This window comes from Pectobacterium actinidiae, assembly GCF_000803315.1.
Lineage (GTDB): Bacteria > Pseudomonadota > Gammaproteobacteria > Enterobacterales > Enterobacteriaceae > Pectobacterium > Pectobacterium actinidiae.
In genome coordinates this window covers 111,677-227,019 of record NZ_JRMH01000002.1, presented here as the reverse complement: position 1 = coordinate 227,019, position 115,343 = coordinate 111,677, and the positions used below count along the sequence as shown (strand labels likewise).

Annotated in this window: 97 protein-coding genes and 1 pseudogene (2 of these 98 running past the window's edge); 71 read left to right on the top strand and 27 right to left on the bottom strand. The window is 52.6% G+C overall.

Annotated features, from left to right (window positions below; translation table 11 throughout):
* Window positions 1-153 carry the beginning of a thioesterase family protein gene (locus tag KKH3_RS18575; RefSeq protein WP_039363123.1) on the bottom strand. It extends 336 nt beyond the left edge of the window, so 153 of the gene's 489 nt are visible here — the first part of the coding sequence; it begins with the start codon at window positions 151-153; its stop codon lies off the left edge, out of view.
* 253 nt (window positions 154-406) lie between these two features.
* Here KKH3_RS18575 and pldA point away from each other — a divergent pair, with 253 nt between their 5' ends.
* The 3 genes from pldA to rhtC all read left to right on the top strand — a co-directional run bounded on the left by pldA (window position 407) and on the right by rhtC (window position 3,890).
* The gene (gene pldA, locus KKH3_RS18570) at window positions 407-1,273 is read left to right on the top strand and encodes a phospholipase A (protein ID WP_039363120.1); all 867 of its coding nucleotides are present in this window, start codon (window positions 407-409) and stop codon (window positions 1,271-1,273) included.
* Window positions 1,274-1,393: 120 nt separating this feature from the next.
* Window positions 1,394-3,223 carry an ATP-dependent DNA helicase RecQ gene (recQ, locus tag KKH3_RS18565; protein WP_039363117.1) on the top strand — a complete coding sequence of 610 codons (1,830 nt, stop codon included), beginning with the start codon at window positions 1,394-1,396 and terminating at the stop codon, window positions 3,221-3,223.
* A 43-nt stretch (window positions 3,224-3,266) separates the two neighbouring features.
* Window positions 3,267-3,890, top strand: coding sequence for a threonine export protein RhtC (gene rhtC / locus KKH3_RS18560; protein WP_039363114.1), 624 nt, complete (start codon window positions 3,267-3,269; stop codon window positions 3,888-3,890).
* A 54-nt stretch (window positions 3,891-3,944) separates the two neighbouring features.
* Here the strand turns inward: rhtC and rhtB are convergent, their stop codons facing one another.
* Window positions 3,945-4,565: a homoserine/homoserine lactone efflux protein gene (gene rhtB / locus KKH3_RS18555; RefSeq protein WP_039363111.1), complete on the bottom strand. Its 621-nt coding sequence runs from the start codon at window positions 4,563-4,565 to the stop codon at window positions 3,945-3,947.
* Window positions 4,566-4,696: 131 nt separating this feature from the next.
* Here rhtB and pldB point away from each other — a divergent pair, with 131 nt between their 5' ends.
* Window positions 4,697-5,734, top strand: coding sequence for a lysophospholipase L2 (pldB, locus tag KKH3_RS18550; RefSeq protein ID WP_039363108.1), 1,038 nt, complete (start codon window positions 4,697-4,699; stop codon window positions 5,732-5,734).
* 101 nt (window positions 5,735-5,835) lie between these two features.
* A complete protein-coding gene (yigL, locus tag KKH3_RS18545; RefSeq protein WP_039363104.1) occupies window positions 5,836-6,636 on the top strand; it encodes a sugar/pyridoxal phosphate phosphatase YigL in 801 nt (266 codons plus the stop codon).
* Window positions 6,637-6,680: 44 nt separating this feature from the next.
* Here the strand turns inward: yigL and glpQ are convergent, their stop codons facing one another.
* Together glpQ and glpT are read right to left on the bottom strand one after the other, a co-directional pair.
* A complete protein-coding gene (glpQ, locus tag KKH3_RS18540) occupies window positions 6,681-7,766 on the bottom strand; it encodes a glycerophosphodiester phosphodiesterase (protein ID WP_039363102.1) in 1,086 nt (361 codons plus the stop codon).
* Between the two features lie 75 nt (window positions 7,767-7,841).
* A complete protein-coding gene (glpT, locus tag KKH3_RS18535) occupies window positions 7,842-9,191 on the bottom strand; it encodes a glycerol-3-phosphate transporter (RefSeq protein ID WP_039363099.1) in 1,350 nt (449 codons plus the stop codon).
* Window positions 9,192-9,502: 311 nt separating this feature from the next.
* Between glpT and glpA the strand changes: the two genes are divergently transcribed.
* The 16 genes from glpA to KKH3_RS18450 all read left to right on the top strand — a co-directional run bounded on the left by glpA (window position 9,503) and on the right by KKH3_RS18450 (window position 29,181).
* Entirely contained in the window at window positions 9,503-11,173 is a 1,671-nt protein-coding gene (glpA, locus tag KKH3_RS18530) for an anaerobic glycerol-3-phosphate dehydrogenase subunit A (protein WP_039363096.1), read from the top strand.
* Window positions 11,163-12,425 carry a glycerol-3-phosphate dehydrogenase subunit GlpB gene (gene glpB, locus KKH3_RS18525; RefSeq protein WP_039363093.1) on the top strand — a complete coding sequence of 421 codons (1,263 nt, stop codon included), beginning with the start codon at window positions 11,163-11,165 and terminating at the stop codon, window positions 12,423-12,425. The genes glpA and glpB overlap by 11 nt, the downstream gene beginning before the upstream one ends.
* Window positions 12,422-13,633 carry an anaerobic glycerol-3-phosphate dehydrogenase subunit GlpC gene (gene glpC / locus KKH3_RS18520; RefSeq protein ID WP_039363091.1) on the top strand — a complete coding sequence of 404 codons (1,212 nt, stop codon included), beginning with the start codon at window positions 12,422-12,424 and terminating at the stop codon, window positions 13,631-13,633. Before glpB ends, glpC begins: the two co-directional genes overlap by 4 nt.
* 536 nt (window positions 13,634-14,169) lie before the next feature.
* On the top strand, window positions 14,170-16,785 hold the full coding sequence (locus KKH3_RS18515; RefSeq protein WP_039363087.1) for a sigma 54-interacting transcriptional regulator: 2,616 nt from the start codon (window positions 14,170-14,172) through the stop codon (window positions 16,783-16,785).
* A gap of 467 nt (window positions 16,786-17,252) precedes the next feature.
* The gene (locus tag KKH3_RS18510; protein WP_234991554.1) at window positions 17,253-18,131 is read left to right on the top strand and encodes a hydroxyacid dehydrogenase; all 879 of its coding nucleotides are present in this window, start codon (window positions 17,253-17,255) and stop codon (window positions 18,129-18,131) included.
* Between the two features lie 231 nt (window positions 18,132-18,362).
* Window positions 18,363-18,842 (top strand): PTS sugar transporter subunit IIA, encoded by a 480-nt coding sequence (locus KKH3_RS18505; protein ID WP_039363083.1) that lies wholly within the window; start codon window positions 18,363-18,365, stop codon window positions 18,840-18,842.
* The gene (locus KKH3_RS18500) at window positions 18,842-20,017 is read left to right on the top strand and encodes a glycoside hydrolase family 88 protein (RefSeq protein ID WP_039363081.1); all 1,176 of its coding nucleotides are present in this window, start codon (window positions 18,842-18,844) and stop codon (window positions 20,015-20,017) included. Before KKH3_RS18505 ends, KKH3_RS18500 begins: the two co-directional genes overlap by 1 nt.
* 23 nt (window positions 20,018-20,040) lie before the next feature.
* Complete coding sequence (locus tag KKH3_RS18495) at window positions 20,041-20,535, top strand: PTS sugar transporter subunit IIB (protein ID WP_039363076.1); 495 nt, start codon at window positions 20,041-20,043, stop codon at window positions 20,533-20,535.
* 11 nt (window positions 20,536-20,546) lie between these two features.
* Window positions 20,547-21,350 carry a PTS mannose/fructose/sorbose/N-acetylgalactosamine transporter subunit IIC gene (locus tag KKH3_RS18490; RefSeq protein WP_039363073.1) on the top strand — a complete coding sequence of 268 codons (804 nt, stop codon included), beginning with the start codon at window positions 20,547-20,549 and terminating at the stop codon, window positions 21,348-21,350.
* A complete protein-coding gene (locus tag KKH3_RS18485; RefSeq protein WP_039363070.1) occupies window positions 21,343-22,200 on the top strand; it encodes a PTS system mannose/fructose/sorbose family transporter subunit IID in 858 nt (285 codons plus the stop codon). Before KKH3_RS18490 ends, KKH3_RS18485 begins: the two co-directional genes overlap by 8 nt.
* A gap of 111 nt (window positions 22,201-22,311) precedes the next feature.
* Window positions 22,312-23,136, top strand: a complete 825-nt coding sequence (locus KKH3_RS18480; RefSeq protein ID WP_039363067.1) for a Cof-type HAD-IIB family hydrolase — start codon at window positions 22,312-22,314, stop codon at window positions 23,134-23,136.
* Window positions 23,137-23,196: 60 nt separating this feature from the next.
* A complete protein-coding gene (manA, locus tag KKH3_RS18475; protein WP_039363065.1) occupies window positions 23,197-24,378 on the top strand; it encodes a mannose-6-phosphate isomerase in 1,182 nt (393 codons plus the stop codon).
* A gap of 358 nt (window positions 24,379-24,736) precedes the next feature.
* Window positions 24,737-25,903, top strand: a complete 1,167-nt coding sequence (locus KKH3_RS22355; protein ID WP_139338668.1) for a DUF4962 domain-containing protein — start codon at window positions 24,737-24,739, stop codon at window positions 25,901-25,903.
* The gene (locus KKH3_RS21970) at window positions 25,788-26,621 is read left to right on the top strand and encodes a heparinase II/III domain-containing protein (RefSeq protein ID WP_080756561.1); all 834 of its coding nucleotides are present in this window, start codon (window positions 25,788-25,790) and stop codon (window positions 26,619-26,621) included. The genes KKH3_RS22355 and KKH3_RS21970 overlap by 116 nt, the downstream gene beginning before the upstream one ends.
* Window positions 26,622-26,662: 41 nt before the next feature.
* Window positions 26,663-28,330 carry an alginate lyase family protein gene (locus tag KKH3_RS18455; protein WP_039363054.1) on the top strand — a complete coding sequence of 556 codons (1,668 nt, stop codon included), beginning with the start codon at window positions 26,663-26,665 and terminating at the stop codon, window positions 28,328-28,330.
* A gap of 155 nt (window positions 28,331-28,485) precedes the next feature.
* Window positions 28,486-29,181, top strand: a complete 696-nt coding sequence (locus KKH3_RS18450) for a pirin family protein (RefSeq protein WP_010294510.1) — start codon at window positions 28,486-28,488, stop codon at window positions 29,179-29,181.
* Between the two features lie 80 nt (window positions 29,182-29,261).
* Here KKH3_RS18450 and tnpA read toward each other — a convergent pair whose 3' ends face one another.
* Window positions 29,262-29,699, bottom strand: a complete 438-nt coding sequence (tnpA, locus tag KKH3_RS18445) for an IS200/IS605 family transposase (RefSeq protein ID WP_039281630.1) — start codon at window positions 29,697-29,699, stop codon at window positions 29,262-29,264.
* 266 nt (window positions 29,700-29,965) lie between these two features.
* Here tnpA and gntR point away from each other — a divergent pair, with 266 nt between their 5' ends.
* The gene (gene gntR / locus KKH3_RS18440) at window positions 29,966-30,961 is read left to right on the top strand and encodes a gluconate operon transcriptional repressor GntR (protein ID WP_039363051.1); all 996 of its coding nucleotides are present in this window, start codon (window positions 29,966-29,968) and stop codon (window positions 30,959-30,961) included.
* 9 nt (window positions 30,962-30,970) lie between these two features.
* Here gntR and KKH3_RS18435 read toward each other — a convergent pair whose 3' ends face one another.
* The gene (locus KKH3_RS18435) at window positions 30,971-31,483 is read right to left on the bottom strand and encodes a gluconokinase (RefSeq protein WP_015842039.1); all 513 of its coding nucleotides are present in this window, start codon (window positions 31,481-31,483) and stop codon (window positions 30,971-30,973) included.
* Between the two features lie 158 nt (window positions 31,484-31,641).
* Here KKH3_RS18435 and KKH3_RS18430 point away from each other — a divergent pair, with 158 nt between their 5' ends.
* Complete coding sequence (locus tag KKH3_RS18430; protein WP_039363047.1) at window positions 31,642-33,018, top strand: GntP family permease; 1,377 nt, start codon at window positions 31,642-31,644, stop codon at window positions 33,016-33,018.
* Between the two features lie 336 nt (window positions 33,019-33,354).
* On the opposite strand, the gene KKH3_RS18425 is transcribed toward KKH3_RS18430, so the two are convergent.
* Window positions 33,355-33,948 (bottom strand): YhgN family NAAT transporter, encoded by a 594-nt coding sequence (locus tag KKH3_RS18425; RefSeq protein ID WP_039363045.1) that lies wholly within the window; start codon window positions 33,946-33,948, stop codon window positions 33,355-33,357.
* 297 nt (window positions 33,949-34,245) lie between these two features.
* On the opposite strand from KKH3_RS18425, the gene asd reads away from it, so the two are divergent.
* Window positions 34,246-35,349 carry an aspartate-semialdehyde dehydrogenase gene (asd, locus tag KKH3_RS18420; RefSeq protein ID WP_039363042.1) on the top strand — a complete coding sequence of 368 codons (1,104 nt, stop codon included), beginning with the start codon at window positions 34,246-34,248 and terminating at the stop codon, window positions 35,347-35,349.
* A gap of 124 nt (window positions 35,350-35,473) precedes the next feature.
* Here the strand turns inward: asd and KKH3_RS18415 are convergent, their stop codons facing one another.
* Together KKH3_RS18415 and KKH3_RS18410 are read right to left on the bottom strand one after the other, a co-directional pair.
* On the bottom strand, window positions 35,474-37,192 hold the full coding sequence (locus KKH3_RS18415) for a sensor histidine kinase (RefSeq protein WP_039363039.1): 1,719 nt from the start codon (window positions 37,190-37,192) through the stop codon (window positions 35,474-35,476).
* Between the two features lie 138 nt (window positions 37,193-37,330).
* On the bottom strand, window positions 37,331-38,275 hold the full coding sequence (locus KKH3_RS18410; protein ID WP_039363035.1) for a helix-turn-helix domain-containing protein: 945 nt from the start codon (window positions 38,273-38,275) through the stop codon (window positions 37,331-37,333).
* Window positions 38,276-38,692: 417 nt separating this feature from the next.
* Here KKH3_RS18410 and oxdA point away from each other — a divergent pair, with 417 nt between their 5' ends.
* The 11 genes from oxdA (at window position 38,693) to glgP (ending at window position 54,959) form a co-directional block, all read left to right on the top strand.
* Window positions 38,693-39,769, top strand: a complete 1,077-nt coding sequence (oxdA, locus tag KKH3_RS18405) for an aliphatic aldoxime dehydratase (protein WP_039363032.1) — start codon at window positions 38,693-38,695, stop codon at window positions 39,767-39,769.
* Between the two features lie 65 nt (window positions 39,770-39,834).
* Window positions 39,835-40,701 (top strand): transporter, encoded by an 867-nt coding sequence (locus KKH3_RS18400; protein ID WP_039363029.1) that lies wholly within the window; start codon window positions 39,835-39,837, stop codon window positions 40,699-40,701.
* 190 nt (window positions 40,702-40,891) lie between these two features.
* Window positions 40,892-42,406 (top strand): amidase, encoded by a 1,515-nt coding sequence (locus tag KKH3_RS18395; protein WP_039363026.1) that lies wholly within the window; start codon window positions 40,892-40,894, stop codon window positions 42,404-42,406.
* A gap of 74 nt (window positions 42,407-42,480) precedes the next feature.
* A complete protein-coding gene (gene nthA, locus KKH3_RS18390) occupies window positions 42,481-43,080 on the top strand; it encodes a nitrile hydratase subunit alpha (protein WP_039363024.1) in 600 nt (199 codons plus the stop codon).
* A 44-nt stretch (window positions 43,081-43,124) separates the two neighbouring features.
* Window positions 43,125-43,805: a nitrile hydratase subunit beta gene (gene nthB, locus KKH3_RS18385; protein WP_039363021.1), complete on the top strand. Its 681-nt coding sequence runs from the start codon at window positions 43,125-43,127 to the stop codon at window positions 43,803-43,805.
* Between the two features lie 2 nt (window positions 43,806-43,807).
* Window positions 43,808-45,049 (top strand): GTP-binding protein, encoded by a 1,242-nt coding sequence (locus KKH3_RS18380; protein ID WP_052201391.1) that lies wholly within the window; start codon window positions 43,808-43,810, stop codon window positions 45,047-45,049.
* A gap of 451 nt (window positions 45,050-45,500) precedes the next feature.
* Window positions 45,501-47,678 (top strand): 1,4-alpha-glucan branching enzyme, encoded by a 2,178-nt coding sequence (gene glgB, locus KKH3_RS18375; protein ID WP_039363017.1) that lies wholly within the window; start codon window positions 45,501-45,503, stop codon window positions 47,676-47,678.
* On the top strand, window positions 47,679-49,655 hold the full coding sequence (glgX, locus tag KKH3_RS18370) for a glycogen debranching protein GlgX (RefSeq protein ID WP_039363015.1): 1,977 nt from the start codon (window positions 47,679-47,681) through the stop codon (window positions 49,653-49,655).
* Window positions 49,656-49,690: 35 nt separating this feature from the next.
* The gene (glgC, locus tag KKH3_RS18365; protein WP_039363013.1) at window positions 49,691-50,968 is read left to right on the top strand and encodes a glucose-1-phosphate adenylyltransferase; all 1,278 of its coding nucleotides are present in this window, start codon (window positions 49,691-49,693) and stop codon (window positions 50,966-50,968) included.
* Between the two features lie 28 nt (window positions 50,969-50,996).
* Window positions 50,997-52,436, top strand: a complete 1,440-nt coding sequence (gene glgA / locus KKH3_RS18360; protein ID WP_039363010.1) for a glycogen synthase GlgA — start codon at window positions 50,997-50,999, stop codon at window positions 52,434-52,436.
* A gap of 75 nt (window positions 52,437-52,511) precedes the next feature.
* Window positions 52,512-54,959, top strand: a complete 2,448-nt coding sequence (gene glgP / locus KKH3_RS18355) for a glycogen phosphorylase (protein ID WP_039363008.1) — start codon at window positions 52,512-52,514, stop codon at window positions 54,957-54,959.
* A 183-nt stretch (window positions 54,960-55,142) separates the two neighbouring features.
* Here glgP and KKH3_RS22350 read toward each other — a convergent pair whose 3' ends face one another.
* From KKH3_RS22350 to ulaA, 8 genes are all read right to left on the bottom strand, one after another.
* Complete coding sequence (locus tag KKH3_RS22350) at window positions 55,143-55,292, bottom strand: hypothetical protein (protein WP_159440280.1); 150 nt, start codon at window positions 55,290-55,292, stop codon at window positions 55,143-55,145.
* 5 nt (window positions 55,293-55,297) lie between these two features.
* Window positions 55,298-56,800, bottom strand: coding sequence for a glycerol-3-phosphate dehydrogenase (gene glpD, locus KKH3_RS18350; protein ID WP_039363005.1), 1,503 nt, complete (start codon window positions 56,798-56,800; stop codon window positions 55,298-55,300).
* A 277-nt stretch (window positions 56,801-57,077) separates the two neighbouring features.
* Window positions 57,078-57,770: an L-ribulose-5-phosphate 4-epimerase gene (locus KKH3_RS18345; RefSeq protein WP_039363001.1), complete on the bottom strand. Its 693-nt coding sequence runs from the start codon at window positions 57,768-57,770 to the stop codon at window positions 57,078-57,080.
* Window positions 57,767-58,627 carry an L-ribulose-5-phosphate 3-epimerase gene (locus tag KKH3_RS18340; protein ID WP_039362998.1) on the bottom strand — a complete coding sequence of 287 codons (861 nt, stop codon included), beginning with the start codon at window positions 58,625-58,627 and terminating at the stop codon, window positions 57,767-57,769. Before KKH3_RS18340 ends, KKH3_RS18345 begins: the two co-directional genes overlap by 4 nt.
* A 10-nt stretch (window positions 58,628-58,637) precedes the next feature.
* The gene (locus tag KKH3_RS18335; protein ID WP_139338657.1) at window positions 58,638-59,291 is read right to left on the bottom strand and encodes a 3-keto-L-gulonate-6-phosphate decarboxylase UlaD; all 654 of its coding nucleotides are present in this window, start codon (window positions 59,289-59,291) and stop codon (window positions 58,638-58,640) included.
* A gap of 11 nt (window positions 59,292-59,302) precedes the next feature.
* A complete protein-coding gene (ulaC, locus tag KKH3_RS18330; protein ID WP_039362996.1) occupies window positions 59,303-59,773 on the bottom strand; it encodes a PTS ascorbate transporter subunit IIA in 471 nt (156 codons plus the stop codon).
* 34 nt (window positions 59,774-59,807) lie between these two features.
* Complete coding sequence (gene ulaB / locus KKH3_RS18325) at window positions 59,808-60,119, bottom strand: PTS ascorbate transporter subunit IIB (protein ID WP_039362994.1); 312 nt, start codon at window positions 60,117-60,119, stop codon at window positions 59,808-59,810.
* A gap of 16 nt (window positions 60,120-60,135) precedes the next feature.
* Window positions 60,136-61,533: a PTS ascorbate-specific subunit IIBC gene (ulaA, locus tag KKH3_RS18320; protein ID WP_039362991.1), complete on the bottom strand. Its 1,398-nt coding sequence runs from the start codon at window positions 61,531-61,533 to the stop codon at window positions 60,136-60,138.
* Window positions 61,534-61,944: 411 nt separating this feature from the next.
* Here ulaA and ulaG point away from each other — a divergent pair, with 411 nt between their 5' ends.
* From ulaG to malQ, 7 genes are all read left to right on the top strand, one after another.
* Entirely contained in the window at window positions 61,945-63,009 is a 1,065-nt protein-coding gene (gene ulaG, locus KKH3_RS18315; RefSeq protein WP_039362990.1) for an L-ascorbate 6-phosphate lactonase, read from the top strand.
* A gap of 167 nt (window positions 63,010-63,176) precedes the next feature.
* The gene (gene ulaR, locus KKH3_RS18310; protein WP_039362987.1) at window positions 63,177-63,932 is read left to right on the top strand and encodes an HTH-type transcriptional regulator UlaR; all 756 of its coding nucleotides are present in this window, start codon (window positions 63,177-63,179) and stop codon (window positions 63,930-63,932) included.
* Window positions 63,933-64,044: 112 nt separating this feature from the next.
* A complete protein-coding gene (gene glpE, locus KKH3_RS18305) occupies window positions 64,045-64,368 on the top strand; it encodes a thiosulfate sulfurtransferase GlpE (RefSeq protein ID WP_039362983.1) in 324 nt (107 codons plus the stop codon).
* 68 nt (window positions 64,369-64,436) lie between these two features.
* Window positions 64,437-65,270: a rhomboid family intramembrane serine protease GlpG gene (glpG, locus tag KKH3_RS18300; protein ID WP_039362980.1), complete on the top strand. Its 834-nt coding sequence runs from the start codon at window positions 64,437-64,439 to the stop codon at window positions 65,268-65,270.
* 24 nt (window positions 65,271-65,294) lie between these two features.
* The gene (locus KKH3_RS18295; protein ID WP_039362978.1) at window positions 65,295-66,053 is read left to right on the top strand and encodes a DeoR/GlpR family transcriptional regulator; all 759 of its coding nucleotides are present in this window, start codon (window positions 65,295-65,297) and stop codon (window positions 66,051-66,053) included.
* Window positions 66,054-66,095: 42 nt separating this feature from the next.
* Window positions 66,096-68,618 carry a maltodextrin phosphorylase gene (gene malP, locus KKH3_RS18290; RefSeq protein ID WP_080756560.1) on the top strand — a complete coding sequence of 841 codons (2,523 nt, stop codon included), beginning with the start codon at window positions 66,096-66,098 and terminating at the stop codon, window positions 68,616-68,618.
* A gap of 12 nt (window positions 68,619-68,630) precedes the next feature.
* Window positions 68,631-70,715 (top strand): 4-alpha-glucanotransferase, encoded by a 2,085-nt coding sequence (gene malQ, locus KKH3_RS18285; RefSeq protein ID WP_039362975.1) that lies wholly within the window; start codon window positions 68,631-68,633, stop codon window positions 70,713-70,715.
* Between the two features lie 70 nt (window positions 70,716-70,785).
* Here the strand turns inward: malQ and nfuA are convergent, their stop codons facing one another.
* Complete coding sequence (nfuA, locus tag KKH3_RS18280) at window positions 70,786-71,361, bottom strand: Fe-S biogenesis protein NfuA (RefSeq protein ID WP_010277845.1); 576 nt, start codon at window positions 71,359-71,361, stop codon at window positions 70,786-70,788.
* A gap of 60 nt (window positions 71,362-71,421) precedes the next feature.
* Window positions 71,422-72,123 carry a DNA utilization protein GntX gene (gene gntX, locus KKH3_RS18275; protein WP_039362972.1) on the bottom strand — a complete coding sequence of 234 codons (702 nt, stop codon included), beginning with the start codon at window positions 72,121-72,123 and terminating at the stop codon, window positions 71,422-71,424.
* A gap of 43 nt (window positions 72,124-72,166) precedes the next feature.
* On the opposite strand from gntX, the gene bioH reads away from it, so the two are divergent.
* The 21 genes and pseudogenes from bioH to KKH3_RS18175 all read left to right on the top strand — a co-directional run bounded on the left by bioH (window position 72,167) and on the right by KKH3_RS18175 (window position 92,763).
* Window positions 72,167-72,934 (top strand): pimeloyl-ACP methyl ester esterase BioH, encoded by a 768-nt coding sequence (gene bioH, locus KKH3_RS18270; RefSeq protein WP_039362970.1) that lies wholly within the window; start codon window positions 72,167-72,169, stop codon window positions 72,932-72,934.
* A 305-nt stretch (window positions 72,935-73,239) separates the two neighbouring features.
* Entirely contained in the window at window positions 73,240-76,350 is a 3,111-nt protein-coding gene (gene acrD / locus KKH3_RS18265; RefSeq protein ID WP_039362967.1) for a multidrug efflux RND transporter permease AcrD, read from the top strand.
* Window positions 76,351-76,674: 324 nt separating this feature from the next.
* Window positions 76,675-77,154, top strand: coding sequence for an Hcp family type VI secretion system effector (locus KKH3_RS18260; RefSeq protein WP_039362965.1), 480 nt, complete (start codon window positions 76,675-76,677; stop codon window positions 77,152-77,154).
* 30 nt (window positions 77,155-77,184) lie between these two features.
* Complete coding sequence (locus KKH3_RS18255) at window positions 77,185-77,886, top strand: hypothetical protein (RefSeq protein WP_039362961.1); 702 nt, start codon at window positions 77,185-77,187, stop codon at window positions 77,884-77,886.
* A gap of 60 nt (window positions 77,887-77,946) precedes the next feature.
* A complete protein-coding gene (locus KKH3_RS18250) occupies window positions 77,947-78,285 on the top strand; it encodes a hypothetical protein (protein ID WP_234991540.1) in 339 nt (112 codons plus the stop codon).
* Window positions 78,286-78,396: 111 nt separating this feature from the next.
* Window positions 78,397-78,558 (top strand): annotated as a pseudogene (locus tag KKH3_RS22345) (efflux RND transporter permease subunit); the annotation flags it as partial.
* Window positions 78,559-78,722: 164 nt separating this feature from the next.
* Complete coding sequence (locus KKH3_RS18245) at window positions 78,723-79,337, top strand: LysE family translocator (RefSeq protein ID WP_039362957.1); 615 nt, start codon at window positions 78,723-78,725, stop codon at window positions 79,335-79,337.
* A 130-nt stretch (window positions 79,338-79,467) separates the two neighbouring features.
* Window positions 79,468-80,469, top strand: a complete 1,002-nt coding sequence (locus KKH3_RS18240; RefSeq protein ID WP_039364328.1) for a GlxA family transcriptional regulator — start codon at window positions 79,468-79,470, stop codon at window positions 80,467-80,469.
* A 116-nt stretch (window positions 80,470-80,585) separates the two neighbouring features.
* The gene (locus tag KKH3_RS18235) at window positions 80,586-82,331 is read left to right on the top strand and encodes an alkaline phosphatase (RefSeq protein ID WP_039362955.1); all 1,746 of its coding nucleotides are present in this window, start codon (window positions 80,586-80,588) and stop codon (window positions 82,329-82,331) included.
* Window positions 82,332-82,343: 12 nt separating this feature from the next.
* Window positions 82,344-82,823, top strand: coding sequence for a hypothetical protein (locus tag KKH3_RS18230; protein ID WP_039362952.1), 480 nt, complete (start codon window positions 82,344-82,346; stop codon window positions 82,821-82,823).
* 8 nt (window positions 82,824-82,831) lie between these two features.
* A complete protein-coding gene (locus tag KKH3_RS18225; protein WP_039362949.1) occupies window positions 82,832-83,524 on the top strand; it encodes an ABC transporter ATP-binding protein in 693 nt (230 codons plus the stop codon).
* The gene (locus tag KKH3_RS18220) at window positions 83,521-84,954 is read left to right on the top strand and encodes an FtsX-like permease family protein (RefSeq protein ID WP_039362946.1); all 1,434 of its coding nucleotides are present in this window, start codon (window positions 83,521-83,523) and stop codon (window positions 84,952-84,954) included. The genes KKH3_RS18225 and KKH3_RS18220 overlap by 4 nt, the downstream gene beginning before the upstream one ends.
* A gap of 394 nt (window positions 84,955-85,348) precedes the next feature.
* On the top strand, window positions 85,349-86,083 hold the full coding sequence (carR, locus tag KKH3_RS18215) for a carbapenem biosynthesis transcriptional regulator CarR (protein WP_052201390.1): 735 nt from the start codon (window positions 85,349-85,351) through the stop codon (window positions 86,081-86,083).
* Window positions 86,084-86,263: 180 nt separating this feature from the next.
* Window positions 86,264-87,775 (top strand): carbapenam-3-carboxylate synthase, encoded by a 1,512-nt coding sequence (carA, locus tag KKH3_RS18210; protein WP_039362943.1) that lies wholly within the window; start codon window positions 86,264-86,266, stop codon window positions 87,773-87,775.
* Window positions 87,776-87,777: 2 nt separating this feature from the next.
* Entirely contained in the window at window positions 87,778-88,530 is a 753-nt protein-coding gene (gene carB / locus KKH3_RS18205) for a carboxymethylproline synthase (protein ID WP_039362941.1), read from the top strand.
* Window positions 88,531-88,544: 14 nt separating this feature from the next.
* Entirely contained in the window at window positions 88,545-89,366 is an 822-nt protein-coding gene (locus KKH3_RS18200; RefSeq protein WP_039362938.1) for a TauD/TfdA dioxygenase family protein, read from the top strand.
* Window positions 89,367-89,420: 54 nt separating this feature from the next.
* Window positions 89,421-90,551, top strand: a complete 1,131-nt coding sequence (gene carD, locus KKH3_RS18195; protein WP_039362934.1) for a carbapenem biosynthesis protein CarD — start codon at window positions 89,421-89,423, stop codon at window positions 90,549-90,551.
* Window positions 90,551-90,829: a 2Fe-2S iron-sulfur cluster-binding protein gene (locus KKH3_RS18190; RefSeq protein WP_039362932.1), complete on the top strand. Its 279-nt coding sequence runs from the start codon at window positions 90,551-90,553 to the stop codon at window positions 90,827-90,829. The genes carD and KKH3_RS18190 overlap by 1 nt, the downstream gene beginning before the upstream one ends.
* The gene (locus KKH3_RS18185) at window positions 90,823-91,689 is read left to right on the top strand and encodes a formylglycine-generating enzyme family protein (RefSeq protein ID WP_234991539.1); all 867 of its coding nucleotides are present in this window, start codon (window positions 90,823-90,825) and stop codon (window positions 91,687-91,689) included. The genes KKH3_RS18190 and KKH3_RS18185 overlap by 7 nt, the downstream gene beginning before the upstream one ends.
* Complete coding sequence (locus tag KKH3_RS18180; protein ID WP_039362929.1) at window positions 91,679-92,212, top strand: carbapenem self-resistance protein CarG family protein; 534 nt, start codon at window positions 91,679-91,681, stop codon at window positions 92,210-92,212. Before KKH3_RS18185 ends, KKH3_RS18180 begins: the two co-directional genes overlap by 11 nt.
* A complete protein-coding gene (locus KKH3_RS18175; protein ID WP_039362926.1) occupies window positions 92,209-92,763 on the top strand; it encodes a hypothetical protein in 555 nt (184 codons plus the stop codon). Before KKH3_RS18180 ends, KKH3_RS18175 begins: the two co-directional genes overlap by 4 nt.
* 91 nt (window positions 92,764-92,854) lie before the next feature.
* On the opposite strand, the gene KKH3_RS18170 is transcribed toward KKH3_RS18175, so the two are convergent.
* The 5 genes from KKH3_RS18170 to KKH3_RS18150 all read right to left on the bottom strand — a co-directional run bounded on the left by KKH3_RS18170 (window position 92,855) and on the right by KKH3_RS18150 (window position 99,779).
* A complete protein-coding gene (locus KKH3_RS18170; RefSeq protein ID WP_039362923.1) occupies window positions 92,855-93,904 on the bottom strand; it encodes an asparaginase in 1,050 nt (349 codons plus the stop codon).
* A 259-nt stretch (window positions 93,905-94,163) separates the two neighbouring features.
* A complete protein-coding gene (kduI, locus tag KKH3_RS18165; RefSeq protein ID WP_039362919.1) occupies window positions 94,164-95,000 on the bottom strand; it encodes a 5-dehydro-4-deoxy-D-glucuronate isomerase in 837 nt (278 codons plus the stop codon).
* A 12-nt stretch (window positions 95,001-95,012) separates the two neighbouring features.
* Entirely contained in the window at window positions 95,013-95,969 is a 957-nt protein-coding gene (gene kdgT, locus KKH3_RS18160) for a 2-keto-3-deoxygluconate transporter (RefSeq protein ID WP_039362916.1), read from the bottom strand.
* A 340-nt stretch (window positions 95,970-96,309) separates the two neighbouring features.
* A complete protein-coding gene (locus KKH3_RS18155) occupies window positions 96,310-97,098 on the bottom strand; it encodes an IclR family transcriptional regulator (RefSeq protein WP_039362914.1) in 789 nt (262 codons plus the stop codon).
* 350 nt (window positions 97,099-97,448) lie between these two features.
* Entirely contained in the window at window positions 97,449-99,779 is a 2,331-nt protein-coding gene (locus KKH3_RS18150) for a Tex family protein (protein ID WP_039362911.1), read from the bottom strand.
* Between the two features lie 315 nt (window positions 99,780-100,094).
* On the opposite strand from KKH3_RS18150, the gene KKH3_RS18145 reads away from it, so the two are divergent.
* Entirely contained in the window at window positions 100,095-101,381 is a 1,287-nt protein-coding gene (locus KKH3_RS18145) for a citrate synthase (RefSeq protein ID WP_039362908.1), read from the top strand.
* Between the two features lie 60 nt (window positions 101,382-101,441).
* Here KKH3_RS18145 and KKH3_RS18140 read toward each other — a convergent pair whose 3' ends face one another.
* Both KKH3_RS18140 and olsF read right to left on the bottom strand, forming a co-directional pair.
* Window positions 101,442-103,109, bottom strand: a complete 1,668-nt coding sequence (locus KKH3_RS18140) for a methyl-accepting chemotaxis protein (RefSeq protein ID WP_039362905.1) — start codon at window positions 103,107-103,109, stop codon at window positions 101,442-101,444.
* A 314-nt stretch (window positions 103,110-103,423) separates the two neighbouring features.
* A complete protein-coding gene (gene olsF / locus KKH3_RS18135; protein WP_039362903.1) occupies window positions 103,424-105,139 on the bottom strand; it encodes a bifunctional ornithine lipid synthase OlsF in 1,716 nt (571 codons plus the stop codon).
* 174 nt (window positions 105,140-105,313) lie between these two features.
* On the opposite strand from olsF, the gene greB reads away from it, so the two are divergent.
* Complete coding sequence (gene greB, locus KKH3_RS18130; RefSeq protein ID WP_039364319.1) at window positions 105,314-105,790, top strand: transcription elongation factor GreB; 477 nt, start codon at window positions 105,314-105,316, stop codon at window positions 105,788-105,790.
* 69 nt (window positions 105,791-105,859) lie between these two features.
* Here the strand turns inward: greB and KKH3_RS18125 are convergent, their stop codons facing one another.
* Window positions 105,860-106,741, bottom strand: a complete 882-nt coding sequence (locus KKH3_RS18125; RefSeq protein ID WP_039362902.1) for an HpcH/HpaI aldolase/citrate lyase family protein — start codon at window positions 106,739-106,741, stop codon at window positions 105,860-105,862.
* A gap of 251 nt (window positions 106,742-106,992) precedes the next feature.
* Here KKH3_RS18125 and KKH3_RS18120 point away from each other — a divergent pair, with 251 nt between their 5' ends.
* From KKH3_RS18120 to KKH3_RS18095, 6 genes are all read left to right on the top strand, one after another.
* Window positions 106,993-108,894, top strand: a complete 1,902-nt coding sequence (locus KKH3_RS18120) for an IucA/IucC family protein (RefSeq protein ID WP_052201389.1) — start codon at window positions 106,993-106,995, stop codon at window positions 108,892-108,894.
* Between the two features lie 82 nt (window positions 108,895-108,976).
* Window positions 108,977-111,163, top strand: a complete 2,187-nt coding sequence (locus KKH3_RS18115; RefSeq protein ID WP_039362899.1) for a TonB-dependent receptor — start codon at window positions 108,977-108,979, stop codon at window positions 111,161-111,163.
* Window positions 111,164-111,204: 41 nt separating this feature from the next.
* Entirely contained in the window at window positions 111,205-112,608 is a 1,404-nt protein-coding gene (locus KKH3_RS18110; RefSeq protein ID WP_039362896.1) for a Y4yA family PLP-dependent enzyme, read from the top strand.
* Window positions 112,609-112,621: 13 nt separating this feature from the next.
* The gene (locus tag KKH3_RS18105; RefSeq protein ID WP_039362893.1) at window positions 112,622-113,638 is read left to right on the top strand and encodes a PLP-dependent cysteine synthase family protein; all 1,017 of its coding nucleotides are present in this window, start codon (window positions 112,622-112,624) and stop codon (window positions 113,636-113,638) included.
* A gap of 10 nt (window positions 113,639-113,648) precedes the next feature.
* Entirely contained in the window at window positions 113,649-114,806 is a 1,158-nt protein-coding gene (locus KKH3_RS18100; protein ID WP_039362891.1) for an NAD/NADP-dependent octopine/nopaline dehydrogenase family protein, read from the top strand.
* Window positions 114,807-114,842: 36 nt separating this feature from the next.
* Window positions 114,843-115,343 carry the start of an MFS transporter gene (locus KKH3_RS18095; protein WP_039362888.1) on the top strand. Its footprint extends 750 nt past the window's final position, so only the first 501 of its 1,251 coding nucleotides appear in the window; its start codon is at window positions 114,843-114,845; the stop codon falls past the right edge of the window.

The window sequence follows — 115,343 nt, the reverse complement described above, 5'->3', positions numbered from 1 at the left end:
GAACGTCAAGACGGCTTTGTCGGCTTCAAACTGCTGTAATTCAAGACCTAATTCGATATTAAACGGCATTTTGTAAATGAAAATCTCGCCAACAAGCTGGCGCACGGTATCTCTGGTTAGTGTGGTTCCCTGAAACGATGGGATGTCAGCCATAATTGTTTCCCGCTCAAATAACCAATGCTCGTTAATTGTAGGTAATTTGATGTATTTAAGTTATGCAGGTGTTTATTTTATGCGCTGATTTTGTTTCTTTCCAGAAAACGTCTGGAAACGTGTGCTGGGTGATTCAAATGTCCCCGAACTGTGTAGAATGGCGAACCTGAATACGGGAAATACTCATCACTAATTGGCTAAAACGAGCGTCGGTTAAAACGAACGCCGTATAAAAAGATGTCGGAGAAAATGAATGCGTAAAATAGTACTCGTACTGGCGTCATTACTGACGGCACAGGCTCATGCTGAAGACACAACCAATGCGCCTGCGCCGAATCAACCGGCGGTACGTGGCAGTATTATCGCCAGCCTGTTACAAGAGCACGACACCCCGTTTATTCTCTATCCTTATGAAAGCAACTACATACTGTATACCTATACCAGCAACATCAATAAAACGGCGATACAAAGCTATAACTGGAGTGATGAAGCACGTAAAGACGAAGTGCATTACCAGTTGAGTCTGGGGTTCCCGATCTGGCGTGGCATTCTGGGGGGGAATTCGTTGTTGGGGGCGTCTTACACGCAGCGCTCGTGGTGGCAGTTGTCGAATAAAAGCGAGTCTTCTCCGTTCCGTGAAACTGACTATGAACCGCAGGTCTTTCTGGGCTGGGCGACCAACTACACCTTCGCGGGCTGGACGCTGCGGGATGTGGAAATGGGCTTTAATCACCAGTCTAACGGCCGTTCCGAACCGACGTCGCGCAGTTGGAATCGCGCTTATATGCGCCTGATGGCGCAGAACGGCAACTGGCAGGTCGATGTGAAGCCGTGGGTGCGTTTCTCCGACAGCCAGGATGACAATCCAGATATCATCAAATACATGGGTCATTATCGTTTACGTGTGGGTTATGTATGGGGTGAAAGCGTGTTTAGCGCCGAAGGTCGCTATAACTGGAACAGCGGCTACGGCGGGGGGGAACTGGGCTGGAGCTACCCGCTGACGCGTCATGTCCGTTTCTACACCAAGGTGTTTAGTGGCTACGGTGAATCCCTGATTGATTACAACCACCGTCAGACCCGTTTTGGCGTTGGGGTGACGCTGAACGACATGTTTTAACGAGCGTGTGCGTTAGCGATGACCTTTTTAACGATGGTCGTTTTACCAAACTAACCATTGCAGTTTTACCCAACGGCGCTGAAAATAGCGCCTGTTTGATTTCATTGAATTGGGGAAGGCGTGTCTACGGCGGAAGTATTGAATAAGGAAGCGCTGGCGGTTCAGGTTCTACGGGACACGTTCGGCTACCAGCAATTCCGACCGGGTCAGCAGGAAATTATCAGCGCGACGCTCAGTGGGCAAGACTGTCTGGTTATCATGCCGACAGGCGGCGGCAAATCGCTGTGCTATCAAATCCCTGCGCTGGTGATGGACGGGCTGACGCTGGTGGTGTCCCCGTTGATTTCACTGATGAAAGATCAGGTTGATCAGCTTCAGGCCTACGGCGTCTCCGCCGCTTGTCTTAATTCGACGCAGACGCGTGAGCAACAGCTTGAGGTGATGGCAGGTTGTCGTACTGGTCATATCAAGCTGCTTTATATTGCGCCGGAACGTCTGACGACGGACAGCTTCCTCGATCATCTTGCCCATTGGCAGATTGCCCTGATCGCGGTGGATGAAGCGCACTGTATTTCCCAATGGGGGCACGATTTCCGCCCTGAATACCGGGCGCTGGGGCAGATTAAACAGCGTTTCCCCCATCTTCCTTTTATTGCGCTGACCGCTACCGCCGACGAGACCACGCGGAACGATATCGTTCGCCTGCTGGATCTCCAGTCACCGCTGATTCAGATCAGCAGCTTTGACCGTCCGAATATTCGCTACACGCTGGTGGAGAAGTTCAAGCCGCTCGATCAGCTCTGGATGTTTGTGCAGGGGCAGCGTGGAAAAAGCGGCATCATCTACTGCAATAGCCGCTCCCGCGTGGAAGATATTTGCGCACGCTTGCAGGCGCGTGGGCTGAGCGCAGGCGCTTATCACGCTGGTCTCGACAACGAACGGCGTGCACAGGTACAGGAAGCGTTCCTGCGCGACGATCTTCAAGTGGTGGTAGCGACCGTCGCTTTTGGTATGGGCATCAACAAGCCTAACGTGCGGTTTGTGGTGCATTTTGATATCCCGCGCAACATCGAGTCCTACTATCAGGAAACGGGGCGTGCCGGGCGTGACGGCCTCGCTGCTGAAGCCGCGCTGTTCTACGATCCGGCAGATATGGCGTGGCTACGCCGCTGTCTGGAAGAGAAACCGGCTGGGCCGCAGTTGGATATTGAGCGCCATAAGCTCAATGCGATGGGGGCGTTTGCCGAAGCGCAGACTTGCCGTCGTCTGGTGCTGCTGAATTATTTCGGTGAAGGTCGGCAACAGTCGTGCGGCAACTGCGATATTTGTCTCGATCCGCCGAAGCGCTACGATGGGCTAGTCGAAGCACAAAAGGCGCTCTCCTGCGTCTATCGGGTTGGGCAGCGCTTTGGGCTGGGATATATCGTCGAGGTGCTGCGCGGTGCAAATAACCAGCGTATCCGTGACTTCGGCCATGACAAACTGCCGGTTTACGGTATTGGTAAAGAGAAATCGCAGGAGCATTGGGTCAGCGTGCTGCGCCAACTGATTCATCTGGGTTTGCTGAACCAGAACATCACAATGCATTCTGCTGTACAGCTTACCGAATCTGCGCGTCCGATACTGCGGGGTGAAATGCCGCTACAGCTGGCTGTGCCGCGTGTGATTAACCTGAAACCCCGCGCCAATCAAAAATCGTACGGTGGAAATTACGACCGCAAGCTGTTTGCCAAATTGCGCAAACTACGTAAATCCATCGCAGATGAAGACAATATTCCACCTTACGTGGTGTTCAGCGATGCCACGCTGCTGGAGATGGCCGAACTGATGCCGATCACCGCGGGTGAGCTGTTAAATATCAACGGGGTTGGACACCGCAAACTCGAACGTTTCGGTGCGCCTTTCATGAACATGATTCGCGATCATGTCGATAGTAATGATGACGAGTGATGCTCGTCTTGTCTGACTGCATTTAAAAAACAGGAAAACTACCATGCTGATGCTATTTATGACGGTGGCGCTGGTGCATTTCATTGCGCTGATGAGCCCGGGGCCGGATTTCTTTTTCGTTTCACAAACGGCAGCCAGCCGTTCCCGCCGTGAAGCGATGATGGGCGTGCTAGGTATTTCTCTGGGCGTTATGGTTTGGGCGGCTATCGCGTTGCTGGGGCTGCACCTGCTGTTGCAAAAAATGGCCTGGCTGCATACGGCAGTGACCGTCGGCGGCGGTCTGTACCTGTGCTGGATGGGCTGGCAGATGCTGTGTTCCGCGCGAAATAAAGCACAGTTGGAAACCACGCAGGAAACGGCGGTGGTACTGCCTCAGCGCGGTAAAACTTTCATGCGTGGGTTATTGACGAATCTGGCTAATCCGAAGGCGGTGATCTATTTCGGCAGCGTGTTCTCGCTGTTTGTCGGCGACAGTGTCGGCAGTGGTGCGCGTTGGGGGTTGTTCGCGTTGATCTCGATTGAAACGCTGATTTGGTTCAGTCTGGTCGCGATGGTTTTCGCCCTACCGGCCATGCGTCGTGGCTATCAGCGTCTGGCGAAATGGGTGGATGGCGTGGCGGGTGTGTTGTTTACCGGTTTTGGCCTGCACCTGATTTTCTCTCGCTAACCTTTCCCTCTGAACGATAGGCGTGCGCCGTTACGATACGGCGCACTGCCTTAATCAGGCCTTTCTCGCGGTAGCAAGTAACGCGCCGACCAGCACGAAAAGCGATCCAAATATCCGGTTGAGCGTCTTCATCTGTCGTGGGCCTTTCAGCCACCCGGCGATACGCGTGGCGAGCGTGGCGTAACCAATCATCACGATGATATCGACCACAACAGTGGTGACGCCCAATACCAGATACTGCGTGGCCTGCGGCTGGTGGGGAATAATAAACTGCGGGAACAGCGCCGCCAGAAACACGATGCTTTTCGGGTTGGTCAGATTCACCAGCACCGCACGTTTAAAGAGTTTGCGGCGCGGCATGGCGCTGGCGAGCGCCTGAAGATCCAGTGCGCCCGCAGCACGCCATTGCTGAATCCCCAGCCAAATCAGGTAAGCTGCGCCCAGCCACTTCAGTACATCGAAAGCCAGTACAGATTGGTTAAGCAACGCGCCTAACCCAATGCCGACCAGCACGATATGAATCGCCAACCCAACCTGTAAACCACAGATCGAGGCTGCCGCACCGCGATAGCCGTGGCTAATTCCGGTGCTCATGGTGTTGATGGCACCAGAGCCGGGTGACAGGCTGAGAATAAGCGTTGTGAGTAAGTAGGTTAACCACCAATCCAATGTCATGAAATGCTGCTCCTGAACCACGTTCTGTATTACGAGAGTCTGTCTGTTTTTTATGTCACAATACGCTTGTGCTCCACTGCTTGTCATGTTCTTCCGCTAGCTTTGTTTTCCCGCGTCACCGGAGAAGTGTGATGATTCAACGCCACAATTCGTTGTTTACGTCGGAACGGTTAACGCCTGAAGGGTTAACCTCGAACCTGTTAACGCGAGAAGCGCAGTTTGCCGCTTTTGCTACCGGAGAATTACTGAATTTCTGGCGTCAGCGCGAAGAGGGTGAATTCTCTGGCGTGGACGATGTGCCGATCCGGTTCGTTCGCTTTACCGCGCCCCAGCACGACAAGATTGTCGTTGTCTTTTCGGGTCGTATCGAAAGTTACGTCAAATATAGCGAAGTGGCGTATGACCTCTTTCATCGCGGCTATGATGTACTCATCATGGATCACCGTGGGCAAGGACGGTCTGGACGGGTGCTGCAAGATGCTCACCGTGGACACGTCGTGCGCTTCAGTGACTATGTTGATGATGCCGACACGCTGTGTCAGCAGCATATTGGCCCGAAAAACTATACCCGTCGGTTTGCCTTAGCGCATTCAATGGGGGGCGCGATTCTGGCGCAGCTGTTGATTCGCCAGCCTGAAACGTTTGATGCCGTGGCGCTGTGCGCGCCGATGTTTGGTATTCGTTTGCCGCTTCCTCATTGTGTCGCGGGTTGGATCGTCGATTGGGCGGAGCGTCGCCCGGCGATGCGCGATTATTACGCCATCGGCACCGGACAGTGGCGTCCTTTGCCTTATCGAATGAATGTGCTGACGCACAGCCGTGAACGCTACCAGCGCAGTATTCGCTTTTATGCGGATTCACCGGATTTACGCATCGGTGGCCCCACCTACCACTGGGTGCGTGAGGCAATACTGGTGGGGAAACAGCTACTGGCTCAGGCCAATGCCGTTACCACGCCGCTTCTGCTGTTACAGGCAGGAGAGGAACGCGTGGTGGATAACCGCAGCCAGAATGCGTTTTGTCAGGCACTGGCACAAAGCGGTAACGCCAATTCAAGCGATGTTTTGCAGGTTATCCACGGTGCGCGGCATGAAATTCTCTTTGAAACGGATAACCTCCGCGCTCAGGCGTTTGCGCTGATTCTGGCGCACTTTGCGCGTTATCATTAATTTTAGGCTGTTGGCACATCGCTCAACGGATACTGCCAGCAACTTCGTTACTTTTTGCGGCGCGTGCCGCCACAACACACCAGAAGTGAGATTTCATCGTTATGTACCATGTCGTAGCTTCCGATTTAGATGGCACTCTGCTGTCACCCGACCACTCGCTGTCCCCGTATGCGAAAGAAACCCTCAGGCTGCTGACGGAAAAAGGGATTCACTTTGTGTTCGCTACCGGACGGCATCACATGGATGTTGCGCAGATCCGCGATAATCTCGGCATCAGCGCGTTTATGATTACCTCGAATGGTGCGCGCGTGCACAACTCGCAGGGTGAGCTGATTTTCAGTCACAATCTGGATCAGGATATCGCCCGCGACCTTTACAGCGTCGTACACAATAACCCCGACATGCTGACGCACGTTTATCGCGATGATGATTGGTTTATGAACCGTCCGCGTGCGGAAGAAGAGCGTTTCTTCAAAGAGTCGATCTTTAAATACAAGCTGTTCGAGCCTGCACTGCTCGAAACCGATGGCGTCAGCAAGGTGTTCTTTACTTGCGATTCCCATGAACAGCTGCTGCCGCTGGAAGAAGCGATCAACGCGCGCTGGGGTGACCGCGTCAACGTGAGCTTTTCGACGCTCACCTGTCTGGAAGTGATGGCGGGCGGCGTGTCTAAAGGTCATGCGTTGGAGCAAGTGGCAAAGATTTTCGGCTTTTCGCTTAAAGAGTGCGTGGCGTTTGGTGATGGTATGAACGACTACGAAATGCTGTCGATGGCTGGAAAAGGCTGCGTCATGCAGAACGCGCATCAGCGCCTGAAAGATTTACTGCCGGATCGCGAAGTGATTGGCTCTAACGCGGATAGCGCCGTGCCGAATTACCTGCGTGAGCTGTTTCTGAAGTAACGGCATATCATCGGGCACACCGTGCCCGATGGCAAAGTCGACCATTAATGCGGCTTTTTCAGAAAATCGACCGCTTTGTCGGGAAAATCGGTAAACAGCCCGTCAACACCCGCCTGATAGTAGAGAATATCGTAGAGTCGATCGATATCCTTGGCGTACGCCGGTAACCTGTCAGCCCTTACCGTAAATGGATGCACCTGAAGTTTATGCTGATGGGCTTCCTGCACCATATCGGTAAACGTGACGTGTTCAGGCGTCGCATCTTTCTGAATGAGCATATGGTAGTCCGGGCCGATCCCGTCGGCATAGGTCGCGATCTGCTGCATGGCACCGGGCTTTTGCATCCAGTCATAGTTGTAATTCACCCACGTCCCATCGGCCTGTTTCTCGTAGGTTTCATGCCAGTCGGTATAAGCAATCAGCTGAATGAGGTTTAGATCCATCTTCATCTGTGGCTGCAATCCGGTTTTGATGCGCTTTAGCTCTGCGACATCAAACGATTGCAGGAAAACTTTATCGCTTTTCTGCGTATAGCCATATTGTTTCAGCACCGTCAGTGTTTCGCGAGCAATGTCTTTCCCTTCCTGATGGTGAAACCACGGCGCTTTGATTTCAGGATAGAGGCCAATGTTCTTGCCGGTTGAGTGATTCAGACCCTGAATAAATTCAATCTCTTCCTGAAAGGTATGAATGCGGAAGTCGGATTTCCACATCGGGAAACGGTTCGGGTAGCTCTGTACCTGCTTGCCGTCTTTGATGTCGAATCCTTCGGTGAATTTCAGCGATTTGATCTCTTGTAGCGTGAAGTCGATAGCGTAAAAGCGTCCATCTTTACGGGCGCGCTGAGGAAAGCGTTCTGCCACGTCGGTGACGCGATCCAGATAGTGGTCGTGCAGGACAATAAGCGCGTTGTCTTTGGTGAGCACCAGATCCTGTTCCAGATAATCGGCACCCTGAGCGTAGGCCATCGCCTTTGCCGGAAGCGTATGTTCGGGCAGATAGCCGCTGGCACCACGGTGAGCAATGACGATTTTATCGGTTGGGGAAGCAGAAGCACCAGAGTGGCTAGACGCACTAAAGGAAACGGACAGTGCAAGGGCGGAGAGTAGGGATGTTACGGTAACGTTCATGCGATCAAACCTCTTTCTGTTGAGAGAAAGGCGGCGTCATCATGACGCCGCCAGAGGGATGCTTACAAGAGCGGGTTAGGCGCGATTGGCTAACTCTGCTTTATGTTTTTTCTCATTCAGCATAACAACGACCAGCAGAAGTACAGCCAGAATGCTGCCGCCGATCATGACCATGAAGCCGCCGTCCCAACCGAAGAAGTCAACGGTGTAGCCGACGATGGCGCTGGCGGCAACGGAGCCACCGAGGTAGCCGAACAGGCCGGTGAAGCCCGCTGCTGTACCTGCCGCTTTCTTCGGTGCCAGTTCCAGCGCGTGCAGGCCGATAAGCATAACCGGTCCGTAAATCAGGAAGCCGATGATGATCATACAGGCCATATCCACACCAGGATTACCGGCTGGGTTCATCCAGTAAACGACGGTTGCTATTGTCACCAGCGTCATAAAGAACACGCCCGTTGCACCGCGGTTACCTTTGAATACCTTATCAGACATCCAGCCGCACAGCAGCGTGCCCGGAATACCCGCGTATTCGTAGAGGAAATAAGCCCAGGAAGATTTATCCAGTGCGAAGTGCTTAACTTCTTTCAGGTAGGTTGGTGACCAATCCAAGATACCGTAACGCAGCAGGTAAACGAAGACGTTGGCGATAGCGATGTACCACAGCAGTTTGTTCGGGAAAACGTACTGCATGAAGATCTGCTTAGCTGTCAGTTCTTCTTCGTCTTTTTCATTGTAATCAACAGGATAGTCGTTTTTGTATTCTTCGACTGGCGGTAGACCACAGGATTGCGGGGTATCACGCATTAGGGCAAATGCAATCAGCGCAACCAGAATGGCGGCGAAGGCAGGCATGTAGAGTGCGGCTTTCCAGTCGTTAAACCAGGCCATACCCAGCAGGAACAGCAGAGGAGGAAGCCCGCCGCCGACGTTATGCGCACAGTTCCATACCGACACAATACCGCCGCGTTCTTTTTGTGACCACCAGTGAACCATGGTGCGTCCACACGGTGGCCATCCCATTCCCTGGAACCAGCCGCACAGGAACAGCAGGACGAACATGACGGCAATGCTAGACGTCGCCCACGGTACGAAGCCCATGAACAGCATGACGGCAGCCGCCAGAATTAGGCCAGCAGGCAGGAAAACCCGTGGGTTGGATCGGTCAGATACCGAACCCATGATGAATTTGGAGAAGCCGTAGGCGATAGAGATGCCGGACAGCGCAAAGCCAAGGTCACCGCGTGAGAAGCCTTGTTCAATCAGGTAAGGCATTGCCAGTGTGAAGTTTTTGCGTACCAGATAATAGGCGGCGTAGCCAAAAAATATCCCCATGAAAATTTGCCAACGCAAGCGGCGATAGAGCGGATCAACGTGTTCTTGCGACACGCGCGGCTGGTGGGCAGCGGGCCTAAAAATACTCAGCATAGATATCTCCAATGCGAAAAAAAACGATAGCTTTTTTGTTCTATTACGAACGTTATTGTAAGGGGATAGCGTGCGAATGAGTGTGATTCATGACGCTAATGTTACACTTTTATGAAACTGTGACGATTTTTGCGCTCATGTTAACAGAATCGGAAAATTCCACAGTGAGGTTTTAGTGACCTAAATCACACTTATTGTTTTTAGACCCTGCTTTGGTTTCGTTTAGTGCTCGTTTTTGCTCTTTATCAAACATTAACCCTTCTTTCTGTGTCCCAATAGCAACATACATATCCTCCGCCTGGAGCGAGAACATGAAGCAAAATACCGGGAACTGGCGTGAAACTGACGTCGTTGTCATCGGCGGTGGTGCGACGGGGGCGGGTACGGTACGAGACTGTGCTCTGCGCGGACTGCGCTGCCTGCTACTTGAACGTTATGATATTGCGACCGGGGCGACCGGGCGTAATCATGGCTTATTACACAGCGGCGCACGCTATGCGGTAACCGACGGTGAGTCTGCCCGCGAATGTATTGAAGAGAACCAGATTCTCCGCCGGATCGCCCGCCACTGTATTGAACCCACCGACGGCCTGTTTATTACCTTGCCAGAAGACGATCTCGGCTGGCAGGCGCAGTTTATCACTGCCTGTCAGCAGGCGGGGATTGGCGCTCAGGCGTTGGATCCGCAGGAAGCGCTACGGCTGGAACCCGCGGCAAACCCGACGCTGATTGGCGCGGTGCGTGTGCCGGATGGTTCCGTCGATCCCTTCCGTCTGACGGCGGCCAACATGATTGATGCCTGCGAGCACGGCGCGGAAGTGCTGACCTATCATGAGGTCATCGGGCTGATTCGTCAGGGCGACCGTATTACTGGCGTGCGCGTTTTCGACCATAAAAAAGGTGTAGAAACAGAAATATACGCACAGGTGGTGGTCAACGCGGGCGGTATTTGGGGGCAACACATTGCGGAATATGCCGATCTACGTGTGCGCATGTTCCCAGCAAAAGGCGCGCTGTTAATTCTTGGGCACCGCATCAACAACATGGTGATCAACCGCTGCCGTAAGCCGGCGGATGCCGACATTTTGGTGCCGGGCGATACCATTTCGCTGATTGGCACCACTTCAACCCACATCGACTACGATCAAATCGACAACATGCTGGTGACGCCTGCCGAGGTAGAAACGCTGATGCGGGAAGGCTCGATGTTGGCACCGAAGTTGGCGAGTACGCGCATTCTACGCGCCTATGCGGGCGTCCGACCGCTGGTGGCCAGCGATAGCGATCCCACTGGACGTAGCGTAAGTCGCGGTATTGTGCTGCTCGATCATGCCAGCCGCGACGGGCTGGAAGGCTTTATTACCATTACTGGCGGCAAGCTGATGACCTACCGCCTGATGGCGGAATGGGTAACTGACGCCATCTGCAAAAAGCTGGGTCATGACGTAGCCTGCTCGACTGCACAGACGCCGCTGCCCGGTTCTGAATCGCTGGAGGAAGTGAAATCTGCCCCCCACGCCCTGTCTGCTTATCCTGTAGCAAAACCGTTATCTGCACCGCTGCGCGGTTCGGCGATTTATCGCCACGGTGAACGTGCCGGGCGAATGCTGTCCGGTGAGCGTCTGGATCGTAGCCTGGTGTGCGAATGTGAGGCGGTGACGGCGGGGGAAGTGCGCTACGCCGTGGAGTCGTTGCAGGTGAATAACCTGATTGATTTACGTCGGCGTACTCGCGTGGGGATGGGCACCTGTCAGGGAGAACTGTGCGCGTGTCGTGCGGCGGGTCTGCTGTGCCGTCTGGGTACTGCGACGCCGGAGCAGTCGCTCACGCAGCTCAGCCAGTTTTTGAACGAACGCTGGAAAGGGATTCGCCCGATTGCGTGGGGCAATGCGCTGCGTGAAAGCGAGTTTACCAGTTGGATTTATCAGGGATTGTGCGGCCTGACGGCCAGCGACAGCCAGGAGGATCGTCATGCGCTATGACGTTGTGATTATCGGCGGCGGACTGGCAGGGTTGACCTGCGGTATTCGCTTAGCGGAGCAGGGAAAACGCTGTGCGATTGTCAGCGCTGGGCAGAATGCGCTGCATTTTTCTTCCGGTGCGCTGGATTTGCTTTCCCATCTCCCTGACGGACAGCCCGTGGACTACCCGCTTGAGGCACTGGATGAGTTGGCGCGTCAGGCTCCTCATCACCCTTATTCCCGTATGGGCGCGACGGCGCTAGCGGCTTTGTTGCCACAGGCTGAGGCGCTGCTGGAACGCAGCAATATCACTCTGATGGGCAATCATCATCAGAACCACTGGCGCATGACGCCGCTAGGGAAGTTTCGTTCATGCTGGCTGAGCCCGGTCGATGGTGTGACGCGCGGTCTGCCGGATTCCCGCTTTGGCGACAATCCGCTGATTGCTGGCATCGAAGGCTTTCTGGATTTTCAGTCTCGTATTGTGGCCGGCACGCTTCAGGCGCAGGGTATTGCGGCACGCAATGATGAACTCAAGCTGCCCGTGCTGGATCGGCTACGCCAAAACCCCAGCGAATTCCGCGCGGTAAATATCGCCCGCGTACTGGATCGACCGGAAAATCGCTCGGCGCTGGTGGAAGAACTGTCGCTTCTGGCTAACGGTAACGATGCCATCATCATGCCTGCCTGTCTGGGATTGGATAGTCCCACCATCGTGAATGAACTCGCTGATGCGTTAGGTAAACCGGTGCTGCTGTTGCCAACATTACCGCCGTCAGTGCTCGGATTACGCCTGCATCAGGCGCTCTCGCAGCGCTTTCGCCAACTGGGTGGCATGGTGATGCCGGGCGATCGCGCGGTGCACGCCTCGCTGTCGCCGCAGGAGATTGCGATCCATAGCCACCATCACCGTGATATTCCGCTGCGGGCGAAGTACGCGGTGCTGGCGAGCGGCAGCTTCTTTAGTAACGGGCTGGTGACGCAGTTCGATCGGGTGACCGAGCCGGTTTTTGGGCTGGACGTTCGGTTTGCTGACCAGCGCGAGGGTTGGAGCCAGCAGGATGTGTTTGCGCCGCAGCCTTATATGCAATTTGGCGCGATTGTCGATGAACATCTGCATCCGCGTATCGGGGGCGAAACGATCGGTAATTTGTACGCTATTGGTGCGGTGCTGGAAGGCTTCGACCCCATTGTGCAGGGATGTGGCGCGGGGGTTTCCTTGCTCAGCGCACTTCATGTCGCCGAACAGATTTTGAAGGAGGGCAACCCATGAGCCTGCTTAGCGATAACAGTTTTGAAGATTGCATCAAGTGTACGGTCTGTACCACGTACTGCCCGGTATCGCGCGTGAATCCGCTTTATCCTGGCCCGAAACAGGCCGGACCGGACGGCGAACGCCTGCGGCGTAAAGATCCGGCGCTGTATGATGATGCGCTGAAATACTGCACCAACTGCAAACGCTGCGAAGTTGCCTGTCCGTCGGATGTCAAAATTGGCGACATTATTCAGCGTGCGAAAGCCACGCACAGCAGTCACAAGCCGACATTGCGTGATGCGATTCTGAGTCATACCGACTTCATGGGGTCAATTGCCACACCGTTTGCGCCACTGGTGAATACGGCGACTAGCCTGAAGCCGGTGCGCCAACTGCTGGATAAGGCGTTGAAAATCGACCACCGTCGCCAGTTGCCGAAATACTCATTCGGCACCTTCCGGCGCTGGTATCGCCAGCAGGCGGCAAAACAGCAGGCTTATGATGAGCAGGTCGCTTACTTCCACGGCTGCTATGTGAACTACAACCATCCGCAGCTAGGTAAAGATCTGGTTCAGGTCTTTAACGAGATGGGCATTGGCGTCCAGTTGCTGAATAAAGAGAAGTGCTGCGGCGTGCCGCTGATTGCCAATGGCTTTCACGACAAGGCCAGAAAGCAGGCGCACGCCAATATCAACTCGCTGGATGAGGCGATCAATCAGAAATCTCTGCCGGTGGTGGCGACGTCATCCAGCTGTACGTTCACGTTGCGAGATGAGTATCCACATCTGCTGGGTGTGGATAACGGTCATGTGCGCGAGGGTATCGAACTGGTGACGTGCCAGCTCTACCGCCTGCTGGAAGAAGAAGGGCGAACGCTGCCGCTGGGTAAATTGCCGCTGCGGGTGGCGTATCACACGCCTTGCCATCTGGAACGAATGGGTTGGACGGCGTATACCCTGGCGCTGCTGCAACGTATCCCCGGTCTTGAGTTGGTGATGTTGGATTCCCAGTGCTGCGGCATTGCAGGCACCTACGGCTTTAAGAAAGAGAATTACGCCACGTCGCAAGGCATTGGTGCTCCGTTGTTTCAGCAGATTGAAGAAAGTGGGGTCGATATCGTAGTGACGGACTGCGAAACCTGTAAATGGCAGATTGAGATGTCGACCAGCAAAAAGTGTGAACACCCGATCACCCTGCTGGCAAGGGCATTGGCGCGGCCAGAGTAACAAACAGAAGGGGGTAAAACGGGCTGTTCCGCAGTCCGTATTGAGAATAAGAATTTATCGCAAAAAGCGCTTTACAAGTGCGAATGATAATGATTATTATTGCTGTGCGTTCCGGGGAACGATGTCATGCGCCTGTGTTAGTTATTGATGGTGTCACGACGATCCAGCTTCCCTGCGAAGGCACGACATTGCTCACATTGCTTCCAGTATTATTTAGCCAGCTCGGGTGCTGGCTTTTTTTTTGCCTATCGAACGCTCCCAGAGCACTCCGTTTAAGATCTTCTGAAAGTCTCTTTCCTTTCCGCTGCCATAAGCCATTTACTGCTGTTTAACCGACGCGTTGCGCTGGATATCTCCTGCCTGAGATACGTTTCCACCCAGCAGCATTAAGGATGCGAAGGCGATCACAACAAAGTAAAAACGGTGTTTCATTTTCTCTTTAGAGAGCCGATAGTCGCTAGTGTTCAATGAATTCTTAGTGTCTAGTGTCTAAAAAAGGATGGACACTATCCTGCTCACCACGGTGGAATCCGCTCATGGCTTTGTCAGCGAAAGATAAACTGTTCCAAAGTATCATCACGCACTATGCCAGCAATGCGCATGGATTTACGGCGCTGGATTGTGCGGATTTTATTCAGGTGAGCCGTAGCGTTATCAGCCATTACCTTAATCGCCTGTGTGACGAGGGTAAGCTCCATAAGAAAAATACCCGTCCTGTCCGTTTTTATGTTGAAACCCGACATCCGAAAACCGAACCAGAGATCAGCGTACCACCAAAGCATGACGATGTTTTTAGCGAACTGATTGGCGCAGGAGGGAGTCTGGAGAAAACCATCTCTTCTTGCCGTGCCGCAGTGAATTACCCTGGCCGTGGGTTGCCGATATTGATCTCTGGCGAGAGTGGCGTCGGGAAAAGCCATTTGGCGGCAATCATCCACCGCTATGCGCAGGATCGTGGCATTGTTGCCTTGGATAAACCACTGGTCGAGCTCAACTGTGCCGACTATGCCAATAATCCTGAACTGCTTTCCGCTACGCTGTTTGGCTATATCAAGGGGGCATTTACTGGTGCCGATCGCGATAAAAAAGGCGCTTTTGATGACGCTGACGGCAGTTTCCTGTTCCTTGATGAAGTGCATCGCTTATCTGCGGAGAATCAGGAAAAACTCTTTTTATTTATGGATAAAGGCTATTTTTATCGCTTAGGGGATAACCGAACCCGCCAATCGGCGGCGATCCGTTTTATTTTTGCCACGACGGAAAATGTCGATACCGTGTTGCTGAATACGTTTCGCCGAAGGATTCCCGTTCGTATCGCATTACCGAACTTTATTTCCCGTCCGCTAACAGAGCGCGTTGCTCAAGTAGAGTATTTTTTACGACGTGAAGCACGCGATCTGAACTGTGATATTCATATGGATAGCCTGTTGATGCACCTGCTGGTGGCGTCTCCTGTTCGGGGCAATATTGGCGAATTGAAAAATCAGATCAGGGTGATGTGCGCCAGTGCATGGAATGAAAGTCAGCACTCGGAATATATTGCATTGCAGTCTCCTCAGCCCGGTCAAATGAGTGGGGAAACGTTGGTATTCTCCGCGCGAAAATTTTCGACCTCCCTCGATGTATCCTCTCTGTTGCCAAAAGCGATGCGAGATGACGTGATATTCAAGGAATTTTGCCACAGCGGGAATACCTTATTATTAAACCGGAAACTTGAACACCTGCTCACCACGCTTAATTGCACTGTTCAGCAAGATGAACTCTATTGTGGTTATATCTGGCAAAACACGATGCGGGCCATCAATGAGCTGGAGAATCAAACGGGTATCGAATGCAACGCGGATTATAGAAAAACGGTCTGGCTTTGCCTGCATTACGCTATGAGCAATACGTGGGAAGAGCAACATATCAATGAACTTTCCTCTATCACCGATTACGTTTCTTCTAAAGCCAGATTGCTGGCGCTTGAATGTGTATCCTTGCTGAAAAAACAGGTAACAAACACCGATTATCCTTTGCTTATGCCGCTGCTGAGCTGTGCCATGAACAAATTATCCGGTGAAGATGATCTGATTCAGGGCGTTATTGTTTCCCACGGCCGTTCGACGGCTTCCAGCATTGCTGGCGTTGCTAACCAATTAACTGGGGGATACTACTTTAAAGCGTTTGATATGCCTAATTCGACGTCGACACGTGAAATTATTGATATGTTGATCGCTCACCTGGATAGTATTAAGCAGCGCGCAGGGCTAATTATATTGGTCGATATGGGATCGTTGAAGGAAATCTATGAAGAAATAAAATTGCATCTTCATGGTGAGCTGCTCGTGATTAATAATGTCAGTACCGCGATGGCACTGGATATTGCCTCTAAAATTCAGCATCGTTTGCCAATGGAAGAGATCATCGACAGCGTAAAAGGTGCCTATGAGGTTGAGACTCGCTATTATGCAGGCATGCTGCCCGGCAATAAAATTATTATTTCATGTATATCTGGTGAAGGCATTTCAAGAAAGTTAAAAGATATTGTATTCCGCTATCTGGCCTCTGACGCAATAGATATTGTTACAATGGAATATGATGATTTGAAATATAAATTATCACAGGCCGATCCGGCACTAAATGGTACGCGCCTTGTCATCACCACGACCGATCTCGATGCGGGTTATATCCCCATTATTAGCGTGGAGCAATTGATAAAAGAGAAAGTTGACATCCTGCATCGGGATTATTTTACCAATCTGCTTGTTCCCGGTGGAATGGAACCGATGATTGATGAAGTGGTTAAATTATTTACGGTAGAAGGTGTTGCTGGTCGTCTTAATTTTCTTAACCCGGTTATTATTATCGATGAAGTTGAAGCCGTCATTAAGCAGTATGAGTTTTTCTATAAAATTCATTTCGAAAGCTATTTGCGTATTAATCTGTTTATGCACATTGCACTGATGATTGAGCGGGTTATGGTCAATACAGGAATGTGCCATCGTGATGATTCAGAACTGACGGCAGAGCAGTTGGCGTTTGTCGAGGTTCACGATACCTTTTTCCAGGTACTTAATCGTAAGTATCATATTGTCGTTCCACTGACAGAAGTACTGATGATTTATGAAATCATGGAACCCTGGATTTCCTCAGATCCCGCATTGTCATGATCGGGTGCAGGCTAATCGGCTCGCACTGCCTTTCGACACTCGGTGATATGCCGCACTAGACAGTCTTTCCCTGCGTCTAATAAACGAATAAAACCAAATAAAAACAGATGGATAATTCGACGGCATAGTTATTGCTTTCTTGTTTAATCAAGAAGCGCGTCAGCGATCGTTATCAAGAAGTCTTGATGCGGACGTTGTCGAAATAACAAAGAAGAAGCCAAACCGTCTAATGCCGCTCTTAAGCATTGAGATACACGGGGCGACCACAGGGGTGAGGCTTCCCTGCGGGGATCTCCCCTCTGTGTTTCCCCTAATAACAGGCTTAAGTGACCAGTATTAGCAAAACTGTCTTCTTTTCATCACTCCAGTGGGGATAGGTTATGTCGTATTACGCCGCAGGTTTCACCTGTCAGCCTGAAAAATTTGATCAGATATACACCTCGTCAGTTAGGGAAAAATTATCATCATTGTGCCATTTACATCCCATCGTGATTACCCCTTCGAATTTTGAGCAAGCATTGCCTGCGCTGAAAAACGTGGAGGTCATTTTTTCCACCTGGGGAATGTTAACGTTAAGTGAGGCGCAGCTAGACCAGTTGCCAAAGTTGAAGATTATCTTTTATGCAGCAGGAGCAACGGACTATTTCTCCGCCCCTTTTATTGCCAGGGGAATAAAAATAGTCAGTGCCTGGAGAGCCAATGCTGTTCCTGTTGCGGAATTCTGTCTGGCACAAATCCTTTTGGCATGTAAAGGCTATTTCCATAATCTGCGTAACTATAATCGGCCTGAAGATTTTCATTCTATTACGGCTGATTATCCTGCTCCGGGAATTTACGGTGAGCGCATTGCGTTGATTGGTGCTGGAGCTATATCCCAGGTGCTGGCTGAGTTACTGACGCCTTTTGCGCTGGAGGTAGTGACTATCCCTTCGCGGCAGGAAAGACGGACTATCTCTTTGGAAGCGGCATTTAGCACATCCTTTGTTGTCAGTAATCACCTCCCTAACCGCCCCGATAATATTGGCGTGCTGAATGGCGATCTGTTTCGGCTTATGCGCCCCGGCGCGGTATTCATTAACACAGGGCGGGGATTACAGGTTAATGAAAAAGATCTCATTGACGTATTCAGCGAACGTACAGATTTAACGGCGCTGTTGGATGTGACGAAACCCGAACCGCCATTGCCAGGCTCACCGCTCTATGACATGCCGAATGTGTTGCTGACCAGCCATATTGCCGGTGCACTCAATAATGAAACACGGCGATTGGCAGACTGCGTGGTTGAGGAATTTCAACGCTGGATTAATGGTGTGCCGCTTAATTATGAAATTACGGGAAAGGCGTGAAATACGAACGTTTCATTTTTATATTTTTCGCGCCTTAATTTTTGTGGATACAGCAGTGCTGGCGTAAATACGCTGGCACAGCGTTTCGACACATCGTGTTATATCGATCTGGACAGTATTCTTAGCGTCTAATAGCAACAATAAAAATCAATAAAAACAAATGAGTATAGAGATGGCATAGTAAGTGCATTAATGCTGCCAGTTGCCGTAAATAAATTTAAGGAACGCATTATGCGAGAAGTATATATCGCCAGTCATGGCCGATATGCCGAAGGGACGGTATCCGCCCTGAATTTACTGATTGGCGAGGATCATGCGATTCAACCTATTTGTGCCTATTGTGGCGATATTGGCTCAACGGCTGAATTGGCCGAGCGTTTCAGTGAGATTGCACAGGAATCGGCGCGACGTGGCAATGAACTGGTTATTTTCACCGATATGCAAGGTGGAAGCGTCAATAACACGGCGGTGCAATTGATGGTGAAATATCCGCATATGCACGTTATCAGCGGTGCAAATCTAATCATGCTGATGGCATTTTGCCTGTCTGAAAATAGCGATACCACGGTGCGAGTGCGCGAGGCCATCACGATGGCGACCGAAGGCATGCAATACATGAATTCCGTCCCCGCGCTTCAGGCCGCGCGTGAAGCGAGCTTTAATACCGAACGCGATGGTTCTGATGATTTCTTTACTACGGAGCCAGCGTAATGAGCGTGATTCTTGAACCCTTGAATGCCCGTTATGAGGCATATCAACCACCGCTTTCTCAGGTCTGGCTCAACGACGCCATTCAGGATGTGCTGAAAAAAGTGGATGAGATGTTGCCACGTTTTAGCCACACGTTTCCTGCCGCCAGCGCCAGCGAGGGTCGCTATCCGGTTGTCGAAAAGGTCGATTGGACGGAGGGATTCTGGACCGGCATGTTGTGGCTGGCCTGGGAAGTGACCGGGGACGATAAATACCGTCAGGTGGCGGAGGGGTTGCTGGATAGCTTTGAAACGCGTCTGGATAACCGAATCAAGGTCGATACCCACGATTTAGGATTTCTGTATCTGTTGTCCTGCGTGAATGCGTGGCGTCTCACCGGTAACGAACGTGCCCGTTCACTCGCGCTACGTGCTGCTGAACTGCTTTATCAGCGCTATAACGAAACCGCGGGGGTGATTCAGGCGTGGGGCGATCTCAGCGATCCTGCTCGTCAGGGGCGTATGATTATTGATTGCAACCTGAACGTTCCTCTCTTGTTCTGGGCCGCTAGTGAAACGGGAAAGGCATGTTATCGGCAGGCTGCGCAGCGCCATCTTGCTTTGGCCGCACGCCATCTGGTCAGGGACGATGCGTCAACCTTCCATACGTTTTATATGGATATCCATACCGGTCACCCATTACGTGGCGATACCCATCAGGGATTTAGTGATGATTCCTGTTGGGCTCGCGGTCAGGCCTGGGGCATTTATGGTTTTGCGCTGGGGTTCAACTATACCGGCGATGGCGAGCTTCCTGAGCTGTCCCGCAAGCTGGCTCACTATTTTCTCAACCGGCTGCCGGAAAATCACGTCTGCTATTGGGATCTCATCTTCACGCCGCAGGATAACGCGTTTCGTGACACCTCTGCGGCGGCTATTGCGGTGTGTGGGATGACGGAACTGCTCAAGCAGTTGCCGATTACCGATCCGCTGCGCCCTGCCTATCACCACGCTATCACGCTGATCGCGCAGAATTTGCGTCAGCACTATTTTGCGTATCACTCCGACGGGCTGCTACGCGAAGGTGTTTATAACTTTGGCCGCAACATGGGGATTAACGAGCCCAATCTTTGGGGCGATTACTTTTGGTTCGAAGCCCTGGTTCGCCTTACCCGAATCTGGACCCCCTACTGGTAAATTCTAATAACAGGAGTAACACCATGATTTCTCTTATTCGTATTGACGATCGTCTGATTCACGGACAGGTCGCCGTGGTCTGGACAAAACACCTCGGTGTGAATCGCATTCTGGTTGCGAACGATCAGATTGTGAATAACGACGTACAAAAGATGTCGCTACGCATGGCCGCCCCGGATACGGCCAAATGCGCCATTATGACGGTAGCTGATGCTGTTGATGTACTGAATGACGCCCGCTCCGACAGCATGAAAATTCTGATCATCATTAATAATGCGGCCGATGCCCGACGCCTGATTGAACAGGTTCCTGCGATAAAAACGCTAAATGTTGCGAACTACGGACGTATTACCGACAACCTGGCGGCAAAAACCAGAGTCAGCGACACCGTTTATGTGACGCCGGAGGATGTGGCTGATTTTCATGCGATTGCTGAACGTGGCGTTGCGGTGGAGTATCAGGTCTTACCCTCACATCCAATAAAAAACCTGATTGAAATGCTGGATAACGCCCATTAAGCGAGGTCACCATGTTAACAACAGCGCTTCTTATTGCTTTGGTGATGTATATCGCCAAATTTGCCGACCATACGCTGGGGCAACCATTGATTGAACGTCCGCTGGTGTGTGGCGCGATGGTCGGGTTCGTGCTGGGTGATTTCCAGCAAGGGATTATTATCGGTGCTGCGTTGGAGCTCATTTTCCTTGGCACCATTACCATCGGTGGCTCGGTGCCTGCCGATCTTGCGGTCGGTTCGGTTCTGGCTACCGCCTTTACTATTTTAACGAACGCAGAGCCTGCCGTTGCCGTGGCGCTGGCATTACCGATTAGTCTGCTGGCGGTTTTTGTCTATCAGGTTGAGAAACTGATTTATACCGGTCTGGTCGAGAAATATGACGCCCTGCTTGAAAAGGGCAGGGATCGTGCGGCGCTCGGTATGACGCTGGGGATGACCCTGTTCTACGGCGTACCGTTTGCGGTGATCGCGTTCTTTGGCGTGCTGTATGGCACGGATGTCATCCGGAGTTTGGTGGAAAGCATCCCCGGTACTGCCATGCGTGGTATGACTGCGGTGGGCGGCATGCTTCCCGCTCTGGGCTTCGCCATTCTGCTCCAGGCGTTGTGGAACCGTAATATCGCCGCGTTCTTCTTTATCGGTTTCGCCATGGCGGCCTACTTAAAGCTGCCGATCATGGGGATCGCGATTATTGCCGCCTCTATCGCTGTTTACCTGTGTTTTAACGAGTTCAACCAGCTCAAAGCCAACAAACAGAATACTGCTGCTGCTCCTGCGGCTTCTGTAGACGATAAGGATGGGTTCTTCAATGACTGATATCCAAACAAACTCTGCCAGCGATACAAAGCATGTCGGCGCATACAACGATGATAAGAGTGAGAAAAAACTGTTTCGCCAGCTGTTCTTCCGTCAGTTTCAGCTACTGGGGTCGATGAACTTCACGCGTATGGAAGGGCTGAGCTACGGCTGGGCGTTGGCACCGATGCTGAAAAAAATCTACCCGGATCCGCATCGTTATCTTGATGCGTTAAAGCGTAATAGCCAGTTCTTTAACACCAACCAGCACTTGGCTCCCTTCATTATGGGGTTGACGCTGTCGATGGAAAAAGAGAACGCCAGTAACCCTGACTTTGATAAATCCAGTATCAACGGCATCAAAGTCGCCCTGATGGGGCCGTTTGCGGGAGTGGGGGACTCTTTCTTCTACGGTGTGTTACGCATCATCGCGACCGGGATAGCTATCGGATTAGCCTCTCAGGGGAATCCGCTCGGCCCCTTGCTCTTCTTGCTGGTCTACAACATTCCAAGCTATCTGGTTCGCTACTATGGCGGAGTGATGGGATATCGACTGGGGTCAAAATATATAGCGGAGGCGACCCAGTCAGGCCTATTGGGCTGTATTACCAAAGCCTCGTCGATTATGGGCTTGATGATGGTCGGCGCGATGAGCGCCAGTATGGTGAAGTTTACCGCGACCTATAAAACCACCATCGCCGGACAGCCTTTTGTCTTGCAGGAGATCCTCGACAAGATATGCGTCGGCCTCATTCCGCTGCTGCTGGTATTGGGGTGTTTCAAGCTGCTCCAGAAGAAAGTCAGTCCTAATCGGGTGCTTATCCTGTTAATTGTTTTAGGCTTCGCTGCGGCGGGCGTTGGCATCATCTAAATCTCGCCTCCCTCATTCGAGGGGGCGTTTCTTATTGTTGTCAGGCGGAGCGCGGCGTTGATATGTCGCGCTCTCGTTCGCGTCAAAAAAGAGAATGAGCAGGAAGAGGCAATGAGATTTAAATTGCTGGCCATCGATCTGGATGGCACGTTGCTGACGTCACAAAAAGCCGTGACGCCAGCGACACGCGAGATACTGCGAGAAGCGCTCGATAGAGGGCTCCATGTGGCACTGGTTTCAGGAAGAACGCTGCCCAGCGTGTTACAAATCATGGCGGAGCTAGCGTTAGACGGCGCTCGCTGCTGGGCTATCGCCTGCAACGGGGCGTTGACCTGGAGTCAGGAAAACTCGGCCATCATCAGCGCGCATGTTTTGCAACATGACGATATTCTGAGGCTGACACAGTTTGGTCGCAGCCTGAATCTGGAGTGCTACCAAATTGATGGACAGCAACTGGTCGCCAGCAGGCCTGTTCCGCCAGACGCGGGTGCCTTGCGGTATTGCCGTATGCCAGTGGTCAGCCTGCCCTCAGGCTGGGAAACCCATTCCCGACGGCAGACGCCAAAAATGATGTTTATTGAGGGACGAACCACGATTGATACCCTGACCGAGCGCATCTCCCCCTCTCTTTCCCGCCGCTATTATTTCGTGCGCAGCGAACCCAACTATTTTGAAGTCATGCAGTGCGGCGTTAACAAAGGCGCGGCCTGTCAGGCATTGGCTGCCCATCTCGCGATTCCTCCAGAGGCGATTCTGGCGATAGGCGATGAGGAAAACGATAGAGAGATGTTAGCGTTCGCCGGTACGGGGATCGCGATGGGTAATGCGGTGCCAAAGATTAAAGCGATTGCGGATTGGGTAACGACCAATAATGACCAGGAAGGCGTGGCTGTTGCGCTGCAACGCTATGTTATGCCAAACGAAAGCGCACGTTGATAGTGCGACCGCTCATCACGCTTTCCTACGGAAAACCCTGTTCCATCAAAAGGCGTCAGTATGAAAAAAATGTGTAACTCCATTCAGTATTACGCATGGGGTAGCAAAAGTGCGCTCACCGTGTTGTACGGTCTCGACAATAAAGACCAACTCCCGATGGCTGAGCTTTGGATGGGCGCGCACCCTAAAAGTAGTTCCCGGATTGTGGATGAAAATAATGATGTCGTTAGCCTGCATGACTGGCTCGCTCAGGATTTGTCCGGCCGTTTAGGCCATCAGGTCGCGCACCGCTTTGGCGAACTGCCTTTCCTGTTCAAAGTGCTGTGTGCGGAACAGCCGCTTTCCATTCAGGTGCATCCTGGCAAAACCGCGGCGGAGCAGGGCTTTGCCCGGGAAAATGCCGCTGGTATCCCGCTTGATGCGGCGGAACGAAACTATAAAGATGCCAACCATAAACCTGAATTGGTCTTTGCATTGACGCCGTTTCAAGCCATCAATGGTTTCAGGCCGCTACCGGAGATCGCTGCATTGGTAGAGCCTGTTCGCGATGCTCATCCTGCCATCGCCGCGTTCTTGCTGCAGCCTGATACTGTAGGTTTGGCTTGTCTGTTTACCGCGCTATTGGATATGACAGAGGAAAGGAAAGCACAGGCGTTGGAGACACTGCGGAAGGTGCTGACCGAGCAAACCGGTGAACCTTGGGATACGATCCGCGCTATTGCGCATGTCTACCCGTCAGATAACGGCCTCTTTTCGCCTTTGCTACTGAATGTGATAACGCTAAAACCGGGTGAGGCGATGTTTTTGTATGCGGAAACGCCCCATGCTTATTTGAACGGCGTGGCATTGGAAGTGATGGCCAATTCGGACAATGTGCTCCGGGCTGGGCTGACGCCTAAATATATCGATATTCCTGAACTGGTCGCGAATGTTCGCTTCGAGTCTTCTCCTGCTGATCGATTATTGACGATACCGAAAATCACTGACCATACGCTGAGTTTCCCTATTCCCGTTGATGACTTCGCTTTTTCTGTGCATCACCTTAGCTCTGAGCCTCAGAACCTTAAACAGGACAGTGCTGCGATAGTTTTCTGTATTGAGGGGGACGCGCGACTACAGAGCGCTGGTGAACAGCTTAAGCTGGAGTCGGGCGAATCCTGTTTTATCCCTGCGAATCACGCGCAGGTAACGGTGCTAGGGCAGGGACGCCTCGCTCGCGTCTTCAACCCGCTCTCGATGTAAATCTTCTCCCGCATCGGTTTAGGTGTGGGAGGAAATGAAAGGCCTGCGTGGGGAAAATAGTATTGTGAGGCTGTGCACATTTCTCCACTATTTTTCACTGGAGCGGGAAATAAGGAAAAAGTAGTGTCGATGATATCGTTAAAAGATGGCCGCACTACATGATGTCAAAGGCGATAATTAAGCGTAGCCATGATTGTTTTGTGAGCTATGTATCGCTTAGCGTCTGAGTATCCGTAGACACTAATAACGGACGCATTTATTTTTGAACACTCTATTTTAGTTTTTTGAAAGTAAAAGCTTTTCTCTTCTGGCATCAGCCTTGCTTATTCCTGTCGGATAATAAAATACACAGGAAGATATGCGAATCATGAATAGAACCTCTCTGGCTATAATGATTACCTCCATTTTTATGATCAATCCTGCGCAGGCAGCTGTTCCTGAAGCTCATGAATTTAATGCCATCAATATATTTACTCGCGACACAGTCATTAAAAATTTAAAAAAAGATCATCCAAGATTATTGATGAATGAAGAGGATATAAAAAGCATCAAAGCGCAGGCTAAAAGCGATGAGGGCATGAAAAAATTGGTTGATGAAGTCGTCAGAAGGGCGGAGGAAAGCCTTAAAGAACCCGTCATTCATTATAAATTGACCGGAAATGATGCATCACCTTCATTACTGGATACCTCACGCAAGGCCATCAAGATTATCTTAGATAATGCCTTTTCGTGGCAGATCACTGGCGACGTGCGTTTCGCTAACAAAGCCAAAGAAACCATGATTGCGGTCTCTGATTTCCCTGACTGGAATGCGAAATCCCGCTTTCTTGATGCGGGCGAAATGATGTTTGCTGTTGCTATCGGCTATGACTGGCTTTATAGCCAACTCTCCTCCGAAGAAGAAAAGAAAATTCGGGAAGCGTTGCTTGAGAAAGGCATTAACTGGGGATTAAAGGCTTATGCTGAAAAAAATCCCGCGGCCCCTAGCTTGGGTTTTCCGTGGTGGGCAACCAACTGGAATGAGGTCTGTAACGGTGGGGTACTCGCCGCCGTTCTCGCGACGGCTGAACATTACCCCGAACAGGCACAGGCGTTGCTCAACACGATTATCCCTTCGCTGAAAATGGGGCTGGATGCCTATAAACCTGACGGTGCAAGCGCCGAAGGCCCTATTTACTGGAGCTACGGGATAACCTATCGCATTCTCGCGCAGGAAATGCTGAACAGCGCGTTTGGTCAGGATTATGGTTTATCGTCTGATGCGGTTCTGGAAAGAACGCCCTGGTATCGTTTTGCTATAGAAGGTTTCTCGGGTGAGGGTTTTAATTATGGTGATGCGGTAGAAGATCAGGGCTATACCCCAGCTTACGCATGGTTTGGCAATCGCTATAAACAAGACCTGATTATTGATGCTGCCAGAGGACAAATGCAGAAAGCGCTGGCGCGCTCGGCGGAAGGGAAAGCGTGGGGGAGAATTCGATCGCTTTCTGCCGTTATTTGCGCTGTGGTATCCACAAGCGGTTAATGTCAGTCGCGCAACGACACAAGATAAATTTTTGTTTCATGGACCCTCGGCACTTTTTATATATAAAAAGCGATTTTCAGATGAGGGAAACGTCTGGTTAGGTATTAAGTCTGGTGACAATAAAGCGAATCATGCCCATCAGGATCTTGGCTCTTTTGTTCTGGAATATGACGGCATTCGCTGGGCTAACGATCTCGGTAAAGATTATTACAATCTCCCCGGTTATTTTGATGGTGCTGTGCGGCCGTCGTATTTCCGCGTGTCTGCATTGAGCCATAACACTCTAACCTTTGATGGGGAAAATCAGAGTCCTGACGGTGTGGCGACATTAATGTGGGATGAAAAGCAATCAACGGCAATGCTTGAGTTAACGCCTGTCTATCCTCATGTCGCGGAAAAAATAACCAGAGCATACCGATTAGATGGAAAGAAAATAACCATAAGCGATTCAATACAGGGAACCTACAACCAAAAAGTATACCGCTGGGCGATGGTGACAACGGCCGAGATCAATATTAATGGCAACACTGCGCTATTGACCAAAGATGGCAAGGCCATCAGGGTGATCAAGCATGATGATTCTGCTGAATTCCGCGTGTTATCGACAATACCTGCCGATAGCCGACAAAAGAATAATGTGGGGACATCAATGTTGGCAGTACAAAAGACAATACCTGCAAAATCTGATTATAGAATCGCTATCACTATTGCTCCGTGATTTCTGTAATCTGATATCAATCGACGAAAAGGAAACCGTTTATGGATAGCTTCTTGAGTAAGAAAAAGAGTACATTTTTCTTAATAATAACGTTGTTGAGTCTGTTTTTGTGCGGGTTGAAAGTTAGCCATGCAGCAACCAATGATAAAGCGTTCCTGCACCCGGGTATGCTGTATACGCAGGCCGATCTGGAGCGAATGAAGGCGGGGGTCGATAATAAGCAGGATCCCTGGTATACGGATTGGCAGCTATTGCAATCCCACTATTTGGCGAGCTCCACGTATTCGGTCACACCAAAAGCGGTGGTATACCGAAACGATCCTACGAATGGCAATGTGGGAAACGGCGATTTACAGAATAGTGCGTCAGCGGCATTGTCGCTGGCGATTGAATGGGCGATGACAAAGAGCCCCATCTATTCTAATGCGGCGATAAAAATACTTAACGGCTGGTCCACGACATTAACGGAAATTAAAGGCCACGACGCACAGCTTGCTGCCAGCCTTTATGGCTATAAATTGCTTAATGCGGCTGAAATTCTGCGTTACACCGGAAGTGGCTGGTCGTCAGCTGATATTGCGCAATTTAGTAAAATGATGACCGACGTATTTTACCCATTGACCCGTACCTATGGTCAGGTTAATGGCGGCTGGGCTAATGGCAATTGGGACGCCGCCGACACCGTATTTAACCTGAGCTTAGGTGTATGGCTGAACGATTCCGAAATATATAACGATGCAGTTAATTACTTTAAACAGGGCGAGGGAAATGGCTCGGTTATCCATTATGTACAAAATGAAAATGGCCAATTGCAGGAGAGCGGTCGCGATCAGGCGCATGCACAGGGTGGATTAGGGTTATTAGTCATGGCCGCGCAGATTGGCTATAACCAGCGCCACTATCATGCCAGCGGTGCAGATATGGTGAGCTACCCGAATAATAGCTATCCACTTGTTAAGGCGGCCGAATATACCGCGAAATACAATCTGGGATATACGGTTCCCTATACGCCGATTCCTGGCAAAGGTTATACGCTTGCGGATATGGGAAAAGGGAACTCATGGACGCCGGGTTTAACGATATCCCCGCGCTTTCGCGGAGAGTTCAGGCCAATATATCGGGGAATTTTCAGCTTATTTACCGCTGCTGGCGTGTCTGATACTAAGCTGTCTTACACGAAAGACGTCATCAGCCGCATGCCGATAGGCAAATTCTATTTTGATCATCCCTCGTATGAAGGGCTTATTAATGCCACGGAGGCTTCCGTCTCAAGCCCTATGTCTATCGTCCTGCAATCTGTCAGTAAATCGAGAAATCAGGATAATACCGGGACGCTGGTCACGGTTACCGGCGAATCAACGCCCATTATCGTCAATGGGGTCAATCCATCTGTAACCAGCGGGATTCAGGCAATTTACCTGACGCAAAATAGATTCGCTTTTCGTTCGATACAGACCGGAAAATATATTTCTGTCTCCGCAGAAGGGCATTTATTGGCATCTGCCAGCAATGTGACCGACAGCGAATCCTTTATTTATACCGATTCCGGCAATGGCAATGGGACGCTGTTGGCTCTGTCTACTCGTCGCTATGTCGTTATGGATCCTGATACCTATCAAATTTCAGCAACCGGAACAGGCGTTAATAATGATAACGGTCGGTGGACCATGTTATATCCCAATCCGATAGAGTTAGGTGTTGTTAAGTAATCACTGAATACGGAGCCGGAGCTAACCTCCGGTTCCTCCATTTCCCAACGCGGCATCCTGTTCTGATTTTTCGAACAGAGCGATGAGTTTTTTGCGCTATCTTATTTACCACCGCCCGTTACACTTCCCTTATCAAAAACGCGGGAGGAAATAACATGATCTATTTACGTCAAGCGCAAGATCGCGGACATGCGAATCACGGCTGGCTCGACAGCTGGCACACATTCTCATTTGCCGATTATTACGATCCTGATTTCATGGGATTTTCGGCACTGCGCGTGATTAATGAAGACTATATCGAAGGCGGTCAGGGTTTTGGTACGCATCCGCACAAAGATATGGAAATTCTGACCTATGTGTTGTCCGGTGCGGTTGAACATCAGGACAGCATGGGAAATAAAGAGCAGGTGCCAGCGGGCGAATTCCAGATTATGAGCGCGGGAACGGGTATTCGTCATTCTGAATACAACGCCAGCAAGGACGAGCAGCTGCACCTGTATCAAATCTGGATTATCCCGGAAAAAACCGGTCTGACGCCGCGCTACGAGCAGAAACGCTTTGATGTGCTGCAAGGGCGTCAACTGGTGCTGTCCCCGGATGCGCGTGAAGGCTCGCTGAAGGTCTTTCAGGACATGACGCTGTGGCGCTGGGCGCTGAAAGCGCAGGAGCAATCGGTGTATCAGATTCAGGCTGACCGTCGTGTCTGGGTTCAGGTGGTGCGCGGTACGGTAGAGATTAACGGCCAGAAAGCGGAAACCAGCGATGCGTTTGCCGTGTGGGATGAAACGGCGATCTCCGTACACGCCAGCGAGGACAGCGAAATCCTGCTGTTTGATCTGCCGCCGGTATAATGACGAGTGAGAAAAGTAAAAATCCACCTCTTGAAGAGGTGGCTTTAAGTGGGGCCCCCTAGAAGGGGGCCTTGTCCGTTTTAATCCTGCAATAACTCCATTTGCTGTTCGTATTCTTGGTCTTTCTTATCCTGATGCCTCACGTAACGTCTGATAATTTCTTCGTTCACTCCCACCGTGTCCGCAAAGTATCCTCTAGCCCAAAAGTGATTGCCCCACAGTTTCTTTCTTATATGCGGGAATTTATTGTAGAGACGAATTGCCGTGCGCCCTTTCAGGACGCCCATTAGCGTTGAAATTGAGAGTTTCGGTGGAACCATCACGACAAGATGAACATGGTCTGGTTGAACATTTAGTTCCAATATCTCGCAATCTTTCATATTGCAAAGTATGTAAATCGAACGGTAAAGCTCTTTCCCTACTGTGCCCGTTAAAATCTTGTAGCGATATTTTGGGGTCCAAACCAAGTGGTATTTGCAACGCCAAAACACATGTGCTGAACTTCTATAACTGCTCATGTCAGTGATTTCCTTCTTACTTGTGGTGAGTAAGCTGGAATTTTCTGGCATGGGCTTCCTTCAGGCTATAGCCTCACAGGGACAATCACCACCTCCCGAGGAGGTGGTTTAAGGCTGACAATGAAGAAGCCCGCGTAGGAAAAGACGCGGGCTTTTTATTTGTCACTGCCTGACGTCATCATTCAGATTCTGCCCCTTTGCCTTTACTTTCTTTATGCTTTTTTTGTTAGACTTAGCTTACTGTTTTTCAGGCATTTTAGTCGACGATGAAGAAAAAAAGACCCGTTCTCCAGGACGTTGCTGACCGCGTTGGGATTACCAAAATGACGGTAAGCCGTTATTTGCGTAATCCCGCTCAGGTGTCCGCCGCGTTGCAGGAAAAGATCGCTATTGCATTGGATGAGCTGGGTTATATCCCCAATCTCGCGCCGAATATGCTCGCCAGCTCCACCAGCCGGGCGATTGGCGTGCTGCTGCCGTCATTGACCAATCAGGTTTTCGCCGAAGTATTGCGCGGGATTGAACGCACGGCGGAAGCGCACGGCTACCAGACCATGCTGGCGCACTATGGCTATCATCCTGACAGAGAAGAACAGCGTCTGACCTCACTGCTGTCGTATCACATCGATGGGCTTATTCTCGCCGAACGTACCCACACGCCGCGCACGCGTCAGATGCTGGATGTTGCCGGTATTCCGGTAGTCGAGCTGATGGATTCTGTCTCACCCTGTCTGGATATGGCTGTCGGTTTTGATAACGTCGAAGCCGCACGGCAGATGACATTGCGTATGGTCGCGCTGGGGCATCGTCATATCGTCTATCTCGGCGCACGGCAGGATGAGCGTACGATTATGCGTTGCCGAGGCTACGAGCAGGCGATGTGGGAAAGCGATCTTAAAAGTTATTGCGTGATGAGCGAGCGGGCATCTTCCTATTCGCTTGGCGGTGAGCTACTGCGGCAGACGCAGGCGGAATACCCGCAGGTCGATAGCGTATTTTGCACCAATGACGACTTAGCCGTCGGTGCGATGTTCGAATGCCAACGGCAGGGGCTGCGCGTGCCGGATGACATTGGGCTTGCTGGTTTCCACGGGCACGATATTGGTCAGGCGATGGTGCCGAAGCTGGCTAGCGTACTGACGCCGCGTGAGCATATGGGGCGCGTTGGCACCGAACAACTGCTGGCTCGTCTGCGGGGCGAGCCAGTCGCGAAGGAAATGGTCGATGTCGGCTTTACCGTGCTGGACGGTGAAAGCCTTTAAGCTGATGCGTTAGCCTGCCGCGCGCAGTGCCTCAACGCAGCGCTGCACAACTTCCTCTCGGGTGCCGTCAATATCGACCTTCAGCACATCTGGTTCATCGCTGCCCGGTTCTTCCAGCGCATCGAACTGGCTTTTCAGTAGATCTGTCGGCATGAAATGGCCTGCTCTGGCTTTGTGACGCTCAAGAACCAGCTCAAAGCTGCCTTTCAAATAGATAAACACCATCTTTTCGTTCCCTTCGCGCAGGCGGTCACGGTAACGCTTTTTCAGCGCGGAACAGACGATGATGCCCGTTTCGTTTTTGTGCGCCAGACTGTAGGCGACATCGCTCAGTCGTTCTAACCACGGCGCACGGTCGTCATCATTCAACGGCGTACCGCTGGCCATTTTCTGGATATTGGCGCGCGGATGCAGATCGTCGCCGTCAATAAATTTTGCCTGAATGGCGCGGCCAAGTTCAGCGCCAACTGAGGATTTTCCGCTGCCTGATACGCCCATCAGAATAATGCTTCGACCTGACATAATTTGATCTCTATCTCAAACTGTAAATTAAATGATACTTAATGGTTCCATACTTTAACATGTTACCCGTATCATGTTACCGGTATCAAATAATGATGTGATACGCCTCACAAACAATCAGCCAACCCAGACCGAATGCCCTAAAGAGATTATTAACGATGACAGAAATCACCTCCGCCTATAGCGCCAGTGTGTTGTTGACCATTGCCGCCGGTGCAGTCGCACTGTTACTGGTGCTGATTATGCGCTTTAAAATCCACGCGTTTCTGGCGCTGACGTTGGTCAGTTTGATCACTGCGCTGGTAACGAAAACGCCGTACGAAAAGATAGTCCCGACGCTGCTCAGTGGTTTTGGCAGCACGCTGGCATCTGTTGCGCTGCTGGTAGGATTGGGAGCCATGATTGGCAGACTGTTGGAGGTGACTGGGGGGGCTAATGTCTTAGCTGATACCCTGATCAATAAATTTGGTGAACACCGTGCGCCTTTTGCGCTGGGTGTCGCTTCTCTCTTGTTTGGTTTTCCGATCTTCTTTGACGCGGGTCTGGTAGTGATGCTACCGATTATTTTTAGTGTCGCGAAACGCTTCGGTGGTTCGACACTAAAATATGCTTTTCCTGCTGCGGGTGCGTTTGCAGCAATGCATGCGCTGGTTCCTCCCCATCCCGGTCCGGTTGCGGCCAGTGAATTGTTAGGTGCCAACATCGGGTTATTGGTGATAATCGGTACGATCATTGCGCTGCCAACCTGGTATTTCGGCGGCTATCTCTATGGCCTGTACGCGGGGAAAAAGTTCGATATCAAACTGCCGTCAAGTTTTCTGTCCGCTGTTGAAACTGATTCGACGGTTAACCCACCGCGCTTTTCCGTGGTATTGAGCATTCTGCTGCTGCCACTGGTGTTGATCTTCCTTGATACTGGGCTGAATACGCTGACGGTCATGGGAATAGTGAGCGGCGATAATGGCGTCGTACAATTCTTGCGTATGCTGGGAAAAACCCCGGTTGCGCTACTGATTACAGTGTTCTTCGCGCTGATGGTCTTTAGCGGTCGCAAAAGCGGCTCACATCTTGAAAAAATTTGTGACGGGGCGTTAGGGCCAATTTGCTCGATTATTCTGGTGACGGGAGCAGGCGGCATGTTCGGTGGCGTTCTGCGTGCCAGTGGTATCGGCAATGCGTTGTCTGGTGCCTTGGCGGATACAGGAATGCCGGTTATTGTGGCGGCATTTGTGGTGTCGATGGCACTGCGCGTGGCACAAGGTTCCGCGACGGTGGCGCTGACGACGACAGCCGCGCTGATGGCACCCACGGTGGCGGCAACCACAGGATTAAGTCAATTTGACCTGTGCTTTATTGTGGTGGCAATTGCTGGTGGTGCGACGGTGCTGTCACATGTGAATGACTCAGGCTTCTGGCTGGTCAGCCGCTTCCTCGAAATGGATGAGAAAACGACGCTGAAAACTTGGACAGTGATGGAAACGCTGCTCGGCACCATCGCGTTCCTGCTGGCAGCGATAGGTAGTATTTTGCTGTAATGTATTTAGCCCTACTCTACAAGGGAAGGTTTTGACATTAATCCGGCGTAAAAATTATGCAGCGGTGATCATGAGCACCGAGTGAGCGGCATGGATGCCGCGAAAGCCAGTGCGGCGTCGGGAACGCCTCACTGGTGGCTCGAAGGGTGATCATGAACGCCGATGGCATCGCTAGCGGCATGATTTAGCCGGAAGCCTGGGTTCGCAGGGCGGCGGCGACTGAGCGCCCTGCGTCGGGCGCGTGCTACGCAGTAGCATGGAAATTACGGTATTATCGCGCACGAAACCGCCTCTTAGTCGGCATAAAAAATGTGACTACAGAGGGCAATGACGCAGTTATAACTTCATATAAGCGCGTACGCCGTCGAGGAACATCTGCGTTGATAGCATCACCAGAATCAGCCCCATCAATTTCTCCAGCGCGCTGACCCCTTTCTCACCCAACAAACGTAAGAACATATCTGACATCAGCAGGATGATGAACGAGATCGTCCAGGCGATAAATAGCGCCAGCGTCAGGTGCGGCAACTGGTCGGGATACTGGTGGGAAAGCAGCATTAGCGCCGCGAGAATCGACGGCCCCGCGACCAGCGGAATCGCCATTGGCACCAGAAACGGTTCTTCTCCGGCTGGCAGACCGCTGCTGTTGCCTTCCTGCGAGGGGAAAATCATACGAATCGCAATGAGGAACAGCACGATACCGCCGGAAATCGACACGGTTTCGGTGCGCAGATTCAGGAACGCCAGAATGCGTTCGCCCGCAAACAGGAAAATCAGCATCAGCCCGAGTGCGATCAGCATTTCACGGATCAGCACCACGCGTCGGCGTTTGGGGTCGAGATGCTTGAGAACGGACATAAAAATCGGCAGGTTGCCGAGTGGATCCATAATGAGCAACAGCAGCACCGTTGCGGAGATCATTTCTGTCATGTTGGTTTTTTACTCCCGAAACCTTGTTGCCTGACCTGTACCACCTTCATGGGTGGGTCAACGTTATTATTCTGTGTCAGGTCGATGATATTAGAATGACTGCTGAAAAAGGGCGTACTATCGAATAAATTCACTTGCGACTTGATGTACATTTTGTAAGGCTGAATGACACAATTATTTACGGGTTTACGACACGACACGCGCAATCTCTGCCGCAAATCGCTGAGTCAGCAATAACCAAGCGCTATCGACGTTAGCCAGAATTCTTTTTGTTACCCCCAAAGCAGGACAGTTACCATGAAAAATGTTGGTTTTATTGGCTGGCGCGGTATGGTCGGCTCGGTTCTCATGCAGCGCATGGTGGAAGAACGCGACTTTGATGTGATTCACCCGGTATTCTTTTCGACTTCTCAGCACGGCGAACCTGCTCCGGCGCTGGGCGGTCATCAAGGCGTATTGCAGGATGCTTATAATATCGAAGCTCTGCGCGCGCTGGACATCATCATTACCTGTCAGGGCGGCGATTATACCAATGAAGTCTACCCAAAGCTGCGTGAAAGTGGCTGGCAGGGTTACTGGATCGACGCTGCATCCTCACTGCGTATGAAAGATGACGCGATTATTATTCTGGATCCGGTGAACCACGGGGTGATTCAACAGGGTCTGGATAAAGGCATCAAAACCTTTGCGGGCGGTAACTGTACCGTCAGCCTGATGCTGATGTCATTGGGCGGCCTGTTTGCTAACAATCTGGTGGAGTGGGTTTCTGCTGCGACGTATCAGGCTGCTTCTGGCGGCGGTGCGCGTCACATGCGTGAACTGTTGGCACAGATGGGAGCGTTGCACGGTGAAGTAGCGCAAGAGCTACAGGATCCGGCCTCTGCGATTCTGGATATCGAACGCAAAGTCACCGCGCTGACTCGTAGTGGTTCGCTGCCGACCGATAACTTCGGCGTGCCATTGGCGGGTAGCCTGATTCCGTGGATCGACAAACAGCTGGATAACGGCCAGAGCCGCGAAGAGTGGAAAGGTCAGGCGGAAACCAACAAGATTCTTAGCACCAGCAGCGTCATTCCTGTTGACGGTCTTTGCGTGCGCGTTGGCGCGTTGCGCTGCCATAGCCAGGCGTTCACCATCAAATTGAAAAAAGACGTGGCGCTGCCGGAAATCGAACAACTGCTGGCTACCCACAATGACTGGGTGAAAGTGGTGCCGAACGATCGTGACATCACCATGCGTGAGCTGACCCCTGCTGCGGTAACGGGTACGCTTTCCACGCCGGTGGGTCGTCTGCGTAAGCTGAACATGGGGCCGGAATACCTGTCCGCCTTCACGGTCGGCGATCAGCTGCTGTGGGGAGCCGCTGAACCGCTGCGCCGTATGCTGCGCATCCTGCTGTAGTTATCTTGCTGTAGTTATATTGCTATCGTTCTCCGCTTTTCTGGCGCAACAGCGGTTGTGTTGCGCCAGTTTCGATTACCGCTCCGTCACTCTTCTTATGCCGATATTTGGCGTGTCATCCCCATCACGCCACGCTATCCAGCTTTTTCAGTACTTGACGCGGTGAGATCAGTGGGACGCGCACTTCGACCCGGGTGAATTTATCGGCCTCGCTAACCACGGTGATGCCATAGCGGTTGCCGTAACGTGCTTTGATACGGCGGTCGACCAGATTCATGCCTAGCCCATCACCGCCGCTGCGGGGTTGGTAGGTGCCGGCGTTATCTTCCACTGACAGCTCCAGCGTGTTGGCGTGCAGGCGTCCGCTGATGTGGATGTACCCACTTTCAATCATCTGTGAGATACCATGTTTAATCGCATTTTCGACAATGGGTTGCAGGGAAAACGCGGGTAATCGCGCCTCACGTAGCGTTTCCGGCAGAGAAATGTCTACGGTTAGGTGATCGGCAAAGCGTGCCTTTTCGATTTCGAGATAGGCATTAACGTGCTCCAACTCGTCATTGAGTGACACTTCATCGTTGCTGCGTTTGAGGTTTTTACGGAAAAATGTCGACAGAGATAGCACCAGTTGGCGAGCGTGAGCAGGATCGCGCCGTATGACGGCAGATAGGGTATTCAGCGCGTTGAACAGAAAATGCGGGTTGACCTGCGCGTGCAACAGCTTGATTTCCGACTGGGCAAGCAGCTGTTTCTGCTGTTCAAAGCGGCCTGTCAGAATCTGTGCAGAAAGCAGGTGGGCAATCCCTTCCCCTAGCGTACGGTTAATGCTGGAAAAGAGCTTATTCTTGGGCTCATAAAGCTTGATCGTGCCGACAACACGCTGATCTTCCCCACGCAGCGGGATCACCAGCGTGGAACCAAGTTTGCAGTGTGATGACACTGAACAGGTGTAAGACACTTCGTTGCCGTCTGCATACACCACCTGGTTGTTGTCTATCGCCCGGCGCGTGTGTGATGACGTGATGGGCGCACCAACGTTATGGTGGTCGTCGCCCAGTCCGATGAAGGCCAGCAGTTTGTCGCGATCGGTAATGGCTACGGCACCCACGCCCAGCTCTTCATACAAAATACGGGCAACGCGCATACTGTTTTGTGGGTTAAACCCCTGACGCAGCGCTCCTTCGGCGCGGGCGGCGATTTGCAATGCCTTGGCGGAAAATGCGGAGGTGTATTTTTCAAAAATGGCGCGCCGGTCGAGCAGGATGCGCATGAACATGGCGGCACCGATGGTGTTGGTGATCATCATCGGTAGCGCAATATCGCTTACCAACTCAATCGCGTTATCAAACGGACGGGCGACCAGCAGAATAATCGCCATTTGCAGGCATTCTGCTACCAGTGCGGTCAGGCCGACGACGAGGGGCTGAAACAGCAGATCGATGCGGTTGCGGCGTGCCAGATAGCGGTGTAACAGCCCGCCGAGCAGGCCTTCGGCAATCGTCGACAGCATACAGGCCAGCGCGGTCATACCGCCCATCGAATAACGGTGTAACCCGCCCGTTAATCCGACGAGAAAACCGACGGAAGGGCCGCCCAGCATGCCGCCGAGCACGGCACCCGTTGCGCGGGTATTGGCAATAGAATCGTCGATATGCAGGCCGAAATAGGTTCCCATAATGCAAAACACGGAAAAAACCAGATAGCAGACCAGCTTGTGCGGCAGGCGGATGGTGACCTGCATCAGCGGGATAAAAAGCGGTGTTTTACTGAGCAGATAGGCGATAACCAGATAAACACACATCTGCTGTAACAGGGAAAGAATCAGATCAATCTGGCTAACCATGGGCGGGGTCTCATCATACCTCTATCAACATAGAGCATCCGCCAGATTGTACTGCTTTTGGCGATGTTGATTGCAGTTTTTTACGTCACATCGGTGGCAAGGTCGTCTGCGTTTTTCGCCACCGGCAGTGAACGATTATCATCCCGGCTCGTTATTGCTTTGTAATAGCGTGCGTGGCGAAAGCCCAAACGCTTTGCGGAACGCGTGGCTGAAATGGGAAAAGTCAGAGAAACCAAAGTCGAGCGCCGCTTGTGAAACGCTGCGAACCCGTCCACGACTGATGGCTTCATGGCTCGCCTTCAGGCGTTCATGCCAGATCACGGCCATGGGCGTTTTCTGGTGGCGGGCAAATGCCCGAGTCACCGTTCGTGTGGAAACATGGTGAGCGTGTGCAAGGCGTTCAATATTGAGATCGGATTCGGTCAGATGGCGTTGAATGTAATTCATCATGCGGGCATAGAGATCGCGTTCCGCCCCTACATTATTCAGATCCTGAAGCTCCAGACTGAGCACCAACAAATCCAGCAGCGTTTGGGAAAAGCGTCCGGCTATATCAGGGTTCTGCTGCCATGACGCAGCTTCCGTGCTTTGCCGTAACATTTCACGCAGCGGCACAATACCGGGTTGACGATCGTTGAGCAGTATCGCCGTCAGGTTTTCCACGCCGGGCAATCGGCTACTCAACAAATGGCGGGGGATGCGCACCAGATGTGTCGCCTGACCACCGATACTGAAGCGGAACGTCTGCGCCGCGTCGTAAAGGACCATGCTGTCCGGTGTTAACAGCGCCCGACGCTCACCTTGTTCCAGTTGTCCACTGCCGTTTTGGATATAGCCCAACCACAGATCGTCGTCCGGACCGGTGCGTAAATGTCGAGGCGTGCGCTCCCAGTAGTGAAGCGGGGAGGACAATGAGCAGATGTCCACCAGACCGACATTACGGACATCGAGGTTTCCCTCAAAATCGTTTCCCATCAATGGTTTGCTGGCTGCGGGAATACAGTGTCGCAGCACCACTTCTTTCCAATAGTCAAATCGCTGGGGGGCAGCGACATTGATGGTCGAATAATAGGTCTTGCTCATCGTCTTCACCCTCATTACCGAACCGTTCTCACAGGTAAACCTCACGCTCTGTATTGGCTTAATGCAAATATCGCACCAGAGCGGTAAGGCGATTGCGAGTGGCAAACCGCGGTTTCCCGTCCAGACCACGCGGCGTGGGCATCGAAGTGGAAAAATAGGCACAGATGTTGTCATGTTTACGGCCAGGTATGCTGCCGCATGGATGCGTGAAAAAGACACAACGTGGTGCATGCAAACTGAGCAATCTGCACCGAAATAACGCATCTGCGCTACGGCATTCGCCCTGCTCACCTTCTGTCCTTCTCAACCATGTCATTGACGCTGTCACACAAGCGCGTCGTAAAAGGTGCCACCTAGTATGAAAGCGTTGCGAACACGACCTTTCACGCTTTTCCACGTTAGTGACCAGGAGATCTTATGGAATCGGCAATTGCTAAACACTTGACCTGTCCACGCACGTTGTCTCGCCGCGTGCCGGATGACTACCAGCCTCCTTTTCCCATGTGGGTGGCGCGTGCGGATGACACGCTACAACAAGTCGTCATGTGTTATCTCGGCGTGCAGTTTCAGGGCGAAGAACGACGCCCGGCGGCGCTACAGGCCATGCGTCACATCGTTGGCAGCTTTGCCTGTACTAACGGACCGCTCAGCTACGATCTGACCCACCATCTCGATAACGCAGGCTATGACAACCTGATGATCGTCGGCTATTGGCGCGATCCGGCGGCTTATTGCCGTTGGCTCCGCCAGCCTGAGGTGAGCGAGTGGTGGGCGGCCGATGTCCGCTTGCAGGAGGGCATCGGCTACTTCCGCGAGGTCACGCTACCGGATGCGAAACAGTTTGAAACGCTGTATGCCTTTCGCGATAGCTTGCCGGGCGTCGGCGGCGTCATGGAGAGCGTCAGTGATGAGATTGAAGAGCACGGTTACTGGGGGTCGATGCGTGACCGTTTACCGCTCTCACAAACCGACTGGCTCCAGCCGAGCGGCGAACTGCGCATCCTGTCTGGCGATCCTGCACAGGGGGGACGCGTGCAGGTTCAGGGACATGACAACATCGCGGTGATTCGCTCCGGGCAAGACTGGACGCACGCGGAGGAAGAGGAGCGTACGCTTTATTTCAATGAGATCTTGCCTACGTTGCAAGCGGGGATGGATTTCCTGCGCGATGACGGTCAGGCCGTGGGCTGTTACAGCAATCGCTTCGTTCGTAACATCGATCTGGACGGTAACCTGTTGGATACGAGCTACAACCTCGGCCACTGGCGCTCGCTTGAGAAGCTTGAACGCTGGGCGGAATCACACCCCACACACCTGCGTATCTTCACCACCTTCTGCCGGGTTGCGACATCACTGTCGGCGCTGAGGCTGTACCACGAAGTTTCGGTATCGGATGCGCGTTATCAACATTTCGAATACATCAACTGCCACCCGCATACCGGCATGCTGCGTGACGCTAAACGTCAGTCAGCCTGTCCCTACGACCATGCTTAACGCGGTCATTCCCTAAACGCGTGCGGTTTCCTTCATGCGTGCTTTGTTCTGCGGAGATATCAACCATGAAAAAGAAGGCTTTTTTACTCGCTACCGCGCTACTGGCGACAACACGTGCTTACGCTGTGGAAGTCGCTCCCGGTGACTTTGAACAGAATCCGGTGGGGGCAACGGTCGGCCTGCTGTATTACCAATATGCGAGCACCGATGCGGCCTATGCCGACGGGAACCGAGTGAGTTCGGATTACCGCCTGAAATCCCACATCGGCATGGTGCGTCTGCTACACACGATTGCCGTGAGCGATACCGCCACGCTCGATCCGCAATTTTTATTGCCGTTTGGTCAGATATCCGGTCATGGCGACGCCGCAGGGTTGGGCACGGCTGACGGTATTGGCGATCTGATTCTGACGGTTCCACTCAAGGTTCGGCTCAACGACGCGCGTGATGTGGTGGGGTTGGCACCCTATCTGTCTGTGCCGGTAGGCCGTTATGACCAAAACGCGCCGCTCAACCTCGGTGAAAACCGTTGGAAGGTGGATCTTCAGGCGGCCTATATCAAACACCTCGGCGAAAAATGGGCGGTCGATCTGGTGGGGGATGCGATCTGGTATGGCGACAATAACGATGCCGGGCCGGGATCGGCGCGTCTGGAGCAGGATGTCTCCTATGCTGCGCAGCTTATGGGGCGGTATATGCCAACGCCAACCCTCTCGTTTGGGTTGGGCGTCGGCCACCTCTGGGGCGGTGAAACCACGCTGGACGGCGTGAAGCAGGATAACCAACAGCGCACCACCAACCTGCGTTTCACCACCACCGCATTTGTGACGCAGAAGGATCAAATCCAGATGCAGCTAGGGCGGGATCTGGCGGTGGAAAACGGCGCTCGCGAGGATTTTCGTTTGAATCTCCGCTATGCGCGGGCGTTCTGACGCACGAGCTTGCGGGTTGTCTTAATGAGCCAAACGGCTGACCGTTTGAACCAAGTTTTGAAGCCTACGATGGCCTATCGTCAAGACACCCACTCCGGCGGGGCATGTGTCAAAAGCGCGGTTGCCTACCGGATTTTCACCTTATCGTTTCCCGTCGTCAGGCGGAAGCTAACAGGAAAAAGGATACACCATGGCTATTGAACGTCCCGATATTGAGCAGCTTCAGGTTATCGCCAGCCAATTGCATATGTCGATCTCCCCGACGGAAGCCGAGGAGTATCTGGCGCTGATGCAGGCGAATTTTGATGCATACGATCTGATTGATAGCCTTCCCGATGCTGTTCCTGAGGTGCGCTATCCCCGTTCGGCTGGGTATCGCCCGGAAGGGGCTGAAAACCCGCACAATGGCTGGTATTACAAAACCGAGGTGAAAGGCGCAGCCACAGGCAAACTGGCTGGCCGTACCGTCGCGCTGAAAGACAATATCGCGCTGGCGGGGGTGCCGATGATGAACGGCACTTCAACGCTGGAAGGTTTTGTTCCCACGTTCGATGCAACCGTCGCCACGCGGCTGCTCGACGCGGGTGCCACCATTCTTGGCAAGGCGACCTGTGAGCACTTTTGCCTGTCCGGCGGTAGTCATACCTCCGATCCTGCTCCGGTACACAATCCCCATCGTCACGGCTATGCCTCTGGTGGGTCTTCTTCCGGCAGTGCAGTGCTGGTTGCGGCGGGGGATGTCGATATGGCTATCGGTTGCGATCAGGGCGGGTCAATCCGCATCCCATCCGCATTTTGCGGCACCTATGGCATGAAGCCAACCCACGGACTGGTGCCCTACAGCGGCATTATGCCGATTGAAGCGACGGTGGATCATGCCGGTCCCATTACCGCCAACGTCTACGACAACGCGCTGATGTTGGAGGTGATCGCGGGGGCTGACGGGCTGGATCCGCGCCAGTATGCGCCGTCAGTGGATAATTACACCGCCTATCTCGATCGGGGCGTTAAAGGATTGCGCATCGGTATTCTGACCGAAGGGTTCCAGTTACCCAACCTGGATCCGCGGGTCGCGGACAGCGTGCGGAGCGCGATTGATACGCTGTCGGCGCTGGGCGCGAGGGTGAGCGAAGTCTCCGTGCCAGCGCATCGTCTGGCGGGGGCACTCTGGACGCCAATCGGCTGTGAAGGACTGACCGCGCAGATGATGCACGGTAACGGCATGGGGATGAATTGGAAAGGTCTCTACGATGTCGCGCTATTGGATAAACACGCGGACTGGCGGGAGCAGGCGGATGCGCTGTCGGCGTCGCTCAAGGTCTGTATGTTGGTCGGCCAGTACGGGCTGGATCGCTATAACGGACGCTATTACGCCAAAGCACAAAACCTGGCGCGTCTGGCGCGTGCGGGTTACGACCAGGCGCTACAGGATTTCGATCTGCTGGTGATGCCAACCTTACCGATCACCGCGCAGCCACTGCCGCAACAAGGCTGTTCGGTGACGGAATATATCAGCCGAGCATTTGAAATGATCGGTAATACCGCGCCGTTAGATATCACGGGTCATCCTGCGATGTCGGTTCCCTGCGGCAAGGTGGACGGCCTGCCCGTCGGCCTGATGTTTGTGGGACGGCACTACGCAGAAGGCACGATCTATCAGGCCGCCGCCGCGCTGGAAGCGGCTTATGACTGGCAGACGCGTTGATACCACGCCGCGCCTGCTGTCGCACGTCAGTGGGCGCATCTTTCACGCCATGATGTTTGAGCTAGGAGTTGACTATGAATACGACAGTTTCACCTCAGGATACCTCTACGCCCAGTGAGCGCGCATGGGCGCTGTTTAAGGTTCTCAATGAAAAGTCGCTCATCCCTGACGGTTACATTGACACCCTGACACAACTGATGACGCAGGCGTGGGATCCGGCGAACGGCGCCAGAGTAGTGGCGCGTGCCTGGGTCGATCCTGAGTTCCGGGCGCTGTTGCTGCGTGACGGTACGGCGGCTTGCTCGCAGTTCGGTTATACCGGCCCTCAGGGCGAATATATTGTCGCGTTGGAAGACACACCGACGCTGAAAAACGTCATCGTCTGTAGCCTGTGCTCCTGTACCAACTGGCCGGTGCTCGGCTTACCTCCCGAATGGTACAAGAGCTTCGAATTCCGTGCTCGTCTGGTGCGAGAGGGGCGCACGGTACTGCGTGAACTGGGTACCGAATTGCCTGCAAATCAGGTGATTAAGGTATGGGATACCACCGCAGAAAGTCGCTACATGGTGCTGCCGATGCGTCCGGCAGGAACCGAACACCTGAGCGAAGAGGAATTGCAAAAGCTGGTCACAAAAGATGTGCTGATTGGTGTGGCGCTACCTCAGGCGTCCTAAGGCATCTGACTTCTCTTTCATTAACCTGTTTAGAGGTATCTGGTATGGATGGTTTTCACGATCTCGGTGGTTTTCAGGGGTTTGGTAAAGTTCCGCATACAATTAACAGCCTCAGCTATAAGCCGGTGTTCAAAGAAGAGTGGGAGCATCTGGCTTATAGCCTGATGTTTGTTGGCGTCGATCAGTTGAAGAAATTCAGTGTCGATGAAGTGCGCCATGCGGTGGAGCGTCTGGATGTCCGCCAGCATGTCGGTACGCGTTATTACGAACGTTACGTCATCGCAACGGCGACGTTGTTGGTTGAAACCGGCGTGATTACTCAGGAAGAACTCAATCACGCGCTGGGATCCTATTTTAAACTGGCGAATCCGCCTCATGCGCAGGGACGCCCGGCAATCACCGGTCGTGAGCCTTTCAAGGTGGGCGATCGCGTCACCGTGCGTGACGAATATTTTGCCGGACATATTCGCATGCCGCGCTATGTGCGTGGCAAAACGGGCGTCATTCTGCACCGCACTACGGAAAAATGGCCATTCCCTGACAGTATTGGTCACGGCGATCGTGATGCCGTTCACCAGTCGACCTACCATGTCGAGTTCGCGGTGAAAGATCTGTGGGGAGAAGCGGCTGATGACGGGTTTGTGGTGGTCGATCTGTTTGAGAGTTATTTAGATAAGGCTCCCATGCAACAGGTCGCTACTGACGCCGGGCAGAGGGCACTTTAACCATGACAACGGCCCTGATATCCGAACCCTTACACGCTGAAACTCGTCTCCCGGTGACGGTGTTGTCAGGATTTTTAGGAGCAGGTAAAACCACACTGCTCAACCATATCCTGCACAACCGCTCGGGCATGCGTGTTGCAGCGATTGTTAACGACATGAGCGACGTCAATATCGATGCCGACGATGTGCGGCGTCAGGTGACGCTCCAGCGCGGCAGCGATGAGCTGGTGGAGATGAGCAACGGTTGTATCTGCTGTACCCTGCGTGCTGACCTGCTGGAGCAGGTCAGTCTGCTGGCGCGACAGCAGCGTTTTGATTATCTGCTGATTGAATCCACCGGGATTTCAGAACCGATGCCCGTGGCGGAAACCTTCGCGTTTCTCGATCAACATGGGTTTAGTCTGAGTGAGCTGGCGCGGCTGGATACGATGGTGACGGTGGTGAACGGGGAGAATTTCGCCCAGCAGTTGCACGACCATGGTGTGCTGGATAGGGAAACCGATCAGGGGACGGTGCAGCAAACGCTATCCGACCTGCTGATTGAACAGGTGGAATACGCTGATGTGATTCTGGTCAGCCGGGCGGATATTATCGGTGAAACGGGGTTTGCTGCGCTGCGCTCGCAGCTGGCGAGCCTGAATCCTTCGGCGGATATTTTGCCGATGGCACATGGACAAGTCGAGCTGGCGCGCGTGCTAAACACCCACAAATTCGATCTTCCCCGTCTGGTGAACACGCCAGGCTGGATGCAGCAGATGGTGCAGGATAACCGTCCTTCCGAATCTGATACCTATGGTATTGACTCGTGGGTGTTCCGTGAGCGCACGCCTTTTCACCCCGGTCGGCTGTTCGCTTTCCTTGAGCAGACGTGGCGCAATGGTTGCTTACTGCGCTGTAAAGGCTATTTCTGGATGGCGAGTCGCTACACGGATATTGGCATGTTGGTACAAAGCGGCGGCCAGTTTAAATGGAGTTATGTCGGACGCTGGTGGCACTTCATCGATAGAGCAGAGTGGCCGCAGGACGACTACCGACGACAGGGGATTGTGGACAAATGGCAGGAACAAACCGGGGATTGTCGACAGGAGATCGTTTTCATTGGTAAAGATATTGACTGGGGCGCGCTGAAAACTGCGCTGGAGGCTTGCCTACTTACCCTAAGCGAAATCAACGCCGGCCCTTCGGTCTGGCTGAGCCTCACCGGAACCGAAGCCTTTGACGCCCGCGTTGTCGAGCAGCGCTAACGCGATGACCAACGGTATGACTCTTCACATCATGTTAATCGCCAACCGCAGACTGCCCTTTCACGGTTGGCGATCCAACCATTATATCGATTATTCTCATCTAAACCGTGACATCACGGCGGCTTAAGCGTGTTGCCAGACGATCTTTAAACAAAAGATGCTAATTATTCCGTGTCATAACTTATTCATATAAATATAAACGGAAAAATTGCATCGGTTCTCAGATATTTCTCCATTCTTTGACTACGCTGAATTAGGGGGCGTGGCTCAAGAACTCTTTCATAGTATTCATTATTTTTACACGTCGCCGTTATTCCTTAGCAAGCTAATAACCCGTTATTTTTATTGGTTTTTTGTTGAAAATAAGTCGCGGGGAATATAAACGCAATGCCATGCGCTTTTTATATTACTTATTTATTTAATTCAAATGGTTAATCAGAGGATGGATACCATGTCAGCGTTTTCTGAGGCGATTAATTCACTTATTTCCGGGCATTATGCCGATCCGTTTTCGCTGTTAGGTATGCATCATTCCTCTAAAGGTCTTGAAGTTCGGGCATTGCTGCCGGATGCGCAGGCAGTCTGGGTTGTGGATGCCAGCAATGGCCGCAAAATCGTCGAGCTGGATCGTGTAGACGAACGCGGTTTTTTTTGTGGTCTGGTGCCACGCCGGAAACAGGCTTTTCACTATCAATTAGCCGTGACCTGGGGTGAAGAAACCTGGGTGATTGAAGATCCTTACCGTTTTGGCCCGCTGTTGCAGGATATGGATATTTGGTTGTTGGCTGAAGGCACCCACCTGCGACCTTACGAGCGGCTAGGTGCGCATCTGGAAACGCTGGACGGTGTTGAAGGCACGCGTTTTGCCGTTTGGGCACCGAATGCGCAACGCGTTTCAGTTGTGGGGCAGTTCAATTTCTGGGATGGCCGACGTCACCCGATGCGGCTGCGACAGGAAAACGGTATTTGGGAACTGTTTCTGCCCGATGTGAAAGCGGGGCAGCTCTACAAATATGAAATGATCGACAGCCACGGCAGCGTCCGCCTGAAGGCCGATCCGTATGCGTTTGAAGCGCAGATGCGCCCCGATACCGCGTCGCTGATTACACCGCTGCCTGAGAAAGTCCCGACCAGCGACGCCCGGCGTGAGGCGAACGGCCTGCGTTCACCGATCTCCATTTATGAAGTTCACCTGGGTTCCTGGCGGCGGCATACGGATAACAATTTCTGGCTGAGCTATCAGGAACTGGCGAATCAACTGATTGATTATGTTCAGTACATGGGCTTCACGCACGTTGAGCTGATGCCGATTAACGAACACCCGTTCGATGGCAGCTGGGGTTATCAACCGCTGGGGCTGTATGCGCCAACCCGCCGTTTCGGCACTGCATCGGAGTTCAGAGCCTTTGTTGATGCGCTCCATGATGCGGGCATCAACGTCCTGCTGGACTGGGTGCCGGGGCATTTTCCCGGCGACGAATACGGTTTGGCGCAGTTTGACGGTACCGCGTTGTATGAATACGCCGATCCGCGTGAAGGCTATCATCAGGACTGGAACACGCTGATTTATAACTATGGCCGCCATGAGGTGCGTAACTATCTGGCGGGTAATGCGCTGTTTTGGATGGAGCGCTATGGCATCGACGGCCTGCGGGTCGATGCGGTAGCTTCTATGATTTACCGCGATTACAGCCGTAGCGAAGGTCAGTGGGTGCCGAACCATTATGGTGGCAAAGAAAATCTCGAAGCTATCGCGTTTCTGCGCTACACCAACCACATGCTGGGTCATGCCGCACCGGCGGCGATCACGCTTGCTGAAGAGTCCACTGATTATCCGGGCGTCACGCTGCCGCCGGACTGCAACGGTTTAGGATTTCACTACAAGTGGAATATGGGCTGGATGCACGACACGCTGACCTATATGCAGCTCGATCCGGTTCACCGCAAATACCATCACGATTTGCTGACGTTCGGCATGTTGTACGCCTATAGCGAGAACTTCGTGCTGCCGCTGTCTCATGACGAAGTGGTGCACGGCAAACGTTCATTGCTGGATCGTATGCCCGGCGATGTCTGGCAGAAGTTTGCCAATTTACGTGCTTATTACGGCTTTATGTGGGCGTATCCCGGCAAGAAACTGCTGTTCATGGGCGGCGAATTTGCACAAGGGCGTGAGTGGAACCACGATGCCAGTCTGGATTGGCATCTGCTGGATGAACCGGAAGGCTGGCACCGTGGTGTGCAGACGCTGGTGCGCGATCTCAACCACTACTATCGCCAGCAGCCATCGCTGTATCAGCTCGATTTCCAGCCGCAGGGCTTTGAATGGCTAGTGGTGGATGACCGGGAAAACTCGGTCTTTGCCTTCGTCCGGCGTGATGAGCAAGGCAATGAAGTGCTGGTTGTCAGTAACTTTACGCCGGTTCCGCGCTATGGATACCGTATCGGCATCAACCAGCCCGGCGGCTGGCGAGAAGCAATCAACACAGATTCTGTTCACTACAACGGTAGTGATGTGGGCAATATCGGGACGATTTACAGCGAGGAGTGGGGCAGTCATCAACGCCAGCACTCCCTTGTTCTGACCCTTCCGCCACTTGCCACGCTGTATTTGGTGAAGGAGGCGTAAATGGAAGAATTGCAGACGGGTAAGCCGACGCCGCTGGGGGCGAGTTTTGATGGACAGGGCGTGAATTTCGCTCTGTTTTCGGCAGATGCCGAGCGGGTCGAACTGTGCGTGTTTGATGAACGTCAGCAGGAACAGCGCATTGCGCTGACTGCACGCAGCGGCGATATCTGGCATGGCTATCTCCCCGATGCACAGCCGGGGCTACGCTACGGTTTCCGGGTCGATGGCCCGTTCGAACCTTCTCAGGGGCTGCGTTTCAATCCGCATAAGCTGCTGTTGGATCCCTGCGCCCGCCAGCTTGATGGCTGGGTGGTGGATGATGAGTGTCTGCAAGGCGGGATTGATGAACATGATGAACGCGATAGCGCTGACATCATGGCGAAGTGCGTCGTCACGGCAGAAGAATACGACTGGCAGGATGACCAGCATCCGCAAACGCCCTGGAATCAGACGGTGATTTATGAGGCGCATGTACGCGGGCTGACGCAGTTGCACCCCGATATTCCTGAAGACATTCGCGGTAGCTATGCGGCGTTAGGCCATCCGGTGATGATTGATTATCTGACGTCGTTGGGCGTGACGGCGCTGGAACTGCTCCCGGTGCAGCAGCATGCCGATGAACCCCGGCTTCAGCAACTGGGGCTGCGTAATTACTGGGGCTATAACGTCCTGCTGCCGTTTGCCGTGGATAACAGTCTGGCCGCAGGTGACGACGCGCTGAATGAATTTCGTGATGCGGTGAAAGCGCTGCATCACGCGGGGATCGAGGTCATTCTGGATGTGGTGTTCAACCACAGCGCCGAACTGGACGTCGAAGGGCCTACGCTGTGCCAGCGCGGCATCGACAACCGCAGTTATTACTGGCTGGGTGAAAACGGTGAATACCATAACTGGACCGGCTGCGGTAATGTGCTGCGCCTGAATCATCCGGCGGTGATCGACTGGGTGATGGACTGCCTGCGCTTCTGGCGCGAGGTTTGCCACGTTGACGGTTTCCGCTTCGATCTGGCAACGGTGCTGGGGCGTACCCCAGATTTTACCGCCGCTGCGCCGCTGCTGTCCGCCATGAAAAATGATAGCCGCTTACAGGGCTGCAAGCTGATCGCCGAACCGTGGGACATTGGGCATGGCGGTTATCAGCTAGGCCAGTTCCCGACACCGTTTGCCGAGTGGAGTGACCGCTACCGCGACGACATGCGCCGCTTTTGGCTGCATGGTGATATTTCTCTCGGCGCATTTGCCTGCCGCTTTGCCGCCTCCAGCGACATCTTCCAGCAGCGCGACCGCCTGCCTTACGCCTCCATCAACAAACTGACGGCCCATGACGGCTTTACGCTGCGCGATCTGGTGAGTTTCAACCACAAGCACAATGACGCCAACGGCGAGGGCAACCGCGACGGCACCGACAGTAATTTCAGCAATAACCACGGCACGGAAGGGCTGGAAGCGGACGACGACATCCTTCAACGTCGACTGGCCAGCCAGAAGGCACTGCTGACGACGCTGATTCTGTCGCAGGGAACGCCAATGCTGCTGGCAGGTGATGAACTGGGACACAGCCAGCAGGGCAACAACAACGCCTACTGTCAGGATAACGAATTGACCTGGCTGCACTGGGAAAACGCGAATAGCGCGCTGCGCGAATTTGTCGCCGGATTGATCCAGTTACGCCGCACGATTCCGGCATTACAGCAGGAAACGTGGTGGCAAGAAGGGGATGGCGCGGTGCAGTGGCTGAACCGAGAAGGGCAGCCTTTGACGCCGCAACAGTGGGAGCAGGGGGAGCATCAGCTACAGATTTTACTTTCTGGTCGTTGGCTTGTGTTGTTTAACGCCAGCCTGCATACCGGTTCGTTCATTTTGCCAGAAGGCCACTGGCAGGTTTCACCGCCGTTTGATGAGACGAATCCGCCTGAGGGTGGAATGTGGCACGGACAAGCGCAGGTGGTGTGCGTTTTGATAAAGCAGACCACCTAAGCGCCAGCCATTAAAAGAATAATCAGGAGATAGCCATGGTGAATAACGACAAGCATGACCCTCTGATGTTGGCAAGACAGCTCCCTCTGAAATCCGTGGCATTAATTTTGGCCGGAGGCCGTGGAACGCGACTGAAAGGGCTGACGGCATTGCGTGCCAAGCCTGCCGTCCATTTTGGCGGCAAATTTCGTATCATTGATTTCGCGCTCTCTAACTGCCTGAATTCCGGTATCCGCCGTATTGGCGTGATTACGCAATATCAGTCGCATACGCTGGTGCAGCACATTCAGCGCGGCTGGTCATTTCTGAATGCGGAAATGAACGAATTTGTCGATTTGCTTCCTGCGCAGCAGCGTAACGCCACCGATCACTGGTATCGGGGAACAGCGGATGCGGTTTGCCAGAATCTCGACATCATTCGGCGCTACCGTGCGGAGTACGTGGTGATCCTCGCGGGCGATCACATCTACAAGATGGACTACTCACGCATGCTCATCGATCACGTGGAGAAGGGCGCGGAATGTACCGTTGCCTGCCTGCCCGTGCCGCTGGAAGAAGCCAGCGCCTTTGGCGTCATGAGCGTGGATAAACAGCATCGCATCCTCGATTTTACCGAAAAACCGGATAACCCAACGCCGATGCCGGATAACCCCGATATGGCGCTCGAGAGCATGGGGATCTATGTTTTTAATGCGGACTATCTTTATCAATTACTGGAATCGGATCATCACGCGACGGACTCTGCCCATGACTTTGGGCAGGATCTGATCCCGAAGATCGTCTCGCAGCGTCTGGCCTGGGCACACCCTTTTACGCTGTCTTGCGTCACCTCGGGCGAAGATGAACATCAGTATTGGCGGGATGTCGGCACGCTGGAAGCTTACTGGCGTGCCAATCTCGATTTGGCGTCAGTGACGCCGGAGCTGGATGTGTACGATCAGCACTGGCCGATTCGTTCCGCGATTGAATCACTGCCGCCTGCCAAATTTGTTCAGGACCGTTCTGGCAGCCACGGCATGACGATGAACTCGCTGGTATCCGGGGGCTGCATCGTCTCCGGTTCTGTTGTCACGCATTCCGTGCTGTTCCCACGCGTGCGGGTGAATTCGTTTTGCAGTATTGATTCGACGGTGATCTTGCCGGACGTCAACGTGGGGCGCTCCTGTCGTTTACGCCGTTGTGTGATCGATCGCGCCTGCCACTTGCCGGAAGGCATGGTGATTGGTGAAAACGCGGAAGAGGATAGCCGCCGTTTTTACCGTTCGGAAGAGGGGATCGTGCTGGTCACGCGATCGATGTTGGAAAAGCTGTAAACACCATCGGAACAAAACGGGAGTCATAATGCGGGTCTTACATGTTTGTTCAGAGCTATTTCCACTATTGAAAACCGGTGGACTGGCGGATGTGGCGGGTGCGTTGCCCGGCGCGCAGATTGTGGCGGGTATGGATGCCCGCGTTATTCTGCCTGCCTTCCCCGATCTGAAAAAAGGCATTGCCAACCTAGAGGTTGTGCGTGAGCTGGATACGTTTGCTGGACATGTCACCTTACTGTTCGGCCATTTTAACGGCGTCGGTATTTATCTGATTGATGTGCCTGAACTGTATGAACGCGCGGGCAGTCCTTACCACGACCCGGCGCTTTATGCTTATGCCGACAACTACCTGCGGTTTGCGCTGCTGGGGTGGATGGGATGCGAAATGGCGTGCGGTTTAGATCACTACTGGCGACCTGATGTTGTGCATGCCCATGACTGGCACGCGGGGCTGACCTGCGCCTATCTGGCGGCGCGCAACCGTCCGGCGAAATCGGTCTTTACCGTTCACAACCTGGCCTATCAGGGACTGTTTGATGCCCGACATATGCCGAATCTCCAACTTCCGAGCGATTTCTTTCAGGTGTACGGGCTGGAGTTTTACGGCCAGATTTCCTACCTCAAGGCAGGATTGTACTACGCTGACCATATTACGACCGTGAGCCCAACCTACGCGCACGAGATTACGCTGCCTGCTTATGGCTACGGCATGGAGGGCTTGCTGAAAACGCGTGAAGAAGAAGGACGACTGTCCGGCATCCTCAATGGCGTAGACGAAACGATTTGGAATCCGGCGCACGATCCTTTACTCACTAGCCATTACACCCGAGATGCTTTAGCGGACAAAGCCGTAAACAAGCGGCATCTGCAAACGGCGATGGGCCTGAAGGTAGACGACAAGGCACCGGTTTTTGCCATCGTCAGTCGCCTGACCAGTCAGAAAGGTCTCGATATCGCGTTAAGTGCGATACCCGATTTGCTGGAGCAAGGCGGGCAACTGGTGGTGCTAGGCGCAGGAGATGCCGATTTGCAGGAGGGCTTTCTGGCGGCGGCGGCGGAATATCACGGTCAGGTTGGCGTGCAGATTGGTTATCACGAAGCCTTCTCGCACCGCATTATTGGCGGTGCGGATGTCATCATGGTGCCGAGCCGATTTGAACCTTGCGGGTTAACGCAGCTCTACGGCCTGAAATATGGCACGTTGCCGCTAGTGCGCCGAACCGGTGGGCTGGCGGATACGGTATCGGACTGTTCGCTGGAGAATCTGGCGGATGGATTGGCAAGTGGATTCGTCTTTAATGATTGCAGTGTGGGATCGCTATCCCGCGCGATTCGTCGTGTGTTTGTGTTGTGGTCCCGACCCACGCTATGGCGCTATGTACAGCGTCAGGCGATGGCGATGGATTTTGGTTGGCAGGTTTCTGCTCAGGCTTATGGTGCGCTATATCAACGCTTGTATACCCACTAGTTTTCTCGCTGCGCGTCATCCTCGTGCAATCTGAAAACGACAGGGTAGGGTAACACTCACTTGGGAATGAATATTATGAACTCGCCGTTTATCTATACTTCACCAACGCTCAGTGTGGAAGCGCTGAAACACTCTATTGCTTACAAACTCATGTTTAGCGTGGGGAAAGATCCCTCCATTGCAAATAAACATGACTGGCTGAACGCCACGCTGCTGGCCGTGCGTGACCGGATGGTGGAACGTTGGCTGCGCTCGAATCGGGCACAGCTTTCGCAGGATGTGCGGCAGGTCTATTACTTGTCGATGGAATTTTTGCTGGGGCGGACGTTGTCGAACGCGCTGCTGGCGATGGGATTGTATGACGATCTGAAAGCCGCGCTGGATGGTATGGGGCTGGAACTGGACGATCTGCTACAGGAAGAAAACGATCCTGGCTTAGGGAACGGTGGCCTGGGTCGTCTGGCGGCCTGCTTCCTCGATTCGCTGGCGACGATGGCGTTGCCAGGGCGCGGCTACGGTATTCGCTACGAGTACGGTATGTTCAAACAGAATATCGTTAACGGCAAGCAGGCGGAATCGCCGGATTACTGGCTGGAATACGGCAACGCGTGGGAATTCCCGCGCCACAGCACGCGTTACAAAGTGCGCTTCGGCGGCCGCATCCAGCAGGAAGGCAGCAAAATGCGCTGGCTGGAAACGGAAGAGGTTATCGCGTGCGCCTACGACCAAATCATTCCCGGTTTTGATACCGACGCCACCAATACTCTGCGTTTGTGGGGTGCGCAGGCCAGTAACGAAATTAATCTGGGTAAATTCAATCAGGGCGACTATTTTGCGGCGGTGGAAGATAAAAACCACTCGGAAAACGTGTCGCGCGTGCTGTATCCCGATGATTCCACCTATTCAGGCCGTGAGTTGCGCCTGCGTCAGGAGTATTTCCTGGTTTCCGCTACGGTGCAGGACATTCTCAACCGCCACTGGATGATGCATAAAACGTACAGCAATTTGGCGGAGAAGTTCGCCATCCACCTGAACGATACGCATCCGGTGCTGGCTATCCCTGAGCTGATGCGTTTGCTGATTGATGAGCATAAATTCAAGTGGATAGAGGCGTGGACCGTGGTGAGGAAAGTCTTCTCCTACACCAACCACACGCTGATGCAGGAAGCGCTGGAAACCTGGCCAGTTGATATGCTGGGTAAAATCCTGCCGCGCCATCTGCAATTGATTTTCGAAATTAACGAGCATTTTCTGGAGTTCGTCCAGAAAGAAGCCCCCGATGACAACGAACTGTTGGCACGGGTGTCCATCATTGATGAAAACAACGGGCGTAAAATACGGATGGCGTGGCTGGCGGTGGTTGCCAGCCATAAGGTGAATGGCGTATCGGAGCTGCATTCGGATCTGATGGTGCAGTCTCTGTTTGCTGATTTCGCCCGCCTCTTCCCTAATCGGTTCTGCAATAAAACCAACGGTGTGACGCCACGGCGCTGGCTGGCGCTGGCTAACCCGTCGCTATCCAAGCTACTGGATGACACCATTGGGCAGACCTGGCGCACCGATCTGAGCCAGTTGAGTGAACTGAAACAACACATCGATTATCCGGCATTTGTGCAGAAAATCAGCAAGGTGAAGCTGAAGAATAAAGTGCGTTTAGCGAACTATATGGCGGAAAACCTGAATATTGTGGTTAACCCGGAATCGCTGTTTGATGTGCAGATTAAGCGTATTCACGAATACAAGCGGCAACTGCTGAACGTGTTGCACGTCATTACGCTCTATAACCGCATTAAGGATGACCCCGAGGTCGAGCGTGTGCCGCGTGTCGTCATTTTTGCGGGCAAGGCGGCGTCAGCCTATTACATGGCGAAGCACATTATTAACTTGATCAACGACGTCGCGAAGGTGATCAACAACGATCCGGCATTGCACGATCGGCTGAAGGTAGTCTTCATTCCAAACTACAGCGTGAGTCTGGCGCAGATCATCATTCCGGCGGCGGATCTTTCTGAGCAGATCTCACTGGCGGGAACGGAGGCATCCGGGACCAGTAATATGAAGTTTGCCCTGAACGGTGCGCTGACGATCGGCACGCTGGACGGTGCGAATGTCGAAATGCTGGAACACATTGGCGAAGAGAATATGTTTATCTTCGGTAATACGACTGAGCAGGTCGAGGCGCTACGCCAGAACGGCTATAACCCACGGCAATATTACGATCAGGATGAAGAGTTGCGCCGTGTGTTGACGCAAATTACCACCGGTGTTTTTAGCCCTGACGATAGCCGACGTTACAGCGATCTGTTTGATTCACTAGTAAATTTTGGCGATTACTACCAGCTATTGGCGGACTATCGCAGTTATGTAGATACGCAGGATCGCGTGGATGAGCTGTATGCGAACAAAGAGGAATGGGCGCGCTGTGCCGTCCAGAACATTGCCAGCATGGGCTATTTCTCGTCTGACCGCACCATCGCTGAATATGCAGAAGATATCTGGAATATCAAACCGATACGGTTGTGATTGAAGACATTTCATTATTGCGGATTTACATTGAGGAGTGTGATTGTTTCGTGCGTGGTGAGAATAGGCGTGGTTCTGTTGCTGGGAGCCACGCCCGACACAGGGCAGCTCAGTCGCCGCTTGCCCTGTGTACCCAGGCTTATTGGCTAAATCATGCCGCTGTGCGGTACCTTCGGGCTTGGATTAACGCGAATCGAGCCGCCAGTGACGCGTTCCCGACGCGGCACTGGCTTTCGCGACGTCCTGTCGCTCACTCGGCGTTAACCCACCCCTCAGCATGATTTTTACGCCAGCAACATCTGGTGAAACAACATGGACGAGATGCTCGTCCATTTTTTTTAACCCGCTTTTGCCATTTGCTGTTGGCGGTGGTTGGCTAACCAGTCGCTGATGCGTTGTTTCTGTGCGTCATCGAAGCGCATGCCCAGCTTGGTGCGGCGCCAGATGACGTCATCCAGCGTGACGGCCCATTCTTTTTCGACCAGATAGCGCAGTTCCGCTTCGTACAGGTCATGACCGAAATCTTCACCCAGGTCGCTGAGGCCTTTCACGTTTGCCAGAATCAGCTCGCTGTTTGAACCGTACGTGCGGCTGTAACGGCGCGTCAGTGATTCAGGCAGATTGAAGCGGCGACGCAGCGCGGCGGCGTAGTCATCACGTGTGCCAGCGATATCGCCACCCGGCAATACTGCACCTTTCGTCCAGGCTTTACCCGCTTGCGGGTAGTATTTGTGCAGCTTATCCAGCGCGTGCTCTGCCAGCTTACGGTATGTCGTCAGCTTGCCGCCAAACACGGAAAGCAGTGGAGCCTGACCGTTATCATCATCGACTGACAGCGTGTAGTCACGGGTAATCGCCTGTGGAGAATCAGACTCGTCATCACACAGTGGACGCACGCCAGAGTAAGTCCAGACGATATCGTCACGAGTCAGTTGCTGTTTGAAATGGTCGTTATACACGTCTAACAGGTAACCGACTTCATTATCGTCGATCTTCACATCGTGCGGATTGCCTTTGTACTCCACGTCGGTCGTGCCGATGATTGAGTAGTCATCCTGCCACGGGATCACGAACACAATACGGTGATCTTTATTTTGCAGAATGTAGGCCTGCGGCTGGTTATGGACTTTTGGCACCACGATGTGGCTGCCTTTGATTAAACGGATGCCGTAAGGCGATTTCAGCTGTAGGCCGTCATCAAAGAATTCTTTCACCCACGGGCCGGTGGCGTTCACCAGACCTTTGGCGCGCCAAGTGAAGGTTTCGCCGGTCAGTGAATCAACCGCATCCACAATCCACATGCCTTGCTCACGGCGAGCGCGGGTCACTTTGGTGCGGGTACGGACTTCTCCACCGCGCTTTGTCACTTCCTGCGCGTTTAACACCACCAGACGCGCATCGTCCACCCAGCAGTCTGAGTATTCAAAGCCCTGTTTCAGCTCCGGCTTAAGCACAGAATCTGCGCCGAATTTCAATCCCTTACTGGCAGGCAGGCTGACGCGTTTACCAATGTTGTCGTACATGAACAGACCGATACGAATCATCCAGGCCGGACGCAGGTGCGGCTGATGGGGCAAACGAAAGCGCATGGGGAAAATAATGTGCGGAGCCATTTTCAGCAGTGTTTCACGCTCGGACAGCGCTTCGCTGACCAAACGAAACTCATAGTGCTCAAGGTAACGCAGGCCGCCATGAATCAGCTTGGAACTGGCGGAGGACGTGGCACAGGCAAGATCCTGCGCTTCCAACAACAGGACTGATAACCCTCGCCCAGCCGCATCTGCGGCGATGCCTGCACCGTTAATACCGCCGCCGATAACGATGAGATCTTTGGTTTCCACGTTTCTTCCTCCACCCTCGAATAAATCAAAATGTTCGTTTCCGAGCATTATAATAATCGAAAACAAACAAATCAGCCAATGGTTAACCAAATAAAAACATTTATGCGTGACGGAGCTAACAATATAATGATAATTGTCACATTAAATGAATGGTTATCGGGGGGTGTCGATCGTTTAAGAATAGAGATACCGGGGGCTACCACGGTGCGAGGTATCCCTGTGGGAACCTCATCACCGTGTTTCCCCTAAAGAAGGGAATATCGAATAGCGGAGCCTATTAGCGTTGGCCGTAGTAGGCGTTAGGGCCATGTTTACGGCTAAAGTGTTTATGCATCAAATGATCGTCGATAAGGTGTAGGCGCGGGTTGATAGAACAGGCAATCCAGGCCATTTTTGCGACTTCTTCCATCACTACCGCATTGTGTACGGCTTCTTCTGCATTTTTGCCCCAGCAAAAAGGCCCGTGCTGATAGACAAGGATCCCTGGTGTATATAATGGGTTATTTTCGGCTATCGTTTCTGCAATCACGACCCCCGTATTTTTTTCATAGTCGTGCTCAACTTCTTGTGGTGTGAGCGGGCGAGTACACAAAATGTCACCAGAGAAATAATCGGCGTGCGTTGTACCCAGCGCAGGAAGGGATAATCCGGCCTGAGCCCAGGCTGTAGCGTGTGTTGAATGGGTATGCACAATACCACCGATTTGTGGGTAACGTTGGTAAAGGGCAAGGTGGGTCGCCGTATCTGAAGAAGGGCGGTATTGACCTTCGATGACCTTCCCCTGCATATCCACGACGACCATATCGTCTGCTTGCATCTTTTCATAAGCGACGCCGCTAGGTTTGATGACGATGATCTGGCGCTCGCGATCGATGGCGCTGACATTACCCCAGGTGTAAGTCACCAGACCATGCTGCGGTAGTGCCATGTTGGCCTGAAATACCTGCTGTTTTAGTGATGTTGTATTCATACGCTCTCCTCCACGGGTAGCCCCGCCTGCGACATTCTCTGCTTGATCCAGTCGCGTGCGGCGGTGACTTCCTGAATAGGGTCTTGCGCATTTTCACTCCACATCTCAATCAGATAGGGGCCGCAATAACCGCTCTCTTTCAGCGTTGAAAAACACTGAGTAAAATCGACAACGCCTGTACCGAATGGCACGTTTTTAAACACCCCCGGCTTGGTGTCCTTAACGTGTACTGCCACAATATGGCCTTTCCCGGCGCGTAGTTCCATTTGTACGTCATTATCCCATGCGGAGAGGTTGCCGATATCGGGATACAGTTGAAACCAGGGATTATTCAGAAAGTTAGCGTAACCGAGCGCCTTGCTGATGGAGTTCATCAACGGATAGTCCATGATTTCCATCGCCAGCGTAACCTGCGCCCGGCTTGCCATTGCTACCGCATGTTGTAATCCGAGACGGAAGCGCTCTCGGGTGGTGTCATTCGCGCGTTGGTAATAGACGTCGTAGCCGGCAAGTTGGATCACGCGGATCCCCACATCCTGCGCCAGCCGGATCGCCTTCTGCATGATAGCCAGCCCTTGCTCCCGAATGGCATCATCCTCCGAGCCTAACGGGAAACGGCGATGTGCGCTGAGGCACATAGAGGGTACGCGGATGCCGCTGGTCGCGATGGCGTTGACTAATTCCATTCGTTGCTCACGGCTCCAGTCCAGCCGTGCCAATCGGCTATCAGTTTCATCTACCGACATTTCGACAAAATCAAAGCCCAGCGCTTTCGCCTGTTGCAGGCGCGTTAGCCAGTCTTCCCTTGGTGGCAAGGCTTTCTCGTAAATACCGAGCGGTACGGCTTTTGTGAGCATGAGCTTCTCCTTATCCCCAGATCTGCGCTATCCGACGTTTAAATTCACGGGCGGCTTCTATTGGGCTGGCAGCGTCGCGAATACTTCGCCCTGCGATAAAGACATGGATTGGAATACCGGCGAATAAGGGGAGGTCTTCCAGTGCCAGCCCCCCGGTAACGGTGACGCTGAATCCCATATCGGCCAGGCGCTTGATGGCGCTGATATCAGACTCGCTCCAGGCAATACCTGCGGCTTGAGCATCGCGGCTGCGGTGATAGACAACTTGCTTAATTCCGATATCGCGCCATGCCTGTGCCTGCTCCCATGTCCAGAAACCCGTGAGTTCGATCTGCACATCGCCGTTAAATTCACGTGCTACCTCTAGTGCACCTGCGGCGGTGTTAATATCGGCGCAGCAAATTACCGTGACCCAATCAGCCTGTACTTCAAAACACATGCGCGATAAAATTTTTCCGGCGTCAGCGATTTTGACATCAGCCAGGACAATTTTATGGGGATAGAGTGCTTTTAAATCGCGTACGGCACGTACTCCTTCTCCCACGCACAGAATGGTGCCGACCTCAATAATATCCACTTCTTCGGCAATCAAGCGGGTGGTTTGGTAAGCGCTTGCTAATGTTTGGTTATCCAGCGCGACCTGTAACATCGGTAAATGAGACATCAATAAACTCCTTAATCAGCCACCGCAGTGGTTGAACGGTCAATTAAATCCAGAACATCCTGCTCGGTGTGGCAGGCGCGTAAACGATCAAAGTTGGCCTCATCTTCGAAGAGCGTGACGATCTGCATAATGCCGACCTCCTGATGTGTGGTGGCATCCACAGCCGCCATGGTGATCAGGATATCTACCGGATCGTTATCTTCGTGATTGAAGGGGAGTGGGGTTTTTAGCGTGACCAGTGAAAAGCCTGTACGTTTTACCCCTTCTTCCGGGCGACCGTGCGGCATGGCCAGACCGGGAGCGAGAACGAAGTAAGGGCCAAATGCATTAACACCGTCCAAAATCGCCTGGTAATAACGCGGTTCTACCACATCAGCGTCAACCAGCAGGTCTACGCCGATTTTTACTGCTGCCTGCCAGCTATCGGCCTCGACCTGTAAACGAATAGAGCGGTTTTCTGCCAGTGAATCACGTAGTTTCATGGTCTTTCCTCGTGTGTACCGCGACTGAAAAGCATTAACAGGTTTTCAAATCAGCGGGAAAATGTGCTCTGATCACATCCAGCAACTTGGGACCAAAATCGTCTGCTGAGAGCATGTTGCGCACTCCAACGACATATTTATTCCCACTGACGGTGATTTCACTGGCTACGTGGGTAGACGCAATAATGATGTCTGCTCCACTTAGCTCCGCTTTATATTCACCGACAGCGCAACTGTTCAGGCTGTGATCTATGCCCTGTTGAGTGAGAAATTGACCTACTTTCATTTTCATAATCATAGAGCTGCCTTGACCACAGCCGCATACTGCCAAAATTCGTACCGTCATGATGGTGCTTCCTGAATTAGTTTGTGGGGGGCGTAGCGAGTTTTCCTTCGGCGTCTTCTTCTGCGCGTAACGTACGGCTGGCGAAGGCCATGTAAATCAGAGCGATGATAATAACCACCCCCATGAACCACAGGCCTAGCGTCAATCCTTGCATAAGCGGTGGTGCGAGAATTGACCAGTCGGCCATTCCCATCCAGGCGCTCATTCCGGTCAGTTTGATGGCCCAGACGCAGCCGAAGATTTCGATCATGCCCATTGCCAAACAGATCTTCAGCGCGGCGCGCCAGCCGCCGAAGTGGTTGGCAAAAACGCCGATAGTCGCGTTTGAGAAGAACATGGGAATGAAACCGGGAATGATCATGATCGGGGAACCGATACCTAGCAGAATGCCGACGGCAATCAGTTGACCGACTGTCCCCCACATAAAGCCCCAGACCACGGCATTGGGGGCAAAGCTGTAAATCGCCGCGCAATCAATGGCCAGCACGGCTCCGGGTATCAAACGCTGGGATATACCGTTAAATGCCTCGGACAGTTCAGCGACGAACATGCGTACGCCCTGAACAATGATGAAAATAGCGACGGCAAACTGAAAGCCGGTCTGGAGAATGTAGACCGACCAGTGCGTTTTACCTGCCATCTGTTGCAGGGTATCGAGCCCGAAAGAGAGCAGGATAGCGCCAAAGAATACTGTCATGACAATCGCCGTAGACACAATGTTGTCATGAAAGATGTTGAGCCAGCCGGGGAGCTTCAGGTCTTCTACGCTTTCTTCTTTTTTACCCAGATAGGGGGCGAGCTTATAGGCAATCCAGGAAGCGAACTGCTGTTGATGCCCGATAGAAAAACCACTGCCATCGGTCACGGCCTGAGTGGGTTTATACATCATATTGGAGGTAATGCCCCAATAGAGGGAAACCAGCACGGCAGTGCAGATAATAGTCGTCCACATCGGGTAGCCGAGTAGGTACAAAAACACCGCAAGCAAGCCAGCTTGCTGAAACATGATGTGGCCGGTAAGCATAATCGTACGGATACCGGTTAGCCGCCTCAGCAGGACATAAAGGATATTGAGCGCCAGTGCCAGCAGTACAGCGTAGCCCACCCAACTGTAGGCATCGCCCATGCTCTCAATCGTGGCCATCATTGAGGCATAGGTGTCTGAAATGGCGCCATTGATACCATAAACGGTGGACATTTTGGCGACAACAGGTTTGAACGTGCTGGTCAGGATGCCCGATCCCGCCTGTAGGAGCATAAAGCCGATGATCGTTTTGATGGTGCCTTTAATGATCACGGTGGCGTTTTTACGTAGTAACAGATAGCCAATCATCGTGACGATCCCCAATAACAGCGGGGCGTTTGTCATGACCTGATTAAAAAAAATCGTGAAGATGGTATAGAAAATTTCCATAAGCACTCCGTTTGGCTTTTGAATAACCCATCGCGTACGAGTGTTGTCATGCATTTCTTAAAACACGGTAACTCTATCAATCATAAGTGATCATAAAAAGATTCATTTTGATTATTTGTGAGAGGCTTCGCAATTATCTTCTTTTCGCACAAAGGCAGAAGTTATGAAAAGTGGAGGTAATTATTTTTTATGATATAAATTAATGTATTACGTGTTTTTTTTGATTTGTGTCGGTTCACTTTTATTACCTACCGGTGAGAGGGGTATGGCAATATTATTATTCATGAAGCAATTGAGTATGTGATTTTTTCGTGATAATTTGTGATTTAATTAATCATTAAGTGGTTTTTTGTGATTTATTTTGCGACAGGAAATCCGATAATGTACCCAACTGCTGAGTGAGGTTTCACAATGAGTAAAATTGACAGTATTACCCGCGAGTCATGGATTCTGAGCACGTTCCCAGAGTGGGGAACCTGGCTTAATGAAGAAATTGAGCAGGAGCAGGTCGCACCTGGATCGTTTGCCATGTGGTGGCTAGGCTGCACCGGTATCTGGCTGAAGTCGGAGGAAGGGGCGAATATTTGTGTGGATTTCTGGTGTGGCACGGGTAAGCAAAGTCACGCCAATCCATTAATGAAAACCGGGCACCAGATGCAGCGCATGGCAGGCGTAAAAAAGTTACAGCCCAATTTGCGTACGACGCCGTTTGTGCTCGATCCTTTCGCGATTCGTCAGATTGATGCCGTTCTGGCCACGCACGATCATAATGACCATATTGATGTTAACGTGGCGGCTGCGGTAATGCAGCACTGCGACAGCAGCGTGCCGTTTATTGGCCCTGAGAGTTGCGTGAACATATGGTTAGGCTGGGGCGTGCCGCGTGAACGCTGCATGATTGTGAAACCCGGTGATGTGATTACGATTAAAGATGTGCAAATTCACGCGCTAGATGCTTTTGACCGCACGGCTCTGATTACGCTGCCCGCAGAACAGAAAGCGGCAGGGGTTCTACCGGATGGTATGGATCAGCGCGCGGTTAATTATCTTTTTAAAACGCCGGGCGGCAATCTTTACCATAGCGGAGATTCACACTATTCAAATTACTACGCCAAGCACGGTAACGAGCACCATATCGATGTCGCGCTGGGTTCGTATGGCGAAAACCCGCGTGGTATTACCGATAAAATGACCAGCGCTGATATATTGCGAATGGCGGAAGCGTTAAATACCCATGTAGTGATCCCGTTCCATCATGATATTTGGTCAAACTTCCAGGCCGACCCACAGGAGATTCGCGTATTGTGGGAAATGAAAAAAGATCGTCTGAAATACGGCTTCAAGCCATTTATCTGGCAGGTCGGTGGGAAATTTATTTGGCCACAGGATAAGGATAATCTGGAATACCATTATCCTCGCGGCTTTGATGATTGCTTCACCACCGAGCCTGACCTGCCGTTTAAATCCTTCCTTTAATCACAGAAATACGGGCATGTTGACGTGCCCGATTCCGTGTTCAAACGCATATTTTGAGGCGTAGTGATTCAGCAGAGCAAGTCTATGCGTACTTTTGATAAGTTATGATTCAAAATAGGGCAGGTGCTCACTATAATCGGCGTTTGAATTTATCAAATGGGACGAGCATGACTGAATCTCAACGCCACAACGCCATCATCGATTTGCTGCAACGTCGGGGCCAGCTTAGCGTGGCCGATCTGATTGAACTCTTCGATGTCTCTCCGGCGACGGCACGTCGTGATATTAACAAACTTGATGAGAACGGTAGGCTGAGGAAGGTGCGTAACGGCGCAGAAGCCGTTACGCCCCCGCGACTCGTGTGGACACCGCTGACCCTCTACCAGACCCAGCATGTTGATGAAAAGATGCGTATTGCCAAGGCTGCCGCGCAGCTATGCCAGCCGGGAGACAGCGTTGTCATTAACTGTGGTTCGACGGCATTTCTTCTAGGGCAAGAGATCTGCGGGAAAGATGTACAGGTGATCACTAACTATCTGCCGCTGGCGAATTACCTGATTGAACATGATCATGACAGTGTGGTCATCATGGGAGGGCAATACAATAAAAGTCAGTCTATTACGCTAGCGCCACAGGAGGGGGATGCCAGCCTGTATGCAGGGCATTGGATGTTTACCAGCGGTAGAGGGTTGACGACGGAAGGGCTGTATAAAACCGATATGCTGACGGCAATGGCAGAGCAGAAAATGCTGAATTATGTAGGGAAGCTGGCGGTTTTAGTGGATAGCAGCAAGGTTGGAGAGAGAGCGGGTATGTTATTTAGCCGGGTCGACCAGATTGATGTTGTGATAACCGGCAAAGAAGCCGATGGGGAGATTGTGGCGCAACTGCGTCAGCTTGCCGTTGACGTTATCTTGGTATAGCGCCGTTATTGAATCCCTGCTGTTTATCTGGTTTTTAGCGCGCAATAACGCGCTACACTAGCAATAGCCATAACTAAAAACTCCACCATTATTAACAAGGTTGTCACTTTCGATGGAACAATTTGAAGCTATCAGTATTGAGCAAGCCCATTCCCGCTGGCAGGAAGGGGGCGTTGTCGTTGATATTCGCGATCCACAGAGCTTTGCCGCAGCCCACGTTCCCGGCGCAACTCACCTGACAAACGAGACGCTGTCTGACTTTGTGCGCGGCGCTGACCTCGAATCACCGGTCATGGTGATTTGCTACCACGGCATTAGCAGCCGCAATGCCGCACAGTACCTGATTAGCCTGGGGTTTGATTCGGTATACAGTATCGATGGCGGCTTTGAAGCCTGGCAACATCGCTACCCGCAAGACACGCAGGCGCAAGCCTGATCGCATGACGATTAAAGAACCTTTATTATTATGTTCCTAACTCAACCTACTCACTGGCGCTTCCCGCTATGATGACTCGCGTTATTGCTCTCTCCAACCCGCGTCTGGCTCAGGCATTTGTTGATTACATGCGTACACAGCAGGTCCATCTGGAAATGCGGTCTCAGGGGCATGAAGCTGAACTGTGGCTGGAGGATGAAACCCAACTGAGCAAGGTTCAGGAAGCGCTGGAGATTTTTCTGCGCGACCCGACAAACCCGCGCTATCTGGCGGCCAGTTGGCAAACGGGATCGATGGATACGGGTATTCAATACCAACGCTACTCCTACCTGCAAACGCTGAAACAAAAGGCAGGTCCACTGACGCTATCCCTGATGGTCGTGACGATTGCGGTGTTCATCCTGATGCAGATTTCGGGCTATGAGAGCGTGATGGTATGGTTGGCGTTCCCGGCTGAGGGACAGCAAGTAGAGGTGTGGCGCTGGTTCAGTCATGTTTTGTTGCACTTTTCCCTGCTGCACATTTTGTTCAATCTCATGTGGTGGTGGTATCTGGGCGGCCCGGTTGAAAAAGTGCTGGGAACCGGAAAATTACTCGTCATCACGCTGGTTTCCGCGCTGGTTAGCGGCTGGGCGCAGTCCTGGTTTAGCGGCACCCATTTTGGCGGCCTGTCGGGCGTGGTTTATGCCCTGATGGGCTATGTCTGGCTGCGAGGGGAGCGAGAGCCTGACGGTTATTTATCCATGCCGCGCAGTCTGATGGCTTTCGCTTTACTGTGGCTGGTCGCCGGATATTTCGATATTTTAGGCATGTCGATCGCGAACGCGGCTCATGTGGCTGGGCTGGTGGTCGGGCTATTGATGGCCTTTTGGGACACGTATAATAAAACAAACCCCCGGTAAATCGGGGCGTCTTAGGGGATAAATGTGAAGCAGACACAACGACATGACGCCATTATTGAACTGGTGCGCCAGCAGGGCTATGTCAGTACTGAAGAGCTAGTGGAACATTTTGCGGTAAGCCCGCAGACCATTCGTCGCGATCTCAACGAACTGGCCGAGCAGAATAAAATCCATCGTCACCACGGCGGTGCGGCATTGCCGTCCAGCTCGGTAAACACGGCCTATAATGACCGTAAAATGATGTGGTCGGATGAAAAAGCGCGTATTGCTCGTCGGGTGGCAAGCCAGATTCCAGACGGTGCCACCTTGTTTATCGATATCGGTACCACGCCCGAAGCCGTCGCCTATGCGTTGATGCAGCATAAGGATCTGCGCGTAGTCACCAATAACCTGAATGTGGCAACGCTGCTGACGGCAAAAGAGGATTTCCGTCTGATTTTGGCCGGTGGTGAAGTGCGTACCCGCGATGGTGGCATCATGGGGGAGGCGACGCTGGATTTTATCTCTCAATTCCGCCTGGATTTCGGCATTTTGGGCATCAGCGGTATTGACATGGATGGGTCATTACTGGAGTTTGATTACCATGAAGTGCGCACAAAACGGGCGATTATTGAAAATTCTCGCTGCGTCATGCTGGTGACGGACCATTCCAAGTTTGGTCGTAATGCAATGGTGAATTTGGGCAACATGGATTTGATCGACTATCTTTTTACCGATCAGTCACCACCACCCAGCGTACTGAAAATCATTGAACAACATAAGGTACAGTTGGAGTTGTGTTGAACCCGATGTGCCTTTTCCATGATGGACAAAGGAGGAGGCACGATGTCAGATTCTTCAAGAAAGCCGGATTCTGCAAAACGATCAGGATCGTCAAAACGCTCAGCGGCTGCAAAAAAACCAGATGTATTAACGCAGCCCGTTTCCTCCGCCCATCCCGCCATTGTCTTTGATGCATCAGAATTTACCGCTGCGCTGCGCCGCCAACAGCGGCTCGGTGGCGTCGCCTCGCTTAACGCGATGACGCCAGTACAGTGCTGGCGCGCCGTCAGCCTTGCGCTGTCTGAACAGTTGCTGATGCATTCTGCCTCTTCATCGTCTCCTGCTGCCAATACGCCGCAGCGCCATGTGAACTACCTGTCGATGGAGTTTTTGCCCGGCCGTTTGACGGGCAACAATCTGTTGAATTTGGGATGGTATGACGCGGTTGCTGCCGTGATGGCCGAGCAAGGGCTGAACCTGAGCGATATTCTGGAGCAGGAAACCGATCCGGGGTTAGGTAACGGCGGGTTAGGTCGGCTCGCGTCCTGCTTTCTGGATTCGATGGCGACGGTGGGGCAACCCGCAACGGGTTACGGCCTTAACTACCAGTATGGCCTGTTCCGTCAGCATTTTGCGCAGGAAAAGCAACAGGAAACCGCCGATGACTGGCAGCGCGATACCTATCCATGGTTTTTACCCCGAGCGGAGCTGGCGGTGGATGTCGGGTTTGGCGGGCGTCTGCAACCCCAAACTGACGGCACCCTGCGCTGGTTGCCGGATACGGTTTTCAGAGGGGAAGCCTGTGACCTGCCGGTGATTGGCTATCACAACGGCGCAGCACAGCCGCTACGTTTGTGGCGTGCGACGCATCGCGATCCGTTTAATTTAACGCTATTCAACGAAGGGCACTATCTGCGTGCGGCACAGGCGGGGATTTCCGCCGCCAGCCTGACCAGCGTGCTGTATCCGAATGACAATCACGCGGCGGGCAAACGCTTGCGCCTGATGCAGCAATATTTCCACTGCGCCTGTTCGGTGGCCGATATTCTGCGCCGCCATCTTAACGCGGGGCGCGCGCTGTCGACATTGCCGGATTATGAAGTCATCCAGCTTAATGACACCCATCCGACGCTGGCGATCCCTGAACTGATGCGTCTGCTGCTGGATGAGCACCAGATACCGTGGGATGACGCCTGGTCGATAACCGGACGCACCTTTGCCTATACCAACCATACGCTGATGCCGGAAGCGCTTGAGCGCTGGGACGAACGACTATTTAGCCGTCTGCTGCCTCGCCACCTGTCCATCATCCGGCAAATTGATACGCAGTTTAAGGCGCAGGTTGAGCAGAAATGGCCTGGCGATCGGCAGGTGTGGGCGAAGCTCGCGATTCGCCACCAGCGCCAGATTCGCATGGCAAACTTGTGCGTCGTCAGTTGCTTTGCGGTCAACGGCGTGGCGGCGCTGCATTCGGAACTGGTGGTGAAAGATCTGTTCCCGGAATACCACCAGCTATGGCCGACCAAATTCCACAATGTCACCAACGGCATTACGCCACGCCGCTGGCTAAAACAGTGTAACCCGGCGTTGTCCGCGCTGATTGACGACACGCTGCCTACGCCGTGGGTGAACGATCTGCCTGCGCTGCAAGGGCTGGAACCCTATGCTGACGATGCTGGCTTTCGTGAGCGCTATCGACAAATTAAAGCCGATAATAAAACGCAGTTGGCGACCTATCTCCGCCAGCAGTACGACATCGTCATCGATCCGCAGGCGCTGTTTGATGTGCAAATCAAGCGATTGCATGAATACAAACGCCAGCATTTGAATCTGCTTCATATCCTCGCGCTATATCGTCAATTGCGTGACAATCCGCATCTGGATATAGTGCCGCACGTCTTTTTGTTCGGTGCCAAAGCGGCGCCAGGCTATGTATTAGCAAAAAACATCATTTATGCCATTAACCGGGTCGCGGCGGTCATTAATCAGGATCGCCGGGTGAACGATCGTCTAAAGGTGATCTTCCCGTCGGACTATCGCGTCTCGCTGGCTGAACGGATGATTCCTGCTGCGGATGTCTCTGAACAAATTTCGACGGCAGGTAAAGAAGCGTCCGGCACGGGCAATATGAAGCTGGCGCTGAACGGCGCGTTGACCGTCGGCACGTTGGACGGGGCGAATGTAGAAATGGCGCAGCAGGTGGGTGAAGACAACCTGTTCATTTTCGGTCACACCGTCGAACAGGTAAAAGCGCTACAGGCACGGGGCTATGAGCCGTCTGAGTACCTCGCCGTGACGCCGCTGCTACGTGAAGTACTGAACGAGCTAGCGAGCGGTGCGTTCAGTCAGGGGGATAAAAACGCGTTTGCCCCGCTGTTGGATAGCCTGCTGAAGCTGGGCGATCCCTATATGTTAATGGCCGATTTTGCACCGTATTGTGAGGTTCAGCAGCGTGTTGATGCGCTTTACCGTGAGCCGGATGAATGGACGCGCCGCTGTGTGCTGAATACCGCCAGAATGGGGATGTTCAGTTCAGACCGGGCGATTCATGATTATCAGACGCGCATTTGGCAGGCGCATCGTTAGAAAAAGGAGAGGGTGTTCAAGGTGGATAAACTGGCAAGCCAGCAGACAGGCATCGCGGAAAGTTATACCGATGCCTATGGCAAAGAGCACATTGTTGCGGCCGCAATCAGAAACCAGATTCAGGCAATGATGGATGTTTCTGATAGCGGCAATGCACCCTTGCCGCCTGTGCGTGTTTTTTTGCAAGGGCGGGATGCGGTTATCGCGCTTGCTGGTCACGGTGAATTCCTCTGGACGCTGATGTATGAAAACGGTGGTCAAATCCAAGGGCAGATCACTGGCGGCTCAACGCTGGCTCTGCCGGGTCTGCTGCCGCTGGGTTACCACTACCTGACGTTGACGCAAGCCGACCAGCGCTGGAGCTGCCGGATTATTGTTGCTCCGCACCGCTGCTATGAACCCGAAGCCTTACTACAAGGAAAACGCTGGTGGGGCGTTACCATCCAGCTTTACACCTTGCGTTCGCAGACCAACTGGGGCGTAGGGGATTTTGGCGATCTACGCCAGTTAGTCGAACAGATTGCTCGACGCGGCGGAGCCTTTGTGGGGCTGAACCCGCTGCATTCGCTGTATCCCGCGCTACCAGAGGCCGCAAGCCCTTACAGCCCTTCCTCACGACACTGGCTGAACATTATTTATATCGATGTGAATCGGATCGATGATTTCCAGCAGAGCAGTGAAGCGCAGGAATGGTGGCACCGCGTGGAGACGCAAAGTGCGGTTGCTGCGCTGCGGGCAGGGCGCTGGGTCGATTATGAACCGGTGACGTCGCTTAAGCTAACCGCTTTGCGGCTGGCTTTCCGCTACTTTACGACGCGCAGCGCGCTGGATCCGCGCATTAGCGCCTTTCGCCAGTTTGTCGTTAGCGGCGGGCAGAGCCTGCAACTTCAGGCGACGTTTGATGCGCTACAGGACTATCTGAAAAAGCAAGGCGAGAATTACGCGGACTGGCACCAATGGCCTGCCAGCTACCATGACGTGCACAGTGAAACCGTGAAGTCATTCCGCCGTGAAAACAGCGATGAGATTACCTTTTACAGTTGGCTGCAATGGGTCGCGCATGAGCAACTTGCGGAGTGCTACGCTCACAGTAAACAGCTTGGTCTGCCGCTCGGTCTGTATCGCGATTTAGCCGTTGGGGTTGCACAGGGCGGTGCAGAAACCTGGGATGAACGTCAGCTCTATTGCCTTGGTGCCTCTATCGGCGCACCGCCAGATCCGCTTGGGCCGCAGGGACAAGACTGGCAGCTTGCACCAATGAACCCTACCATGCTGCAACTACGAGGATATCAACCGTTTATCGACGTACTGCGCAGCAACATGGCGCATTGTGGCGCGCTACGTATCGATCATGTGATGGCGCTCTTGCGTCTGTGGTGGATACCTACGGCGGAACCGGCGGGCAACGGGGCTTACGTGCATTATCCGGTCGACGATCTGCTGGCTGTGCTGGCGCTGGAAAGCCAGCGTCACCGGTGCCTGATTATCGGCGAAGATTTAGGGACGGTGCCACCGGAAATTGTCAGCAAACTGCATGACTACGGTATCTATTCCTACAAGGTGCTGTTCTTTGAAAAAGACGACGAGAATCACTTCCGCGCACCGGAGGATTATCCGCGTCAGGCGATGGCAACCATCACCACTCACGACCTCCCGACGCTGCGCGGTTACTGGCAAACGGTGGATTTATCGCTAGGGCGGGAATTGGGGCTGTACCCGACGGAAGCGTTACTGCAAGAACAAATGCAGCAGCGTGAGAAAGCGAAACAGGGGCTGCTCAACGCGTTGCACGACTTCGGGCTATTGCCGCAGCGGGTTGGTCGCAACTCAGCGCTGACGACAATGGGTGCACCGCTAAGTCGTGGTGTTCATCGCTATGTTGCCGACAGCGCAAGCGCACTGGTGGGATTCCAGTTGGAAGACTGGCTGGATATGGCGACACCGGTCAATGTGCCGGGCACCCATCGTGAATACCCCAACTGGCGGCGCAAGCTCACGCGCCCGCTGGAGTCGATCTTCGCTGACCGCTGCCTTGAACGATTGGTTCGGGATATGGATTTGCGTCGTGGCGCGCCGATGAAAACGCAGAAAGTCTAACAATAGCACGAATACTCTTCCTCCCCTGGGCTGGGGAGGAAAAGCAAAGATAAATCAACAGGGGAGACGATTAATAGTAGGAGTGCTCGCCGCGCTGGTGTTCGGTGAGATCTCTCACGCCTTTCAGCTCTGGGAAGGTTTGCAGCAGCTCTTTCTCAATCCCTTCTTTCAGCGTGACGTCAACCATAGAACAGCCGTTACAGCCGCCGCCAAATTGCAGAATCGCCAGACCATCGTCGGTAATCTCCATCAGCGTCACGCGGCCGCCGTGGCCAGCCAGCTGTGGGTTGATCTGCGATTGCAGCACATACTCCACGCGTTCCATCAGCGGGGCGTTGTCGTCCACTTTACGCATTTTGGCGTTCGGCGCTTTCAGCGTGAGCTGAGAACCGAGCTGGTCGGTCACGAAGTCGATTTCAGCATCTTCCAGATAAGGGGCGCTGAGTTCGTCCACGTAAGCGGAAATTTTTTCAAACTTCAGTACGGTATCGCTGGCTTCTACGGCATCCGGCGGGCAATACGAGACACCGCATTCGGCGTTTGGCGTACCTGGATTGATAACAAATACGCGAATCTGTGTGCCTTCTTCCTGTTTTGCCAACAGTTTCAGGAAATGCTCCTGAGCAGCATCGGTAATACGGATCATAATAGTAAGCTCGATAGTTGACTGCACTTATCGGTTATAATACGCCCATCCTCCCCCCGACTACAAGGTTCGGCACAAACACCAGACCTGAACGCCCGCGGCACCTTGAGCCAGCAGCAGCCTGCTGATTTCGGCTGCGGTACTGCCCGTCGTGACGACATCATCCAGTAACACCACCTGTTGCCCTGACAGCGAGACATCACAGGAAAACGCGCCCCGCAGGTTACGCCGTCGCGCGCTGGCGCTGAGCGTTTGCTGTAGCGGCGTGCGTCGGGTGCGCTGCAATTCGCGTGGCTTGTAAGCACAGTTTAACCAGCGGGCGAGAGGACGAGCGAGTAGCTCGGTCTGGTTGAATCCACGATGCCACTGTCGGTTCCGGTCGAGGGGAACGGTGAATAGGCGGTCAGGGCGAAACAGGGGAACCTGTCCGGTGAGCTTTCGTTCTCGGTAGGCCATTTGCCAGCGCAATAACAGCTGTCGGGCGAGTACCGCTGCCAGCTCGGTTTTACCGTGAAACTTAAAATGCTTGAGCAGCGTGTTGAACGGCGGTGCGTAGTCGCTGATAAAGGTGAGCGATTGCCAGGGGGGCGGGTTTTGCAGGCAGCGTCCGCACTGATGCATGGTGTCGGCTGAAGGCAAACCACAGCGTGGGCAGCAGATGGGCAAGCGGGGTAAATGGCGCTGACAGTACGAACAAATTCCCTGCTGGCTGTGATGAAGCGGCAATAAACATAGCCAGCAGCGTGCTGCGATGGTTAACATATTTTTCCCTAAAATGTTTTTCCCTGAGAAAGGAAGATAACTGATGGCAGCGTTGTATTGGCAGACCGAAGGCGCAGGAAACACGGATCTTGTGTTGCTGCACGGATGGGGATTGAATGCGCAGGTATGGCAAAGCATTATTGTGCGACTCGCTCCGCATTTTCGTCTGCATCTGGTCGATCTGCCGGGCTATGGCAGAAGTCAGGGATTGGGGGCGATGTCGCTGAGCGACATGGCGGATCGCGTGCTGGCGCAGGCACCGGAGCGTGCCGTCTGGCTGGGGTGGTCGCTGGGAGGACTGGTTGCCAGCCAGATTGCGTTGAGCGCCCCTGCGCGGGTGGAAAAGCTGATTACCGTGGCGTCATCGCCCTGTTTCAGCGCACAGGACGGCTGGCCGGGCATCAAGCCGGACGTATTGCAGGGTTTTCAGCAGCAGCTCAGTGAAGATTTCCAGCGTACGGTCGAGCGGTTTCTGGCACTGCAAACACTGGGAACGGAAAGCGCCCGGCAGGATGCAAGGCTGTTAAAAAGCGTGGTGCTGGAACAACCAATGCCGTCAGTCGAGGTATTAAACGGCGGACTGGCCATTTTGCGTGAAGCGGATTTACGCCCGCGGTTAGCCGACTTGACCGTGCCATTCCTGCGGCTCTATGGTGCCTTAGATGGGCTGGTGCCGCGCAAGGTTGCTGGATTGCTGGATGACCAGTGGCCGAACTCAACTTCGGTAGTCATTCCAAAGGCTGCACATGCACCATTTATCTCGCATCCTGATGCTTTTACTGAGCGGGTGATCGCGTTCGCTCAGGCATAGCCGACGATAATTTACATTTTCTCCTCAATTTCTCCACGATTTAGCCGATGTCGGCAGTTAAGGTAACTTGGCACCTTATGCGCTAATACCGATCGTTTAAGCATCGAGATACACGGGGCGACCACAGGGGTGAGGCCTCCCTGCGGGAACCTCCCCCTGTGTTTCCCCTAATAACGGGCTTAAGTGACCAGCATTATCCTGTGCACAGGGTTTTTCTCTGGGGTTAGTGAATCTATTCCTGTTGATAATAAGTGGGCTGCTCGTGAAGCAGCCACATCAAAATAGGGCTGAGGAGTGTAGAAGCGATGGCGAATTTTTTTGTCGACCGTCCCATTTTTGCGTGGGTGCTGGCTATCCTTCTCAGCCTGTGCGGTATGTTGGCCATCAAGTCATTGCCGCTGGAACAGTATCCCGATCTGGCTCCGCCTAGCGTGCGGATCACGGCGAGCTACCCCGGTGCATCGGCGCAGACGTTAGAAAATACCGTTACACAGGTTATCGAGCAGAGCATGACCGGGCTGGATAACCTGATGTACATGTCCTCGGACAGCAGCAATACCGGGCAAGCCAGAGTCATGCTGACCTTCGAGGCTGGCACCGATCCCGATGAAGCCCGCCAGCAGGTGCAAAACCAGCTTCAGTCCGCCACTCGCAAGCTGCCACAGGAAGTCCAGCAGCAGGGTGTCACTGTCAGCAAAACCGGCGATACCAATATCCTGATGGTCGCGTTTGTTTCTACCGATGGCAGCATGGACAAACAGGACATCGCCGATTACGTCGCAACCAATATTCAGGAGCCGATCAGCCGCATTAGCGGGGTGGGCGAGGTTGATTCCTATGGATCGCAGTATGCGATGCGCATCTGGCTGGATCCGGCCAAACTGATGGATTATGCACTGACGACCAGCGACGTAGTGCGGGCTATCGAATCGCAGAACAGTCAGGTGTCGGTAGGGCAGGTCGGCGGCGTGCCGTCGGTGGATAATCAGGCGCTGAACGCCACGATCAACGCGCAATCGTTGTTAGAGACGCCGCAGCAGTTTCGCGATATCACGCTGCGCGTCAATCAAGACGGCTCCGCCGTGACGCTCGGCAATGTCGCGGAAGTGGAGCTTGGTGCAGAGCGTTATGATTTTCTCAGCCGCTTCAACGGTCAGGCCGCCTCCGGTTTGGGGGTGAAGCTGGCGTCCGGTGCGAATGAGCTGGAAACCGATAAGCGCGTCAGAGAGCGTATTGAGGAACTGTCTCAGTACTTCCCGCATGGACTGGAAGCCAAAATCGCTTTCGAAACCTCCCCCTTTGTAAAAGCCTCGATCACCGATGTGGTGAAAACCCTGTTTGAAGCGGTGCTGCTGGTCTTTCTGGTGATGTACCTGTTCTTGCAGAATTTTCGCGCCACGCTGATTCCTACGATTGCGGTGCCGGTGGTGTTGCTCGGCACGTTTGCCGTGCTGTATGCCTTCGGTTTTAGCCTGAACACCCTGACGATGTTCGCGATGGTACTGGCGATTGGCCTGCTGGTCGACGATGCCATTGTGGTGGTGGAAAACGTAGAACGAGTGATGAGCGAAGAAGGGCTCTCGCCACGGGAGGCGACGCGAAAATCGATGAGGCAGGTGCAAGGGGCGCTAGTCGGGATTGCGCTGGTGCTGTCCGCCGTGTTTGTGCCGATGGCCTTCTTTGGCGGCACCACAGGGGCGATTTATCGCCAGTTCTCTATCACGATTGTGACCTCGATGATCCTGTCAGTACTGGTCGCGATGACGCTGACGCCCGCGCTGTGTGCGACGCTGCTCAAGCCGCTCGCCAAGGGTCAACACCACGGTCGCAAAGGGTTCTTCGGCTGGTTTAACCAGCACTTTACTCGTACGTCGCTGAAGTATGAGCGTGGCGTCGGCAAGATACTGATAAACAGCGGGCGCTGGCTGCTGCTGTATATGGGCATCATCGGGATGATGGCCTTCCTGTTTTTCCGGCTACCGACGTCGTTTCTTCCACAGGAAGATCGGGGTGTGTTCACGACACAAGTGCAACTCCCGCCGGGGTCGACGCAGCAGCAGACCTTACAGGTGGTCAACAAGATCGAGCAGTACTATCTCACGCAGGAAAAAGACACCGTGACGTCTGTGTTTTCCACCATCGGGTCAGGGCCGGGCGGAAACGGGCAGAACGTGGCGCGGCTGTTTGTGCGCCTGAAAGACTGGAGCGAGCGCACGACGCCGGAAAGTAGCTCCTTTGCCGTAATCGAACGCGCGACCAAAGCCTTTCGTCATATTAAGGAAGCGCGCGTGTTTGCCAGCAGCCCGCCGTCGATTAACGGTTTGGGCAGTGCCGCGGGGTTCGCTATGCAGTTACAGGATCTTGGTGGACTGGGGCACGATGCGTTGATGGACGCGCGAGATCAATTGCTGAACATGGCCGACAGCAATTCCGAACTGACGCGCGTGCGTCATAACGGTCTGGATGATAGCTCGCAGCTGCGGATTCATATCGATCAGCGCAAAGCACAGGCGCTGGGCGTGTCGATAGATGACATCAACAGCACGTTGAAAACGGGTTGGGGCTCGACCTATGTGAATGACTTCCTTGATCGTGGCAGAGTGAAGAAAGTCTACGTTCAGGCGGCGGCGAAGTTCCGTATGCTGCCGGACGACGTCAGTAAATGGTATGTGCGTAACAACAGCGGCGGCATGGTGCCATTCAGCGCCTTCGCTCAAACCTTCTGGGAAACAGGATCGCCGCGCCTTGAGCGTTACAACGGTTATTCCTCGCTGGAGATTGTCGGCGAGGCGACGCCGGGCGTCAGTACCGGTACGGCGATGGATGTCATGGAGTCGCTGGTGGCGAAGCTGCCGGAAGGGTTCGGGGTGCAGTGGACAGGCATGTCGTTACAGGAACGGCTAAGCGGGGCGCAGGCACCCGCGCTGTATGCGGTTTCGCTGCTGGTGGTATTTCTGTGTCTGGCCGCGCTCTATGAAAGCTGGACGGTGCCGTTCTCTGTCATGCTGGTGGTGCCGATGGGCGTGCTAGGGGCGCTGGTGGCAACCTGGGCGCGCGGTCTGGAAAACGATGTCTATTTTCAGGTTGGGCTACTGACAGTCGTCGGGCTATCGGCGAAGAACGCCATCCTGATCGTGGAATTCGCCAACGAAATGAACCAGAAAGGGAAGGATCTGGTTGAGGCCACGCTGGAGGCCTCCCGCCAGCGACTGCGGCCGATATTGATGACGTCACTGGCGTTTATCTTCGGCGTCCTGCCGATGGCTACCAGCAGCGGGGCGGGCTCGGCAAGTCAGCATGCGGTGGGAACGGGCGTGATTGGCGGTATGCTGGCCGCGACCTTCCTCGCTATTTTCTTCGTACCGCTGTTCTTTGTCGTCGTGCGCCGTCGCTTTCCGCTGAAGGAAAGGGCATGATGGAACCACAGTGGTTGCCTTCGTCATTAATCAAGACGAGTAATGCACTTGTCTGACTACTCTCTTAACGGTGCGTGGTCAGACAACAATTCCATCGTCTGTGTGTGATGCAATTAACCTGAAACCTGGCGAGTACATTCATTACAACGTGCTACCAAATAAATATGTGTAAAATTATTTATTCAATATTTTATAGTCATGCTCGTTAGATATGCGACTGCTAAGTAAAAGCAGTAATGATATTATCTTTGATCTTTAAAATAATTTATGATAAAAATTTATTTAGGATGTATTAATTTTCAAGGGAATGAATAGGAGTAGTAAATGGCTAGCATTATCTATTTAAAAATTAACGGTGAGAGACAAGGCCTCATATCGGCAGGCGCATCCTCGGTAGATTCGATTGGTAATAAATATCAATCAGGGCATGAGGATGAAATTTTCATATATGAGTTAATGAATCAATTTACGCGACTGGAAAATGTATCTCTTCATCCTGTTGATATAAGAAAACCAATAGATAAATCCACACCGCTTTTAGCTCAGGCTTTGAATGATAAAGAAAAATTAAATTGCGAATTTTTATTGTATAGAACTTCATCCTTAGGTGGATATGAAGTTTTTTTTAAAATATCTTTAAAAGATGCGATCGTTAACGATATTCGTTATTTTTATCCCAACTCATTAACGGATAATGACGGTCAACCTCAGGAAAATGTATCATTTAAGTTTTCATCAATAACATTGGAGCATGTTATTGCTCGTACGAGTACTTATATGCTATGGAGTGATTCAATTTATTGATTTTTAGAAAGCCAAGGACGGATAAAGTAAATGAGTAAGCGATCAGAAATATTGGATGTCAATCAGGTAATATCAGCGAAGTATGGTATCATTTACACCGAGCTATTAGGTTGGGTAGATTTGGGGCATGCATCAGGTGATGACATCAGGAGTGTTTTGTCTCAAATGGAATTAGGTGAAAGTAAGCTCGATAAGTTTTATCATATTCGTTATGAACAAAACATGTTCGTTAAACGAAAGATGGCTGGTACTGCTAAGTACAGTCTTTGGAAAATACGCCGAGGGCGCTTACTATCTGAACGCCATAGTATCGCTCTTGCTATGATGATGAGAACGGGCATAGCATTTGAAGGAATGCAAGATAGTTGGCCTTTTAGCTGGGCTACAGACAGTGGCTTTAGTGGAGAAGACCTTGTGTCCGATTTGCTTGGGTTTTATCGAGCAATCCATGGTAAAAATTATCTTTCTGACTTAAAACCTGTTAGCAAAAGTGAGTCAATTAAACGATGGGATTATTATGGCGCTATTGGAAATTTTAAGAATAAAGGGTTTAAGCCTTTGTTGTTTCCTGATCCATCAAAATCACCAAACGCAAGGCCTTATCTAGGTGAATTACCCAGTTTTATGAAATCAGTGAAGCCATATTCAAATTTCGATTCTGGTGATGTCGTAATTGTAAATGACAGTGATTTTGGAGTATATTTAAACAATAAGAGGGTCTATGGAGATTAATAAGGCGATTGTTTTTTTTTTGCTTTTATAGCGATGGTACTATGTGCATTAATTAAATTAATGACTATTGATAGTCTTTCTTATACAAAAGAAAATTGGTTTTATGACCATTTCTTCTCAATGGAAGTTATAAAGGAGACTCCCCTTGTCTCTCAGAACTATTACATAACCTATTCAGCCCATGATGGTAACAAACCTGAGACAAATATAATATTTTTTATGGGAACAGCTGACCAATCAAAATTGGAAGGATATTTGGTAGCTAAAGGGTTTATTCCTGAAAATATTGATGCTAATACTATCCGCTGGCGTTCGCTGTCTTATAGTGAATATGACGTTTATCTGAGTGTCTACCCTGATAAAAAAGAAATTATTATGGCGGCAGTCGCTCTTGATTAGGGGAAATATAACGACAGTGCTGGTTTTTGCTTTTATCCTCGTCAGACTTGAAGTTGTAGGTTCTCTGAGTTTTCCTGCTTACCCTATATTCTAAATAATTTAAGTTACGCGATGGCCACCAGCAGCGGGGCGGGCTCGGCAAGTCAGCATGCGGTGGGAACGGGCGTGATTGGCGGTATGCTGGCCGCGACCTTCCTCGCTATTTTCTTCGTGCCGCTGTTCTTTGTCGTCGTGCGCCGTCGCTTCCCGTTAAAAGAGAAGACGCCGGAATAGGATCAACAGCAATAATCGGTCGCCTGATGGTCTGGTTAAGCGCTTTCGTCTGTTAGCCGAATGGTGACTGATGTGATGTCCATAAATAACAATATTTAGTCCGAAATGTTCATTTCTTCGCGTTGCAGAGTTCGTTTTAATACCTCTGTAAAAGAGGAGATGTTATGGATATCCACGTATGGTTTTACTTTGCTCTCGCCTGCTGCGGCCTTGCTCTGACGCCGGGACCGAATGCGTTACTGGTCATCACACACAGTATCCGATTCGGGCCGGTGATAACCCTGTATACGATTTTGGGCGGAATACTGGCGTTCGCTTTGCTAATGATCGTGTCTATGTTTGGCATTGATGTCTTGCTTAAGACTTACCCTTCTTTCCTAACTTACATAAAATTGGCGGGCGGCATGTATCTTATCTGGCTGGGCTTAAAGCAATGGCGGTTAAGGACGCTGAATATGGGGGAGCCTGCTCAACTTATGGTATCGATAAATCGGTTGTCCCTCTTTACTCAGGGGGCCGCGTCGGCAGGGGCTAATCCAAAAGTATTCCTGTTTTTCGGGGCGTTTCTCACTCAGTTTATCGACCCGACAAAAGACACATTGCTGCAATTCGCCGTGATGGTCGCCACCTTTGCTGCCGTAGAGTTTCTGGCTGAACTGGCTATCAATCTGGCTGCGGGGCGATTCCGCTCTTACCTCGCGGCACATGGAAAAGCCTTTAGCATGATCTGCGGTACCATTTTTATCATGATTGGCGGAGTTGTACTGTTTATTAAATAAAGGGTGAGTTTTCCTGAACATGAGACCTTTTCCCAGTGCCTGTGCCACATTTTCCCGTTGAGGGTTAAAATAGGGTTATCTCTGTCTGGACTGCCTTGTAGCGATCCGCTTTTTTCTGAGCATGCGTAAAATGGTTACTCCTCAGGTAAAATTTGTTCTGCTGCTGATGCCGGGGTTTTCCCTTCTGTCAGTCGGCGGGTTTCTCGACAAGCTGCGGTTCTCCGGCGATGAGGAGGACTACAGCCGCCAATTGAACTGCACCTGGAAGTTGACTGCGCTGGATAACCAGCCCGTGACGGCAAGCTGTGGTGCTGTGCTTGTGCCAGACGAGGCGGTTTCAGTACGACAGCTCCATGCGGGGAAGTGTGATTACTTCGTGATCTTCGGTGGAAATATGCCGGAAAAAATCATGTCTGATACCGCCCCTTATCTTCCCTTACTGCGGCATCTCCGACGCCATCATATCCCCCTTGTGAGTGTCGATAATGCGGCGTTTCTTCTCGCCGAAACGGGGTTTTCCGGCAAGCGTATTCTTGTTCATTGGCGTCATTTCAGTGAATTTAAAGCGTTATTTCCGTCGATCGCGCCTGTTACAGACAAGAACGTCATGGAGGAAGGGCACGTCTATTCCTGTCCGGGAGGTAGTGCCACTATTGAGCTGGCGGCTTTTTTGCTGGAAAAGAAATTGGGAAGGGAAAGGGCGATCAAGGGGTTGTCAGATATGTTGGTCGGCGGGTTTGCGCCGCCCTCCAGCCTGACATGGAACAGCCCAGAGCTTGAAGATTCGCCGATGTCAGTTCGACGGGCGCTGATTATCATGCGCCAGAGTCTGGCAAGCAGGCTTAGTTCTGAGGACATAGCACAACGCAGCGGCCTGTCGCGTAGACAGCTGGATAGATCGTTGCAAAAGAGCATCGGCCGTACCATCCAGCAGGCGTATATGGAAATGAAGATCGCGCAGGCCTGTTGGCTGATGTTACGGACTTCCCGTACTTTGTCCCAAATTGCGGTAGATACCGGTTTTTCAGACCCCAGCCACCTGAGCCGTATTTTCCAGCAACATCTGGGACTGGCACCCGGAGAATGGCGGCGGCTGAATGCGTTTGAAATGCAAAAACCAGCAACATCCTGATTGCAGCTGTCATGAACAATAGATGCAGGTGCAATAATTTATGGTGAAATTCATCAAACTGTAAAAAAAGGTAACTACGTTATGTCCTGCTAAATGACGCAACCAAGGACATAACAATGAAAGCTCGCTGGTTACTGCCTTTACTGATTTCTGCTGCTTTACCGGGGATGGTGCAGGCTCAGGCTATTTATCCGATTGACCGCGCCACCATGCTGGCGGGCGGGAAATTCGATTTTAAAGTCGAGTTTGATGAAGTGCTTAAGCCACAAGATATTCGCATTCTGATTAACGGCAAAGATTACCAACAGGTGCTGGGCAAAACGGCCTCGTTTGTTGAGCGTGAAGATGGCGGCAACGCCTCCACGATCTGGCTGCGCGACGTGAGCCTGCCGGAAGCCGGTAAGTATGTGGTAGAAGCCGAAGCCAAAGGCAAAAAGACGCTGGTGAACTGGGAGGTTTATTCGGCGTCTGGTACGCGTAAAGCTAAAAACGTGATTCTGTTCATCGGCGATGGGCTGTCCGTTGCGCACCGTACTGGCGCACGCATCCTGTCCAAAGGGGTGACGGAAGGGAAAGCGGACGGTCGTCTGGCGATTGACGACCTGCAATATATGGCGTTTGCCGGTACGTCCAGTACCGACTCCATTGCGGCCGACAGCGCCAACACCATGAGCGCCTACATGACCGGTCACAAATCCGGTGTGAACGCGCTGGGGGTGTACGTTAGCCGCAGCAAAAATTCACTGGAACATCCGAAGCAGGAAACGCTGGGTGAGCTGCTGACCCGTTCTACCAAGATGTCTGTCGGCGTAGTCAGCGATGCTGAACTTCAGGACGCCACGCCAGCGGCAGTTGTCTCTCATACTCGCCGTCGTGCGGATAAAGCTGAAATCGTCGAGATGTTCTACAACGTGCAGCCTACCGTCATGCTGGGCGGCGGTTCTGCCTACTTCCTGCCAAAAAGCACGCCGGGCTCAAAGCGTAAAGACGAAACCAACTACGTTGAGAAATTCCAGCAGGCGGGTTATTCACTGGTGACCGATGCGGATTCACTGAAGAAAAACGCGGCACAGGCGACGAAGCTGCTGGGGCTGTTCCACACTGGCAACATGGATGGTGTGATGGATCGTCGTTTCCTGAAAAACGACGTTGCCAGGAAATTCCCGAACCAGCCTGACCTGACGGACATGACGCAGGCGGCGCTGGATGTGCTGTCCAAAAATCAGGATGGCTTCTTCCTGATGGTGGAATCGGCGTTGATCGACAAAGCTTCTCACCCGCTGGATTGGGAACGCGCTTTCACTAACACCATCATGCTGGATCAGTCTGTTGCCATCGCCAAGAAATTCGCCGAGAAAAACCCGGATACGATGATTATCGTGACGGGTGACCATACGCATGGTCTGTCTATCATCGGTACGGTGGATGACAACAAGCCTGGCACCGAGATGCGTGAGAAAGTCGGCGTGTATGAAGATGCAGGCTACCCAAACTATCAGGATGCCAACAAAGACGGCTACCCGGATGATCTGAACGTGTCTAAACGTCTTGCCGTGTTCTTCAACAACTTCCCGGATTATTACGAAACGTTCCGTCCGAAGCTGGATAACCAGTTCGTTCCTGCTATCAAGAACGAAAAAGACGAATACGTTGCCAACAAAGCCTACGAAAAAGTACCGGGTGCGGTATTCCGTGAAGGGATCCTGCCTCGCTCTTCCGATACGGGCGTTCATGCCGTTGACGATATGGTGATTCAGGCCAGCGGCCCCGGTGCTGAACGCATTCGTGGCTATATGGAAAACACCGATCTGTTCCGGGTGATTGTTGATGCACTGGCGGTGAAACCGCAGGACAAAAAGTAACCCTACGACGCTATGAATAATGCGAAATGCAGCAAAGCGGGGGCAACCCCGCTTTTATTCTCCTGGCTGCGTACGGTGCTGGCGATCTTCCTCCTCGGTGGAATCATCCCAGCGAAAGCCGCACAGCCTGAACTCTCCTTCGATAAGCTGTACGCCTCTTACGGTGTGCTGGGTCTGGAATTCTCCAATGACGTCAAAGCACTCTCTGGTAAGCGGGTCACGATGCGCGGTTTTATGGCACCGCCGCTCAAGGCGGAATCACAATTCTTTGTCTTAACCAAAATGCCGATGGCGCTGTGCCCCTTCTGTTCGTCTGATGCGGACTGGCCTGAAGATATTGTCGTCGTCTATCTCGCCAAACGTCAGACCTTCGTACAGAACAACACCATGATTGAAGTTGAAGGCGTGCTGGAACACGGTTCGTGGACCGATCCTGAAACGGGTTTTGTCAGCCTGCTGCGACTGCGTGAAGCCACGTTCGATACCCTTTAGGAGCGCCGATGGCGGAGCTATTGATTCAACACCTGAGTGTGACCTTCCCCGATACATCCGAGGCGGTGCTGGATATTCCCGCGCTGTCGATGCGTTCTGGCGAGCGGGTTGCGGTGATGGGGCCTTCCGGCTCCGGTAAGACCACGCTGGTGAATGCCATCACCGGGATGGATCACAGCGGAACGGGCTGTGTGCAGTGGGAAAAGCAGGATATCTGGCAGATGAACGAAGCGGAGCGCGACCGCTGGCGGGCACAACACATCGGGTTGGTAATGCAGGATTTCCATCTTTTCCCCGGCCTGAGTGCGATAGAGAACGTCTTACTACCTGCGCAGTTTCACCACTGGCGGATCCCGGCGGCGCTCAGGCAGCGGGCAGCAGATCTGCTGGCGCAGGTCGGGCTGGATACCGCGAAACGTCCGATTGAAGTGTTATCACGCGGCGAGAAGCAGCGGGTTGCGGTCGCGCGAGCCCTGCTCAGCAAGCCGGACATCATCGTCGCCGATGAACCCACGGCGAGTCTGGATGCGCAGAGTGGCGAGCAGATTGCTGACCTGCTGGTGACGCTGGCGCGCGATAGCCGTGCGACGCTGATTGCCATTACGCACGATGCGCGTCTGGCATCGCAGATGTCGCGCCGTATTCAACTGGAAAAAGGACGCCTCGTGGCGGACACGCAGTATCAGGAGGATCGTGCATGATTCCTTGGCGTCTTATCTGGGTCGACTGGCGTCGGCTCTGGCCGGGTGTGCTGGTTGTGGTGTTGCTGATCGCGACGGCGACGGCGTTGAGTATTTCAGTGAGTTTGCAGGAAAGGGCGCTGCGTATGGGGAGCGCCAAAGCGGCTGACCGTTTTGATCTGGTGATCGGTGCGCCGGGGAGTGAAACCCAACTGGTGCTGTCGTCCGTGTTCCTGCAACCGTCGGCGCTGACGCTGATCCCCGCACAGGTGCTGACCGATCTGGAGAAGAACCCGCTGGTGGCGTGGGCGGCCCCGGTGGCGTTTGGTGATTTCTATCAGGGGATGCCGATTGTTGGCACCACGTCGCCACTGGTCACGGATAACGGCAAGCGACAACTCACCGCCGGACGCGTGTTCAACGACGGCTTCGAGGCCGTGGTGGGAGCGCAAACGGGGCTGACGATAGGGAGTACATTTAGCCCGATTCATGGTCAGGTGGGTACGGAAGGGGCGCACGCGCACGATGACGTCACCTACACTGTGGTCGGTGTGTTGCCTGCTGACGGCAGCGCGTGGGATAAAGCGATTCTGGTACCGGTGAACGCGGTGTGGCGGGTGCACGGCATCCATCCACCGCATGGTGTGGACGATGATGGTGCGGACGATGCGCATCACGATGATCACGACCATGACGAACATGCCGATCATGAGACGCATGAGCATGAGGGGGAACATGACGGCCATGCACACGATCATGATGAAACCGCACATGCGCAAGGTGAGCATCACAACGACGCTCATCCAGCGGAAGGCGCGGAAAGTGATGATCATCATGCTGATGTCGCTCAGCCAGTAACGGCTTCACACGATGACGAGCACGGCGAAGCAGAAGCGCATGGACACGCGCATCAGGCGGGCTTGCCTGCGATTGTCGTTAAACCGAAAACGATCGCGGGTGCCTATCAACTGCGGTCACTGTATCGTAGTAACACGACGCTGGCGGTGTTCCCCGGCGAAGTGCTGGTGAAGCTGTACTCGATGTTGGGTGATATTCGTGAGCTGCTGACCTATATCTCGCTGGGCACGCAAGGGTTAGTCGGCGTCGCGGTGGCGATGGTGGCGGTTATCCACCTGCGGCAGCGGCAGAAACAGATTGGCGCACTCCGTGCCTTTGGCGCACCGCGCTACGGTATTTTCACGCTGATTTGGAGCGGGCTGATGTCGTTGGTGAGCGTTGGCGTGCTGCTGGGCGTCGGCCTGGGTTATCTTGCCGCGCGTGCAATTGCGGTGGTCATGAGCGAGAAAAGCGGCTTTGTCCTGCCGGTGACGCTGGAATGGGAAGACATCCACTTCGTCCTGCTCCTGTTGCTGGTCGCCGCCGTGGTTCTCACTATCCCCGCGATGCTGTCTTATCGCCAATCTCCTGCAACGGCACTACGCGGTGAGTAATGGCGTTGCGACGCAGTCGCAAAACTAGGCTGTAGTGGCATCGGACGTATCGTTTCTGCGTCCGATGCTGTTGTTTCCTTACCTATTCACCCCTTCCGATTCCCATACTCACTAAATAGCCTGCGTCCCTTCGGTATTATGGCTTGGAGCCAGTAACGGACAGTCATATTATTACTTATTTCTATAAATAATATTTTCAATAATAGTAACTATGTCAATTATTATTGAATTGGATTATGTATATAAAATGTTGACTGCTTGTATCTTAATTGATAACTTTCGCCCTTGTTAAATCTTAGTGATTATATCTGGTATAACTAAAAATAATTATATTTACTCTCTGGGAAATAGTTGATCTTTTAATCTTCGAGCAAAGTCGGTAAGAGAGGGTAACATGGATCATGAAATCCATTCGTTTATCAAAAGGAAGTTGAAAGGAGTCGGCGATGTATGGTTTTCTTATTTTATGATGAGTAAAAACTCTACCAGCCAACCTTATATTATTTCGAATTATCCAGAAGCATGGATGAAGGAGTATATAAAAAAAGAGATGTTTCTGAGTGATCCTATCATTGTTGCCTCATTAGCTCGGATCACGCCATTTTCCTGGGATGATAATGATCTTGTGACGCTAAGAGCCAAGAATCAGGATGTCTTTATTTCTTCTGTACAGCACGATATAAGTTCAGGTTATACCTTTGTTTTGCACGACCATGACAATAATGTGGCGACACTGAGTATAGCGAATCACCTGGAAGATGCGAATTTCGAAAAATGTATGAAAAATCATGAAAATGATTTACAGATGTTACTGGTGAATGTACATGAAAAAGTGATGGCCTATCAGCGAGCTATCAACGACCAAGATAATCCCCCCGATAATTCAAGAAACGCCTTACTCTCCCCGCGTGAAACCGAAGTGCTTTTCCAGGTTAGTAGTGGACGAACTTACAAAGAGGTTTCTCGTATATTAGGTATCAGTGAGGTCACCGTTAAGTTCCACATTAACAACTCAGTTCGTAAGTTGGATGTTATCAATTCCCGCCATGCTATAACTAAAGCACTTGAGTTAAATCTTTTCCATTCCCCTTGTGAATCTGTCGTGATGAAGCATATGGATACCCGCTAGCGTGTATTAATACTTGCTATTAGGGAGGAACCTATCCAAAAGAATAGTTACTCCCTATCTAAAAGAAATACAGTAGCTGAACTTTTACACGGTTAATATTTACCTTTGCCTTTTCTATGATACGTGACGAATACAAACGTTGTTTTCTCTCATGTTGTTATTAAGGTAAGGGTTATTACTGTGAGCAATAGTTTTTGCGTTGTTTATAAAGGTTCTGATACCGATATAAATAATATCCAACGCGACTTCGACGGAAAGGGCGAAGCATTATCTAATGGCTATCTTTTTATCGAACAGAATGGCCATTATCAGAAGTGTGAGATGGAAAGAGGATCGGCCTACCTAATAGGCTCGCTGTACAATCGGACGTTTCTGAGCGGATTGGCCGGCGTGTGGGAAGGCGAGGCTTATCTGGCAAATGATGCCGAGCTGTTAGCGTTGCTGTTCACGCGTCTGGGAGCGAATGCACTGGCGCTGGCTGAAGGTGATTTCTGCTTTTTCATTGATGAACCAAACGGCGAATTGACGGTGATTACCGAGTCGCGTGGTTTCTCGCCGGTTCATGTTGTACAGGGAAAAAAAACCTGGGTGACCAACAGCTTGAAACTGGTGACTGCGGCAGAAGGTGAGAATACGCTGTGGTTTGAAGAGGAGGCGTTGGTGTGTCAGTCGCTGATGCGGGCGGATACCTATACGCCGGTGAAAAATGCGCAGCGTCTTAAACCAGGTGCGGTGCACGTCCTTACGCACGATAGCGAAGGGTATTCTTTCGTTGAAAGCCGCACGCTGACCACACCCGCCAGCAACCAATTGTTAGCGCTTCCGCGTGAACCGCTGCTGGCATTGATTGAGCGCTACCTTAATTCGCCGCTTGAGGATTTGGCGCCCCGCTTTGATACCGTAGGTATTCCCTTATCCGGCGGTCTGGATTCCAGCCTGGTAACGGCACTCGCCAGTCGTCATTTCAAAAAGTTGAATACGTATTCGATTGGTACGGAACTCAGCAATGAGTTTGAGTTTTCTCAACAGGTTGCTGATGCACTCGGTACACATCATCAGGTGAAAATTCTGTCCGAAACCGAGGTGATCAACGGCATCATCGAATCCATCTATTACAACGAAATATTTGACGGCTTATCCGCTGAAATCCAATCCGGGTTGTTCAATGTCTATCGTCAGGCGCAGGGGCAGGTGTCTTGCATGCTGACCGGATATGGTTCCGACCTGCTCTTTGGCGGCATACTGAAGCCGGGAGCGCATTATGATAATCCGAACCAGCTACTTGCCGAGCAAGTGTACCGGACGCGTTGGACGGGGGAGTTTGCTACCCACGGTGCTTCCCGTTACGGCATTGATATTCGCCACCCCTTCTGGAGCCATTCCTTAATCTCTCTGTGTCATGCGCTACATCCTGATTACAAAATTTTCGACAACGAAGTCAAAAATATCCTGCGTGAATACGCCGATTCGCTGCAATTGCTGCCGAAAGACATTGTCTGGCGCAAGAAAATCGGCATTCACGAAGGTTCCTCCGTCAATCAGGCCTTTGCGAATGTTCTTGGCTCAACGGTTGATAACTACCAGACCAAAAGTCGCTTTACCTACCGTGTTTATCAAGCCTTCCTCCGTGGCCGTCTCTCCATTACAGATGTGACGCCATCTCAGCTTAAAGAACTGATTAAAAAGGATTAACTATGGTTTTGGAAGAGAATTTCGGTGAGGTCCGGGTGATCACACTCGATCATCCTAACAAGCATAACCCCTTTAGTCGTTCGCTGGAAACCAGCGTGAAGGACGCGCTGGCGCGAGCCAACGCTGACGACAGTGTGCGAGCTGTCGTGGTGTATGGCGGAGCCGAGCGTTCCTTTTCCGCTGGCGGAGATTTCAACGAAGTTAAGCAGCTATCGCGCAGTGAGGACATCGAAGAATGGATTGACCGCGTGATTGATTTGTATCAGGCCGTCCTGAATGTGCATAAACCGACGATTGCAGCGGTGGATGGCTATGCGATTGGTATGGGGTTCCAATTCGCGCTGATGTTTGACCAGAGACTGATGGCGTCGACAGCAAGTTTTGTGATGCCGGAACTTAAGCATGGTATCGGGTGCTCGGTTGGGGCGGCCATCCTGGGGTTCACCCACGGATTTAGCACAATGCAGGAAATCATCTACCAGTGCCAGTCGCTCGATGCTCCACGCTGTGTGGACTATCGGCTGGTTAATCAGGTGGTGGAGAGCAGTGCGCTGCTGGATGCCGCTATCACACAGGCGCACGTTATGGCCAGCTACCCGGCTTCTGCATTCATCAATACGAAGCGAGCGGTCAACAAGCCGTTCATCCATCTACTGGAACAAACCCGTGACGCTTCCAAAGCTGTCCATAAGGCAGCGTTCCAGGCTCGTGACGCTCAGGGACATTTCAAAAATGTGCTTGGCAAAAAATACTGAGGATAAGGAAGAAAATGAGCGAAATAGTGAAGTTTAATCCGATCATGGCGTCCGGTTTTGGCGCGTATATCGATCATCGGGACTTTCTCGAAGCCAAGACAGAAACGATTAAAAACTTACTGATGCGTCAGGGATTTGTCGTGGTCAAAAACCTCGATATTGATGGTGACACATTCCGCGATATCTACTCGGCTTACGGAACGATTGTAGAGTATGCGGATGAAAAAATCGGCGTAGGCTTCGGCTATCGCGATACGTTGAAGCTGGAAGGGGAAAAAGGAAAAATCGTTACCGGACGTGGTCAACTTCCTTTCCACGCTGACGGTGGCCTGCTGCTGTCACAGGTGGATCAGGTTTTCCTCTACGCGGCCGAAATTAAAAACGTCAAATTCCGTGGTGCAACAACGGTATGCGACCATGCTCTGGCCTGTCAGGAAATGCCGGCTCACCTGCTGCGCGTTCTGGAAGAGGAAACATTCGAAGTTCGTGTGCTGGAGCGAGGCTATTACGTGGATGTTTCTCCAGACGGTTGGTTCAAGGTGCCAGTCTTCACCGATCTGGGATGGGTCAGAAAGATGCTGATTTATTTCCCATTTGACGAAGGACAACCGGCTAGCTGGGAGCCGCGGATTGTCGGTTTCACCGAGCATGAAACCCATGCATTCTTCCAGGAACTCGGGGCGTTTTTAAAACAGCCGCGCTACTACTACAAACACTTCTGGGAAGATGGTGACCTGCTGATTATGGACAACCGTCGTGTCATTCATGAGCGTGAAGAGTTTAACGATGACGACATCGTACGTCGTTTGTATCGCGGACAAACCGCCGATATCTAACTCTCATGATTCCGGCGCGAAAACGTGCCGGATTGATATGGATCTGGAACCATCATGCCTAACGATCTTTACGCTATCTACAATCGTTACACGTCAAGGACCTTGTTTTTTAAATACTGTGCGACAGCAACGCTAACACACAAGCTGACACGTCGGCTGTCGCTTTTTACGTTGAAAAAGTGCCTTGCCCGGCCACGGGGACGCCTTTTCTCTCTGGTTAACAGCATTTACTTTGGCGGAGAAACGCTGGAAGAGGTTCAGAGTACAGCAACTTTTCTGGCCCGCTCTGGCATTGCTTGCGTATTGGACTACGCCGTGGAAGGGGAAAATGATGAGACGCAGTTCGATAAAGCGATGGAAAATACACTGCGCCTTATCGAGATGTCGCAGCAGACGGATAGCCTGCCTTTTGTCGTGATCAAACCGTCGTCGCTGGGGAGTGCTGCCGTGTATGCCCGGCTAAGCGAAGGATTAGCGCTGGATGAAATATCCGCTAGCGCGTGGTCACGCATCGTCGCGCGTTTCTCACACCTATTCGACTATGCCCGCTCCCATGGCGTGCGTGTGATGGTTGACGCGGAGCAAACCGCGATTCAGCCCGCGGTAGATCGTCTGGTTCTGGACATGATGCGTGAGTTTAATCGCGATAGCGCGGTGATCACGCTGACGCTGCAATTTTATCTGAAGGATCAACTGCGTTTTCTTGATGAGTGCTATCAGCAAGCCTGTCAGGATAATTTCCTGCTGGGCGTGAAAGTCGTGCGCGGTGCTTATCTGGAAGAAGAGAAACGCGTGAACGGTGGCGTACGCTGTTTTGCGACCAAGCAGGAAACCGATCGTAGTTATAACGCGGCGGTGGACTATATTGCACAACGCTTAGATCGAATAGCCCCGTTTTTTGCCACGCACAATGAGGAAAGCCTCGCATTGATTATGAAAAATGAGTCGCTACGGGCGGGGCGAACCTGGGTAGGTCAGCTTTACGGGTTGGGCGATCATATTACTTATTCGCTGCTGCAAACCGGTTTTCGCGTTTGCAAATACTTGCCTTACGGTCCACTCGATAAGTCGTTGCCCTATTTACTCCGCAGGATTGAAGAGAACGCGGTTGCCTCGGCAACCTTCAAAAAGGAAAATAAACTCTTGCAGAAGGAGTTGCTGCGCCGTCTCGTGGGAGGGATGTAATGTCAAAATTTCACTGTCATATCCGCGATAGTGCTATCGATTTTCCGATATCGGAGGATGAAAGCGTGCTCAGTTCAGCCTATGAAGCGGGTGTCGAACTGCCTTATCGTTGTGCCTCCGGCTACTGTGGCGTATGCAAAGTGCGTCTGACATCCGGCAACGTCAACATGGATCATTCGGGTGGGATCTCGCGTAAAGATATCGCTGATGGTTACATTCTGCCTTGCTGCTCCGTGCCACTTTCTAACATCGAAATTGAACCTGTATCGTCATGCTGAAGAAAACGCTAATCGTTGGGCTGTTCTGTGCCTTTCCCCTCTTAGTGGCTCAAGCAGAGAATGCTGTTCCCGATGAGGTGGTGGTTAAAGGGGGCAATTTCTATGTTGGGTCGGTCTTCGGAGCAGAGGACTATGCCGCCCATACCAACACGTCTGTTGCATCTTTTGCCATCACGAAAACGGAAATCACCTATCAGCAATACCATGCTTTGCTGGAGTGGGCTGATGCGCACGGTTATAAGCTCAGCGGTGGTTGTAACGGTGCCACTTTTGAAGATTGCCTGCCGCCTGAACAGGACGGCGGCCTTCATCCTGTCACGAATGTGTCGTGGTGGGATGCGGTGATTTTCGCTAATGCGCTGAGTGAACGGGAACGGCTGCCGCCTTACTATCTGACAGTAGACGGCAAAACGCTAAAGCACGCGCCGGATGATGGCAGTGAAAAAGTCATACGTGAGAATCCGCAGGCTTCGGGTTACCGTTTGCCAACGCTGGCGGAATGGCAAGTGGCAGCCAGAGGCGGAAAGAAGGCGCTGACGCAGGGGACGTATGGACAGCGCTATGCTGGTAGCGAACAGCCCGACAGTGTGGCGCATTTTCCTTCTGACTCTCAATCATTCGGCACGGTGCCTGTGGCCTCGAAGCGCCCCAATGCTCTGGGGCTTTACGATATGAGCGGCAATGTGTCCGAGTGGCTGAATGAATCTTATGCGGTGGAGGGCGGCAAAACGATGTACTACTTTTGCGGCGGAAGTTATCTCGAACGGACTCACAGTCTGGCAAGCTGCGATCTGCACACGCCCGGTTTTTTCATGCCGGATATTGGTTTTCGACTAGTAAGGACACTTGATGGTCAATAAATTCGTAGGGTGGCTGGCGCTCTGTGCCATCAGCAGCACGGCTGGCGCACTATCCCCTGTGACGTTAAAAGATGGCATCAATCGGGTAGATCTCAATCAGGACGGCGGTAAGGATTATGTCGTCGTCGCTCAGTTTGACAACAATACCTCGCACACCAATCTCGGCATGACTTTCTTTGTACGACGCCCAGACGGCGGGCACAGTATTATGCCGGTTGCCAACAGTAATACGTTTACCTGGTTCGACTACCGGTTATCGGCCGCAGCGGACTTTTTGGTGCAGGATAATCGGTTGTTTGTGTCTGGAAAGCATTACTTTCTGATTACGGCGAGGAAGCAAGGGGAAAACGTTTTTGATCCCACGAAGGTTATTTTAACGATTTACGACTTTAAAGCCTCACGGGACGATCCCGGTGTGCCGCTCTATGAATGGTCGGAGCGCAAGCGTGTGGTAACACAAAATACCTACCAATCGGTGGACGAGGCCTACAAGGAAGTGAATGAGGCGATGCTGGCAAAATGAAAATATCGGTATTCATCGCAGCAGGGATGTTGTTCCCCCTCTGTGCGTTGGCACAGCTTAGTGAGCAGGATTACCAGCAACGCGTACAGGAGTTTTTTGATGCAGAACCGCCGCTGTGTCTGGGCGAGAAGCAGTGGCCGGTTCATAGTCCTAAAGGTGATTCCCCCTGGAACAGTGGACGTTTGAATGCGCTAGTGGAAGCAAAGTTGGCGCACGAGACGCCTGAAGGAACAGGCAAAGTATACCGTTTATCCCCTGTAGGAGAGAAGAATTGGCGTCAATATGGTGACCTGTGCTACGGCCGTATGCAGGTAAGTCGTATTGAGAAAATCGATCGCGTGAACCAGGAATTGACGGTGGTGTACTTCACGTATCGTCTGACCTCATTGGAGGACTGGGCGTACAATCGCTCATTACGCTTTGCATTTAGCGAACTGGATAACCTTGTCGGCGGCATGGAAACCACGCGCTATTCGGCCACGATTCGTGAGACGTTGGGCGGAGCCGCCAAGTTGCAGGACTATCCCGTGCCGGTTGAGCTGGATTACTAACGCGATCATAGTGAAAACGTACGTTGTTGTGAAAAGGTATCCCGACCGACTGGAACGAAGGGATACCTTACTATGACGGTTTACCCTGCGATTACTGCTCGAAATAGGTGCGGATTTTCTCGATGTCGTCGCCGTTAGATAACGCCAGCGAAAGCAGAATGCGTGCTTTCTGCGGGTTGTAGAATCCGCTGCCGATAGCGCCATCTTTCTTCTTATCGGTTACATAGCCGTTGCCAGTGCGTGTGCTGATCACTACCGGGATGCCTTTAGCGACCGCTTTCTTGATGTCTTCTTTGATTCGTGTTGGCGTAGAGCCGTTACCGCTACCGGCGATAATGATACCTTTTGCACCCTGTTCAATCGCGGCATTCAGCAGACCACTGTCTTGATCCTGATAGCCATAGAGAATGTCGACCTTCGCCAGCGTCTCCTTACTGCTTACGTCAAAGAACGGTTTGTTTTCGGGGGCGGCTGGCTGGTAAAAGAAGCGCGGAACGCCGCCGTAGAATGCCCCCAGATAGCCCTGTTCATTGGCTTTGAAAGTATCCAACGACGTGGCATTGGTTTTGGTCGTGTAGAAGGCGGAGCCGATACGATCGTTCAGCAGCACCATTGCACCGCGTTTTTCTGCGTTCTTGCTGGTTGCCAGCGTAACGGCTTCCAGCAGGTTCATCGAACCGTCAGCACTGATGGCGGTGGCGGGACGCATTGCGCCGACGATAACGACGGGCTTTTCGCTTTTTACCGTCAGATCCAAAAAGAACGCGGTCTCTTCCAGCGTATCAGTGCCGTGAGTAATGACGACGCCATGTGTATTTGTATCGCCTAGCTGTTTGTTAATCGCTTTAGATAGCTTCAACAAAATGGCTTGATCGATATTCCCACTGGCGGTGTTAGCGATTTGCTCGCCCGTCACCGTCGCGACATCGCCGATAGCCGGTACGGCGTTCAATAGCTCCTGAATGCCAATTGCACCTGCCTGATAGCCTGTCGTCGCCGTATTGGATTCTGCCTTTCCGGCGATGGTGCCGCCGGTTGCGTATATCGTGACGCCAGGTTTGGCGTCATCGGCCAACAGTGCATGAGATGACAGCATCAGGCAAGCGGCAGTGATGGTGCGGGCGATGGATGAGAGTTGCATTGGCAGGTCCTTGTTTTTGTAATGGGAAAGCAAGAACAAAGCAACTTCTATACCAATGTTTATTTGTCTGTTAGCCAGCTAATTAATTGCGAATAGCCTGTGATGTGGTGCACGGTGTGGGGGCGTTGGCGGCTAAATTGCACCATGATAGTGAGCGCGTTGGCAGCAAAAGTGTGTGACTGGCACGACATAAAGAAACAGGGTGAACGTGGTTCACCCTGTTGCATCTAACGCTATCGGCGTAACGTCAGAGAGGGGATTAGCGTAAGTCCAACATCGCGATATGATCCATATCGTCAAACGTCAGATTTTCGCCGATCATGCCCCAGATAAAGGCATAGTTTTTGGTGCCGACGCCAGTGTGAATCGACCAGCTAGGGGAGATCACCGCCTGCTCGTTATGCATCACCAGATGACGCGTTTCATGCGGTTCGCCCATCATGTGGAAAATAATGGTGTCTTCCGCCATGTCAAAATAGAAGTACACTTCCATTCTGCGTTCATGGGTATGTGTCGGCATGGAATTCCAGTTACTGCCTTCCGCCAGACGCGTTAATCCCATACTCAACTGGCAGGTTTCCACCACTTCCGGTACCAGATATTTGCAAATTGTCCGTTTGTTGCAGGTTTTGACATCGCCCAACGGGGCTTTGATCGCGTCATCCTGCGTTATGATGCGTGTCGGGAAAACGGCATGTGCTGGTGCGCTGTTATAATACAGTTTCGCTGGCTTGGCGCTGTCCAGGCTACTGAACGCTAAGGCTTTGGCTCCCTTTCCGACGTAGAGCGCTTCCTCATTGCCAACCTCGTAGCTTGTACCGTCGATGACAATTTTTGCCGGGCCGCCGATATTGATAAGTCCCAGCTCGCGACGCTCAAGAAAATAGTTCACGCCAAATTGCTTGCCGATACCATCATCAAACGTTATCTCGCCATCCACTGGCATGATTCCACCCACCACAATACGGTCGATGTGGCTGTAAGTCATGGTGTAGTGGTTTGGCGTAAAGATCTGCTCAATGAGAAATTTCTTTCTCAGCTCGGTGGTATCAAGCGTTTTCGCATGTTCACTGTGTACACTCTGTCGTACGTCCATTTCGTTACCTTCTTATGCGTGTTTAGGTGAAAAGCGTTTTGCCCATAATGCCGTAATGATGGGCACCAATACTGATGTCACGATCACGCTGGTGGCGACGAGCGCCGTGGCCTGTTGAGCGACCGGCGCGAATTCTGGAGCCATATTTGCGATGAGTAGGGGAGTGGCAACGGCGGCACCTGCGCTGCTGGATGCGGCCACGCCTGCGGTTCCATTGCCACCACCGATAAATTTATCAGCCAGAATCAATGGGATACCAGTAACAACAATCACCAGCAGGCCGAGGAAGATACCCGCAAAGCCGGTTTGGAGGATTACTGCCAGATTAATGGTGTTGCCCAATGCAAAGGCGAAGAAAGGAATCAGCGTTTGTACGGAATTACCGAACAGTTTTCTCAGATCCGGGTCGAGATTACCCAGTATAAAACCAATCAGGAAAGGCAGGACGGCACCGACAAAGAGCTGAGGTTCAAAGGTGGCGATACCGCTGGCACCCAGAATCACCATGGTCATCAACGGGCCGGATTCCAGCGACATCAAGACGAAGGCGCCCGCTTCTTCTTTCGAACCGTATTGGTTCATCAATGCAGCGTATAAACCACCGTTAGTCATGTCCATTGCTGCGACCAGCGCCAGCACGGAGATCCCAGCCAGCATACCGTTTTGGATGCCGTCTCCCGGCAAGAATGTGCCCGCGATCAGCGCCACAACCCAGGCGGTGGCGATTTTGGTGACCACCAGAACGCCTGATTTTCTCAGCATCGTTCCCGTTGCTTTAAATTCAATGGAGGCACCCATGCAGAAAAACCATACCGCCAGAATCGGGATTGTGCCGGTAATCAGGCCATTACTGAAAGAGCCTAGATATTTTCCGGCCCCTGGCGTAAAGGTATTACATAACGCGCCCAAAAAGAGCGGTACCAGCATTAATCCCCCTGGGATTTTATCAATAGCTTGTTTGATTTTCATAACAGACCTCATTTAAAAATAAAAAGATATTCAGCCCGCTTTCAGTGAAAGCAGATGGGTTATTTGTATAAAGTAATAAATAGGGGGAATAAAACACCGAAGTGTTGTTATTCGATTTCATTAACGAGTGAAGATGGTTGTCCCCATTATAAAATTGATAATAAATAGTATTCTTTTTTTGATATTTATGGCCATTCCCCTATTTTTGGTTATAGGTGGCCTTCCCGTCATGCTGGATTAGCATTTACAGGTCATTATGCCGTGATATATCCGTCACGCTGATTTGCCCATGACTTTATTCACAAGTTAACATTTACTCTGGTTATTTTCGTGGAATATATTATCGAATATCAGTATTCCTACTGTTAATATGCGCGGTAATCGCTTTGCTGGTTTTAATCAGGCTTGCCAGATGCTTTTCTTTTTTTCCATTAGCATATTGCGACTGCATACCGTTAACGCCGATAGCGGCGATGACTTCACCGTTTTGATTAAAGATCGGCGCGGCCATGCAGCAGATTTCTTCTATATCTTCGCCATCGTCTATGGCCCAGCCCTGTTCCTTGACGATTTTCAGGTGTTGTAGAAAATCGTCTTTGTTGGTAATCGTCCGGGGTGTCAAATATTCGAAGGTGCAATCGGCAATGAGTGAGTCAATTCTTTCCTGTGGTAGCCAGGCCAATAGCACTTTTCCCAGAGACATACGGTTAAATACAATTTTCTTACCTTCCCAGGATGTTTTTACGATGGCCTTGGGTGATTCCACTTTACTCAGGAAGAAACCATTGTCGCCGTCCATAATACCCAGATGGCAGGTCAACTCCGTCTCTTTGACCAATTCATGCATAAAGTTAATTGTGTCTTTACGCAGATCAATATTCTTTATTACCAAGCCGCCAAGCTCAAACAGTCTTAACCCCAAAACATAACGGCCGTCAGCACGCTGACGTAATAATTGCGTAACCACCAGTACTTCCAGTAGATGATGTACGCTGCTTTTAGGGATAGATAAATCAGTACAAATCTCAGTGAAGCTGGCTTCGTCATGTTTGGCGATGTAGTCAATAATCATCACTAAACGGACGGCTGCTGGCGCTTTACTGTGTTCGAGCTGTTGGAATATATTCATTTTTGTTCTATATATAAAACTATGGTTTCCTATATAGAACAATAATAACGCAACGGTAATTTATTTACCTAGATACAGATCACAAAACGATCTCGAAAGGGTTGAATATTTCAATATAAATGAAACGTAGTTTTATTAGGGAAACAGAATGGCGATATTTTGGCAGGAAAGATGCCTGATCTTATTTTCACAAGGTCAGGCATCTTTTAAATAATAATAGAATGGTGATGAGCTAATACTGGTCACTGAAGCCTGTTATTAGGGAAACACAAGGGTAGGTTCCCACAGGGATGCCTCACCCCTGTGGTCGCCCCGTGTATCTCGATGCTTAAACGATCGGCATTAGATGATTAACGCTTTTTAAAGGCGGCAGCCAGCGCATCGCCCATCGCGCTATTGCCTGCGACAGGCGCGCTAGCGGGACGAGGACGTGATTTACCGGCTGGCTGACGTGATGAATTGCTATCGCCACGTGCATTGCCACCGCCACGACGTGATGCCGTGTCGCCCGGCTGTTCATCAAGGCGCATGGTCAGGGCGATACGCTTACGTTGCAGATCCACTTCCATCACTTTCACTTTGACGATATCGCCCGCTTTCACGACCTTGTGCGGATCGTCGACGAAATGATCGGCCAGTGACGAAATGTGTACCAAACCGTCCTGATGGACGCCGATATCCACAAATGCGCCAAAGTTGGTGACGTTAGTGACTGCGCCTTCCAGAATCATGCCCGGCAGCAGATCGTTTAAGGTTTCCACGCCGTCGGCGAAGCTGGCGGTTTTGAACTCAGGGCGTGGATCGCGACCCGGTTTTTCCAGCTCTTTGATGATGTCGGTCACCGTCGGTACGCCGAAACGCTCGTCGGTGAAATCTGCCGGTTTCAGGTTACGCAGCGCGTTGGGATTCCCCATCAATTCCTGCAACGCCTGTTCAGTCGCGGCCAGAATACGCTCCACAATCGGATACGCTTCCGGGTGAACGGTGGAGGCATCCAGCGGGTTATCACCGTGGTTGATGCGCAGGAAGCCCGCACACTGTTCAAAGGCTTTTGGCCCCAGACGGCTGACTTTCAGCAACTGTTCGCGGTTATGGAAACGGCCATTCTCATCACGCCAGGCCACAATATTTTGCGCCATCATGCGCGTTAGCCCGGCGACACGTGTTAACAGCGCCACGGACGCGGTGTTCAGGTCAACGCCGACGGCGTTTACACAGTCTTCAACCACCGCATCCAGCTTCTTCGCCAGCAGGCTTTGGCTTACGTCATGCTGATACTGACCCACGCCGATGGATTTCGGATCGATCTTCACCAGTTCCGCCAGCGGATCCTGCAAACGACGGGCGATAGACACCGCCCCGCGCAGCGAGACATCCAGATCGGGGAATTCCAGCGCGGCCAGCTCGGACGCGGAGTACACCGATGCGCCCGCTTCGCTGACGATCACTTTCTGTGCTTTGATATCCGGGAACTGCTTCTGCGTGTCGAGGAAGAAGCGCTCGGTTTCACGGGAGGCGGTGCCGTTGCCAATCGCCACCAGTTCCACCTGATGCTTGAGGCACAGCGCGGCGATGATTGGTGCTGATTTGGCCGCCTGACCGGTATGCGGATAAATCGTGTCGGTCGCGACCAGCTTGCCGGTGGCATCCACTACCGCAACTTTTACGCCAGTACGCAGGCCAGGATCGAGACCCATCGTGGCGCGCATGCCGGCTGGAGCGGCCATCAGCAGGTCGTGCATGTTGCGGGCGAAGACGTTGATTGCTTCGTCTTCGGCCTTTTCACGCACGCTGCCCATCAGTTCAGTTTCAAGGTGCAGCAGCACTTTAATGCGCCACGTCCAGTTAATCACGGCGCGTCGCCAACTGTCTGCTGCGGCATTCCCTAAACGCAGATTCAGGTGGTCGATAATAATCTGCTCGCAGTAGCTCTCACGCGGCGCTTCTTCATGCTGCGGATCGGCGTTCAACGCCAGTTGCAGCACGCCTTCGTTACGGCCACGGAACATCGCCAGCGCACGGTGTGACGGCACCTGAGCAATCGGCTCGTGGTGATCAAAATAGTCACGGAACTTCGCGCCTTCTTCCTCTTTCCCTTCTACGACGCGGGAAACCAGATGGGCATTTTTCCACAGATAGTGACGCACTTTTGCCAGCAGCGTGGCGTCTTCGGCAAAACGCTCCATCAGGATGTAACGTGCGCCGTCCAGTGCGGCTTTCACGTCCGCTACGCCTTTCTCGGCATCGACATAAGCCTGTGCCGTCAGCTCCGGCTCCTGGCTCGGGTCTTGCCACAGGCTGTCGGCCAGCGGTTCCAGACCGGCTTCGATCGCGATTTGCCCGCGCGTGCGGCGTTTAGGTTTGTACGGCAGGTAGAGGTCTTCCAGCTCGGTTTTGCTCAGCGTGCCTTTTATGGCGGTAGCGAGCTGTGCGGTTAATTTTCCCTGATCGTCGATGGATTTCAGAATAGTCTGGCGTCGGTCTTCGAGTTCACGCAGGTAACCGAGTCGCGTTTCGAGCTGGCGTAGTTGGGTGTCATCCAGCCCGCCGGTCACTTCTTTACGGTAACGGGCGATAAAAGGGACGGTGTTTCCTTCGTCCAGCAGGCGGACTGCCGCGTCTACCTGCTCCGTACGCGCCTGCAATTCGCTGGCGATGATGTGGCTTAATGAATCATTCATGGGTCTGATATCAATCGTCATCAAGTGAATTAAATAAGTGGGGACAGTTATACGGATTGAGCGTGCAAAATGCCAGCCGCTGCCGTCTGGAAAACGCGGATGATCTCGCGTTGTTCAGTGCAACAAAATTTACCTACATCAATATTCCGTCAGATTCTTGCAACCCACTCACGATTTTAGCGTATGACATAGGTTGGCTTTATGTCGTTGTAAATTGAGTCGTGCTTTACATTGAGTGCCGCATGGGGTGACCTATCCAGAAAGCCCGTGAAAGCGGACGGGAACAATATCATTATTTGGGCAGGAGAACGGTTCATGACAGTCAGAACGTCCACGTTGACGGCAGAAGGGCAGGCGGATATCACGCTGGATATGCGCTCCGGCGTACTGGGGAAAACGGCGGTGGATATTCGCCCGCTTGGTGAAAATGGGCTGTGTAGCTATGACCCCGGTTTTGCCAATACGGCAGGGTGCGAGTCGGCGATTACCTATATTGATGCGGTAAATAGCGTGCTGCTGCATCGTGGCTTCCCCGTCGAGCAACTTGCCGAGCAGTGTGACTTTACTGAAGTCTGTTACATCCTGCTGCATGGCGAAGCGCCTTCGGCGCAAGCGTATGCGAAATTTGCCGACAACATCACTCGCCATACGTTGGTTCATGAGCAAATTACTCGTATGTTCAGCGGCTTTCGTCGCGATTCCCATCCGATGGCGCTGATGTGCGCGGTGGTGGGGGCGCTGGCCGCGTTCTATCACGATGTCCTGGATATCCATAACGCGGAACACCGCGAGCTGGCGGCGGTGCGGCTGCTGTCGAAAATGCCGACGCTGGCGGCGATGTGCTACAAATACTCCATCGAACAGCCGTCCGTGTATCCCCGTAATTCACTTTCCTATACCGGCAACTTCCTGCACATGCTGTTTTCGATTCCGGCGGAGAAATATGAAGTGAATCCGGTGCTGGAACGGGCGATGAACCGCATCCTGATTTTGCATGCCGACCATGGTCAGTGTCCGTCTACGATGGCGGTCAGAGCATCGGGTTCTTCCGGTGCGAACCCGTTTGCCTGCATTGCGGCTGGGCTGGCATCGATGTGGGGGCCGCTGCACGGTGGCGCGAATGAAGCCTGTATGCGCATGCTGGAAGAGATTAAAACGGTTGATCGCGTTCCTGAATTTGTACGACGTGCGAAAGACCGCTGTGATTCATTCCGCCTGATGGGGTTCGGTAATTCGGTCTACCAGCATTTCGATCCACGCGCGGCGATTCTGCGCAAAACCTGTTATGAAGTGCTCAATGAGCTTGGCACGGAAGACAGCCTGTTGCAGGTGGCGATGGAGCTGGAACATATCGCCATGACCGATGCCTATTTCCTGGAGAATAAACTCTACCCGAGCGTCGATTTCTATACTTCGGTCATTCTTAAAGCGATGGGGCTGCCGCCGTCGATGTTTACGGTTATCTCCACCGTTGGCAGGACGATCGGCTGGATTGCGCATTGGGATGAGATGCATAAGCAGGAAGAGATCAGCATCTACCGTCCACGCCAGATTTATACCGGGCAGCCGCGTCGGGATTATGTTTCCTCGTTGAAAGACTGATGTGGTTGTCACCATGATGCCTCTGCCGTGGCATCATGGCGATCGCGCACAGGATAAGCGCTAGAATTTTTCCCAGTTATCCTGTGCGTTGCTGACTGGCGCGAGCGCTAAGCGAGTCGGCTGGGTTTTTTTCGCCATCGGCGCTGGATGGGCTGCTGGCGTGCCGCGCAGGTGGAAATGGTTCATGAGCGTAACCAGATGAGAGGACTGTTCGCGCAGGCTGGTTGCCGCATTGGCGGACTCTTCCACTAGCGTTGCGTTCTGATGGGTGACCTGATCAAGCTGATTCACGGCATCATGAATTTGCGAAATACCGGATTCCTGCTCCTGCGTGGTCGTCCCGATCTCGCTGATTAACTCTGCCACGCTGCGCGCCTGACGCACCAACTCATCAATGGTGCTGCCGGTGTCTTCAACCAGACGATTCCCCGCCTCGACTTTTTCGACGCTGGTGTTGATCAGTACCGCGATTTCTTTAGCGGCGGAGGCGGAACGCTGCGCCAGCGAACGTACCTCTCCAGCCACCACGGCGAAGCCGCGGCCTTGCTCACCTGCGCGTGCGGCTTCGACCGCTGCATTCAGCGCCAGAATATTAGTCTGGAAAGCAATGCCGTCAATGACGCTGATGATGTCGCGGATTTTGTGTGAGCTGGCGGAGATCTCTTTCATCGTAATGACCATGTTGCTGATGGCATCACCGCCCTTCGTCGCCGTCTCGCTGGCCTGACTGGCAAGCTGAGTGACGCTACGCACGGTATGCGCATTCTGACGAATCGCCTGGCTCATCTGCTCCATTGAGGCGGCGGTTTGTTGCAAGCTGGCGGCTTGCTCTTCCGTACGCTGGCTCAGGTTTTCACTGCCAGCGGCGATTTGGCTAGAGCCGGAAGCGATGGCTTCGCTACTCTGTCGCACCTGCTCGACGATATCACCCAGGTTATTACTCATGTGACGCATCGTGGCTAACAGGCTGTTGTGATCATTCGGCTTTAGGACAATATCGACGGCCAGATCGCCATCGGCCACCTGCCGGGCAACGTGTGTGGCGTAGAGCGGTTCACCACCCAGTTGGTTTTTCAACGTGCGGGTAATCAGCCAGGCCACGACAGCGGCCATGACGGCGGCGGCAAGCGCGAGAATCAGCATGATGACGCTGCCGGACTGCGCACTCCGCTGTGCGTGGCTGACAATCTCGTTGGTATCCTGCTGCTGTGAGGCCATCATCGCGTCCAGTACTTTGAATAACGCGTTTTGCGCGGGCTGCATCTCATTGAGAATAATGGCGTTACCTTGCAGGCGCTGCTCTGGATCGGTGGATTGCACCAGCGCTATGGCCTTTAGAAAGGCGGCAAGGTAGGGCGGACGAGTATCCTGAAACTGTTTCAGCAGCGCGCTGGTGCCTTCGGTATCCAACTGTTGCCCCAGCTTTTTCAGGTTGGCGGTATTGCGGGCGATTTGCTCATCGACAAACTGCTTTTCCTGCCTGATTTGCTCAGGGTCGGTGCTGATGGCAATATTGCGAATCAGACGGGCATTGGCGTCGAAACCGGCTTTAACTTCCTGAATCAATAACATGTTCGCTAACGTGGTGCCGGAGAGTCGGTTGATATCGTTACCCAGCCCAACCAGTTGAAGTCGTCCGAAGAATGCCACCATCAGGCTGATGATGATAACCAGAGAAAATCCCATACCCAGCATCTTGCCGAGTTTGATTCTGTTCAGCATATTCATAAACATCCTTAATTTTTTGACATGCTATGAAGGCATAACGGAGGGGGCTTGCTATCGTAATCGATGCAAGTAATGACAAGGTATTATAGCGATGTTTTACATTTTCGGGACACATCGATAACTCCCGCATTAAAAAACATATCGATAAGGATATCTGTAATATCGGCAGGAAAAGCGTTCAGTTGATCACGTAAATTACGGCAAGTGGGATTTCGTATGAAATGTGTGATCTGAGAGACAAAATACGTGGGGCTATGGTGTTGATGAATAGAAGCGTGGCGCGTTAGCCCCTTTAGAGGCTAATGCGCCGTCAATCAAGAAACGCGGTCGCTGGTAAAAGGGGCGATGTAGCGCTGATAGCGTGATGCTTTCAGCTGTTGCAGGTCGACAAGCACCAGACCGTCGATGCAGTTGTTGAAATCGGGATCGATGCCAAAGTCGATAAACCGCACGCCTCCCGGCTCACACAGCTCCGAATACTGCTTGTAGAGCGTGGGGATCGCGCAACCCATGTTACTGAGCATACTTTTCAACCGCGTGAGATCCTGCTGGTAGTCTGTTCCCTCAAACTGTTTCAGCACGTCAGGCAGCGAGGCCGGATAAGGACGGCGCGATGTTGCCAGCGGCTGATCGGGCGTGAAGTGCAGGCGATAAAACGCAACCAGTAAATCGCGCGCATGTGGCGGTAACGTGCCAGAAAGCGACACCGGACCGAACAGATAGCGGTGTTCCGGGTAACGCGCCAGATAGGCACCAATGCCCAACCAGAGATAATCCAATCCGCGTTTACCCCAGTATTTGGGCTGAATAAAACTGCGCCCCAGCTCAATACCTGACGCCAGTATCGGATCCATTTCATCGCCGTACTGGAACAGACTGTGGCTGTAGAGGCCACTTTTCCCTTTCTCTGCGATCAGGCTTGCCGTTGAGACAAAGCGATAAGCACCGACAATCTCCAGTTCACGGTCATCCCACAGGATCAGGTGCAGATAGTCATCGTCATAGCTGTCCAGATCGCGGCGTTGACCGGATCCTTCGCCCACCGCGCGGAAAGCGATTTCGCGCAGGCGTCCGAGTTCGCGCAACAGCGGCACGTAATCTTCTTCACCGCGTCGGTACAGATAGACGACTTTGCCATCCGGCGTGGTGCCCAGCGTTTCGCACTCTGACAGCGCACGCTTTAGCAGCACGCGGTCTTCGGCCAGCGCAATGGGCTTTTCACCGGTAAAACAGCCCGGCTTTCCTTGTCCCAATCGATAAACGTGACGGCGGAAACGGGCTGCCAGATCGTTAGCGTTCCATTCGCCCTGACTCCAGGACGCATAGGGAATTCTGGCACCAATGCGTAGTTTGAGGGTTTGGTCGCGCTGACCAAACATTTCTCTCATCAGCAAGAGGGTGGACAGCGGTCGATAAATCATGGAGGAGAGATAGAACAGCGTGCTGTTGCGTCCGCCGATATGAATCGGAACCACGGGCGCGCGGGCTTTGCTCGCCATGCGGATAAATCCGTTGTGCCAGTGACCGTCGCGAATACCTTGCAGGCTGGCGCGTGAAACCTCGCCCGCAGGGAAGACGATGATTGCGCCATCGCCTTCCAAATGCTGTTGGATGGCGTTGACCTGCTGGCGTTTAGTGCGGTTATTGAAGTTATCGACGGAAAAAAACAGATTTTTGAGCGGGGCGACATAAGAGAGTAGCTGGCTGGCGACGATACGGACATCGGGCCGGACGCTGGCGACGGTGCGGAGTAGCGCCAGGCCGTCCAGTGAGCCAATGGGGTGGTTGGCAACCAACACCACCGGCCCTTGACTGGGGATATTTTCTAAATCCCCTTCGACCATTTCACAATTGAAGTTGAAGTAGTCAAGAATCTGTTCGACCAGATCCAATCCTTTCAAATGTGGGTAACGCCGTGCAAATTGCTGCATTTCATTTTCAAAGAGCAGAGAACGCAAAACCGTTTTCTGCCAGGGGGGCGTATGGCGATGCGGGGCAAGATCTTGCAAAATGGCGTCTAAGCTAAACATAAATCGTTCTCCGTAGCTCTCCGTGGCTAAAAGTACGGGATAGAAATGACATATTTATGTCTGTCGATAGATTATTAGCCAAAACTGTAAGTCTGTGTAATGAACGCGCGATTTTTTGCGTGTGGGAATAGCGAAGAACGTGGTGCGCACTCAGCGCCTAACGGGGTTACTGACTTGAAAACCAATCTGATTACCCGCGAGGGGTATGACAAACTGCGGGCAGAGCATGACCATCTCTGGAATGTAAAACGCCCGGAAATTACCAAAATTGTCTCCTGGGCAGCCAGCCTGGGAGATCGCTCAGAAAATGCGGACTACACCTACAACAAGCGTTTATTACGCCAGATCGACAGGCGTGTGCGCTACCTTAGAAAATGCCTGACGGAATTGAAAATCGTTGATTATTCGCCACAGCAGGATGGCAGCGTATTTTTTGGTGCCTGGGTAGAGATCGAAAATGAGCAGGGTGAGGTGAAGCGTTTTCGGATTGTCGGCCCGGACGAGATCTACGGCGACAATAAAGACTATATTTCGATTGATTCCCCTATGGCACGCGCCATGCTGAAAAAAGCGGTTGATGAGGAGTTCATCGTGAACACACCTGACGGCCCGCGTGAGTGGTTCGTTAATTCGATTGATTACGTTAAGTGAGCATCGCCCGGCTCATGCCGGGCGGGCTTGTTGCTGACATAAAAAGCGCGACTTCGCCTGAAAACAGGTTTAGCCATCTGAGTTTTGCGCCCGCAGCAGTTGTCTGGCCTGCTCAATGACCGGTAAGTCCACCATCTCGCCGTTTATCTGGAAGGCGTAGCTGTGCTCGGCGGCTTTCAGAACCTGTTTTGCCCAGTCTATTTTGCTGCGATCGGTCGCGAATGCCTGCTGAATCGCATCGATCTGCGAAGGGTGGATACAGAGCTTGGCAGAGAAACCGAGCGAGCGCGCATGTAATGCGTCAGCGAGCACTCGGTCATGATGCGTGAAATCTGGGTTGACGCAATCTATTGGCGGCGGCAAGCCGGCCAGTCTGGACGCTAATACAATGCGGCTTCTGGCATACAGCAAGGCATGCAGGGATTGATCGCAATGCATATCGAGCGAGAAATCTAATGAGCCAAATGCCACCCTTTCTACCCCTGCTGCACAAATCTCTTCCGCATTATGTAACCCCCGCGCGGTTTCAATAATCGCAATAATATTAACCTCTTTCAATCTATTACGATTTATCATTTTTCGCGCTTCGTGCAGCATGTCTGCGGATTCTATTTTAGGTAAAACAATTTCCCATGTCGTTGCTGTATGTTTGGATGGCGAGTTATTTCTTAATTTATCCTTATTATTGAGTTTATTTAGAAACTCAATATCTTCACTAAATTCCCTCGATCCAAATTTATTTAAACGTATATATTTTTTACAATTTATTTCAGAGACGGGAGTATCGTTTTTATCCCACTGGATAATATTCTCTCTGGCTTGGTTTTTTTCATCAGGATGAACAGCATCTTCTAAATCAAATATCACGGCATCGGCACCGCAGCGGACGGCTTGTTGAAAGCGATAAGGCGCATTACCAGGCACGAAGAGATAGGTTTTAGCGTGTTCCATTGCTGCTCTCCTTCTGTTAATTCATTGATTAAATGAAACTTTATTAAAATGCAATTGATTGATTGCGAGTAAGAATGATACCTATTTACATTGGCGTGGTTAGTATGCTAGCTTTCCGTTCATTATTTTTCAATCTATCTATCACGACATTTTTATTAAATCTCGGGACGTGTTAACCCGAGACTTAATGACATTCTTTTATACGTTACTGCAATTGGTTTTTACTTGTTTTATCGGTATGAGGAGTGGTTATGAATATCAAGGCTGACGATGTTAAACACAGGGATATACATCAGGATGTAGATGATTTTCTTTCTGATTATTCAAATAAAAATGCGTTAAGGCGATTGATTCGCTGTTTTTTTGCAGAGGGAATTTTGAATAGGGATGACCTGACATTTATTGCGGGTAATTCCAAAGGAGCAACACTAAATTTGCAAGGTGGCAAAGGTATATTGAAATTTGATGATATTTCCCCATCACCGGCAAACACTTATATTAATAATGGAAATATTTATCACATTAATTCAGATGGCACGTCTTTTCCCGTCACCAACCACGATCGATTAATTGATTTACTTCGGGATAATTTTGATTTTCGCCCTGAAGAGAGCGGTATCAGCGGCCTGAAAAAAGATGTTGGTAACAGTATTCGTAATGATACCAATGCCCGGCGCTATCGGTGCCAATGGCGTGCTGAGGTGGCTGATGCCATGCAGCGGGACGGGCAGGAATATTTCACGCAATGGTTGCGCCGGCAGTTAAGTACTCGCGATGCCGCCATGTTCCTCGATCAGTGGGGATCGCTGGAAGGCCACCCCTACTACCCAACCTGGAAATCCCGCCCTGGCCTGAGTGATGAGGATGTCCAGCAACTGTCACCCGAATTCAATGCCCGCGTGCCGTTGCGTATTACCGCACTGCGCCGCGATATGGCGTATGTGGAATGCATGCCGCACGTCGATGATTTTCATTCGTGGTTTGCTCAGGCATTTCCTGCACTCTGGCAGGATTGGAAGCAGCGCCTGAATCAGCAAGGGCTGGATGAAACGCAGTGGCTCCCGCTGCCCATCCATAGCTGGCATCTGGAAAACTGGGTGAAATCCCACTACGCGGATGAGATCGCCGAAGGGATTTTACTCACCGACGGCCCGGATCTCATTACGCTGCCGGGGATGTCATTCCGTACCGTCTTACCTGTTGAACCGCCCGCTTCTCCCTTCATCAAACTGCCTGTCGCTATCTGGATGACCAGCGAAATGCGTAGCTTGCAGGCGAAATCCATCCAGATGGGGCCGCGTATCAGCACCATTATCGACGCGATTCTGGCACAGGAAGGCGGGTTTGAGCAGCGGCTGGAATTTTTCCGCGAAGAGGCCGCGTTCCACTACAAGCACGCGATTCATCAGGATGATGCACCGGGTAAGCATCTTTCTGTCGTCTTCCGCGATGCCCGCGTTTATGAACGAACCGACGGCGCGCTGCCCGTGACCGTCGCCACGCTGTTTACAGCGCTGCCTCACCGCGACCAGCCGCTGTTTACCGAGCTCGTGACGCTGTCTGGGCTTGGCGTTGAAGCGTGGTTCCGTCAATACGTTCGCGCGATTACCCGGCCAGTCATCGCTATCTATCTGCTGTACGGCATCGGGTTGGAAGCGCATCAGCAGAACAGCCAGATCCTCTTTTCTCCCGAAGGTGTCGCGCAGGGGCTGTTAATCCGCGATTTCGGCGACGGACGCACCTACGCGCCGCTGCTGCGCCAGCGTGGTCATCATCTGCAACCCTACGTCTGGCCCGGCATTCTGCCAACGGTATTTGAAGACGACATCGAACCGGTGCGGATGTTTGTCGTCGATGCCTGTTTTGTCAGTCACCTACACGAACTGGCGCTGGCGCTGAGTGCGGAATACGGCTTTGCCGATGCCCGGCTGTGGCAGGTGATGAAAGAAGAAACCGCCGCGGCGTTTGATGCGGTGAAGCCGCGCGTTGATGGCGAGCTGTGGCAGACCGAACGCGACATGTTTCTGACCCAGCCCTGGTATACGCGTTCGCTGCTGCGAATGCATATCCAGGAATATCGCGACTACCGAATTCAGCACGGCCTGAGCAATCCCTTCGTTACGGAAGGGGAGGAAACTCGCGTCGAGCCGTGATGTATGGCGATGCTCCTGCCTGACAGGCCGAAAAACGGGAGCATCTTTTTTACTCCTCATTTTGAGATGGATAACTTTGTTGATGAACGCCAGGAAGAACTTCACTCCACCTACTGGGAAGACCCGTTTTCCTATTCCCTCCGCGTTGGCCGTCGCTGTAACGGCTGTGCTAGGCGGCATCGCGATACCCGCGCAGGCTGCAACGGGCGAGCGCGATGATTCCACTATCGTGGTGGAAGCCAAAGATGCGGAAGCCGTGCAGGGGCTGGTCGCGGGCGGCATGTCGGCGCGGTCGTCCAATACCGGGCTGCTGGGCAAAAAGGACGTTATGGATACGCCGTTTAACGTCAGCAACATGACCTCATCGTTTATTGAAAATAAACAGGCTCAGACGCTGGGGCAGGTGGTTGCGCATGACGCCTCGGTGCGGGTCAGTAGTTCTCAGGGCGGTCTGCTGGATTCCTACTACATCCGAGGTTTTCCACTCAACGAAGGAAACCTGAGTGACATCGCCATGAACGGTGTCTATGGTGTCGCGCCTAACTATCAACTGATGACCGACTACATCGAGCGCGTGGAAGTGCTAAAAGGGCCATCGGCGCTGTTATATGGGCTGTCGCCTAACAGCAGCGTGGGTGGCGTGATTAATGCCGTCACCAAACGTCCGACTACCGCAGGCAATCTGACCCGTCTTACCACCAGTTGGCAGTCTGATTCCCAACTCACGCAGCATGCGGATATCTCTCGCGTCTATGCGCTGGACAATAATAATCTGCTCGGCGTGCGTTTTAACGGCAATTACGGCTACGGCGACACGGTATGGGATGGCAGCGACAAGCGTACCCAGGTCGGCGCACTCGGGCTGGATTTCTCTTCAGAACGCTTTCGCGCCACGCTGGATCTCATTACCCAGCACCTGAAAACCCGTGCGCCGTCTCGTCCCTATTTGTTTGCGGCGGGGGTGACCGTGCCCGATGCGCCGGATGGCAACACCAATATTTCCCAGCCGTGGGGATTCTGGCACTCCAAAGATCAGTCGGTGCTGCTGCATACCGAATACGATTTGGCGGATAACGTCACCTGGTTTACCGATTTGGGCGGTTCCAGCGCACACGTAAGCCGTTTGTCTGAGCAGGTGCCGCAGGTCACGAATAATAATGGCGATGTGAGTTCCGCTGTGGGCAATTATCGCTTTACTACCAGCCGCTACACGCTGGCGACCGGTGTTCGCGCGGATGTGGAAACGGGCTCGGTGACGCACAAGCTGTCTGCCCAGACCAGCTACTATCGCGATCGTCAGGCGACCGGTATCGGCAACGGAACAGCCATTAGCTCGAATATTTACAATCCGGTTTCTTCACCTGCGCAGAATGTCGATGCGCCACCAAGTGTGTATAAACGCTCTTCCACCGCGCTATCGGGTATCGCATTGGCGGATACGCTCGGCTTCTGGAACGATACGCTGCAAGTGACGGGCGGATTGCGTTATCAGCAGATCAAGTCGGATAACTTTGTTCCCGGCAGTAGTGCGCCATCATCGTCCTACGACAAAAATGCGATAACGCCGATGGTAGGTGTCGTGGTTAAACCCTGGCAGCACGTCTCACTCTACGCCAACTACATCGAGGGGCTGAGCAAAGGGGATATTGCACCTGCGAATGCGAGCAATGCAGGCCAGGTGCTGTCGCCGTATAAGAGCAAGCAGTACGAAGCCGGGGTGAAAGTGGACGCGCTGGGGACGATCTCCACGCTGAGCGTTTTCCAGATCACCAAGCCGAGCGGTGCACTGGTTGATGGTACGTTTGTTGAAGCCAACGAACAACGCAATCGGGGTATCGAGCTGGATGTGGTCGGTTCACCGCTGGAAGATCTGCGTCTGACCGGTGGCGTGATGCTGCTGGATGCCGAGCTGACCAAAAGCGTGACGCCGGGAGCACAGGGCAAACGCGCGCCGGGTACGTCGCGTTTTCAGGCTAACGCCGGGGTGGAATATGACCTGCCGTTCCTGCGCGATCTGACGCTCAACGCCAACGTCACCCATAACGGGAAGCAGAACGTCAATACCATCAATACCCAATCTATTCCTTCCTGGACCACCGTTGATTTTGGCGCACGTTACAAGACGAAAATCTCTAACACGCCTACCACGTTCCGTGCCGATGTGCTTAACGCCTTTGACCGCAACTACTGGTCTGGCGTGACGTCGTTCAGCACGGTATCGCAAGGAACGCCGCGGACGCTGATGCTGTCCGTCGCGGTTGATTTCTAAGGATAGGCGTTTTTCAGGAACCGAACGTTAAGGAAATAGCGATGAGCAACCTGTTTAGCTTTGCCGCAGTGTCTTCCCTCCCTGTTGCTCAGGCCCACTGGCCTGAGAGACTGACACCTTATTTGGATAGTGAGATTGAGCAGTTTCTTTTCAACTCGCCGCAAAGGCTGTCATGGTTGGTTGAGCAGTATGGGTCGCCGCTGAATATTGTTTGGCCGCACACCGTGGCCAACAATATTGCGGCATTGCGAACGGTGTTGCAGCGTTACGATGTGGACTGCCGCCTGTACTACGGCGCGAAGGTGAATAAATCACCGGGGCTGGTACAGGCGGCAGTTAACGCGGGCGTTGGGGTGGATGTTTCCAGTTTACAGGAACTGAAAGATGCGCTGCGCGCAGGCAGTGACGGCGCGCGGTTGTGCGCCACAGGACCGGCCAAAACGCGCGAGTTCCTGACGGAACTGGTTCATCACCGCGCGCTTATCGTGCTGGATTCGCCGGAAGAGTTCGATGAGGTGCTCGCGCTGGCGGATTTACTGCGCGTGTCGGAGCCGGTGCGGGTTCTGCTGCGCTATCGTCCGTCGTTCGCACAAAACAGCCGGTTTGGCATGCTGGCCGATGAGGTCGCGCTCTGTCTGGAGGCGTTGAGTACCCGACAGGATGCGTTTCATCTGGAAGGTTTCCATTTCCATCTGGGCGGCTATGAGCCCGAGACTCGCGTAGCCGCACTGGCTGAGGTGTTGCCATTACTGGATCGTGCGCGGTCAAAGGGATTGCAGCCCGCTATTATTGATATCGGCGGTGGCTTGCCGATTCAATATCTTTCGGCTTCACGCTATCAGGATTATGTCGCGAAGCAGAATGGAGCGGACTATCGCCACGGTCAGGTGCCGACCTCGTTTTATCCGTACGGAGGTGAGCGCTCGGCTGCCGACTATCTTGACGTCTTCCTGTCTGCGTCAATCGGGCAGAACCGTGTCGCGGACGTACTAAAGCAATACGGCCTGATTCTGGCGATTGAGCCGGGACGCAGTCTGGCCGATCAAAGTGCGATTACCGTGTTTCGCGTTACGCGCACGCGCCGCCAGCCAGATGGCAACCACGTCGTGTTTGTCGAAGGCAGCAGCTTCAGCGCGTGTGAAACCTGGTTTAACTCTGAGTTTTTGATTGATCCTCTGCATGTTTTTTCCGTCAAAAAAGACACGCGTCCGACGCCGGGTAAAGCCTGGATCGCCGGACACAGCTGTCTGGACGACGATGTCATTACGAACCGATTGATTCATTTTCGAACCGTGCCGCAGCCTGGCGATTTACTGATTTACGCGAATACGGCGGGATACCAGATGGACCTGCTGGAAAACGCGTTTCATCGGCATCCGCTGCCTGCGCGCCTGTGTGCGTTCAAAGGTAAGAAAGGTGAGCTGATTTTTTCCAGTGATAACTGAATGGAGCAGAACCATGATCCTGAATAAAGTAACTGATTTGATTGGTAATACGCCCGTTATACAAATTCCTGTCCCTTACAGGGATGCGCGTTTGTTTTTAAAAGTGGAGAAGAACAATCCCGGCGGCAGCATGAAGGATCGCATGGCGCGAAACATGATTGTCGCTGGATTGAAGTCAGGCAAAATTCGTCCCGGCGGTACTATTGTCGAGTCGTCATCGGGGAATACCGGCATCGGGCTGGCGCTGGCGTCGATTGAATACGGTCTGCGCTTTATCGCCGTGGTCGATCATCATGCGGCACAGGACAAAATTGCCATCATGCGCGCGCTCGGGGCGGAAATTCGCTATGTTTCCGGTGACTACGGCGAAGATGAAGTGGCGGTGGTGGAACGCCAGCGCATGGCAGCACAGCTGGCGCAGGAAATACCCGGCGCAGTGTTTATGAACCAGTCAGATAACGCGGCGAATGCGGGCGGCTATGCCGATTTTGTCCGCGAGCTGTTCAGCCAGATTGGCAAGATCGACGCGTTTGTTGGCTGCGTGGGCACCGGCGGATCGATGACCGGCATTTCACACGGTCTGAAAGTCCATAACCCGGATATCACGACCATTGCGGTTGAACCGGTGGGCTCTATCGTCTTTGGGCACCCCGGCAAACCTTATTATCAGTCCGGCACCGGTACGCCTGCGGGGGATACCGTGGGGCTGGTGCTGGATTACAGCTGCATCGACTGTGGTGAGCAGGTGTCGGATACGCAGGCGTTTGAAACGGCACGCTATATCGCACGGCATTACGGCTTGCTGGTCGGCGGTTCGACGGGCGGGGTGATCTATAAAGCGCTGGAACTGATCTATCAGGATCGTATCGGCGGCAACGTGGTACTGGCGATTGCCGACGGCGGGGAAAAATACCTGCACACGGTGTTTAACGAAGAGTGGCTGGCGGCGCGTAATCTGATAGATAGCGGTGTGTGGCACGATCTGGATCGCTGGCTCGGCAACGCGATTTCTCTGGAGCAGGCAAGCTAAGGAGTCAAGGATGACCGAAACGCTGAGCGGGCAACCGCTTAACGTGGTGATTTGCGGGGCCGGCAAGACCGGCCATCTCGCCACAGTGCTGTTTAAACAACTGCCGGACGTCAAAGTGACGTTACTGGGTAGCCATCCTCGTTTGCCGGAAGCCTATCAGCAGCACGGTAAACGGCTACACGCGCTGCTGCCGGATGGCGAGACGCTGATTGCCACGCCGGACTGTGTGACCTGCGACCCGGCGGAAGCCTGCCGCGATGCGGATGTCGTGATTATTACCGTTCCTGCCAATTTCCGCGCCGATCTTCTGGCGCGGATCGCCCCCCATCTGCCCGCCGACAAGCCGGTTTACGTTGGCGCGATCCCCGGTTTTTGCGGTTTTGACTGGCTGGCCGAACGTGAGCTGGCTGCTCGTCCAAATGCGGTGATTTGGGGAATGAAGGACGTCGCGCACATCGCGTTTGATTTGCTGCTGGGTCAGTCGATCAAAATGGGCGGCGAAAAGGCCACGCTGTATGTTGCCACGCATCGGCGCGAAACGGCTGAGAGCCAGCAGGCGCTGATGGTGCTGCTGCAACGGCTCTATTCCGCGCCAGTGGTGCTATTGCCGGATTATCTGGAGATCACGCTGACGCCGGGTAACCCGATTATGCACAGTGCGGTGATTTATGGCCTGATTGGCCCCTACGGTCAATGGCATGCCAGACCGTTATCGCAGCCGCTTTGCTGGTGGAATGATTGCCCGGAGCTTGGTGCCTATTATCTGGAGCGCATGGACGAAGAGAACCAGCGGCTGTGTGCGGCGTTGGAAACGCGGCTTGGCGTGCGGCTGGATTCTGTGCTGCCGCTCAAGCAGGAAATTATCGATGCTTATGGCGATCAGATTGCCGATGCCCACACGATGCTCTCCGTGCTGCGCACCAATCAGGCTTACCACGGCATCGGTTTGCCGCTGCGAAAGTATGATGCTGGCGGGTACGTGTTTGATACGCAGCATCGGGTGTTTCAGGAGGATATCGCCTACGGCCTAAGCCTGCTGGTGACGATTGCGGAGAATCTGGCGGTTAGCGTGCCATACATTGAGGAAGTCTACCGGTGGTGCAGCGATTACATGGGCGCGTCCACGCAGGAGCGTCCCGACTATTTTCCGTCACAGTGGCTGAAATGAGGCGGGTGATGTCGTGAAAGCAGAAGGAGCTGGCGCATGCGCTTGAGTGGGCAGGTCGCGTTCATCATCCACTTTATGTTTGTCGTACAGCTGGTGGCGATGGGGGCGATGGAGATGAGCGGGCCGTTTTGGCCGCTGCATCTGGAAAGTATGTCATCCGGTGCGGAACTGAGTATCGCGGGGATTGCCGTCTACGTCGGGCCGATGCTGGGCATTATGCTGACCAGCGCCTTCTGGGGACGGATGGGCGACCGGCTGGGCAACAAAGCCATGATGATCCGTGCGCTGTTCGGGCTGGCGTTAACCCAGCTCGGGCTGGCATGGGCAAATGATATCTGGACGATAGTCGCGCTACGTTTTATTCAGGGAGCCTGTGCGGGCTATATCGCACCTGCGCAGGCTTACGGTGTTGCGGTGGTTAGCCCGTTACAGCGCACGCGGCTGTTCGCCTGGCTTCAGGTCTCCACTAACGTGGGATCGCTGCTGGGCGCGATTGTCGGCGGGTTGATTCTCGATTACCTGAACTTCTTCTGGATC

Excerpts from the sequence above, each read along its gene's own strand:
- bioH (WP_039362970.1), top strand. The coding sequence starts at position 72,167 with ATGGCAGCGTTGTATTGGCAGACCGAAGGCGCAGGAAACACGGATCTT.
- malP (WP_080756560.1), top strand. The coding sequence starts at position 66,096 with ATGTCAGATTCTTCAAGAAAGCCGGATTCTGCAAAACGATCAGGATCG.
- KKH3_RS18100 (WP_039362891.1), top strand. The coding sequence starts at position 113,649 with ATGACCGAAACGCTGAGCGGGCAACCGCTTAACGTGGTGATTTGCGGG.
- KKH3_RS18245 (WP_039362957.1), top strand. The coding sequence starts at position 78,723 with ATGGATATCCACGTATGGTTTTACTTTGCTCTCGCCTGCTGCGGCCTT.
- KKH3_RS18255 (WP_039362961.1), top strand. The coding sequence starts at position 77,185 with ATGAGTAAGCGATCAGAAATATTGGATGTCAATCAGGTAATATCAGCG.
- gntX (WP_039362972.1), bottom strand. The coding sequence starts at position 72,123 with ATGTTAACCATCGCAGCACGCTGCTGGCTATGTTTATTGCCGCTTCAT.
- KKH3_RS18115 (WP_039362899.1), top strand. The coding sequence starts at position 108,977 with ATGAACGCCAGGAAGAACTTCACTCCACCTACTGGGAAGACCCGTTTT.
- KKH3_RS18230 (WP_039362952.1), top strand. The coding sequence starts at position 82,344 with ATGAATAATGCGAAATGCAGCAAAGCGGGGGCAACCCCGCTTTTATTC.
- KKH3_RS18190 (WP_039362932.1), top strand. The coding sequence starts at position 90,551 with ATGTCAAAATTTCACTGTCATATCCGCGATAGTGCTATCGATTTTCCG.
- KKH3_RS18155 (WP_039362914.1), bottom strand. The coding sequence starts at position 97,098 with ATGAATATATTCCAACAGCTCGAACACAGTAAAGCGCCAGCAGCCGTC.
- KKH3_RS18140 (WP_039362905.1), bottom strand. The coding sequence starts at position 103,109 with ATGAATATGCTGAACAGAATCAAACTCGGCAAGATGCTGGGTATGGGA.
- KKH3_RS18125 (WP_039362902.1), bottom strand. The coding sequence starts at position 106,741 with ATGGAACACGCTAAAACCTATCTCTTCGTGCCTGGTAATGCGCCTTAT.
- KKH3_RS18185 (WP_234991539.1), top strand. The coding sequence starts at position 90,823 with ATGCTGAAGAAAACGCTAATCGTTGGGCTGTTCTGTGCCTTTCCCCTC.
- KKH3_RS18395 (WP_039363026.1), top strand. The coding sequence starts at position 40,892 with ATGGCTATTGAACGTCCCGATATTGAGCAGCTTCAGGTTATCGCCAGC.
- glgA (WP_039363010.1), top strand. The coding sequence starts at position 50,997 with ATGCGGGTCTTACATGTTTGTTCAGAGCTATTTCCACTATTGAAAACC.
- ulaB (WP_039362994.1), bottom strand. The coding sequence starts at position 60,119 with ATGACGGTACGAATTTTGGCAGTATGCGGCTGTGGTCAAGGCAGCTCT.
- ulaA (WP_039362991.1), bottom strand. The coding sequence starts at position 61,533 with ATGGAAATTTTCTATACCATCTTCACGATTTTTTTTAATCAGGTCATG.
- glgP (WP_039363008.1), top strand. The coding sequence starts at position 52,512 with ATGAACTCGCCGTTTATCTATACTTCACCAACGCTCAGTGTGGAAGCG.
- KKH3_RS18515 (WP_039363087.1), top strand. The coding sequence starts at position 14,170 with ATGGCTTTGTCAGCGAAAGATAAACTGTTCCAAAGTATCATCACGCAC.
- KKH3_RS18200 (WP_039362938.1), top strand. The coding sequence starts at position 88,545 with ATGAGCGAAATAGTGAAGTTTAATCCGATCATGGCGTCCGGTTTTGGC.
- carB (WP_039362941.1), top strand. The coding sequence starts at position 87,778 with ATGGTTTTGGAAGAGAATTTCGGTGAGGTCCGGGTGATCACACTCGAT.
- carR (WP_052201390.1), top strand. The coding sequence starts at position 85,349 with ATGGATCATGAAATCCATTCGTTTATCAAAAGGAAGTTGAAAGGAGTC.
- glpC (WP_039363091.1), top strand. The coding sequence starts at position 12,422 with ATGAGCCTGCTTAGCGATAACAGTTTTGAAGATTGCATCAAGTGTACG.
- ulaC (WP_039362996.1), bottom strand. The coding sequence starts at position 59,773 with ATGAAACTACGTGATTCACTGGCAGAAAACCGCTCTATTCGTTTACAG.
- KKH3_RS18455 (WP_039363054.1), top strand. The coding sequence starts at position 26,663 with ATGGATAGCTTCTTGAGTAAGAAAAAGAGTACATTTTTCTTAATAATA.
- KKH3_RS18505 (WP_039363083.1), top strand. The coding sequence starts at position 18,363 with ATGCGAGAAGTATATATCGCCAGTCATGGCCGATATGCCGAAGGGACG.
- KKH3_RS18335 (WP_139338657.1), bottom strand. The coding sequence starts at position 59,291 with ATGTCTCATTTACCGATGTTACAGGTCGCGCTGGATAACCAAACATTA.
- KKH3_RS18110 (WP_039362896.1), top strand. The coding sequence starts at position 111,205 with ATGAGCAACCTGTTTAGCTTTGCCGCAGTGTCTTCCCTCCCTGTTGCT.
- glpT (WP_039363099.1), bottom strand. The coding sequence starts at position 9,191 with ATGCTGAGTATTTTTAGGCCCGCTGCCCACCAGCCGCGCGTGTCGCAA.
- glpE (WP_039362983.1), top strand. The coding sequence starts at position 64,045 with ATGGAACAATTTGAAGCTATCAGTATTGAGCAAGCCCATTCCCGCTGG.
- acrD (WP_039362967.1), top strand. The coding sequence starts at position 73,240 with ATGGCGAATTTTTTTGTCGACCGTCCCATTTTTGCGTGGGTGCTGGCT.
- kdgT (WP_039362916.1), bottom strand. The coding sequence starts at position 95,969 with ATGAAAATCAAACAAGCTATTGATAAAATCCCAGGGGGATTAATGCTG.
- glgC (WP_039363013.1), top strand. The coding sequence starts at position 49,691 with ATGGTGAATAACGACAAGCATGACCCTCTGATGTTGGCAAGACAGCTC.
- KKH3_RS18105 (WP_039362893.1), top strand. The coding sequence starts at position 112,622 with ATGATCCTGAATAAAGTAACTGATTTGATTGGTAATACGCCCGTTATA.
- KKH3_RS18490 (WP_039363073.1), top strand. The coding sequence starts at position 20,547 with ATGTTAACAACAGCGCTTCTTATTGCTTTGGTGATGTATATCGCCAAA.
- KKH3_RS18145 (WP_039362908.1), top strand. The coding sequence starts at position 100,095 with ATGACAGTCAGAACGTCCACGTTGACGGCAGAAGGGCAGGCGGATATC.
- KKH3_RS18175 (WP_039362926.1), top strand. The coding sequence starts at position 92,209 with ATGAAAATATCGGTATTCATCGCAGCAGGGATGTTGTTCCCCCTCTGT.
- KKH3_RS18225 (WP_039362949.1), top strand. The coding sequence starts at position 82,832 with ATGGCGGAGCTATTGATTCAACACCTGAGTGTGACCTTCCCCGATACA.
- oxdA (WP_039363032.1), top strand. The coding sequence starts at position 38,693 with ATGGAATCGGCAATTGCTAAACACTTGACCTGTCCACGCACGTTGTCT.
- KKH3_RS18240 (WP_039364328.1), top strand. The coding sequence starts at position 79,468 with ATGGTTACTCCTCAGGTAAAATTTGTTCTGCTGCTGATGCCGGGGTTT.
- KKH3_RS18120 (WP_052201389.1), top strand. The coding sequence starts at position 106,993 with ATGAATATCAAGGCTGACGATGTTAAACACAGGGATATACATCAGGAT.
- KKH3_RS18220 (WP_039362946.1), top strand. The coding sequence starts at position 83,521 with ATGATTCCTTGGCGTCTTATCTGGGTCGACTGGCGTCGGCTCTGGCCG.
- KKH3_RS18425 (WP_039363045.1), bottom strand. The coding sequence starts at position 33,948 with ATGACAGAAATGATCTCCGCAACGGTGCTGCTGTTGCTCATTATGGAT.
- glpQ (WP_039363102.1), bottom strand. The coding sequence starts at position 7,766 with ATGAACGTTACCGTAACATCCCTACTCTCCGCCCTTGCACTGTCCGTT.
- KKH3_RS18450 (WP_010294510.1), top strand. The coding sequence starts at position 28,486 with ATGATCTATTTACGTCAAGCGCAAGATCGCGGACATGCGAATCACGGC.
- manA (WP_039363065.1), top strand. The coding sequence starts at position 23,197 with ATGAAAAAAATGTGTAACTCCATTCAGTATTACGCATGGGGTAGCAAA.
- yigL (WP_039363104.1), top strand. The coding sequence starts at position 5,836 with ATGTACCATGTCGTAGCTTCCGATTTAGATGGCACTCTGCTGTCACCC.
- ulaG (WP_039362990.1), top strand. The coding sequence starts at position 61,945 with ATGAGTAAAATTGACAGTATTACCCGCGAGTCATGGATTCTGAGCACG.
- gntR (WP_039363051.1), top strand. The coding sequence starts at position 29,966 with ATGAAGAAAAAAAGACCCGTTCTCCAGGACGTTGCTGACCGCGTTGGG.
- KKH3_RS18170 (WP_039362923.1), bottom strand. The coding sequence starts at position 93,904 with ATGCAACTCTCATCCATCGCCCGCACCATCACTGCCGCTTGCCTGATG.
- KKH3_RS22355 (WP_139338668.1), top strand. The coding sequence starts at position 24,737 with ATGCGAATCATGAATAGAACCTCTCTGGCTATAATGATTACCTCCATT.
- KKH3_RS18500 (WP_039363081.1), top strand. The coding sequence starts at position 18,842 with ATGAGCGTGATTCTTGAACCCTTGAATGCCCGTTATGAGGCATATCAA.
- KKH3_RS18345 (WP_039363001.1), bottom strand. The coding sequence starts at position 57,770 with ATGAATACAACATCACTAAAACAGCAGGTATTTCAGGCCAACATGGCA.
- carD (WP_039362934.1), top strand. The coding sequence starts at position 89,421 with ATGCCTAACGATCTTTACGCTATCTACAATCGTTACACGTCAAGGACC.
- pldA (WP_039363120.1), top strand. The coding sequence starts at position 407 with ATGCGTAAAATAGTACTCGTACTGGCGTCATTACTGACGGCACAGGCT.
- nthB (WP_039363021.1), top strand. The coding sequence starts at position 43,125 with ATGGATGGTTTTCACGATCTCGGTGGTTTTCAGGGGTTTGGTAAAGTT.
- KKH3_RS18480 (WP_039363067.1), top strand. The coding sequence starts at position 22,312 with ATGAGATTTAAATTGCTGGCCATCGATCTGGATGGCACGTTGCTGACG.
- glpA (WP_039363096.1), top strand. The coding sequence starts at position 9,503 with ATGAAGCAAAATACCGGGAACTGGCGTGAAACTGACGTCGTTGTCATC.
- rhtB (WP_039363111.1), bottom strand. The coding sequence starts at position 4,565 with ATGACATTGGATTGGTGGTTAACCTACTTACTCACAACGCTTATTCTC.
- rhtC (WP_039363114.1), top strand. The coding sequence starts at position 3,267 with ATGCTGATGCTATTTATGACGGTGGCGCTGGTGCATTTCATTGCGCTG.
- nfuA (WP_010277845.1), bottom strand. The coding sequence starts at position 71,361 with ATGATCCGTATTACCGATGCTGCTCAGGAGCATTTCCTGAAACTGTTG.
- olsF (WP_039362903.1), bottom strand. The coding sequence starts at position 105,139 with ATGTTTAGCTTAGACGCCATTTTGCAAGATCTTGCCCCGCATCGCCAT.
- KKH3_RS18400 (WP_039363029.1), top strand. The coding sequence starts at position 39,835 with ATGAAAAAGAAGGCTTTTTTACTCGCTACCGCGCTACTGGCGACAACA.
- KKH3_RS18180 (WP_039362929.1), top strand. The coding sequence starts at position 91,679 with ATGGTCAATAAATTCGTAGGGTGGCTGGCGCTCTGTGCCATCAGCAGC.
- glpG (WP_039362980.1), top strand. The coding sequence starts at position 64,437 with ATGATGACTCGCGTTATTGCTCTCTCCAACCCGCGTCTGGCTCAGGCA.
- KKH3_RS18415 (WP_039363039.1), bottom strand. The coding sequence starts at position 37,192 with ATGGTTAGCCAGATTGATCTGATTCTTTCCCTGTTACAGCAGATGTGT.
- KKH3_RS18410 (WP_039363035.1), bottom strand. The coding sequence starts at position 38,275 with ATGAGCAAGACCTATTATTCGACCATCAATGTCGCTGCCCCCCAGCGA.
- tnpA (WP_039281630.1), bottom strand. The coding sequence starts at position 29,699 with ATGAGCAGTTATAGAAGTTCAGCACATGTGTTTTGGCGTTGCAAATAC.
- KKH3_RS18430 (WP_039363047.1), top strand. The coding sequence starts at position 31,642 with ATGACAGAAATCACCTCCGCCTATAGCGCCAGTGTGTTGTTGACCATT.
- KKH3_RS22350 (WP_159440280.1), bottom strand. The coding sequence starts at position 55,292 with ATGGACGAGCATCTCGTCCATGTTGTTTCACCAGATGTTGCTGGCGTA.
- KKH3_RS18485 (WP_039363070.1), top strand. The coding sequence starts at position 21,343 with ATGACTGATATCCAAACAAACTCTGCCAGCGATACAAAGCATGTCGGC.
- KKH3_RS18150 (WP_039362911.1), bottom strand. The coding sequence starts at position 99,779 with ATGAATGATTCATTAAGCCACATCATCGCCAGCGAATTGCAGGCGCGT.
- asd (WP_039363042.1), top strand. The coding sequence starts at position 34,246 with ATGAAAAATGTTGGTTTTATTGGCTGGCGCGGTATGGTCGGCTCGGTT.
- ulaR (WP_039362987.1), top strand. The coding sequence starts at position 63,177 with ATGACTGAATCTCAACGCCACAACGCCATCATCGATTTGCTGCAACGT.
- KKH3_RS18380 (WP_052201391.1), top strand. The coding sequence starts at position 43,808 with ATGACAACGGCCCTGATATCCGAACCCTTACACGCTGAAACTCGTCTC.
- KKH3_RS18250 (WP_234991540.1), top strand. The coding sequence starts at position 77,947 with ATGACTATTGATAGTCTTTCTTATACAAAAGAAAATTGGTTTTATGAC.
- glpB (WP_039363093.1), top strand. The coding sequence starts at position 11,163 with ATGCGCTATGACGTTGTGATTATCGGCGGCGGACTGGCAGGGTTGACC.
- glgB (WP_039363017.1), top strand. The coding sequence starts at position 45,501 with ATGTCAGCGTTTTCTGAGGCGATTAATTCACTTATTTCCGGGCATTAT.
- KKH3_RS18340 (WP_039362998.1), bottom strand. The coding sequence starts at position 58,627 with ATGCTCACAAAAGCCGTACCGCTCGGTATTTACGAGAAAGCCTTGCCA.
- nthA (WP_039363024.1), top strand. The coding sequence starts at position 42,481 with ATGAATACGACAGTTTCACCTCAGGATACCTCTACGCCCAGTGAGCGC.
- KKH3_RS18235 (WP_039362955.1), top strand. The coding sequence starts at position 80,586 with ATGAAAGCTCGCTGGTTACTGCCTTTACTGATTTCTGCTGCTTTACCG.
- glgX (WP_039363015.1), top strand. The coding sequence starts at position 47,679 with ATGGAAGAATTGCAGACGGGTAAGCCGACGCCGCTGGGGGCGAGTTTT.
- kduI (WP_039362919.1), bottom strand. The coding sequence starts at position 95,000 with ATGGACGTACGACAGAGTGTACACAGTGAACATGCGAAAACGCTTGAT.
- KKH3_RS18495 (WP_039363076.1), top strand. The coding sequence starts at position 20,041 with ATGATTTCTCTTATTCGTATTGACGATCGTCTGATTCACGGACAGGTC.
- KKH3_RS18260 (WP_039362965.1), top strand. The coding sequence starts at position 76,675 with ATGGCTAGCATTATCTATTTAAAAATTAACGGTGAGAGACAAGGCCTC.
- KKH3_RS21970 (WP_080756561.1), top strand. The coding sequence starts at position 25,788 with ATGCTGCCAGAGGACAAATGCAGAAAGCGCTGGCGCGCTCGGCGGAAG.
- KKH3_RS18435 (WP_015842039.1), bottom strand. The coding sequence starts at position 31,483 with ATGTCAGGTCGAAGCATTATTCTGATGGGCGTATCAGGCAGCGGAAAA.
- pldB (WP_039363108.1), top strand. The coding sequence starts at position 4,697 with ATGATTCAACGCCACAATTCGTTGTTTACGTCGGAACGGTTAACGCCT.